Origin of the sequence: Emticicia sp. (assembly GCF_043780375.1) — a bacterium.
GTDB lineage: Bacteria > Bacteroidota > Bacteroidia > Cytophagales > Spirosomataceae > Emticicia.
Map to the genome: position 1 here is coordinate 1 of NZ_JAYWCU010000144.1, position 91,899 is coordinate 91,899.

General features: G+C 35.7%; 76 protein-coding genes and 1 pseudogene. 43 read left to right on the forward strand and 34 right to left on the reverse strand.

Annotated features, from left to right (window positions below; all coding sequences use genetic code 11):
* Window positions 1-34 precede the first annotated feature (34 nt).
* A complete protein-coding gene (gene blaOXA, locus ACH2CJ_RS11270; RefSeq protein ID WP_394992905.1) occupies window positions 35-829 on the forward strand; it encodes a class D beta-lactamase in 795 nt (264 codons plus the stop codon).
* A gap of 99 nt (window positions 830-928) precedes the next feature.
* Here blaOXA and ACH2CJ_RS11275 read toward each other — a convergent pair whose 3' ends face one another.
* Window positions 929-1,528 (reverse strand): transposase, encoded by a 600-nt coding sequence (locus ACH2CJ_RS11275; RefSeq protein ID WP_394992906.1) that lies wholly within the window; start codon window positions 1,526-1,528, stop codon window positions 929-931.
* Between the two features lie 116 nt (window positions 1,529-1,644).
* On the opposite strand from ACH2CJ_RS11275, the gene ispE reads away from it, so the two are divergent.
* The 3 genes from ispE to recO are packed head-to-tail and all read left to right on the forward strand — an operon-like array spanning window position 1,645 to window position 3,769.
* Window positions 1,645-2,475, forward strand: coding sequence for a 4-(cytidine 5'-diphospho)-2-C-methyl-D-erythritol kinase (gene ispE, locus ACH2CJ_RS11280; protein WP_394992907.1), 831 nt, complete (start codon window positions 1,645-1,647; stop codon window positions 2,473-2,475).
* A 30-nt stretch (window positions 2,476-2,505) separates the two neighbouring features.
* A complete protein-coding gene (locus ACH2CJ_RS11285) occupies window positions 2,506-3,111 on the forward strand; it encodes a heme-copper oxidase subunit III (RefSeq protein WP_394992908.1) in 606 nt (201 codons plus the stop codon).
* Complete coding sequence (recO, locus tag ACH2CJ_RS11290) at window positions 3,080-3,769, forward strand: DNA repair protein RecO (protein WP_394992909.1); 690 nt, start codon at window positions 3,080-3,082, stop codon at window positions 3,767-3,769. The genes ACH2CJ_RS11285 and recO overlap by 32 nt, the downstream gene beginning before the upstream one ends.
* Before the next feature lie 51 nt (window positions 3,770-3,820).
* Here recO and ACH2CJ_RS11295 read toward each other — a convergent pair whose 3' ends face one another.
* From ACH2CJ_RS11295 to ACH2CJ_RS11305, 3 genes are all read right to left on the reverse strand, one after another.
* Entirely contained in the window at window positions 3,821-5,290 is a 1,470-nt protein-coding gene (locus ACH2CJ_RS11295) for a leucyl aminopeptidase family protein (RefSeq protein WP_394992910.1), read from the reverse strand.
* A gap of 71 nt (window positions 5,291-5,361) precedes the next feature.
* Complete coding sequence (locus ACH2CJ_RS11300) at window positions 5,362-6,453, reverse strand: alpha/beta hydrolase (RefSeq protein WP_394992911.1); 1,092 nt, start codon at window positions 6,451-6,453, stop codon at window positions 5,362-5,364.
* A gap of 190 nt (window positions 6,454-6,643) precedes the next feature.
* Window positions 6,644-9,607: an FAD-binding and (Fe-S)-binding domain-containing protein gene (locus tag ACH2CJ_RS11305; RefSeq protein ID WP_394992912.1), complete on the reverse strand. Its 2,964-nt coding sequence runs from the start codon at window positions 9,605-9,607 to the stop codon at window positions 6,644-6,646.
* A gap of 458 nt (window positions 9,608-10,065) precedes the next feature.
* Here ACH2CJ_RS11305 and ACH2CJ_RS11310 point away from each other — a divergent pair, with 458 nt between their 5' ends.
* The 5 genes from ACH2CJ_RS11310 to ACH2CJ_RS11330 all read left to right on the forward strand — a co-directional run bounded on the left by ACH2CJ_RS11310 (window position 10,066) and on the right by ACH2CJ_RS11330 (window position 23,205).
* Window positions 10,066-13,089: a SusC/RagA family TonB-linked outer membrane protein gene (locus ACH2CJ_RS11310; protein ID WP_394992913.1), complete on the forward strand. Its 3,024-nt coding sequence runs from the start codon at window positions 10,066-10,068 to the stop codon at window positions 13,087-13,089.
* Between the two features lie 55 nt (window positions 13,090-13,144).
* On the forward strand, window positions 13,145-14,614 hold the full coding sequence (locus tag ACH2CJ_RS11315; protein ID WP_394992914.1) for a RagB/SusD family nutrient uptake outer membrane protein: 1,470 nt from the start codon (window positions 13,145-13,147) through the stop codon (window positions 14,612-14,614).
* Between the two features lie 105 nt (window positions 14,615-14,719).
* The gene (locus ACH2CJ_RS11320; protein ID WP_394992915.1) at window positions 14,720-18,049 is read left to right on the forward strand and encodes a VCBS repeat-containing protein; all 3,330 of its coding nucleotides are present in this window, start codon (window positions 14,720-14,722) and stop codon (window positions 18,047-18,049) included.
* Window positions 18,050-18,056: 7 nt separating this feature from the next.
* A complete protein-coding gene (locus ACH2CJ_RS11325; RefSeq protein ID WP_394992916.1) occupies window positions 18,057-21,425 on the forward strand; it encodes a VCBS repeat-containing protein in 3,369 nt (1,122 codons plus the stop codon).
* Window positions 21,426-21,645: 220 nt separating this feature from the next.
* The gene (locus ACH2CJ_RS11330) at window positions 21,646-23,205 is read left to right on the forward strand and encodes an FG-GAP repeat domain-containing protein (RefSeq protein WP_394992917.1); all 1,560 of its coding nucleotides are present in this window, start codon (window positions 21,646-21,648) and stop codon (window positions 23,203-23,205) included.
* A 70-nt stretch (window positions 23,206-23,275) separates the two neighbouring features.
* On the opposite strand, the gene ACH2CJ_RS11335 is transcribed toward ACH2CJ_RS11330, so the two are convergent.
* Window positions 23,276-24,598: a Gfo/Idh/MocA family protein gene (locus ACH2CJ_RS11335; protein WP_394992918.1), complete on the reverse strand. Its 1,323-nt coding sequence runs from the start codon at window positions 24,596-24,598 to the stop codon at window positions 23,276-23,278.
* 158 nt (window positions 24,599-24,756) lie between these two features.
* On the opposite strand from ACH2CJ_RS11335, the gene ACH2CJ_RS11340 reads away from it, so the two are divergent.
* Window positions 24,757-27,498 (forward strand): DUF1553 domain-containing protein, encoded by a 2,742-nt coding sequence (locus tag ACH2CJ_RS11340; RefSeq protein ID WP_394992919.1) that lies wholly within the window; start codon window positions 24,757-24,759, stop codon window positions 27,496-27,498.
* On the forward strand, window positions 27,495-28,973 hold the full coding sequence (locus ACH2CJ_RS11345; RefSeq protein WP_394992920.1) for a DUF1501 domain-containing protein: 1,479 nt from the start codon (window positions 27,495-27,497) through the stop codon (window positions 28,971-28,973). The genes ACH2CJ_RS11340 and ACH2CJ_RS11345 overlap by 4 nt, the downstream gene beginning before the upstream one ends.
* A 119-nt stretch (window positions 28,974-29,092) precedes the next feature.
* On the opposite strand, the gene ACH2CJ_RS11350 is transcribed toward ACH2CJ_RS11345, so the two are convergent.
* The 3 genes from ACH2CJ_RS11350 to rpsL form a co-directional block, all read right to left on the reverse strand.
* A complete protein-coding gene (locus tag ACH2CJ_RS11350; RefSeq protein ID WP_394992921.1) occupies window positions 29,093-30,130 on the reverse strand; it encodes a Fic family protein in 1,038 nt (345 codons plus the stop codon).
* A gap of 430 nt (window positions 30,131-30,560) precedes the next feature.
* On the reverse strand, window positions 30,561-31,028 hold the full coding sequence (gene rpsG, locus ACH2CJ_RS11355; protein ID WP_394992922.1) for a 30S ribosomal protein S7: 468 nt from the start codon (window positions 31,026-31,028) through the stop codon (window positions 30,561-30,563).
* A gap of 126 nt (window positions 31,029-31,154) precedes the next feature.
* Window positions 31,155-31,577, reverse strand: a complete 423-nt coding sequence (gene rpsL / locus ACH2CJ_RS11360; protein ID WP_394992923.1) for a 30S ribosomal protein S12 — start codon at window positions 31,575-31,577, stop codon at window positions 31,155-31,157.
* Between the two features lie 391 nt (window positions 31,578-31,968).
* Here rpsL and ACH2CJ_RS11365 point away from each other — a divergent pair, with 391 nt between their 5' ends.
* Both ACH2CJ_RS11365 and ACH2CJ_RS11370 read left to right on the forward strand, forming a co-directional pair.
* Window positions 31,969-32,847, forward strand: coding sequence for a glycosyltransferase family 2 protein (locus ACH2CJ_RS11365; protein WP_394992924.1), 879 nt, complete (start codon window positions 31,969-31,971; stop codon window positions 32,845-32,847).
* Entirely contained in the window at window positions 32,844-33,689 is an 846-nt protein-coding gene (locus ACH2CJ_RS11370) for an SDR family NAD(P)-dependent oxidoreductase (protein ID WP_394992925.1), read from the forward strand. The genes ACH2CJ_RS11365 and ACH2CJ_RS11370 overlap by 4 nt, the downstream gene beginning before the upstream one ends.
* On the opposite strand, the gene ACH2CJ_RS11375 is transcribed toward ACH2CJ_RS11370, so the two are convergent.
* The 3 genes from ACH2CJ_RS11375 to ACH2CJ_RS11385 all read right to left on the reverse strand — a co-directional run bounded on the left by ACH2CJ_RS11375 (window position 33,690) and on the right by ACH2CJ_RS11385 (window position 37,665).
* Window positions 33,690-34,079 (reverse strand): MerC domain-containing protein, encoded by a 390-nt coding sequence (locus ACH2CJ_RS11375; RefSeq protein WP_394992926.1) that lies wholly within the window; start codon window positions 34,077-34,079, stop codon window positions 33,690-33,692.
* A 188-nt stretch (window positions 34,080-34,267) separates the two neighbouring features.
* Window positions 34,268-36,037, reverse strand: coding sequence for a signal peptide peptidase SppA (gene sppA, locus ACH2CJ_RS11380; protein WP_394992927.1), 1,770 nt, complete (start codon window positions 36,035-36,037; stop codon window positions 34,268-34,270).
* A gap of 146 nt (window positions 36,038-36,183) precedes the next feature.
* Window positions 36,184-37,665 (reverse strand): GH3 auxin-responsive promoter family protein, encoded by a 1,482-nt coding sequence (locus ACH2CJ_RS11385; protein WP_394992928.1) that lies wholly within the window; start codon window positions 37,663-37,665, stop codon window positions 36,184-36,186.
* A 261-nt stretch (window positions 37,666-37,926) separates the two neighbouring features.
* Between ACH2CJ_RS11385 and ACH2CJ_RS11390 the strand changes: the two genes are divergently transcribed.
* From ACH2CJ_RS11390 to ACH2CJ_RS11415, 6 genes are all read left to right on the forward strand, one after another.
* Window positions 37,927-38,958, forward strand: coding sequence for a rod shape-determining protein (locus ACH2CJ_RS11390; protein WP_015028530.1), 1,032 nt, complete (start codon window positions 37,927-37,929; stop codon window positions 38,956-38,958).
* 138 nt (window positions 38,959-39,096) lie between these two features.
* On the forward strand, window positions 39,097-39,957 hold the full coding sequence (gene mreC / locus ACH2CJ_RS11395; RefSeq protein WP_394992929.1) for a rod shape-determining protein MreC: 861 nt from the start codon (window positions 39,097-39,099) through the stop codon (window positions 39,955-39,957).
* On the forward strand, window positions 39,954-40,460 hold the full coding sequence (locus ACH2CJ_RS11400) for a hypothetical protein (RefSeq protein ID WP_394992930.1): 507 nt from the start codon (window positions 39,954-39,956) through the stop codon (window positions 40,458-40,460). Before mreC ends, ACH2CJ_RS11400 begins: the two co-directional genes overlap by 4 nt.
* A 66-nt stretch (window positions 40,461-40,526) precedes the next feature.
* Entirely contained in the window at window positions 40,527-41,747 is a 1,221-nt protein-coding gene (locus tag ACH2CJ_RS11405; protein WP_394992931.1) for a serine hydrolase domain-containing protein, read from the forward strand.
* A 168-nt stretch (window positions 41,748-41,915) separates the two neighbouring features.
* Window positions 41,916-42,956 (forward strand): DUF4097 family beta strand repeat-containing protein, encoded by a 1,041-nt coding sequence (locus ACH2CJ_RS11410; RefSeq protein WP_394992932.1) that lies wholly within the window; start codon window positions 41,916-41,918, stop codon window positions 42,954-42,956.
* 11 nt (window positions 42,957-42,967) lie between these two features.
* On the forward strand, window positions 42,968-43,765 hold the full coding sequence (locus ACH2CJ_RS11415) for a pentapeptide repeat-containing protein (RefSeq protein WP_394992933.1): 798 nt from the start codon (window positions 42,968-42,970) through the stop codon (window positions 43,763-43,765).
* A 134-nt stretch (window positions 43,766-43,899) separates the two neighbouring features.
* On the opposite strand, the gene ACH2CJ_RS11420 is transcribed toward ACH2CJ_RS11415, so the two are convergent.
* The 5 genes from ACH2CJ_RS11420 to ACH2CJ_RS11440 all read right to left on the reverse strand — a co-directional run bounded on the left by ACH2CJ_RS11420 (window position 43,900) and on the right by ACH2CJ_RS11440 (window position 48,038).
* Window positions 43,900-44,361, reverse strand: coding sequence for a hypothetical protein (locus tag ACH2CJ_RS11420; RefSeq protein WP_394992934.1), 462 nt, complete (start codon window positions 44,359-44,361; stop codon window positions 43,900-43,902).
* 51 nt (window positions 44,362-44,412) lie between these two features.
* Entirely contained in the window at window positions 44,413-44,883 is a 471-nt protein-coding gene (locus ACH2CJ_RS11425; protein WP_394992935.1) for a MarR family transcriptional regulator, read from the reverse strand.
* Window positions 44,884-44,967: 84 nt separating this feature from the next.
* Window positions 44,968-45,531: a DUF6702 family protein gene (locus ACH2CJ_RS11430; RefSeq protein WP_394992936.1), complete on the reverse strand. Its 564-nt coding sequence runs from the start codon at window positions 45,529-45,531 to the stop codon at window positions 44,968-44,970.
* Window positions 45,532-45,533: 2 nt separating this feature from the next.
* Complete coding sequence (gene rseP / locus ACH2CJ_RS11435; protein WP_394992937.1) at window positions 45,534-46,868, reverse strand: RIP metalloprotease RseP; 1,335 nt, start codon at window positions 46,866-46,868, stop codon at window positions 45,534-45,536.
* Between the two features lie 129 nt (window positions 46,869-46,997).
* Complete coding sequence (locus ACH2CJ_RS11440; RefSeq protein WP_394992938.1) at window positions 46,998-48,038, reverse strand: hypothetical protein; 1,041 nt, start codon at window positions 48,036-48,038, stop codon at window positions 46,998-47,000.
* 163 nt (window positions 48,039-48,201) lie between these two features.
* On the opposite strand from ACH2CJ_RS11440, the gene ACH2CJ_RS11445 reads away from it, so the two are divergent.
* Entirely contained in the window at window positions 48,202-49,188 is a 987-nt protein-coding gene (locus tag ACH2CJ_RS11445) for a YpdA family putative bacillithiol disulfide reductase (protein ID WP_394992939.1), read from the forward strand.
* Between the two features lie 5 nt (window positions 49,189-49,193).
* Here ACH2CJ_RS11445 and ACH2CJ_RS11450 read toward each other — a convergent pair whose 3' ends face one another.
* The 4 genes from ACH2CJ_RS11450 to rsmH all read right to left on the reverse strand — a co-directional run bounded on the left by ACH2CJ_RS11450 (window position 49,194) and on the right by rsmH (window position 54,324).
* On the reverse strand, window positions 49,194-50,408 hold the full coding sequence (locus tag ACH2CJ_RS11450; protein ID WP_394992940.1) for a hypothetical protein: 1,215 nt from the start codon (window positions 50,406-50,408) through the stop codon (window positions 49,194-49,196).
* A gap of 312 nt (window positions 50,409-50,720) precedes the next feature.
* Window positions 50,721-52,820, reverse strand: a complete 2,100-nt coding sequence (locus ACH2CJ_RS11455; protein ID WP_394992941.1) for a penicillin-binding transpeptidase domain-containing protein — start codon at window positions 52,818-52,820, stop codon at window positions 50,721-50,723.
* A 105-nt stretch (window positions 52,821-52,925) separates the two neighbouring features.
* Window positions 52,926-53,303 carry an FtsL-like putative cell division protein gene (locus ACH2CJ_RS11460; RefSeq protein ID WP_394992942.1) on the reverse strand — a complete coding sequence of 126 codons (378 nt, stop codon included), beginning with the start codon at window positions 53,301-53,303 and terminating at the stop codon, window positions 52,926-52,928.
* A gap of 112 nt (window positions 53,304-53,415) precedes the next feature.
* Window positions 53,416-54,324, reverse strand: coding sequence for a 16S rRNA (cytosine(1402)-N(4))-methyltransferase RsmH (rsmH, locus tag ACH2CJ_RS11465; protein WP_394992943.1), 909 nt, complete (start codon window positions 54,322-54,324; stop codon window positions 53,416-53,418).
* A gap of 112 nt (window positions 54,325-54,436) precedes the next feature.
* On the opposite strand from rsmH, the gene ACH2CJ_RS11470 reads away from it, so the two are divergent.
* The 4 genes from ACH2CJ_RS11470 (at window position 54,437) to ACH2CJ_RS11485 (ending at window position 58,008) form a co-directional block, all read left to right on the forward strand.
* On the forward strand, window positions 54,437-55,669 hold the full coding sequence (locus ACH2CJ_RS11470) for a TlpA disulfide reductase family protein (protein WP_394992944.1): 1,233 nt from the start codon (window positions 54,437-54,439) through the stop codon (window positions 55,667-55,669).
* Between the two features lie 54 nt (window positions 55,670-55,723).
* On the forward strand, window positions 55,724-56,269 hold the full coding sequence (idi, locus tag ACH2CJ_RS11475) for an isopentenyl-diphosphate Delta-isomerase (RefSeq protein ID WP_394992945.1): 546 nt from the start codon (window positions 55,724-55,726) through the stop codon (window positions 56,267-56,269).
* A gap of 74 nt (window positions 56,270-56,343) precedes the next feature.
* Complete coding sequence (locus ACH2CJ_RS11480; RefSeq protein WP_394992946.1) at window positions 56,344-57,042, forward strand: peptidylprolyl isomerase; 699 nt, start codon at window positions 56,344-56,346, stop codon at window positions 57,040-57,042.
* A gap of 48 nt (window positions 57,043-57,090) precedes the next feature.
* Window positions 57,091-58,008 (forward strand): SDR family oxidoreductase, encoded by a 918-nt coding sequence (locus ACH2CJ_RS11485; RefSeq protein ID WP_394992947.1) that lies wholly within the window; start codon window positions 57,091-57,093, stop codon window positions 58,006-58,008.
* Between the two features lie 298 nt (window positions 58,009-58,306).
* On the opposite strand, the gene atpG is transcribed toward ACH2CJ_RS11485, so the two are convergent.
* Window positions 58,307-59,188 carry an ATP synthase F1 subunit gamma gene (gene atpG / locus ACH2CJ_RS11490; RefSeq protein ID WP_394992948.1) on the reverse strand — a complete coding sequence of 294 codons (882 nt, stop codon included), beginning with the start codon at window positions 59,186-59,188 and terminating at the stop codon, window positions 58,307-58,309.
* Between the two features lie 105 nt (window positions 59,189-59,293).
* Window positions 59,294-60,871, reverse strand: coding sequence for a F0F1 ATP synthase subunit alpha (gene atpA / locus ACH2CJ_RS11495; RefSeq protein WP_394992949.1), 1,578 nt, complete (start codon window positions 60,869-60,871; stop codon window positions 59,294-59,296).
* A gap of 287 nt (window positions 60,872-61,158) precedes the next feature.
* Here atpA and ACH2CJ_RS11500 point away from each other — a divergent pair, with 287 nt between their 5' ends.
* Together ACH2CJ_RS11500 and ACH2CJ_RS11505 are read left to right on the forward strand one after the other, a co-directional pair.
* Window positions 61,159-61,866 (forward strand): 2-phosphosulfolactate phosphatase, encoded by a 708-nt coding sequence (locus ACH2CJ_RS11500; protein ID WP_394992950.1) that lies wholly within the window; start codon window positions 61,159-61,161, stop codon window positions 61,864-61,866.
* Between the two features lie 94 nt (window positions 61,867-61,960).
* On the forward strand, window positions 61,961-62,986 hold the full coding sequence (locus ACH2CJ_RS11505; protein ID WP_394992951.1) for a dipeptide epimerase: 1,026 nt from the start codon (window positions 61,961-61,963) through the stop codon (window positions 62,984-62,986).
* Window positions 62,987-63,047: 61 nt separating this feature from the next.
* On the opposite strand, the gene ACH2CJ_RS11510 is transcribed toward ACH2CJ_RS11505, so the two are convergent.
* Entirely contained in the window at window positions 63,048-63,557 is a 510-nt protein-coding gene (locus ACH2CJ_RS11510) for a hypothetical protein (protein ID WP_394992952.1), read from the reverse strand.
* Between the two features lie 196 nt (window positions 63,558-63,753).
* On the opposite strand from ACH2CJ_RS11510, the gene ACH2CJ_RS11515 reads away from it, so the two are divergent.
* Window positions 63,754-64,833, forward strand: a complete 1,080-nt coding sequence (locus ACH2CJ_RS11515; RefSeq protein WP_394992953.1) for an acyl transferase — start codon at window positions 63,754-63,756, stop codon at window positions 64,831-64,833.
* On the opposite strand, the gene ACH2CJ_RS11520 is transcribed toward ACH2CJ_RS11515, so the two are convergent.
* Window positions 64,830-65,714 carry a fructosamine kinase family protein gene (locus ACH2CJ_RS11520; RefSeq protein ID WP_394992954.1) on the reverse strand — a complete coding sequence of 295 codons (885 nt, stop codon included), beginning with the start codon at window positions 65,712-65,714 and terminating at the stop codon, window positions 64,830-64,832. The two genes, ACH2CJ_RS11515 and ACH2CJ_RS11520, sit on opposite strands and share 4 nt — an antisense overlap.
* 249 nt (window positions 65,715-65,963) lie before the next feature.
* Here ACH2CJ_RS11520 and ACH2CJ_RS11525 point away from each other — a divergent pair, with 249 nt between their 5' ends.
* Both ACH2CJ_RS11525 and ACH2CJ_RS11530 read left to right on the forward strand, forming a co-directional pair.
* Window positions 65,964-67,115, forward strand: coding sequence for a 1-deoxy-D-xylulose-5-phosphate reductoisomerase (locus ACH2CJ_RS11525; RefSeq protein WP_394992955.1), 1,152 nt, complete (start codon window positions 65,964-65,966; stop codon window positions 67,113-67,115).
* Window positions 67,116-67,220: 105 nt separating this feature from the next.
* A complete protein-coding gene (locus ACH2CJ_RS11530; protein WP_394992956.1) occupies window positions 67,221-67,949 on the forward strand; it encodes an RluA family pseudouridine synthase in 729 nt (242 codons plus the stop codon).
* A gap of 101 nt (window positions 67,950-68,050) precedes the next feature.
* Here ACH2CJ_RS11530 and ACH2CJ_RS11535 read toward each other — a convergent pair whose 3' ends face one another.
* The gene (locus ACH2CJ_RS11535; protein WP_394992957.1) at window positions 68,051-69,508 is read right to left on the reverse strand and encodes a Gfo/Idh/MocA family protein; all 1,458 of its coding nucleotides are present in this window, start codon (window positions 69,506-69,508) and stop codon (window positions 68,051-68,053) included.
* 389 nt (window positions 69,509-69,897) lie between these two features.
* Between ACH2CJ_RS11535 and ACH2CJ_RS11540 the strand changes: the two genes are divergently transcribed.
* From ACH2CJ_RS11540 to ACH2CJ_RS11550, 3 genes are all read left to right on the forward strand, one after another.
* Window positions 69,898-70,830, forward strand: coding sequence for a hydroxypyruvate isomerase family protein (locus tag ACH2CJ_RS11540; RefSeq protein ID WP_394992958.1), 933 nt, complete (start codon window positions 69,898-69,900; stop codon window positions 70,828-70,830).
* Window positions 70,831-70,967: 137 nt separating this feature from the next.
* On the forward strand, window positions 70,968-71,870 hold the full coding sequence (locus tag ACH2CJ_RS11545) for a DNA-3-methyladenine glycosylase family protein (protein WP_394992959.1): 903 nt from the start codon (window positions 70,968-70,970) through the stop codon (window positions 71,868-71,870).
* Between the two features lie 72 nt (window positions 71,871-71,942).
* On the forward strand, window positions 71,943-72,305 hold the full coding sequence (locus tag ACH2CJ_RS11550; protein WP_394992960.1) for a CoA-binding protein: 363 nt from the start codon (window positions 71,943-71,945) through the stop codon (window positions 72,303-72,305).
* Here ACH2CJ_RS11550 and ACH2CJ_RS11555 read toward each other — a convergent pair.
* Window positions 72,302-72,970 carry a YdcF family protein gene (locus tag ACH2CJ_RS11555; protein WP_394992961.1) on the reverse strand — a complete coding sequence of 223 codons (669 nt, stop codon included), beginning with the start codon at window positions 72,968-72,970 and terminating at the stop codon, window positions 72,302-72,304. The genes ACH2CJ_RS11550 and ACH2CJ_RS11555 overlap by 4 nt on opposite strands.
* Before the next feature lie 119 nt (window positions 72,971-73,089).
* On the opposite strand from ACH2CJ_RS11555, the gene ACH2CJ_RS11560 reads away from it, so the two are divergent.
* Complete coding sequence (locus ACH2CJ_RS11560) at window positions 73,090-73,389, forward strand: YtxH domain-containing protein (protein ID WP_394992962.1); 300 nt, start codon at window positions 73,090-73,092, stop codon at window positions 73,387-73,389.
* 90 nt (window positions 73,390-73,479) lie between these two features.
* Here ACH2CJ_RS11560 and ACH2CJ_RS11565 read toward each other — a convergent pair whose 3' ends face one another.
* Window positions 73,480-73,896 (reverse strand): hypothetical protein, encoded by a 417-nt coding sequence (locus tag ACH2CJ_RS11565; protein WP_394992963.1) that lies wholly within the window; start codon window positions 73,894-73,896, stop codon window positions 73,480-73,482.
* Between the two features lie 192 nt (window positions 73,897-74,088).
* Here ACH2CJ_RS11565 and ACH2CJ_RS11570 point away from each other — a divergent pair, with 192 nt between their 5' ends.
* The 3 genes from ACH2CJ_RS11570 to purU all read left to right on the forward strand — a co-directional run bounded on the left by ACH2CJ_RS11570 (window position 74,089) and on the right by purU (window position 77,233).
* Complete coding sequence (locus ACH2CJ_RS11570) at window positions 74,089-74,868, forward strand: TIGR00266 family protein (RefSeq protein ID WP_394992964.1); 780 nt, start codon at window positions 74,089-74,091, stop codon at window positions 74,866-74,868.
* Between the two features lie 157 nt (window positions 74,869-75,025).
* Window positions 75,026-76,351, forward strand: a complete 1,326-nt coding sequence (locus ACH2CJ_RS11575) for a vanadium-dependent haloperoxidase (RefSeq protein WP_394992965.1) — start codon at window positions 75,026-75,028, stop codon at window positions 76,349-76,351.
* A 27-nt stretch (window positions 76,352-76,378) separates the two neighbouring features.
* Window positions 76,379-77,233: a formyltetrahydrofolate deformylase gene (purU, locus tag ACH2CJ_RS11580; protein ID WP_394992966.1), complete on the forward strand. Its 855-nt coding sequence runs from the start codon at window positions 76,379-76,381 to the stop codon at window positions 77,231-77,233.
* 67 nt (window positions 77,234-77,300) lie between these two features.
* On the opposite strand, the gene ACH2CJ_RS11585 is transcribed toward purU, so the two are convergent.
* Both ACH2CJ_RS11585 and ACH2CJ_RS11590 read right to left on the reverse strand, forming a co-directional pair.
* A complete protein-coding gene (locus tag ACH2CJ_RS11585) occupies window positions 77,301-77,825 on the reverse strand; it encodes a hypothetical protein (protein WP_394992967.1) in 525 nt (174 codons plus the stop codon).
* 53 nt (window positions 77,826-77,878) lie between these two features.
* Window positions 77,879-79,501, reverse strand: coding sequence for an OmpA family protein (locus tag ACH2CJ_RS11590; protein WP_394992968.1), 1,623 nt, complete (start codon window positions 79,499-79,501; stop codon window positions 77,879-77,881).
* A gap of 207 nt (window positions 79,502-79,708) precedes the next feature.
* Between ACH2CJ_RS11590 and ACH2CJ_RS11595 the strand changes: the two genes are divergently transcribed.
* The 4 genes from ACH2CJ_RS11595 (at window position 79,709) to ACH2CJ_RS11610 (ending at window position 83,418) form a co-directional block, all read left to right on the forward strand.
* Window positions 79,709-80,686, forward strand: a complete 978-nt coding sequence (locus ACH2CJ_RS11595; protein ID WP_394992969.1) for a bifunctional heptose 7-phosphate kinase/heptose 1-phosphate adenyltransferase — start codon at window positions 79,709-79,711, stop codon at window positions 80,684-80,686.
* A 546-nt stretch (window positions 80,687-81,232) separates the two neighbouring features.
* Complete coding sequence (rsgA, locus tag ACH2CJ_RS11600) at window positions 81,233-82,141, forward strand: ribosome small subunit-dependent GTPase A (RefSeq protein ID WP_394992979.1); 909 nt, start codon at window positions 81,233-81,235, stop codon at window positions 82,139-82,141.
* Between the two features lie 190 nt (window positions 82,142-82,331).
* Complete coding sequence (locus ACH2CJ_RS11605; RefSeq protein WP_394992970.1) at window positions 82,332-82,952, forward strand: sigma-70 family RNA polymerase sigma factor; 621 nt, start codon at window positions 82,332-82,334, stop codon at window positions 82,950-82,952.
* A gap of 166 nt (window positions 82,953-83,118) precedes the next feature.
* Window positions 83,119-83,418 (forward strand): hypothetical protein, encoded by a 300-nt coding sequence (locus ACH2CJ_RS11610; protein ID WP_394992971.1) that lies wholly within the window; start codon window positions 83,119-83,121, stop codon window positions 83,416-83,418.
* A 115-nt stretch (window positions 83,419-83,533) separates the two neighbouring features.
* Here the strand turns inward: ACH2CJ_RS11610 and cmk are convergent, their stop codons facing one another.
* On the reverse strand, window positions 83,534-84,445 hold the full coding sequence (gene cmk / locus ACH2CJ_RS11615) for a (d)CMP kinase (protein WP_394992972.1): 912 nt from the start codon (window positions 84,443-84,445) through the stop codon (window positions 83,534-83,536).
* Between the two features lie 190 nt (window positions 84,446-84,635).
* Between cmk and nadD the strand changes: the two genes are divergently transcribed.
* Window positions 84,636-85,208 carry a nicotinate (nicotinamide) nucleotide adenylyltransferase gene (nadD, locus tag ACH2CJ_RS11620; RefSeq protein WP_394992973.1) on the forward strand — a complete coding sequence of 191 codons (573 nt, stop codon included), beginning with the start codon at window positions 84,636-84,638 and terminating at the stop codon, window positions 85,206-85,208.
* A gap of 269 nt (window positions 85,209-85,477) precedes the next feature.
* Here the strand turns inward: nadD and panB are convergent, their stop codons facing one another.
* The 4 genes from panB to ACH2CJ_RS11640 form a co-directional block, all read right to left on the reverse strand.
* The gene (panB, locus tag ACH2CJ_RS11625; protein ID WP_394992974.1) at window positions 85,478-86,293 is read right to left on the reverse strand and encodes a 3-methyl-2-oxobutanoate hydroxymethyltransferase; all 816 of its coding nucleotides are present in this window, start codon (window positions 86,291-86,293) and stop codon (window positions 85,478-85,480) included.
* A gap of 99 nt (window positions 86,294-86,392) precedes the next feature.
* Entirely contained in the window at window positions 86,393-87,685 is a 1,293-nt protein-coding gene (locus ACH2CJ_RS11630; RefSeq protein WP_394992975.1) for a murein hydrolase activator EnvC family protein, read from the reverse strand.
* A 74-nt stretch (window positions 87,686-87,759) separates the two neighbouring features.
* Window positions 87,760-88,593 (reverse strand): DUF4292 domain-containing protein, encoded by an 834-nt coding sequence (locus ACH2CJ_RS11635; RefSeq protein WP_394992976.1) that lies wholly within the window; start codon window positions 88,591-88,593, stop codon window positions 87,760-87,762.
* A 70-nt stretch (window positions 88,594-88,663) separates the two neighbouring features.
* The gene (locus tag ACH2CJ_RS11640) at window positions 88,664-90,388 is read right to left on the reverse strand and encodes a tetratricopeptide repeat protein (RefSeq protein ID WP_394992977.1); all 1,725 of its coding nucleotides are present in this window, start codon (window positions 90,386-90,388) and stop codon (window positions 88,664-88,666) included.
* Window positions 90,389-90,944: 556 nt separating this feature from the next.
* Here ACH2CJ_RS11640 and ACH2CJ_RS11645 point away from each other — a divergent pair.
* Both ACH2CJ_RS11645 and ACH2CJ_RS11650 read left to right on the forward strand, forming a co-directional pair.
* Window positions 90,945-91,253 carry a hypothetical protein gene (locus ACH2CJ_RS11645; protein WP_394992978.1) on the forward strand — a complete coding sequence of 103 codons (309 nt, stop codon included), beginning with the start codon at window positions 90,945-90,947 and terminating at the stop codon, window positions 91,251-91,253.
* A gap of 185 nt (window positions 91,254-91,438) precedes the next feature.
* Window positions 91,439-91,899: pseudogene (locus ACH2CJ_RS11650) on the forward strand (hypothetical protein); the annotation flags it as partial.

Here is a 91,899-nt window from a genome sequence, read left to right on the forward strand (position 1 = left end):
CTTTATCCCAAAATTAACCTTCTTTCTTATAGCAATGAAAAAAATATTTTTTGTCGGCTTATTTCTCAGTACATTTTTCAGTATTTCTGCCCAAGAGTTAGTCGATTTTGGTCAGTATTTCAAAGAAGCCGACCTTGAAGGAGGATTTTATTTGTATGATTACAAGAAAAAATTATATAAAATTACTGATAAATCCGATTTCGTGCGAACAACTTCGCCCGCTTCTACTTTCAAGATTCCGAATTCGTTAATTGCCTTAGAAGTTGGTGCGATAAAAGATGAAAATGACATAATTAAATGGGATGGCGAAAAACGCTGGTTAGATTCATGGAATAAAGACCACACACTCGCAGAAGCTTATAAAAATTCAACACTTTGGTTTTACCAAGAACTTGCACGCCGAATAGGAGAAAAAAACTATAATAAATACCTGAAAGCCTGTGATTATGGCAATCATAATATCGGGAAAGATTTGACAAAATTTTGGTTGGGCGAAAGCTCTGCTTTGCAAATTTCTCCCAAAAATCAGTTAGAGTTTTTAATAAAACTACACGAAGAAAAACTGCCTTTCTCGAAACGTACTTTTGAAATTACAAAGCGAGTGATGATTCGTGAACAAACAGACAATTATACCTTGAGAGCCAAAACTGGTTGGGCTCAAGCTGGCGGAAAAGACATCGGTTGGTACGTGGGTTACGTCGAAAAGAAAGACAATGTTTATTTCTTCGCTTTGCGAGTTCATAAACCTTTAGAAAAAGAAATGCCCGAATTTATTGCAAGACGTATCGAGATTTCGAATAAAATCATGAAACAAATAGGCATTATTTAGATTTAGTAAAGTACAACTCGAAGCCAATGCTCCGAGTTGTAAAAATGAACGTCGTTTCATCGAAAAAATTAAAATGGGTGAGAGAATTTTGCTCTTTTCTTACTTCAAATCTTCTAATTTCTCCAAGTCAATATCATCAAGCGTTGCTTTTATTTTACTCATCTCAACGTTATTTCCCTTTACGGTTACCACAAAACGATTTGCCACAATTACTGCCATTTCGCCATCTTTGTTTTTATTATTGTATTTTTCAAAGGCTTTGTGGTCTTTATATTTAGTTGTTTTTTCATACCCATCCTCGGTTTCTTTGTCCATCTCCATCATCGACCAAGCAGCCATTCCCATCAAAGCCCCTGTGCCAGCTACATCAACAATATTAATTTCTATTGAGCTATCATCATTTTTATAGCGACCTTCGGCGGTTGAGATATTGAAGCCCATAGCACCTGTTTTTTCGCTCGAAGCCTCTTTTCTTGGTAGGCCGTCGGCATCAGCAGGCAGTAATTCTTTCAATAATTTGGCATCTACTACCTCTTTTGGAGCTTCTTTCGACATCTTTTCTGCCTCCTTTGCCATATTTTGTAAAGCCTCCAAACCAGTTTTAGGCTCTTCTACTTTTTCTTCCTCTTTTTTACTACCACAATTGCTTAAAAATATACTTATCGTCAAAAGCGAAATTAATAGTTTTACAGTTTTCATTTTTTGCTCGTTTTTGGGTTTAATTTTAAGAAAGTTATAGTATTTTCTAAAAACAAAAAATTGTTTTACTATTTTTTTACTAAGCGGTTGAGTAAATTTGAGTTTTCAAAAACAAAATGCTCACATTCCCCAACGCCAAGATAAATATCGGCCTAAATATCATCGAAAAACGTGCTGATGGTTTTCATAATATTGAATCTGTTTTCTATCCTGTAGAATGGTGTGATGTGCTGGAAATTATTCCTTCGCAAGAAAAAGAAGTCAAATTTCAAAGTTCGGGCTTGGCAATTCCAGGTAATGAAAACTCAAATTTATGCCTTAAAGCATGGCATTTATTAAAGTCTCATATTTTGCAACCCCCTATTATTCATCTTCATAAAGTTATTCCGATGGGTGCCGGCTTGGGAGGTGGCTCGGCAGACGGTGCGTTTACGCTCAAAATGCTCAATGAAGTTTATGATTTGAAACTAAATAATGATAAATTACAAGACTACGCTCGTCAGTTAGGCTCAGATTGTGCATTTTTTATCGAAAATCGTCCAGTATTTTGTTATGGCAAAGGCGATCAATTCGAAGATTTTTCATTAGATTTGAGGGGGAAATACATAGTTCTAATCAATCCTGATATTCATATTTCAACCGCAGAAGCGTATTCGGGCGTGGTGCCTTGCAAACCCAAAATTTCTTTGAAAGATGGTTTAAAACAAAATATCACAGAATGGAAGGAAACAATTAAAAACGATTTTGAAAGAAACTTGTTATTAAAGTATCCAGCCATCGCCAATGTGAAAGCTTACTTATATCAATCGGGAGCAATTTATGCTTCTATGACTGGCTCGGGTTCAACACTGTACGGAATTTTTGACAAAGAAGACGAGTGTCGCACCGTTAATCTAAAAGATAAGTTTCCAAACTTTGCTCTATGGCAAGGTTTTATACGAAATTAAAAAATCTCCTGGTAGTGGCTTGGAGTCTTTATGAATCGCTTTACCAAACGTCGAGAACCATTTTCTTTCATGCTATATTTAGCTATGGTGGGCAGTGCTTTACTATTTTTATTTTTAATCTTTGTTTTTATATCAAAAGAAGCTGTCAATCAAGATATTCCAATCAAAATCCCTGGAGTATTTTGGTGGAGTACTTGGATGATTTTGGCAAGCAGTGCCACACTTCATGGAGCAAATAAGGCCTTTCGAGAAGAGCGTTTTAGAAGTTATCGACTAAACATTGGTCTGACACTTTTAGCAGGAATACTTTTTATTATTCTACAAGGTTTCGGCTGGCGAGAAATGCTTCTTTCTGGCATCACAATGAGCAATAATACTGGCGGAATGTTTATTTATATTTTGTCTGGATTACATATTTTTCATACCCTTGGTGGACTTATTGCTTTGGCTTCTGTCAACAAAGATGCGTTCCAAAGAATGGAGTATGTAGACTCGTATGTGTATAGTGTCAATCCACCTAATCAATTGAAAATTAAACTAATAAGTATCTACTGGCACTTTATTGATGTACTTTGGATAGCCTTGTTTGTGTTCCTCCTTTATCATGCTTCACAAAACCCGAGCGATAGTCATTAATTATATTCGTTATCGAGAAACGTCTATCATCGCCAAGGTTTATACCGAAAAATTTGGCATCCAGTCTTTCATAGAAAACGGAGTAAGAAGTAGCAAAGGAAAAAACAAAATTGCTCTTTTTCAGCCTCTTTCGCTCTTAGACTTGGTGGTTTATCATGATGAAAAAAAAGAGATTCATCGAATTTCTGAAATTAAATCAAATTTTCCATTCCGAACTTTACCCTACGAGATTCATAAGTCGAGCATTGGTATATTTTTGGATGAAATTTTGAACAAAACGCTCAAAGAGCATTCCGAAAACACTGTTCTGTTCGATTTCTTGCATCATTCGCTCATCTTTTTGGACGAAACAGACGAACATTTTGAAAATTTTCATCTGATTTTTCTCTTGAAATATGCTTTTTTCTTAGGATTTTCGCCACAAGACGCCAACGAAATTGTGACACAATTTAGAGATTTCAACGTAACTATTCCTTTCGATAATGATTATCAAAAATTGATGAATCAATTGATAATTGCCGATTATCAAACTCCAATTTCAATATCTCGTGGCGTAAGAAATCATTTACTCGAAGTAATTATTTTATTTTATCGCTTACACGTAGAAGAATTTGGAGAGGTTAAATCTTTGCAGGTTTTGAGAGAGGTATTGAGTTGATATATGAGTGAGTGATTATTAAATCACTCATTCACCAATCACAATTTCATTCTATATTTCCCGCAACCAAGCAGTTAAAAGTCTTACACCGTAAGCTGTTCCTGACTTCATTTTGGCAAATTCTGAGTCGCCAAAAGCTAATCCTGCAATGTCAAGGTGAGCCCAATTGGTGTGTCCATCAATAAAAACTTCTAAGAATTTTGCTGCTGTAATTGCTCCAGCTAAAGGCATTGAAGAAAGATTTTTTATATCAGCAACATCCGAATTCATCATGTCTTTATAGTCATCCCAAAGTGGTAACCGCCAGAGTTTTTCACCAGTTAATTGACTGATATTTAATAACTTATCAGATAATTCATCATTATTTGAAAGTAAACCTGCGGCTACGTAACCTAAAGCCGCAATACAATTTCCTGTCAAAGTTGCTAAATCAACAATTATGTCTGGTTCATAATTTTTCTTGATATAAGCAAGTCCATCTGCCAACACCAAACGACCTTCGGCATCAGTATCAATAACTTCAATGGTTTTTCCCGAATACGACGAAATCACATCACTTGGTTTCAAGGCATTGCCATCAACACAGTTTTCGGTTGCAGGAATTACGCCAATCAAATGTATAGGAAGTTTTAGTTTTGCAGCCAATTCGATTGTTCCTAAAACTGCTCCTGCCCCACCCATGTCCGATTTCATATAACTCATACTTGCCGAACCTTTGATTGAAATCCCACCTGTATCAAAGGTTACGCCTTTGCCCACCAAACCAATTTTTTTACCTTTTTCGTCCGAACCCTTATATTCCATCACAATAAATCTTACTGGATTTTCGGTGCTTCCCTTCCCTACTGACAAAAGTGCGTGAAGTCCAAGTTCGTAACATTGTTTTTCGTCAAAAACTTTTACATCAAAACCATATTTTTCGCCTGCTTCAATGGCAAATTCAGCCAATTTTTGAGGATATTTAAAATTGGCTGGAGCATCAACCAAAGCCATGATTCGGGCTTGCGTTTCGGCAATTTCTTGGCCAATTTTTGCAGCAATTTCTACCTTTTCAAGTGTATTTTCGGCAACTTGAATTTCTAAAATACCACCTTCACTAAAAAAATCTACTTCTATTTTTTTTTCTGTTTTATAAATTCCAACCTCATAGTTTGCCAAACAAATGCCATTAACTATAAACTCAGCATATTCTTCCAAACCTGCCAGTTTTAGCTTCAAACCTATATTTTTGGGCAGTTTTTTCTTTGAATTATAGAAAAACGAACGAAAAACCTTTATAAAATCAGCTTGTTTCGGGTTTTTGCCCAAACCCAAAAGATACACTTTTTCGAGCCCTTCATGTTTGCCATAAAGCATCAAGTTTTCTTTCAAACCCGCCTTAAAATCTTGCTGTAAATTTTCCGCACTCAAACCTACGTGTTTGGCAATTTTTGATAAATTTTCAACCAAATTATCATTATCTATTAATGGGAAAATAATAACTTTGGCTGCTGTATTTTGGGAAATTATATTTATTTTCATATTCTTAATTGACTCAAGCAATCATATACTCATTTTCCTACTACTAAAATCGACAAAATATCTTGTGCTTATCAATAAAACAACCATTCTATTGCCTTCGGAAACTCTTGTCCCCAGCGTTTTTCGTTATGTTCGCCTTTGAAGTCGGTCGAAAGCTTGATTTTGATTTTTTCAGTATCCCATCCTTGATTTTCGATGGTTTCTTTCATTTTCTTTACATTTGGAATCATCACTGAACCTTCTTTTCCGCCGCCATAAAGATAAATACTGGTATCCATCGGACTAAAAAATTCAATGGCATCGAAGTAAATTTTAGGAGAAACCCAAAGGGCAGGAGAAAAAACCATCAAACGACCAATAGTTTCGGGGTACATCAAACCTGCATAAATACTTATCAAACCACCCATCGAACTACCGCCAATGCCTGTAAATTGTCGCTCGGTTTTGGTTCTGAAATTGGTATCAATATATGGTTTTAAATTTCTGACAATAAAATTGGCATATTTCATGCCCAAGCCTTTTCCTTTTTTTTCGGTGGTATAAGGTGAATATTCATTGAAACGCTCCTTTTCGCCATGGTCAATCGCCACAACGATTACATCACCTTTTTCACGCTCGGCTAACAAAGAAAGGCGTTTATCAATCTCCCAATTTCCATAGCTGGAACCTTCACCAAACAAATTTTGGGCATCTTGCAAATACAAAACAGGGTAATGTTTATCAGTATTTGTGTCGTAATCGTGTGGAAGCAGAATATGAATTTTCCGTGTTTTACCTAATTGTGGAATCGCAAAGGTTTCGGAAATAACCTGTATTTTTGGCATCAGTTTTTTGATAAATGCCGTTGAGCCATCATGTCTCCAGTAAGGAACAAAATCTTCATACTTGCCTGATAATGAATCAATCAATCGATTACTGGGAGCATTTCCATAAGTATCCAACTCCACATAATTCCATCCGCCACGTGTATATTTGTATTCTAATGTTTCAGGAAGTTTAATTTCAGGCGAAAAAGTAAATTTGTACTTTCCCCTGCTCACACGTTGCATTTCAAAATCTGCCACATCAGGATTCCATTCACTAAAATTTCCAGCTAAAAAAACAGGTCTTTCGTCATCAATAGGTGTGGTCAGCTCTAAACTCAATAAGTTTCGGTTACTCATTTTTACTTTTTTATAATGGTTGGTAAATGTAAATTTACAAAATATAACTCTTTTTAAAAATTAGGGTTCAAAAAATTAATATACAAAAATCATAAGTCTCTTGTAATCAGGCTCTTATAAAACAAAAAAACGAAATACTTGCTTTAAATAAAAGCAAGTATTTCGCCAAAATCTTATATTTGAAGTAGTATTAAGACAATGCCTCCCAAAGAATCTCAACAGGGTGTAGAGCTTTTCTCCCTGTTCCATCATGAATTTGATGTCGGCAACTCGTCCCCGGTGCAGCAATAATTACCTCTTCGGCTTGCTTTCTTATAGTTGGAAAAAGTACCAATTCACCAATTTGCATCGAAAGGTCATAATGTTCTTTTTCGTAACCAAAAGAACCAGCCATACCACAACAACCCGACGGAATCAAATGCACTTCGTAGTTTTTAGGCAACGAAAGTATCTTTTTTGTCGGTGTCAGTGAGGCAACTGCCTTTTGTTGACAATGTCCGTGCAGTTTTATTAAGCGTTTTTCTTGCGTAAATTGCTCGCTCGTAATACGTTTAGCATCAATTTCACGGGCAATAAACTCATCAATCATCAAAGCATTTTTAGCTAATTTTTTGGCAGATTCTACTAAGTGTGCTTCAACCAAATCGGGATATTCATCTCTGAATGTTAGGATTGCAGATGGTTCAATGCCAATAATTGGTGTATTTTCATCGATTAAATCTTTCAATAAAACTACGTTTTGATTGGCCAATTTTTGAGCATCATGTAATAACCCTTTTGATAAATACGCCCTTCCAGAATCAACATGATTTGGTATGATTACTTGATAACCAAGCCTTTGCAATAAGTCTATGGCTTTTTTACCAATTGCTACATCATTAAAATTAGTAAATTCATCACAGAACAGATAAACAAGTTTTTGTTTTAGGGGTTCTAAATTTTGAGCCCCTGCAATAGATTTCTTATACCATTTTTTTAAAGTCGTTTTTCCAAGCAAAGGCATTGTACGGTCTGGGTGAAAACCTATGATGCGATTAGCGATTCTTCGTAGCGGAGCATTTCCCAAAACCAAATTATAAGTCCACGGAATATATGAAGCGATATTACTCATTTTTGAATAATTGCCAATCAACCACGATCGCAGTGGTACGCCATTCTGTTCATGATAATGCTGCAAAAACTCCATTTTCAGCTTCGCCACATCAACATTCGATGGACATTCTGACTTACACCCTTTGCATAAAAGGCACAAATCCATTACTTCTTTTACTTCTTTGCTATCAAAACGATTGAGTTTTTCAGAATTTGTCAAAACTTCTCGCAAAATATTGGCTCTTGCACGAGTTGTGTCTTTTTCGTTACGAGTTGCCATATAACTCGGACACATTGTGCCGCCACTCAACTCGGTTTTTCGGCAATCGCCTGAGCCATTGCATTGCTCGGCGTGTTGAAGAATACTTTGATTATTAAACCTAAAAATAGTCTCAAACTCAGGCACTTGTTGGTCAGCCTCGTAGCGAAGGAATTTGTCCATCGGAGGCGTATCAACAATTTTATTTGGATTAAAAATATTTTGAGGGTCCCAAACTTGTTTCAATTCCTTAATCAAAGCATAGTTTTTCTCGCCAATTTGCTGACGAATAAATTCTCCTCGTAAACGCCCATCGCCGTGTTCGCCCGAAAGAGAGCCTTTGTATTTTTTTACCAAAGTCGATATTTCTTCGGCAATCAGTCTAAATTGGCGATGTCCTTCGTGTGTTTTTAGATTAATAATTGGTCGCAAATGAATTTCACCTGAACCTGCATGGGCATAATGAACGGCAGACATGCGGTTTTTGGTCAAAATTTCATTAAAATCTCTAATAAAATCGGGCAAATCATTGACATCAACGGCAGTATCTTCGATTACGGCAACCGCTTTTTCATCTCCTGGAAGATTTGAAAGTAAACCTAAACCTGCTTTTCGTAAAGTCCATATTTTCTTCGTATCTTCCCCAAAAAGCAAAGGAAAATGATAACCTAAACCTGCGGCACGCATTTCTGTTTCCATTTTGGCGGCCAATTTCTCTACTTCATCTTTTGACTCACGAGCAATTTCAACTACCAAAACTGCACCTGGGTCGCCCTGCACAAAAAAACGATTTTGTAATTGCTCTTTGTTTTCTTTCGTACATTCTAAAATATAATGGTCAATCAACTCGACCGCCGAAGGGTTATATTTTAAGGCAATTAAATTTGCTCTAAGAGCTTCATCAATCGAATTAAAATGTACACAAACCAACCCTAAATTTTTAGGTGGCAGTGGATTGACATGAAGCTTTATTTCTGTCAAAAACATTAATGTTCCTTCTGAGCCAGCGATGAGTTTGCAGAAGTTAAAAAAAGCCCCTTCTGCCCCTGATGGGGGAGCTATAAATTCGTCTAACAATTCATCTATTGCATAACCAGTGTTTCTTCTTTTAATACTTGGCTTAGGAAATTCCCTTTTAATTTCTGCTTGATTGTCAAGATTAGAAAGTAAATTATATATATGTTGATAAAGTTTAGCTTCTAAAGTATCTCCCTTCATCTTATCAGAAAATGTATTTTTACCCTCATCGGCAGTTAGGGCGACCGTCGCTACGGGGCTAAATTCAACGAAGCTCCCATCACTCAAAAAACCTTTTACTTCTAAAAGGTGATCACGAGTGCTACCATACACCACTGAGTTTGAACCACAAGAATTATTTCCGACCATTCCTCCAATCATCGCACGATTGGCGGTTGAAGTTTCTGGACCGAAAAACAAACCATATTCGTTCAAGAAGTAATTCAACTCATCACGCACAACACCTGGTTGCACTCTTACCCAACTTTCTTCTATATTTAATTCTAAGATTTTTGTAAAAGTTCGAGAAACATCAACGATTATTCCATTACCAACGACTTGACCAGCCAATGAAGTACCTGCTGTGCGAGGAATCAAAGATGTATTATTTTCATGTGCAAAAGCTATCAATTTTTTAATGTCAGACTCATCTTTTGGAATAGCTACTGCCAAAGGCATTTCACGGTATGCCGATGCGTCAGTGGCGTAGAGTGTCCGCATAACATTGTCAAAATGAAGTTCTCCCGTTAAATCTTTGGCAAGTTGCTGTAATTTTTGATTTGTCATTATTCGTAAATTATTGAATTTTTCAAAGACATTTGTTTCTCCTCGTTGAACTAAAAAATTATTGATTGGCAAAAAACTTCTTTAAAAAGTACAAAATTGATAAAAACTTGTTTTGAAAGGCACAAAAGCCTTTTTTAAGCAAAAATACTTACTTTCTAAAGAAAAAGCAAACACCAAAGTCGATGAAATAATAAATATTATATTGTCTTTGTACAATTTTTCAAAATTGAATATTTTAAAGAATTTTTATTTTTTAAAACTATTTTTTGGACTTTATATATTTCTTTTTGTAATTTTGAAAGTTAATTAGAAAAATAGTTTAACCATTTCTTAACAAATTTCTATTTTGTTTGTTTTAACAATTAGGTTGACAAACACAAAAATAGAAATTTAGGCAATTGTTCAACAAAATTTCCTAATTTTTAAATCTTTTTATTAACTTACTTTAATTACAACCTATGATGAAGTCCTACCAAGTGGGTCGCCCCTCTGAGCGACCATTGGCTGGTGTGAAAAGAATTCTTTTCACTCTTGCCGCAATGCTGTTAACATCACTTACGCTTACCGTGATGGCACAAGATGTAACTGTTTCAGGTAAAGTAAAAGGTGCCGATGGAACTGGCTTACCTGGGGTATCCGTACAAGCGAAAGGTACTGCAAAAGGTACTCAAACCGACATTGAAGGTGCTTACAAATTAGCTGGTGTACCAAAAGGTGCTACATTAGTATTTAGTTTTGTAGGTATGGAAACAAAAGAAGTTGCAGTAGGTAACAAAACTACTGTTGATGTAACTTTAGTTGACGACACGAAAGCCCTTGAAGAGGTAGTAGTGGTTGGTTATGGTACTCAAAAAAGAAAAGAAATTTCTGGAACTGTAACAAGTTTGGGTAGTCGTGACTTCAATGCTGGTATTGTAACGAACCCATTGGCTGCTGCTCAAGGTAAAGTTGCAGGTTTGGTTATAACTTCAAGTAGTGGTGACCCGAACTCAAGACCAACTGTACGGTTGAGAGGAACAGGCTCGTTAAGTGCTGGTTCTGAACCACTTTATGTAATTGATGGTGTGATTGGTGCTCCAATTGAAAACGTTGCTCCTGAAGATATCCTTACAATGGATGTTTTGAGAGATGCTTCTTCTGCTGCAATCTATGGTTCAAGAGGTGCTAATGGTGTAATTTTGATTACTACCAAAAGAGGTAAATCTGGTGCTCCAACGGTTGATTATAGTGCTTATGTTGGACAAGAAACTATTTCTCAAAGACCTGATTTATTGAATGGTGCTGAGTATAGAGAAGCTGCTACAAAGTATAAGCAAACTTATACTGACAATGGTGCTAATACAGATTGGTTGGATGTAATTACACGTAAAGCAACAAGCCAAAACCATAATCTTGGTGTTTCTGGTGGTTCTGAGAATTTCTCATACCGTGCTTCGGTTGGTTATTTAGACCAAACTGGAACTTTGCTTGGCTCAGGAAAAGACCGTGTAAATGCACGTTTGAATCTTGATTCTAAAGCCATGAATGGAAAATTAGCAATGAAGTTTAATATGTCTGCTTCTCAAGCTAATGCTGATATTGCTCAAAACAGAGCAATCGGTTTTGCGATGAACATGCGTCCTACTGACCCAGTTTATAATTCTGACGGAACGTATTTCCAGATTCCTGGTACATTTGCTAACTTTAATCCGTTGGCTGTACTTGAGAATGTATCTCAAAAAGAAAAATTACAAGACTTATTGTTTAATACTCAATTAGGTTACACAATTATTGAAGGTTTGGTATTTAATGTTAGTGGAACATTACGTACACAAAACAGAAACAATAGTAGTTTTGTAAAATCTACTCCTGGAAACCTTCTTTCAGTGGTTGGAGGAAACTCTGGTTCAAGATCATTGAATGCAGTAAATGACCAACAACTTGAAACAACTTTGAGTTATTCAAAGGCTGTTGGTGCAAATAGCACATTAAATTTATTAGGTGGATATACCTATCAAGATGTAATAAGCGATGGTTTTGGTGCAAGTAACAACAACTTTTTGTCTAATGATTTGGGAGCAAACAACCTTGGTTCAGGACTTGGTATCAGAACTAATCCAAATTTACTTGGCTCTTACAAAAATGAGTATAAATTAGTTTCGTTCCTTGCTCGTGCACAATACAGTTTGGCAAACAAATATTTTGCAACTGTAAACGTACGTCGTGATGGTTCAACTAAATTTGGAGATAACAACAAGTGGGGATTCTTTCCATCGGTATCGGTTGGTTGGGCATTGAATGAAGAGGCTTTCTTGAAAGGAAACTCTACTATTGATAATTTAAAACTACGTGTTAGTTGGGGTAGAACTGGTAACTCAGAAGGTATCTCTCCATTACGTTCTCGTTCATTCTATGGCCCAAGTGGCTCGTATTATGATGGATTAACCGATGATTTCTTGCCTGCTTATGCAATCCAAGGAAACCCAAATCCAAACTTGAAATGGGAAGTTAACGTAAACTATGGTGCTGGTATAGATTTCTCAATGTTTAAAGGAAAACTAAGTGGTTCATTAGATTATTATACACGTCAAACAAAAGACCTTTTGTATGTCGTTAACGCTCCGCAAGAAAAAGGATTTGTATTCCCTACAATCTTAGCAAATGTTGGAAGTATGCAAAACAGAGGTGTTGAAATCTCAACTTCATATCAGTGGGTTGATAACAGCAAATTCTCATTTAGTTCAACATTTGTTGGTTCATTCAACAAAAATAAAGTGTTGAGTTTGAAAAATGACGATTTTGCAGCACAAGACCAAATATTTTTACAAACCAGCTTAGGTAGCTTCATCAGAGGTACATCAGCAGTAGCTTTCTCAGTATTGCAAGCTGGTCAACCAGTTGGTGTGTTCTACGGAGCTAAAGTTGCTAAGATTGAAAACGGTAGATATGTATTTCAAGATTTGAATGGCGATGGAAAAGTGAATCAAGCAAATCCTGACAGAGAAGACCAAACTTATTTGGGTAGCCCAACTCCTTTATTTGTTGGTGGTTTAACTAATAATATGAAATTTGGTAATATTGATTTTCAGTTCCAATTGATAAGTAACTTGGGAGCTAAAATTGTAAATACTAATAATTTATTATTGGGCAGACAAGATGGACGTTTAGCTGAAAGTAATGCTCTTAAATCTGCATTGACAACTGTTGTTAATGATGAGCGTACATTACCGATGGACTATTATGTTGAATCTGGCAACTATGTTCGTTTAAACAATGCTTCTTTAGGCTATACTATTCCAGTAGGAAAAAGTATTGTTAAGAGAGCAAGAATTTATGTGGCTGGAAATAACTTATTATTGTTTACTAAATACTCAGGTGTAGATCCTGAAATTAGTCAAGCACTAAAAGTTGATGGTGATAACCAAAGAGCACCAGGTATTGATGTTCGTGAGACATTCTACAAGACTCGTGGTATCACTGCTGGTGTAAGTTTAAGTTTCTAAAAACATTTTATTAACAAGGTGTTATTAAAAGATATAAAAAATTAAAAACAATAATATGAAAAAATTCATTTTTACAGCATTGACTGTTGGTGCTTTGACTTCATTGTCATTACAGTCTTGCACAAATTTAGATGAGCCCGTATATGATGCAATACCAGCAGACCAATTTTTGAAAACTGACGCTCAAGTAGCTGCGGCTTTAGGACCTGCATATGGTGGTTTAAGAGGAATTACTTGGGATTGGTTCAATCCGAGTGAAGCATCTTCTGATGAGTTAATTGTTCCAACTCGTGGTGGTGACTGGTTTGATAATGGTGACTGGTTAGCTTATTCTCGCCATACTTGGACTCCACAACACGGACCAATCAATGGTATGTGGGGTTTTATATTTGGTAATATTTCACGAGTAAACCAATTGATCCCAGTAGTAAGTACAAACAAAGCTGCTGTGGACGAGCTTCGTGCTATTCGTGCATTTTACTATTTTATGGCTATTGATGCTTTTGGTAATGTGCCTATCGTAACTGATTCGAAATCAAATGGTGCTACTAAAACACGTGCTGAAGTTTATGCTTTTCTTGAGAAAGAATTGACAGAATCTATTCCAAGCTTAACAGCAGGAAAAGCTTACAGCCGTATGACACAAGATGCAGGTAATATGTTATTGGCTAAATTGTATTTGAATGCTGGTGTTTATAAAGGCTCACCTGAGTGGCAAAAAGCTTTAGATGCTGTCAATAAAGTAATTGCATCTAAAAATGCTTATTCTCTTTCTTCATCTACCCTTGCCAACTTTATTGTGCAAAACCAAGGTTCAGGAGAAAACATTTGGACAATTCCTTTCGATAGCTTCAAAGCTGGTGGTATGAACTTCCAAATGAGAACTTTGCACTATGCAAATGCTACTACTTATGGTTTGAGTAACTCACCTTGGAATGGATTCTGTACATTAGCAGATTTCTATAACTCATTCGAGAAAACAGATTTACGTAAAGCAATGTGGATTGAAGGACAGCAGTTTGCCGCTTCTGGAGCAAAATTATTAGATGCTAAAAACCAACCATTGGCTTTTATCGCTGATTTCCCAAAAGACCAAATGACAGATGCTGACCCTGAGTTTCAGGTTGCTGGTATCCGTTCGCAGAAATATGAAATCCAAAGAAATAACCCTAACGGAGACCAAAGTAATGACTACGTTGTATTCCGTTTGGCTGACGCACTTTTGATGAAAGCAGAAGCTTCTCTCAAGCTTGGTAAAGCTGCTGATGCATTAGCAGAAGTTAATAAAGTTAGAGTACGCTCGGGAGTTGCTGCGATGACTACTTTAACTGAAAAAGATATTTTGGCAGAAAGAGGTCGTGAAATGGCTTGGGAAGGTTGGAGACGTAACGATATGATTCGTTTCGGCACATTCAGCCTCGAAAGAAAATTCATGAAGAAATTGGACAAAACAAGAGAATTGTTCCCAATTCCTCAAGCTCGTATCGATGCTAACCCATTATTGAAACAAAATCCTGGGTATTAATTTTTAAATATTTTTAAAAAGGCAGTTCCCAACGGTTCTGCCTTTTTATTTTTTTATACCATTGTACAACATATCTTTGTTGTACGATTACTTTAACCTATAACGATGAAAAAGATACTGTGGGCTACATGTTGTATATTTTTATCTCTTTCCTGCAAAAAAACAGAAAATACATTATTTGAATCTTTACCATCTTCTCAGACAGGTATTGATTTTGTGAATAGAAGTCTTGAAAAAAAAGAATTCAATATCTTCAATTACCGTAATTTTTATAATGGCGGAGGAGTTGCTATTGGCGATGTTAATAACGACGGACTTTCGGATATTTTCGTAACTTCTAACTTTGAAGATAATAAACTTTACCTCAACAAGGGCAAAATGACCTTTGAGGACGTAACCGTAAAGTCGGGGATTGTTGGCAAAAAATTCTGGTCCACGGGCGTAACATTTGCTGATGTGAATGGCGATGGGTTAATGGATATTTACGTCTGTAATTCGGGAAGTCGAGACCAACGTGGCAATCAATTATATATTAATCAAGGAATAAAAAACGGAATACCCTCTTTTGTAGAAAAAGCAAAAGAAGCGGGCTTGGAAGATGGCGGATTTTCGACACACGCTGCTTTTTTTGACTATGACCGAGATGGCGATTTAGATATGTATTTGCTCAATAATAGCTTTACGCCTATTGATAAATTGGGTTATCAGAATTTAAGAAATCAAAGAGATAAATTGGGGGGAGCTAAATTGTTTAAAAATAACCTACTTACCGATGGAGAAACACCAAAAAACGGAGAGACTCCGCAATTTACTGACGTTTCGGAGGAAGCTGGAATTTATGGAAGTTTGATTGGTTTTGGACTTGGTATTACGATTGGCGATGTAAACAATGACAATTGGCCAGATGTTTATATCTCAAATGATTTCTATGAACGAGACTATTTGTATATCAATCAAAAAAATGGGACATTTAAGGAAGACCTTGAAAACCAAATGCCTCATACAAGCCTCAGTTCAATGGGGGCAGATATTGCCGACATAAACAATGATGGAAATCTTGATATTTTCGTAACAGATATGTTGCCTGGAGACGACAGAAGATTGAAAACAACCAGTGTTTTTGAAGGCTATAACTTGGCTGATTTAAAGTTGAAGCAAGGTTTTTGGCATCAATACATGAGAAATAACCTTCAGCTAAATAATGGAGATGGTACATTTAGCGAAATCGGACAGTTTTCGGGCGTTCATGCAACCGATTGGAGTTGGGGTGCTTTGATTTTTGATATCGACAACGATGGTTTGAAAGATATTTTCGTAGCAAATGGCATTGCCAAAGACCTAACCGACCAAGATTTTGTAGAGTTTTTGGGAGATAGAAATACCATGCAACAAATGCTCGAAGGCAAAAAATTTGATGCAAAAGAGTTTATTGATAAGATTTCTTCCGTGCCAATTCCAAATTATGCCTACAAAAACACTGGCGACTTGCAATTTACCAATAATGTGAAAAATTGGGGGCTGGAAGGTCCGGGCTTCTCCAATGGTGCGGCCTATGGTGATTTGGATAATGATGGCGATCTGGATTTGGTAGTCAATAATGTCAATGCTCCGCTTTCCGTTTTCAAAAATAAAACAAATGAAGTAAGTAAAAACCACTTTTTGACTGTAAAACTCAAAGGAACTGCCAAGAATTTGAATGGTATTGGTGCGAAAATTACTTTATATCAACAAGGTACAATCAAACTTTTGCAACAAATGCCAAATCGTGGCTTTCAATCGTCGAGCGACCATCAAATGGTCTTTGGCTTGGGTGAGAAAAGCACGATTGATTCCTTAAAAATAATTTGGACTGATGATAAAATGGAGGTCATCAAAAACCCAAAAGTTGACCAAACACTTACTTTAGATTATAAAAATGCCAATCAGGTTTTCAAAGAAACGATTTCTACTAAAAGTCTCTTATTCAGCGATATTACTTCAAATACGCTCACTTATACGCATCAAGAAAGTAAGTTTCAAGATTATGATCGTGATGTGCTTTTGAAACAAAAATATTCTACACAAGGGCCGGCAATGGCAGTTGGAGATGTAAACAGCGATGGTTTAGATGATGTTTATATGGGTGGAGCAACTGGTCAGGTAAAACAACTTTATATTCAGCAGAAAAACGGGAAGTTTGTTGAGTCGAAACAAATAGATTTTGGCATGGATGTAACAACCGAAAATACCGATGCTCTATTTTTTGATGCTGACAAAGACAATGACCTTGATTTGTTTATCGTTACGGGTAGCAACGAATTTGAAGTCAATGCTCCTGAATTGCATGATTTGCTGTACCTCAATGATGGTAAAGGTAATTTCAAGCGAGATATTCGTTTCCCTTCAATTTTTGAAAATGGTTCATGCGTAACCGCTGGCGATTTTGACAAAGACGGCGACCAAGACTTATTTGTTGGGTCAAGAATGATTTCGGGCAAATATGGCATGAATCCCACCAGCAATTTCTACATAAATGATGGTACAGGAAATTTCAAAAATCAATCGAAGCGATATATGCCTCAAATCAATGAATTGGGCATGGTAACAGACGCCGAATGGGTAGATATTGATAAAGATGGTTTTTTGGATTTGGTAATTACACAAGATTGGGGCGGAATTGTTGTTTTCAAGAATGAAAGAGGCAGAACGCTGACGTTGAAAGAAACCATCAAAGATTCAGAAGGCTTATGGAATTGCCTTAAACCAGCAGATATTGATGGCGATGGCGATATAGATTTCATCGTTGGCAATATGGGTGATAACACAAAATTGAAAACTTCTGTGCAAAACCCTGCCATATTAAATGTCAATGATTTTGATAAAAATGGCACTACTGAGCAAATTATTTCGTGCATTACTGAAGATGGAAAAACATACCCAATGGTTTTGAAAGGTGAACTACAAAGAGCCTTACCAATGATAAAGAAAAAATTCATTAAATATACCGACTACGCCAACAAAACCATTTCCGAACTCTTCTCAGAAGAGCAAATGAAAGATGGCATTGAGAAAAAAATCGTTACAACAAAATCGTCATTTTTAATCAATGATGGCAAAGGTAATTTTGCATTAAAAGCATTGCCTTATGAAGCTCAGTTTTCGCCAATTGCAGCCATTGAAACAGAGGATTTTGACAAAGATGGTATTTTGGATATTGTTTTAGCAGGAAACTTTTTCGATGTGCTGCCCGAATGGGGGCGTTTTGATGCCAATTATGGACTTTTCTTGAAAGGAAACGGTAAGGGTGAATTTCAAACTATAAAATCAAAAGATTCTGGTTTTAAAACGATGGGACAAGTACGAAAAATGTACAAACTGAAAACCAACGGAAATAGAGAAGTGCTTGTTTTGGCTAAAAACAATGACAATGCACAAGTATTTAGTTTTAAAAAGTAAAAATTGTATGAAAACGATAGTCAAATATTTAAGCATAATACTCATTCCAATAATTGCGTTCAACTGCAAATCAGATAAAAATAACAACGAGGTAAAGCTATTTCAAAAACTTTCGCCGACCGACACAAAAGTTGATTTTACCAATACCGTTAAAGAAACAAAAGATTTCAATATTTTAGATTATCTCTATTTTTTTAATGGTGGTGGAGTTTCGGCAGGAGATATTAATAATGATGGACTAACAGATTTGTTTTTTGTGTCGAATCAAGGCAAAAGTAAGCTTTATTTGAATAAAGGAGTAAAAAATGGCATACCTCAATTTGAAGATATTTCTGAAAAAGCAGGTATTGGTGGCTTTTCTGATTGGAAAACGGGAGTAACAATGGCAGACGTAAACGGCGATGGATTGCTCGATATTTACGTTTGTGCCGTTGGAAATTATAAAGGTTTAGAAGGCTCAAATGAATTATATATCAATAATGGGGACCTTACTTTCTCGGAAAAATCAAGCGAATATGGCTTAGATTTTACTGGTTTTTCGACCCAAGCTGCCTTTTTTGACTTCGATAAAGATGGTGATTTGGATATGTATTTGCTCAATCACGCAGTACATAATTCTCGTTCGTATGACCGAGTAAACACCCGAATGTTGAAAGACAATGAGGCGGGCGATTATTTATACAGAAATGACAACGGAAAATTTAAAGACATTAGTAAAGAAGCTGGCATTTATCAAGCGGCAATGGGCTATGGTTTGGGTATTTCGGTTGCTGATTTGAATAATGATGGCTGGCTGGATATTTATGTAAGTAACGATTTTCATGAAGATGATTATTATTATATCAATCAAAAAAATGGCACATATAGCGAGGAAGTCAAAGAGCATTTCAATCATTTAAGTCGTTTTTCGATGGGGTCTGATATTGCCGACATTAATAATGATGGTTTTCAAGATTTAATGACTTTGGACATGTATCCGGAAGATGAAAAAGTTGAAAAATCATCAGTTGGCGAAGACCCGCTCGATATTTATCTCTACAAACTTCAATTTGGCTATTTCAATCAATATTCTCGCAATTGCTTGCAGTTGAACATGGGCGGAAAACGATTCAGCGATATTGCTCCAATGGCGGGCGTAATGGCAACGGATTGGAGTTGGAGTACACTTTTGGCAGATTATGATGGCGATGGTATAAAAGATATTTTTATTTCTAACGGAATCTTAAGAAGACCAAATGACCTAGATTATTTGAAATTTATCGCTGCCGATTCTCTCCACTTTAATTTGCCAACTTCAGCCAAACTCGATCAAGAAGCAATGGACAAAATGCCAAGTGGAAAGTGGCACAATTACCTATACAAAGGCACAAAAGAGTTACGTTTTCAAGATAAATCAACGGTTTGGGGTTTTGAAGAAAATGGCATTTCGAACGGTTCGGTCTATGCCGATTTAGATAACGATGGCGATTTGGACTTGGTTACCAACAACTTAAATGAGCCTTCAGCAATTTATCTCAACAATAGCCGCCAACTTTTAAAGAATAATTATGTAAAAGTAAAATTTAAAGGAAATGACAAAAACACCTTCGGAATTGGGGCAAAAGTTATTCTTAAAACCACCGATGGAGAGCAGTTGCAGCAAATGATGCCCACACGTGGGTTTATGAGTTCGGTCGAACCTTCCTTGATTTTTGGCATCGGAAAACTTGCCAAGGTTGATACAATGATTGTGATTTGGGAAAACCAAATGGTCGAAATTATCAAGAATCCAACAATCAATACGACTTTGACTTTGGATGAAAATAATGCGAAAATAAAGGTAGGTGATTTCCAGTTTTTTGTGCCAGCGAAAGCCTCTTTTGTCGAAAATACCACTGAAATAAATATACCTTACGTTCATAAAGAAAATACCTATTTCGATTTTAATCGTGAGTCATTGATACCTTTTAAGGTTTCGATTGAAGGACCAAAAATGGCGGTAGGAGATGTGAATGGCGATGGTTTAGAGGACTTTTATGTGGGTGGAGCAAAGTATCAAGCAGGTGAACTTTATCTTCAAAAAGGCAATGGATTTGTATTAAGTAAGCAAGCTGTTTTTCAAGAAGATTCTCTCATGGAAGATGTCGATGCTTTGTTTTTTGATGCCGACGGCGACAAAGACCAAGATTTGTACGTGGTGTCTGGCGGAAATGAATTTTATGACCAAATGCCTCAGCAATTCGACAGACTTTATATAAATGACGGCAAGGGAAACTTCTCAAAGTCGCTTAATTCGCTTCCCGAAATGTTCGACAATAAATCTTGCGTAAAACCTTGCGATTTTGATAATGATGGCGACATTGATTTATTTGTAGGAGGACGAGTTGTTGGATATTCTTACGGCCAATCGCCCCGCTCTTATCTTTTAGTAAATGATGGAAAAGGAAACGGTTCGTCGCCACGATTTAAAGATTTAACAACAACAATTGCTCCAGAACTTCGACTGGCAGGTATGACTACCGATGCAATTTGGGCGGACTTAGACAAAGATGGCGACCAAGACCTAACAGTTGTAGGCGATTGGATGTCGATTAAAATGTTTGAAAATGACAATGGGAAATTCAAGCAATTTGATAATAATTTAGGTGATTTTACTGGTTTTTGGCGAGGAATCACGGCGGCAGATTATGACAAAGATGGTGATATTGATTTAATAGTAGGAAACTTAGGCACAAATACCAAATTCAGAAAAGAAGAAGGTGGAAAACTAAAAATGCTCATCAAAGACATTGATGACAATAAAGCCAAAGACCATATTTTGGCATATAGCAAAAGTAATCCGAGTGGCAACGCACGTTGGTTTCCTGTCAATGGAAAGGACGAAATGGGGAAGCAAATTCCAGGCATTATCAACAGAAAATTCACTACTTATAAAGATTTTGCAGGAAAAACCATTGACGAAATTTTTACCAAAAAACAATTGGAAGATGCCGATGAAAAACTTGTCAATACTTTTGAGTCCGTTTATCTCGAAAATTTGAGTAATAAGACCTTCAAATTATCGCCTTTGCCAAATTTGGCTCAAGTTTCTAAAATTATGACCATGTTTAGCGAAGACGTTGATAATGACGGCAATATGGATGTTATTTTAGGCGGAAATTTTAGAGGAGCAAGCATGTATCAAGCTCAATATGACGCCTCCTATGGTTTAATTCTGAAAGGCAATGGTAAAGGAAACGGTTCGTCGCCTCGATTCAAAGCTATCGTTCCTACCGATAGCGGTTTCTTGCAAGAAGGTGATGTACGAGATATTAAAATCGTTAATACTCCAAAAGGAAAATTGTATTTTGTAGTTAGAAATAACGCCAAAATGCAGGTTTTTAAGAGAATCCTATAGAACCAACCCCATTTACTTCACCCTAAATCCCCTCTCTACAATGGAAGGACTTTAAGAGGTTGTTTCTGTTTTTTTTTGCTGGTAAAAAATGATACTTTTTTAACTTAATCAAGGTTGAAAAAGTGAAATTTTGCGAGCAAAATGAGCCTTTTTTGAACGAAGAGTAATTTAAAAAGGTACATTTTAAGCCAAAACCAAAAAACTTAAACAACCTCTAAAGATGAAAATCATATATTTAAACCTTTTTCTTAAGAGTTTATTCTTCATTAGTGGTATTGGGCTAATATTGTTAAGTTGTAAACCCAATGATGAGGAAGAAGGCGAAAAACTAGCAAAAGTTTATTGTGCAAGTTGCCATCAGTTTCCTGAACCAAGTCTTTTGCCTAAAAATGTTTGGCAGTTTGGTACTTTGCCTAATATGGCGATTTATTTGGGTGTAAAAAGAGAAATTGTAAACCTCAAAAAACCAATTTCTGATAATATTGTTTTGCAACCAACCAACCAAATGATTGATGATAGAGATTGGGAAAAAATAAAAAAGTATTATCTGAAAAATGCTCCTGAAAAACTAAATTTGCCCAAAGCCACCGAATTGGAAGAATTGACGGGACTTTTTGAGATAAATACAATCAATGCTAAACTGCCAAAAGGGACGCTTCCAAATTTTACAGCAATTGGAATTGATACCCAAAATCAACGAATTATTGCGGGCGACCAAGCGAATAAAACACTCTGGGTAACTGACAAAAATGGAACACCTATTCAGTCGATTCAAAAACAAAATGCCATTTCAAATATTAATTTTTCGGAAGCAAAAAAGCAACAATATTTGCTTACTTACATTGGTTCAACAACTCAACCAAACCCCGAAATAAATGGTTATGCCGAGCGGTCTTCAATTACTAACAATACGTATAAAGTTGTTCAAAAGTTATTGCCAAACCTCAATCGTCCGACGCAAGTTTTAGAGGCAAACCTTGATAAAGATATTGATAATGAACTAATTAGCTGCGAATATGGCTTCATCAAAGGAAAACTAAGTGTTTGGAACAAAGACAAAAAAGGAATTTTTCAGGAACAAATTTTGAGCGAAACCGTTGGGGCAATCAAAACAATCATTGTTGATTTAGATAGTGATAAAAAATTAGATATTATCGCACAATTTGCACAAGGAGATGAGCGAATTGTATTCTATAAAAACAAAGGCAGTGTAAACGGTTCGACGCTACAATTTGAAGAAAAACAATTACTCCGATTTCCACCAAGCTATGGTTCGAGTTCGTTTGAGTTGGCAGACATGAACAATGATGGAAACTTAGATATTGTTTATACCGCTGGCGATAATGCCGACTTTTCAACAGTTTTAAAGCCTTATCATGGCATTTATATTTTTACGAATAATGGAAGTTTGAACGGTTCGTCGCTACGATTTAAACAAAGTCATTTTTTCTATCAAAATGGCTCATACCGAGCTATTCCAAGAGATTTTGATGCTGATGGAGACCTCGACTTAGCAGTCATTTCGATGTTTCCTGATGTAACAAAACGTCCCTTAGAAGGTTTTATATATCTTGAAAATGAAGGCAATAAATTTGCTCAGAAGACACTCAAAATCAATCATTTAGGGCGATGGAATGTTATGGATGCCGCCGATTTGGACAATGATGGAGATATTGATATTGTGCTGGGAAGCCACCCTGTTGCACCATTCCCCGCAGGTTTCGACCAAGCTTGGAAAGAAGGAAGTGGACTTTTGATATTGAAAAATAAGACGAAGTAGAAACTATAAACACATTTTCTCAAATCATTCTTCGAGAAAATGTGTTTTTGATTAAGTAGTTATTAATTCTCTAAATTTTTATTGCCCATTCATTTAACATTGGTCTTCCTAACATAGCATTGGCTTCTTTGTCATTCAAAAACTTTTCTTTTTTAGGATTCCATTTTAAAGAGCGATTTAAACGATAGGCAATGTTTCCAATATTACAAACAGAGGCTGTTCGGTGTCCAATTTCTACATCACAAATAGGTTTACTACGTTTACGCATCGCATCCAGAAAGTCTTTGTAATGATTTTCGCTTTTATAAACGTGTTTTTCTGTTTCTCCTATAACTTTCGTGGCAAGAGAAACAGGCGTTGTTTCAATTTTCTTGCGTTGAATTTTGATTTCACCCTCCGTTCCGATAAAATGAATGGCATTATTCCAGTCCCATTTTTCGTGCGTCATTGTAATACCATTTTCATATTTATAAGTCAAAAACGGATGTTCTTTGCCATCAGGAGCAATTACTTCAACTGGGCCACTGCTATCCATGTCTAATGCCCATTGCACAATATCAAACATGTGAGCTCCCCAATCAGTTACCATACCTCCACCAAATTCTCGGTAATTTCTCCAATTTGGAAAAACATCTTTTGATATTGGCGGAGCAAGTTCCGAGTTAAAAGGTTTAAATTCATTTGGCCCAAGCCATTTATTCCAATCCAAACCTTCTGGAATCGACTCGGCAGATAAATCATAAGGTTTTGGTGGTGGCCCAACATTTACTTTGATACTTTTCACTTCGCCAATGTAACCATTACGAATCAGTTCGGCAGCTTGTCGAAACTCAGGCCAAGAGCGTTGCATACTTCCTGTCTGAAACACTCGATTATTCTTACGGGCAGCATTCACCATCGCTCGACCTTCTTTCACGGTCAAGGCAAGTGGTTTTTCGCAATAAATGTCTTTCCCTGCTTCGGCAGCACGCACCGCCATTGCAGCATGCCAGTGGTCAGGAGCTGCAATTACAACTGCATCTACATCTTTTCGAGCTAATAATTCTCTAAAATCGGAATAAACTGGAATTGCCGAATAAGCACCTAATTGGATGTTTTTCTCATAATGGGTTTTTATTCTGTCCAAAGCTAATTGCGTTTTTGCTTGATAAACTTCACTTATGGCTACAATTCGAGCCTCATTGGTACTCAAAAATGAAGAAGTTAGTCCACGCCCTTGTTTGCCGGTTCCTATAAAACCTAATGAAATAATATCACTTGGTGCAAGGTATTTCGAGCCGTCAGGTCTTTTTCCACCAAGCACAAATCTTGGTACAATTAGAAAACTACCAACAACGGTAGCTGCTTTACCGACAAAATCTCGGCGAGTAATTTTATCATTATTTTGATTCATTGTTTTTAAGAAAATAGGGTTGAAAAAACTATAAATTAAGTTTTTATTTGCTTCATGATATTCATCAAATTTATTAAAAAAATTTAATAAATCCATAAATATTAGTTATATTAGTGCAAAAAATTATTGAAATTATACATTTTCAAAATCGGCTATTTATGACTTCTTCCAGTATCAAATGGATTATCATTTTCACAATACCGATAGTAGCTATTTTTTTATTTTTAAACTTTAAGAAAGAAAAAATAAGCTATAATGAAGATATTCGTCCTATTTTCAATAAAAAATGTATCGTTTGCCATGGTGGAGTAAAGAAAAATGGAAATTTCAGTTTACTATTTCCTGAAGAGGCATATTCAAAAGCAAAGTCAGGAAAATATGCTATTATTCCTTATGATGCCAAAAATTCAGAATTGGTCAAGCGGCTAAAAGCCCATGATGTGGAAGAACGAATGCCCAAAGAGAAAGAACCTTTGAGCGACGAAGAAATAAGCAAAATTGAACAATGGATAAATGAAGGTGCAAAATGGGAAGACCATTGGTCGTACATTAAGCCGAACAAGAATATTTCTCCCCCAAATATTGGTGAAAAATGGGCGGTCAATGGCATTGATAATTTCGTTTTTGAAAGATTAAAAAAAGAAGGTTTTAAACCTTCAGACCAAGCAGATAAAACTACTTTACTTCGCCGCTTGAGTTTAGATTTGGTTGGCTTACCTCCTTCTTCGCAAGAAACTGCCAATTTTATTAAAGATTCTTCCCCCAATGCTTACGAAAAACAGATTGATAGACTTTTAAAATCTCCTGCCTTTGGCGAACGCTGGGCGGCAATGTGGCTTGATTTGGCTCGTTATGCCGACTCGAAAGGCTACGAAAAAGACCTCGACCGAAGCATTTGGAAATACCGTGATTGGGTGATTCAGGCTTTCAACAAAGATATGCCTTTCGACCAGTTTACAGTCGAGCAATTAGCTGGTGATTTGTTGCCCCATTCTTCAAAAGAATCTACCGAAATCCTTGAAAATAGATTGATTGCGACTGCTTTTCATCGAAATACAATGGCAAACGATGAAGGTGGAACCAATGACGAAGAGTTTAGAAACATGGCATTGATTGACCGAGTTTCGACTACTATGGAGGTTTGGCAAGGCACAACAATGGCGTGTGTGCAGTGCCATAGCCACCCGTATGACCCATTTCGGCATGAAGAGTTTTATCAATTAGCTGCTTTTTTCAATAATACTCAAGACCGAGATTTGTATAACGAAAAGCCTCTTTTTAGAACATTTACCAAAGCCAAAGAGAAAGAAGTGAATCAATTGCTGACTTGGTTGCAGCAAAAACTTCCTGTGAAAGTTGATGAATCAAAAAGTATTTTACTAGATGATAAAAGGCAAAATTTTCTAAGAAAAACAGGTTTTTACCGCATAGAAGCGGAAGCATTTGATAGCACGAGTCGGCATATTGAACTTTGGAATAACCAAAAGGAAATTATGCAAACAACTGAAGGTGCTTTTACAGTTTATGAGGATATAGATTTGACCAATATCAACGAAGTAAATTACCGCTACCAAAGTGGAGCAGAAAATTCGTTTATTGAAATGCGAATTGATAAAGTTGATGGCGAATTAATAAGCAACGTTGAAACAAAATGCAGTGAAACAGAAGTTAATTCGGGTTGGTCGAGGTGGAGTGGATATGCCAATTCAACAGGAAAAGTAAAGCCAACCAAGGGGATTCATGATGTTTTCTTGGTTTATAGAAAAGGCAAAAACTTTTGGACAGATTTGATTCATTTGGATTGGATGGAATTAAAATCGACTCATTCTATTAGAAACTCTTCACCAAAAGCATTTCAAGATTCTTTAATGAAACTCGCCGAAATGGAGGCGATTCCTACACCAATTATGGCAGAAAGACCTGCGTCAAGGGCAAGAAAAATGCACGTTTTCACAAGAGGAAATTGGCTATTAAAAGGCAATGAAGTACAACCAAATGTACCAAAATCATTGCCAAAAATACAAAATGCCAACAAAACTCGCCTTGATTTAGCCAAATGGTTGGTCAGTCAAGAAAACCCTTTAACGGCACGTGTTATTGTTAATCGTTTTTGGGAACAGCTTTTTGGTATCGGTTTGGTAGAATCTTTAGAGGATTTTGGCAGTATGGGAGCAAAACCAACGCATTCGGAATTATTAGATTGGCTGGCAGTCAGCTTTATGAATGAGCAAAAATGGAGCGTAAAAATGCTGTTGAAAACAATGGTGATGTCGGCAACTTACAGGCAATCGGCTATTATTTCTAAAGAATTACAAGAACACGACCCGAGAAATTTGCTTTTGGCTCGTGGGCCGAGGGTCAGACTTTCGTCCGAACAAATGCGTGACCAAGTGCTGAGTGTAAGCAATTTACTAAACTTAAAAATGTATGGTCCAAGTGTTCGTCCACCCAATCCAACCGATGGAGCTTGGCGAAGAGAATCGAAAGAAAATCAATATCGCAGAGCTATTTATACCTATTGGCGACGCACAAACCCTTATCCTTCAATGATTACTTTTGACAGTCCGCAACGAAATGTTTGTAGTTCTCGACGCATCCGAACCAACACTCCTTTACAAGCTCTGACTGCTTTGAACGATACTGTTAATTATGCCGCTGCTCAAAACATTGCCTTATTAATGGCAAAAACAAAGTCCACTAAAGTTGAAGACAAAATAAATGCTGGCTATCATTCAATTTTCCAAAAGTATCCAAATAAGCAAAAAACAATGCTTTTGACGCAGCTTTTTCAAGAAGCTTTGTTAGATTTGAAGCGTAAAAAGAAAGAAAATCCAGAATATTTTGCCTTTACGCTCACCGCCAATGCCATGATGAATTTAGACGAATTTTTAACAAAATGAAAAGAACATCCGTTTTTGAAGAGGCTTTTTTTAATGAAGCAAAATTTAATACTCGCCGTCATTTTCTCAAAAAATGTACTTCTGGTTTGGGTGGTTTAGCTATTTCATCTATTTTGGGTGGTTGTTTAGGAAACAGTGGTCATTCTATAATTGACGAAAATCCTTTTGCCGTAAAACCACCACATTTTCCTGCAAAAGCTAAGAATATTATTTTTCTTCACATGGAAGGAGCTCCATCGCAATTAGAACTTTTTGATTATAAACCTGAATTAGCAAAATTGGATGGACAACTTTGTCCCCAATCACTTTTGGAAGGAAAACGTTTTGCGTTTATTAAAGGTGTGCCTAAAATGCTCGGCCCACAGGCAAGTTTTCAGCAATATGGGCAATCGGGAGCTTGGTTTTCTGACTATTTTCAGCATTTGCCACAATTAGCCGATGAGCTGACTTTCTTGAAAGCCATGCACACCGACGAGTTTAATCATGCCCCTGCACAGTTATTTATGCACACGGGTAGTGCGAGGGTTGGGCGACCAAGTTTGGGTTCGTGGATAACTTATGGTTTAGGTTCTGAAAATCAGAATATGCCTGCATACATGGTTTTAGTTTCTGGTTCGGAGCCAAGTGCAGGAAAATATTTGTGGGGAAATGGCTTTTTGCCTTCGGTTTATCAAGGTGTGCAGTGCCGTTCGAAGGGCGACCCAGTTTTGTATATCAATAATCCTGGTGAAATTGATTCGTTGATGCGACAAAAATCTATCGAAACGATTAATAAAATCAATGAATTGACTTACGATGAAATTGGCGACCCAGAAACTCTGACACGCATTTCGCAGTACGAAATGGCATTCAGAATGCAAACCGAAGTGCCTGAAACAATGGATATTTCGGACGAACCAGACTATATTCATGAAATGTATTGTACAGAAAAAGGAAAGGCGACTTTTGCCAATAATTGCCTTTTAGCGAGAAAATTGATTGAAAAAGGCGTGCGTGTAGTGCAGCTTTTCGACCGCCGCTGGGACAATCACGGCACAGATGCAGGCAGTGGCGTAGATATTGGTTTACGCAGAAATGTACAATATGTCGATAAAGCAATCACGGCATTAATCAAAGATTTGAAACAAAGAGGTTTGCTCGACGAAACGCTCATTGTTTGGGGCGGAGAGTTTGGCAGAACGCCCATGATGGAAAACCGTGCGGGCGATAATAATACGCCTTTCAAGGGTCGAGACCACCATGTTGATGCTTTTACGATGTTTATGGCAGGTGCAGGAATTAAAAAAGGCTATTCGCACGGCGAAACTGACGAAATTGGCTATTATGGCATCAAAGGAAAAACGCATATCCATGATTTACAGGCAACCATTATGCACATCATGGGCTTTGACCACGAAAAATTCACCTTTCCTTTTCAAGGTAGAAATTTTAGATTGACTGATGTAAGTGGGAAGGTTATTAGGGAGATTTTGTAGGGAAAATCTTTTCATCTTAATTTTAGTAAATAATAATGAGAGTTTTGGCTGATTGTTTTAATCAGTCGGTGTGTCAGCCGTTTTTAAAACGGCATCAGAGAATAGGCTTTGCGTAATGCTTAAAAATAATTTTCAACAGCAAAGCGATATTGGTTGATGAATATTTCTTTGAAGGCGGAGATGTTATTAAGCTCATAAAAAAGTAGCACCGCTTTTTTATATTCAGCAGGATTTACGCTTCGGTATGACAAAGGGCATGCATTCGAATTCATCAAAATGGCATTTCCTGTTAAGCGGGCTGTACGTTTGTTTCCATCTTCAAAAGGTTGAATATAACTCACCAAAAGAATAGACAAAAATGCTTTTTCAAAAACATTCTCTTTGTTATTTATCAATTCACAAAGTTTCGCTAAGGCTTCTTCTATAATAAACTCATTGTCGGGCGGCAAGTATTTTGTACCTGTAATACGCACCATTCTTTTTCGTGGATTTTTTAAAATCCCCATTTTCTGAGTAACCAAAGTGTGTATGTCTATTATTTTGGCAATGCTTAACTGTTCATATAAATCACGGTTTTGATAAGTATATTCAATGACTATTTTATGATTGAGCAGCATCTGAGCTTCTTCTTTGGTATGCAAAGCTGACTCAATATTAAATTTAAGAAGTTGTTCGGTATCTAATAAATCATAAGTGTTTCCTTCTATTTGCGACGATTTCCAAGACAATTCTATCATCAATCGCTCAAATTCTTTTCTAAATTGTCCTTCCGTGAGGTTTTTGACTTTATCTTGAAATTGTTTACTAATCGAATTTAACAATTTCATTTCTTGCTCACTAAATATTTGAACATCTCGGATTTGGTCAAATACATTGATATTAAATCTTTCGATAATTTTTCTTTCATCAACGTCCAAATTAAAAAACGATTCAATATTAATTGGGAAAGTTAATAAATTTTCAAAGCTAATGACATATTTCAGACTTGGACCATTGCCAATTGTTTGAATTATTTGGGTTTCCTTTAATTTTGCAAGCTCCCTGTTGAGGGTTGGTACAGAAATATTTTCATCTAAAATACCAAGTATTTCTGAGATACCAATTGGGCTGTTTTGTAAAATAATTCCTACAATTTTGTGTTGTCTTAATGCTTTCATTTTTTTTAATAATTCTATCACAAATATAGTAATATCCTATCAAGTTGATAGAAATATTTAATAAATTGATAGGATTAGTCTCTTTGCAGAGTACAAACCTTAGACTATTTGATGTTTCGGAAAAAGTTATTTGGGTGTAATTAAGTCAAATTACTCTTCCAACCAAGGCAATTGTTTCCAATAAGCAGAGCCTTCATTTGTTTGATTAACACCTTTGGTGATTTGTTTATGCCAATTTTCAGTAAAAATCATCATTCAAAAGCTGAATTTTATACATTTTAGCAATATTAAAACAAAACACCCCGAAATCTCGACATTTAGTCAGTTCTCGGGGTGCTTTACTACAAAATACTATTACAGTTACTTGATATTCAAGACGACTCTAATTTTCAGTATTTGCATTTTTGTATAAATAGAATCTTCAGAAAAATTAGAATCTAAAGTGCGAGAATGCTTTGTTAGCTTCTGCCATTCTGTGCGTATCATCTTTTTTCTTCACGGCTGCACCTTCACCTTTGGCAGCGGCGATAATCTCACCTGCCAAACGCTCAGTCATGGTTTTTTCACCACGCTTACGTGAATAACTGATTAACCATTTCATACCTACCGACTGTTTACGGTCAGCACGTACTTCTTGTGGTACTTGGAAAGTAGCTCCACCTACACGGCGGCTCTTTACCTCAACAGTTGGCATAACATTAGCCAATGCTTTTTTCCACAATTCAAGTCCATTTTCTTTCGTACGAGCTTCAACTAATTCTAAAGCACCGTAGAATATGCTGTATGAGGTACTTTTCTTCCCGTCATACATTAAATTATTTACAAATTTTGTTACGGTTACATCTCTGAACTTTGGATCAGGAAGGACATACCGCTTTTTTGGTTTTGATTTTCTCATTTTTTAAAATAAATAAGGTTTCGTTTTTAGAAAACTAATTCACCTTGTTTCGAATACTTTCAGAATCAAGATTACTACCCTGTTGCTAAGTTATTTAGGAATTAACCGAAAACTTTCAACTGGAAATTACTTTTTCTTACCGCCGCCTTTGCCTTTTACTGGTGCTGCAACTTGACCTGGTTTAGGACGTTTTGTACCATACTTTGAACGGCTCTGCTTGCGACTTGCCACACCTGCGGTATCTAATGCACCACGAACAATGTGATAACGTACACCGGGAAGGTCTTTCACACGACCACCACGAATCAATACGATTGAGTGTTCTTGTAAGTTGTGTCCTTCACCTGGGATGTAGGCGTTGACTTCTTTTTGATTTGTTAAGCGAACACGAGCAACTTTACGAAGTGCTGAGTTAGGCTTTTTGGGGGTCGTAGTATAAACACGAGTACAAACGCCACGACGCTGCGGACATGAATCCAAAGCGGGTGACTTAGACTTCCAAGTCATTTGTTCTCTGCCGTTTCTTACTAACTGCTGTATAGTAGGCATTTTGTTAAAAAATTGTTTTCGTTAAGACACTAATTTCCAATTAGGGCTGCAAAGGTACGATTTTTATTATGAAAAGAAAAAGAGTTTTGGAAGATATTATTGATTTATTGAAATCTTGCGATATAGCTAACTAATATTATTGAAAAACAGGGTTTGAGCCTTGTTTATTACGATTTTCGCAGGCTCATTTTTTCTTCGTCAGTCAAAATAATATGTTTACTTTTACGTCGCATTAAACAAAGTTAAAACAAAACCCAACTAATTTTGTCCAAATACTTAACTTATCATACTTTTTAAATCACAACCAAAAAAAATCTCTTTCACCACATCGACGTTCTAATTTAGAACTTTGTAATTTTTTAAACCAAAACTTTGTGCCTTTAATATCGAAATGAATACTGAATTTACAATAATAATTTTAGCTTTCAACGAAGAGCAACATCTTCCACGTTTGCTTGAGTCAATCAAAGAACTCAATACCCAGATCTGTATTTTAGATTCGGGAAGTACCGACCGAACGCTCGAAATTGCGTCAAGCTATGGGGCTACAGTCAAATATAATAAGTTTGAAAATCACCCAAAACAATGGGATTTTGCTCTGAAAAACTTCATCGTGAAAACACCTTGGACAATCGGACTTGATTCTGACCATATTGTTTTGCCCGAATTATTAGAAATATTGAAGCATTTCAAAGATTCAAACACCCCTGCCGATGTAAATGGTATTTTCTTCAATCGTAAAAATTATTTCAAAGGTCGCTGGCTTAAACATGGTGGATATTTCCCGAAATACCTGATGAAAATGTTCCGCACAAGTGTAGGTTTTTCAGATTTGAACGAAAACATGGATCACCGTTTTGTGGCAAAAGGCAAAAATATTGTTTGGGACAAAGGCTATCTGAAAGAAGAAAACCTCAAAGAAAATCGAATTAGTTTTTGGATTGAAAAACATAACAGGTATAGCGACCAAATGGCAAAAGAGGAAGTTGAACGAAAAAAGCAATTACGTAATCAAACTATCCAACCTAAATTCTTTGGAAATCCTGACCAACGCAGTGCTTTTTTAAAGAAAATTTGGTGGGGAATGCCGCTCTTTGTTCGTCCTTTTATTTACTTTTTTCATAGATATTTTATTCAACTCGGTTTTTTAGATGGAAAAGAAGGTTTAATTTTTCATTTCTTGCAAGCACTTTGGTTTAGATTTGTGGTTGATGTGAAGATTTTTGAGATTGAAAATGAAGAGAAACAAAAAAATGCTTTGAATATATGAGCAAATCATCAATTAGTATTCTTGGCTGTGGATGGCTTGGTTTACCTCTCGGAAAATTTTTTTCTGAAAAAGGTTTTATTGTAAAAGGTAGCACCACAAAACTTGATAAATTAGAGATTTTGAAAGCTAATAGCATTCAACCTTTTTTGTTGCAACTTAATCCACAAGTTGTGGGTGAAAATGTGGATAACTTGCTTAATACGAATACTTTAGTAATAAACATTCCACCAAGAATCAGTTTACAAAAAATTGATGTTCACGTAGAGCAAATTTCTAATTTGTTACTAAATATAAAAAAGTCGTCAATAAAAAACATCATTTATATAAGTTCAACTTCAGTCTATCCAGAATTAAATCGAGAAATTTTTGAGGACGAAGTTACAACACCTGAGCAGTCAGCAAGCCCGACGATGCTAAAAGCAGAGAATTTGTTGAAGGAATTTTGCGAATTCTCATCAATCAATTTAACCATCTTACGCTGCGGTGGACTGATGGGTTATGACCGAATTCCTGCAAAATATTTTTCGGGTTGGAAAGGTTTAACAACAGGCGATATTCAAGTAAATTATATACACCGAGATGATGTCATAAAAACTATCGAAACAATTATTGACAATGATATTTGGAATGAAACCTTCAATATCGTTTCGCCAATTCACCCAATAAGAAAAGAAATTTATGCAAAAAATTGCGAAGAATTAGGTTTTGAAATGCCCGAATTTGTAACACCTTTAGAAGTACAGCCTTTTAAAATCATCAGCCCTAAAAAATGGATGGAAAGTTCAAAATATACCTTTATTTACGAAAATCCGCTTGATTATTATTACAAAAGAGACAATTAGTTATTGATGACTATGAAAAACACGGCGGTGTTCTTTCCAATTTATCCAATATGCCGAGGCCATAATTAAAGCTCCAGTTACATTAAAGATGATTTCATAAGTGCCTTTTGCCAAAAACAAGCCCGTAAAGCTGAAACACAAAGCAATAGCAAGAAGCGTAAGTGGCAAAATATTATGATGATTTCGGTAATCTTTCACCAACAAAAAAACAGCTAAAACAGCACTAATCCCTATTAAATAGACCTCCGAACGCTCACTAATAAAGCTACCACCCAAAAACGGAAGAGCAGTTATCACAAAAGGCATTGCGATACAATGAATCGTACACAGAATTGACAGCCACAAGCCTACTTTATTAAGTGTATGATAATGTGTGATTATTTTTCGCATAGAAAAACTGAAATTGTGCTTGTATTTACAACAATGATGCAAAGATAGAACAAATATGCAACATCATTGCAAATGTTTTGGTTCAAGAAAGAAAATATTTAGTCAAAAAAAATGACAACTTTTTAGGGTTGTCATTTTTATCAAAATCTATTTATTTTGCTTTTTTACTGCTAAGTCGCTGTGAACATCTATTTTATAAGTACATCAAAGGGCATTCTTGCTTGAATTTTATCTAAGTTTTGAAGGTTTTTCAATTGTTTGGCATAAGGAGCAAAATCGCCGAGATAGGCTTTGAGTTTTACTTCTTCTTGGTCATTTCCGAATTTCTCCACAATTGTTTCAAAACTTGACTTTTTGATTGGAAAATATTTCACTCGATAGTCACCTTCTTTCAATTTTGCTTTTTTTGCGGCAACAGCAATAGCAACATCAATTCCACCCAAAATATCAACCAAACCATTTGCTTTGCCCTGACTTCCTGTCCAGACTCTACCACCTGCAAGCGATTTTAGTTTTTCGATACTCATGTGTCTTCCTTTGGCAGCTTTCGAAGTAAAGTTTTCGTAACCTTTATTTACGCCATTTTGAATCATATTTTTCTCGGCATCATTCATGGTTCGAGTTGCCGATGGCGAATTGGCATATTTGTGAGAGACAACTCCATCAAAAGTTACACCTAATTTTTCATTCATTAATTTCTCAACGTTAAAAATTACACCAAAAATACCTATTGAACCCGTAAGTGTAGTTGGCTGTGCCACGATAGTATCGCAAGCCATTGCCATAAAATATCCACCTGATGCTGCATAATCGCCCATTGAAGCAATAACTGGTTTTACTTTTTTCGTCAATTCTACTTCTCTCCACATCACGTCAGATGCCAAAGCACTTCCTCCACCCGAGTTGATACGCAATACAATTGCTTTAATTTTTGAATCTTTACGTGCTTTTTGAAGTTCTTTTACGATTTTTTCTGAGCCAATATTATCTCCATTTCCATCGCCCGAAACAATATCACCCTCGCCAACAATAACCGCAATTCGATTAGAGTTATCACCTTCTTTTACTAATTTATCAGCTTTTAGGTATTTATTTAGGCCAATATATTCTATTTTCTTATCATCTTTAAGACCTAATGTTTTGTGCAAAGCACTCTCAAATTCGTCCCAATAGCCAATATTTGTAATCAGTTTATATTTTACAGCGTCTGCAGGCTCTTGAATCAAAGCATTTTCCAGAATATTATTCAAGTCAGCCATCGAAATTTGACGAGCTTGTGCAATTTCTCCATAAAAGTTATTTGCCATATCAGTGATAAACGACTGTGTTTGCTCACGACTATAATCACTCATTTTATCAAGAATGAGTGGCTCGACAGCACTTTTATAGTCACCTACTTTGAAAATCTCAGGTTTCACACCAATTTTCTGAAATAAGCCTTTCATAAAAGGATATTCGGCACTCAAACCATTAAAATCTAATCCACCGTTGGGCGTAATATAGCTTTTGTCGGCAACTGAACAAAGGTAAATTGCTCCTTCGGTCATTGTTTCGCCATAAGAATAGATAAATTTCTTCGATTTTTTGAAATCCAATAAATATTCTCTTACTTCTTTCAAAGTTGCCAAGCCCCCCATCGGGTATTCAGCTTTTAGATATATTCCCTTGATATTCGGGTCAATTTTGGCATTAGCAAGAGCTTCTTTTATTTGTGGTAAGCTAATTTGTCCAGGAGAATTACCGCCTGATAAAATTTCTGTAAAAGGGTCTTCATCGGCAGCATTTTCTCGAATAACCTGATTCAAATCAAGCTTCAAAACTGAGTTTGATGACACCCTTGTTTTGGTGTCTGAACTCGACATTGCTGTACCAATTCCTATCAAAATAAAGAAGCTAAGAATACTGAAAAGAAAGATTCCTACAATGGTTGCAGATACGTATTTCAAAAATTGTAACATATACGGTTATAGTTTAGTTTTTTTTGACTACAAAAATATATGTAGATACAGTAATTTTTTTAAATTGTTTGATAAAAGGGGAAAATAAGTTATAAGTTCTGAATTATGAGTGCCGAGTTTTTTTTTAGTTCTAAATTCGGAACTCTTTAAAGTTTTTCTGCAATTTTTCGGTCATTCGATAAACGAGGAACTTTGTTTTGCCCACCCAATTTTCCTTGTGAACGCATATAATTAATAAAAGCATTTTTTTGAAGTGGTGTAATGACTAATTTTTTCAAAATATTACCTACAATCAAATCATCATAATAGACATTGAGTTCAGTCATATTTTTGTCCAAATTATTACTAAATTGCTCCATATCATTAGGCGGAATGGCAAACTCAACAAGCCATTCGTGGTATGGCAAACCTTCTTTTGGTGCAACCATCGGTGCAACTGTAAATTCTATAATTTCTACTTCTGGGTGTCGTTGACAAGCATATTTCATTGCCTTTTCTACTTCTTCTCCAATAACGTGTTCGCCGAAAGCCGAGATAAAATGCTTGATTCTTCCCGATACAACAATCCGATAAGGATTAAGTGAAACAAACTTCACGGTGTCGCCAATCGAATAACCCCAAAGTCCAGCATTATTATTAATAATAAGTGCATAATTTTTACCAAGTTCTACTTGTTCGATGCTCAAACGAGTAGGATTTACATTAAAAAACTCATCGGCTGGAATAAATTCATAGAAAATACCTGTATTCAACAAAAGTAACATTCCTTCCTCTCGTTGCGAATCTTGGTAAGCAAAAAAGCCTTCTGAGGCAGGAAAAAGCTCAATCGAATCTATTTTTTTGCCAATAGATTCAAATAATTTCGCTCGGTAAGGTTCAAAATTTACCCCGCCATAAACAAACAAATCGAAGTCTGGAAAAACATCTTTTATTTTCTTCCCTGTCCGTGCTTGAATTCTGTCGAAATACATTTGTACCCACGGCGGAATCCCCGAAATCAAGCCCATCGGTTGGTCAATCGTCTCATCTATGATTTTTTCGAGTTTGGTTTCCCAATCTTCAATACAATTTGTTTCGTAGGAAGGTAAACGATTGGCTTGCAAATAGGCGGGTACATGATGCGTAGAAATTCCCGAAAGTCGCCCTGTCTTAATTCCTTCGGTTTCGTGCAGTTCGGGACTGCCCGAGAGAAAAATAAGTTTGTTATCTAAAAATTTTGCCTTACCAGTTTCGTTGATATAGTTAAGTAAAGCATTTCGAGCAGAATCAATGTGGTTATGAATAGAATCTTTGGAGATAGGAATATATTTTGTTCCAGAAGTTGTTCCAGACGTTTTGGCAAAATATAAAGGTTTCCCTTCCCAAAGAATATTTTCTTTTCCTTCAAGGATTTGATTAATGTACGGAGTCAAATCTTCGTAATCACGAATGGGAATTGCTTGTTTAAAATCTTCGTAAGTACGAATATCTTTGAAACAATGATTTTTGCCAAAAACTGTGTTAACGGCTTGACTAACAAGCTGTTGTCGCCATTCCGTTTGTACTTCTGCCGAGCGAATTACCCACTTTTTTTGTTGAGCAACAATGTATGCAGCAATTGGTTTACTAAGTATCGAACGAATTCCCATTTTCAGTAAAAAATTATAAACGTCTATTTATAAAGTGATAGGTTATATACAGCAAAGAAGCGATGATTTAGGGCAAAGGTAATAGTTTTTTTACTACTCTCTCAATTCATAAGTCGAACCTATATATAAACGTATATATAGAGCCTAAAAAGTTAAATACTTTTTTCTTTTTTAATACTTTTTCAAATTTTTAGGGATGTTTTGCAAATAATAGTTGTAAATTTGCGGGCAAATCAATTTTTTTAACCCATAAAGCTCAAAATGGCTGGATTGTTTAACTTCCTCACGAGTGACATCGCGATTGACTTGGGTACGGCAAATACCCTTATTATCTACAAAGATCAAATCGTTGTAGACGAACCCTCTATTATTGCTTTGGATAAAATTACCGGAAAAGTGTTAGCGATAGGACACAAAGCAATGCAAATGCATGAAAAAACTAACGAGAATATAAAGACTATTCGTCCACTCAAAGATGGTGTAATTGCTGACTTTACTGCCGCCGAATTGATGATTCGTGGCATGATTAAGATGATTGAGACTGGTCGTAGTTGGTTTTTTTCTCCTTCACACCGAATGGTTATTTGTATTCCATCGGGTATCACCGAAGTTGAGAAACGTGCGGTAAAAGATTCAGCTGAACACGCTGGTGCGAAAGAAGTTTATATGGTGCATGAGCCAATTGCTGCGGCTATTGGTATTGGTATTGATATTGAGCAGCCTAATGGCTCAATGATTGCAGATATTGGTGGTGGTACTACTGAGATTGCTGTTATTGCCCTTTCGGGTATTGTTTGTGAAGCATCGGTGCGTATCGCTGGAGATTTATTTACGAGAGATATTGTTGATTATATGCGTCGTGAGCACAACTTGCTTATTGGCGAGCGTTCGGCAGAATTTATCAAGATTCAAGTAGGTGCTGCTTTGCCAGACTTAGACAATCCTCCTGCTGATATTGAAATTCGTGGTCGTGATTTAATGACGGGTATCCCGAAAGAAATAAAAGTTACTTACAGTGAAATTGCATACGCTCTTGACAAATCAATTTCGAAAATTGAAGAAGCCATCATGCGTGCCTTAGAAATGTCGCCACCAGAACTTTCTGCCGATATTTATGAAAACGGTATTTATTTGACAGGCGGTGGAGCATTGCTTCATGGCTTAGACAAACGTTTGGCTATTAAAACAAAATTACCAATTCATGTTGCCGACGACCCGCTTCGTGCCGTTGTTCGTGGAACAGGGGAGATACTGAAAAATATTGAAAAATATAGAGCTGTTATTGTTCAATAGTTTTTTCGAGATGTGAATTATGAATTATAAGTTAAAAGCGAGTCTGTCGCTAAGGTTATGAGATATATTTATGTTAAATCTCATAATTCACAATTTATAATTCATAATTCATAACTCTACATTCATAACTCAAAAATAATGTCGCAACTCTTCCGACTTATATTTCGAATACGAAATTTTCTTTTATTTGTCATATTAGAAATTATCAGTTTTTGGTTGATTGTAAAAAACAACCTTTACTGGGACGTGTCTTTTTTTAATACATCCAACTACTATGCCGCCAAAACACTTGAGAGTTCAAATTATGTAAAAAACTACATGAACTTAGGAAGTGTGAATGACCAACTGATAGCTGAGAATGCTCAATTGAAAAAAATTGTGGTGTCAATGCAGCAGGGTAAAAGTCGTGAAGGTGATTACTACAAAGTTGATTCGATTTTTGCCAAGCGATTTGTATTCAAGGTAGCAAAAGTTGTCAATAATACAGTAAACTTAACAAACAACTATCTTACTCTCGATAAAGGAACGTTAGATGGTATTGAACCAGGAATGGGTGTGATTTGTCCACAAGGCGTTGTTGGTCAAGTTATGTCATGTTCAGACCATTTTTCTCGTGTCTATTCTATCCTTCATGCAAATTTCAACGTTTCGACAGAGGTAAAGAATCAAATTCTCCGCACCAAAAACGATAAAGCATTAGGAATTGCAAAGTGGGGCGGATTAAATCCAAGAGTAATTGATTTGACTACGATTGACCGCTTTAAGCCCATCAAACAAGGGGATTCGGTGATTACTTCCGAGCAAAATGTTATTTTTCCTTCGGGAACTATGCTTGGTAAGATTCGTAAGTTGAGTGCCAAACAAGACCAAGCTTTTTTTGATATTGAGGTTGAATTGGCAACCGATTTTCAGAACTTGTCTTATGTTTATATTGTAAATAATAAGCTCAAAAAAGAACAAGAATTAATAGAGCAAGCAACTACCGAAATTAAAAAATGAATTCTCAAACTGTCATAAGATTAGTGCTGACCTTCGTCATTTATTTGATTTTGCAAATTGTAGTTATTCGCAATTTTGTATTTTTCGATGTGGCGTTTTGTTTTGTTTATATTGCCTGTATATTATTATTACCCGATGAAATTGCTCCTATTTGGGTTATTCTGATAAGTTTTTTAATTGGACTTTTGGTAGACATATTTTATAATACCGCAGGAATTCATGCTTCAGCAAGTGTGCTGATTGGTTTTTTTAGAAGCTATATAATCAAATTCTTATTTCCGACCAAAGGTGTCGAAAATGAAATTGTTATCACTCTCAAAGATATGGGTGCAGAACGATTCGTGCGTTATGTTGCCGTGCTTACATTAATACATCACTCGACCTTGTTTTTTGTAGAAGCGGGGGGCTTTCAATTTTTCCTAATTACTATTTTGAAAATTATTTGTAGCGTAGTTTTTACTACATTTATGATTATAATTTTGCAATACGTACGGGGAAATTAACTTAATTATCAATTAACAATTACCGATGAATTTGTCTAAATTCTCGTTAATTTGTCGGGCTTTGTCATGAAATTTAAAATATCTTTCCTTCCATATATTTGTGGTTTTTGCTTGTTTTTTACCTATTCACTTTTCTTAGTTTCTTGTAAAAAAAGCACTTCTACTGGCTCTACTGCCATTGCAGAGATTGATAGCGTTGCTGTAAAAAAAGAGGAAGTACGCATCAAAAAAGAAATAAATGCCGACCAAAAAGCAATTCTAATCGAGCAAGTTATTCAGAAAAAAATAGCCGAAGGTTTCAACGGAAATGTTTTAATTGCCCAAAAAGGGGTTGTCGTTTACCAAAAGTCTTATGGTTTTGCTGATTTTAAAGATACAATCAGAAATAATATTCAATCAAAGTTTCAATTAGCTTCTCTTTCAAAAACATTTACAGCAGTTGCTATAATGAAACTCGCCGAGCAAGGAAAAATCGGATTAGATTATACAGTAAAAGACTATTTTCCAAATTTTCCTTATGATGGTATCACAATTCGGAGTTTACTTTGTCATCGTTCGGGCCTACCATTTTATCAATATACTTTCGACAAGACAGTTCGGGAAACAAAAGTTTATCCAACCAATCAACAAATGATGGAGTGGTTTGCTACTACACAGCCAACACCTAAAATGTTTAATCAACCCGACCACTATTTCGGTTATAATAACACCAATTTTGCGATTTTAGCAGCTCTTGTAGAAAAGGTTTCGGGTAAAGATTTTGACGAATATATGCGAGAAAACCTTTTCAAACCTGCTGGAATGAAAAACTCATTTATCGTAACAACCAAAAATGATTCTATCAATATAAATCGCACTTATGGTTATCAGTTTGGGCAGCGTTTACCAAAAGATTATTACGATAATATTACGGGCGATAAGGGCGTTTACTCGACTACAGGAGATTTGTTTAATTGGTACAAAGCCTTAAAGAATAATACAATTATTAATAAAGAATCTTTTCGGGAAATGATTACACCACGTAGTTTTGAGTTTCCTGGACTAAGAAATTATGGTTATGGTTTTCGCCTTTGGGTCGATTCTAAGCAGCAAACCGAATATGTATATCATACAGGTTGGTGGAAAGGCTATAATACCATCATGTTTTTTGACCTACGAGAAGACTTTGTCATCATTCTAATAAATAATCGCTACAACCGCTCGGTTTATAACGTAAAAAGCCTCATTGACATCATGCACGGAGGCAATCGCAGCTCTACTATGGAAGAGAGCATTTTAGATGAGTAGATTTTCTTGAATTTTTAAAAAAAGAGGCCTTAAATTTACTTTAAGACCTCTTTTTGATTATCAAGAAACCTCCTCAAAAATAATTATCTCTATTTGCAACGCTCAACATGAATTTTGCATCTTATGTTAAGATACATCACAATTATGAAATCTTAACAAACTCATTTTATGAAAAAGCTATTCTCATTTTTTATTTTAAGTCTATTTATTATCAATTCTTCTTTTGCACAAGAAAAAGAAATACCTTATTTCGTAAAAACTTACAAATCTTCGGAAATGAAAAACCTTTATGTTCGCACTTCGGGAGGTGGAATTTCGGTTGTAGGTATGGCAGGTGATGAAGCTCGTGTTGAAATTTATGTAAAAGCCAACAACTGGAAAGGTAAGCAACTCAGTAAAGAAGAAATTGAAGACCGCCTAAAAGACTATCAATTAAGTATAAAAAAAGAAGGTGAAACCATTAATTGTATTGCCAAGCGAAAAGATGAAGCCGATTGGACTGATTGGAAAAATGGTTTAAATATTTCGTTTAAAATATATTCTCCTGAAAAAATATCTACTGATTTGGTAACAAGTGGAGGCAGCATTTCACTCAAAAATATTACTGGAAACTTAGGTTTTACTACAAGTGGTGGTGGTTTGAAACTACAAAACTTAGGTGGAAATGTTAAAGGTCGTACTTCTGGTGGGGGAATAAATATTATCGGCTGCCATGATATAATTGATGTCGCTACAAGTGGTGGTGGAATTGATGCCGACAATTGCAAAGGCGATATTAAACTAAGCACATCGGGCGGAAGCTTAGACCTAAAAAACTTAGATGGCATGATAAAGGCTACCACAAGTGGTGGTGGTGTAAGAGCCGAAAACATCAAAGGTGAGTTTGTTACTTCAACTTCGGGCGGCTCGATTTACTTAGAAGACATGATGGCAAGTGTAAAAGCTTCAACTTCGGGCGGTGGCATTGATGCAGATATAAAATCACTTGGAAAATACCTTTCGCTTTCAACAAGTGCAGGAAGTATTCGTGTAAGAATGCCATTAGATAAAGGATTAAATTTAGATTTAGACGGAAATCGTGTAAAAATGCCTGAAACAAAGAATTTTAGTGGAAGAATCGACAAAGACCGTGTAAAAGGAACAATCAATGGCGGTGGAATTCCTGTAACAATGGATGCAAGCTCTGGAGGTGTTTATATCAATGAATAAGCTATAAAAACATGAAAAAACTATTAATTTTAATACTCTGTGCTTTAGTTGGAACGAAAGTTTCAGCTCAAAAAGAAGTTTCGGCAAAAGCAATTTTTGAGGCGATTGACAAAGGTCAATCTGCCGAACGCCGCCCGATTAATTATCAAGATGTTACGATTGTTGGGGATTTAGATTTAACCGAACTTTCTAACAAAAAACGCATTAAAAGAATAAAGTCAGATTACGAAGAATATAAAAGTACTGTAGAAGTACCTGTTACATTCAAAAACTGTGTTTTTCAAGGCGATTTTATTGCCTACAAAAATATTGAAGATAAAAAAAACAAGAAGGCAGGAAACGCAAATATCAATTGGAGTTTTGGGGATGGCACAACTTTTACAACTGATTTTGAGAAAAGCGTAGTTTTTGAAAATTGTACTTTTAAAGGTAAAAGCGAATTTAAATATTCAGATTTTGCTGAAAAAGCCTCTTTCGCAGGAACAAAATTTGCCCAAAGTGCTAACTTTAAATATGCCGATTTCAATCAAGAAATCATTTTTGCTAAATGCGATTTCAACGAATATGCCAATTTTAAATATTCAAAATTCAAGCAAGATGCTGATTTTTACGATGCTCGTTTCAATAATTATGCAGACTTTAAATACAGCAATTTCAATGACCGTGTAACTTTTAAAGGTTCAACTTTTAAAAACCAAGCCGATTTTAAATATGCTGATTTCAAAGAAGATACCAATTTTGACAATACAAAATTTAGTAGCGGTGTTGATTTCAAATATTCAAATGGCAAGAAATATATGAACAAGTGATTGATGGTGGTAGTTTTTTGAGTCTCTTCGACAAAAAACAAGGTAGATATAACTTTCAAAAGTTTTATCTACCTTGTTTTTTGATTCTGGGCGATAAATTTGCACAAAATCTAAATATATTTTTAATTGTACATTTACTGATTTTTCTTGCCTAAAACATAAGCCAAACCCAAGTTTGCTCGAAAAAGTCCTAAATCAAAATTCTTATTTGCATAAGGTGAAAGCTCAAAAACGATTTGAAATCTTGGAATTTTCTCTATCGGAGCTGCTCGCATACCAACATTTAAGCTGTAACCCTCTAATGCTGATTGTTTGCTTGGGTCAGTATTTAAGTAGTTTAAAAAATTAGCTTTAATGCCCGCACCCACATAAAATTTTACTCTTTCGGCTTTATTGACATTAAACATCGGTGAGATTTCGGTGCTTAACGACGAAAAATAGGTGTTTGTTTGAAAACGAAAATCAACCCAAATAGCTTTATTTGGATTAGTGGCAATCGAAAAAACAGAATTGAAAGGATAATAGGTAAAAGCTTGAGCATAAGCTGTTTTCGTAAAAACAAAGAACGAAAATATCAAAAGTAGTTTTTTTAGCATAACAATTAGGTGAGGTTTCTGGCCACAAAATTACAGGAAATCTTTTGTTTATTATGCCATTGCGTTTACCAAAGCCAGATTTTCACGAGCCTTGCTATTTTGTTCATCAACCAAGCGATTAATTTCTTTGATTACTTCAAAAAAAACAGCTAATTTTTCAGCAGGAATTTGTTCTTGAACCATTTTATTGAAGATAATTACCCCTTCACGTGAGAAATTTCTCTTTTTTCTACCTTCTTCAGTTAGAAAAACTCTTACAAAACGCTTATCATCGGCATCAATTTCTCGGTAAATCCAGCCTTTTTCTTCCAATGTTTTCAACATTCTTGTCAAGCTTCGAGGTTCCATACCAATTGAAGGGCCGATTTTCGTAGCGGGTGTCCCTTTTTCCGAGTCAATATTGAGCAAAACATAGCCAATTGCCATTGTCATTTCATTTGGATTGGCATACGCATTATACATACGTGATATAGAATGCCACGCCCATTTGATATAAAAGTCAATCGTTTTTTCTTTTTTCATTGTATTTTTTGCTACGAACTTACGCAAAAGTAACAAAAAAACAGTATGCAGGCATACTGTTAGTGTATTTTTTTGCTGAAAAAATCAAAGGTCAATTTCTGCCGATTTTGTTTTGGCGTTGAATAGGTAGGTTTTTTTATTTCCTAAATAAGTGAAATTAACTAAGTTGGTTTGGTCGTCAAACATTTCTTGCATAAGGTTATTGTAGAGAAAATAACCCTTAAAGTCTTGACTATTAGGTATTTCGACATAAATCCAAGTGGCATCACCTTCTAATTCTTTACCAATAAAATTGAGTGGTTTCTTTTGTTTTTGTGGCGAAATAATAGCAAAGTGTTGTTGAATATATTTACTCAAAACGGCATCGCTATTATCATTTTTTCCACCAATCATCACTTTCTGACCATTATTAAATTTTGTCAAAGCTGTTTCTAAATCATCAGTAAACATTCTGATACTTATTTCCAATGATTTTTCTTTTGCATTATATTGAATTTCGGTCAAAGAAGTATGGAAGGCGTGAACCGCTCCCCAACTCTCATCGATAACTGGGGAGTAAGATACGACTTCTCCCCTCCCAGTCGGTGAGGTGCCGAGGGAGAAGTTAAATACCATAAATACTAAAAAAGCAGCTAAAAACTGTATCATTTTTACTTGAATATCGCCTTAAATGTATCGTTAAAAAGAACAAGCACCATTAATGCCAGTAAAATGAATGTACCAACTTGTTGGGTGCGTTCCATGAATTTTTCTGATGGTTTGCGACGAGTTATCATTTCATATAATAAAACAATTACATGACCACCGTCTAAAGCCGGAATAGGGAGGGCATTCATAAATGCTAAACCCATTGACAATAAACCTGTTAAGCTCCAAAACCTTTCCCAATCCCATAATTTTCCGTACATTTGGGCCAATCCAACTGGACCACTTACAGCATTTCCTGCCGAAATATGTCCTTTGAAAATTCGTCCAAAACCTTGGATTTGGTTAGGAATTACCCCCAAAGCATCTTTTGCACCAGTAATGAATGATTCGCCAAACGACAAAGTACGTTTGCTTGAAACTAAGGTGGGCTCTAATTTGAAACCTATTGTGCCTTCTTTAGTAACAGTCGGATTTACTTTTAAAGTTTGATTTCCTCGCTCAACCAACAATTCAATTTTCTTGCCTGACGACTTTTTAAGTGCTTCTTGAAATGCTTGGAAATAAAGAATCGGTGTACTATCAGCTTTAATTATTTTGTCACCTTCTTTTAAACCAGCTGCTTCTGCTGGCATTCCTTTGGTAACTTCACCTACTTTAAAAGGCATAATAGGCTCCATAAATGCTTCTTTGCTTGCTACTCGGTCAATTAAGCCATTTGGTACAGGAATTTCTTTCGTTTCCCCATTACGGTCAATAGTAAAATATGTATTTTCCTGCATCAACGAAGCTCGCACATCTCCAAAGCCTTCATAGTCTTCATTGTTTACCTTAATTATTTTATCACCTGTTTTCAAGCCGATTTCTTGGGCGAGGGGGTGGGCATAAATGCCTAATTTATTAATTTCTGCTTTTGAATAATATTCTTCACCCCAATAGTATTTTACCCCCCAAAAAATCAAAATTCCGAGAATAACATTGACGATAATTCCGCCAAGCATTACAAAAAGGCGTTGCCAAGCGGGTTTTGAGCGAAATTCGTAAGGCTCAGGTACAGAAGAAAGTTGCGAAGCATCTTTGGTTTCGTCAATCATTCCTGCAATGTCCACATAGCCACCCAACGGAAACCAACCTAAACCATATTCAGTATCGCCTTTTTTTATTTTCCACAAAGCAAAATTTAATACGTTGGGTAAAGGAAAAAGGAAATCGAAGAAAATATAAAATTTATTGACCCTAATACCGAAGATACGAGCAAAAATAAAATGTCCAAATTCGTGTAATCCGACTAAAATAGTCAATGCCAGCAAAAGCTGACCAATCATTGTTAAAATTGCCATTAGTAAACTGATTTGTTTTTAAAATCAAAAGTTTTAATTGTAAAAAAATAGTGTTATTTTTTATTTATTCCCCCCTCTTTTTTCAAAAAGGTGGAATTTACTTTTTAGTAACAAACTATCGTCTGTGAACTATTCCAAAATCACTGTTCCTTCCAAATAATCGGCAGCTATATTTGGGTCATTTACCGACCACATTCCTACATACGAACCATAGGGAAACAAAAAACGATTGTCATTCATCGAAAATAAAATCTTTTTTCGGTAGTCTGCCAAAGTTTCCATCCCATTCTGCAAACGTAATTCATTGATTCTTTGTTCATCTACCTTCTCAATTTGTCTAAAAACCCATTTATTGAGTTTCGAAGCAAACGATTTTCCTTGCATCGCTAACGATTCGTCGGTTAATATTTTGAAAACGTGTCGGGCAAAAAATTCGTCATTCCCATTGATAGTTGCCATAATATGCGTAGCCGTGTGTGGCGAAACTTTTCCATCTCTGACTGCATTCATCAAATGGTTTGAAAAATTAATTGTTTGTTTATCAATAGTTTGTCGACGAATAATGGTATAAAAAGGATATTGAATCACGGGTATTCCGCTTTCGCCACTACCAATCACATCTTCATTAGGAAAACCATAACGTGCAATCAAATAATCTAATTCGGTGGCATTTTGTTTATCAATCTTCACAATTGTATCCGCAAAGGCTACTGCATCTCGTACTCTAAACCATTGGTCACGGTCTACTATTTTTGCCAACTTTTCTTTTAAACTTTTATCAATTTTTTGTTCAAACTCTCGTTTTTTTACCAAATATTCTTTTTCAAAATTTCGCCAGTTCGGGTCTTGTTGAATGCCCATAAAAGCAGTTTCATTTTTAATAAAATCAAGGCTGATGCCTTTCGCTGCTACTTCTATTAGATATTTGTAAGTATTAGTTGCATCGCCGATATATGTTGCACACACAGCCGCATTGAAATAATCTTTCATATATCCTTTTGCAAGTGAAAAGGCTTTTTGGTATTGGTCGAGAGCATCTTTATATTTGCCATCAATAACCAAAATTTCTGCCTTATTGATTAGCGGATGGTAAGTTTTAACATAATTTATATCTTGTGCAAAAGTCTGTTGAGCAATAAAACTTAATATCAAAAGAACCAAACACTTCATAGAATTCATTATTGTTATTTTATCATTAACGAAAATACCTTCAAAATTAGCATAACTTTCAACGAAAAGAACGAATTCTAAGCAAAACTTTGTTAGTTTAATTAAAGATAAGAGATTTTAGATATAAGATTCGGGACAGGATTTTAAACCCAACTAAGTTTTTATGAATTCGATAAAGTACGATATAATCATTATTGGTGGCGGCCCAATTGGCTTGGCTTGTGGCATTGAAGCTCAAAAAGCTGGACTAAATTATTTAATTTTAGAAAAAGGTTGCTTGGTAAATTCGCTTTATAACTACCCTGTAAATATGACTTTTTTCAGTACATCAGAGCGTTTAGAAATTGGAGATGTGCCTTTTGTATCGAATAATGCCAAGCCAACTCGCAACGAAGCTCTGGAATATTATCGCCGTGTTACGATTCATAAACGCTTGAATATCAGGCTCTTTGAAGAGGTTTTGGAAGTGAAAAGTGAAGGTTTTGAATTGTATAAAATCAAAACAAATAAGAGTGAATACTTCACCGCAAATATTGTAATCGCTTCGGGATTTTATGATATTCCGCAAAAATTAGGCGTAAAAGGTGAGGATTTGCCTAAAGTAACTCATTATTATAAAGACCCACATTTTTATGCTTTTCAGAAAGTTTTGGTTGTTGGAGCAAATAACTCGGCAGTAGATGCGGCTCTCGAAACGTGGCGAAAAGGGGCTGATGTGACAATGATCATTAGAGGTGATGAAATTGGTAGCAGAGTGAAATATTGGGCAAAACCCGACATCGAAAATCGAATAAAAGATGGTTCGATAAAAGCATATTTTAATTCAGAAATTGCAGAAATAACTGATAATCAAGTAATTATAAAAACACCCAAAGGTATAGAAACTGTAGAAAATGATTGGGTGATTTCGATGACTGGCTATCAGCCAAACTTGAACTTTCTGAAAAAAGTTGGTATTTATCTTTCTCAAGATGAAATCATGAAGCCCCAATATGATGAAAATAGCATGGAAACCAATTTGAAAAATGTCTATTTGGCAGGAGTGATTTGTGGAGGACTCAACACGCACAGTTTATTTATTGAAAACTCAAGAGTTCATGCTGAGCGTATTATTCAGAAGATTAAATCTAAGGAAAGATTGATTGAATAGATGGATTATGAGTGTTTCGGTATAACTTTTAGAGTCTTCAATTCATAAATCATTACACCAAGAACTAAGAAATACTCTACAAATACCAACCAAAGATTTTCTTGATAAAGGCTGGTTTGATAAGTGGCATAGCTCAAAAAAATGAGGTATGACCAAATAATCGAGTATCGGAATCTTGTAAAAATAGCGACCGCTACCAAAGTACTTGCGTACCACGGATGAACGGTTGTAGCCATCGCAAAATACAAAGTCAGCACTCCCAAAGCTCCAAGAAATAGATTTTTGTTTTTCCAAGAAATCAAGCAAATTCCTGAAAAAGTTAAAAAAGCCAATACTTTTCCAGCCGTTGCTATAATGTTATATCCAAATATTTTAAAACCAATTCCCCGAACCAAATAATAAATACTTGCATTAAACTCAAATTTTTGGAAATATAAATTGACGCTTGAAAAAAGCTTTTCGACAAGTAGTTTATCTATAAATGGCGTAAAAAACACAAATGTAATAAAACCTATAATCGAACAATAAATCAAACCTTTCTTTAAGCCTAAATGCTTAATAACCAAAGGGATAAAAATAAGTGGAAGCATTTTTGTACTTACGGCACAGGCGAAGAAAAAAGCACTAAGTAATAAATTTTTCTTGCCAATTCTATACGCTAAGAAAAGAAAAAATATCACAACAGCTTCAAAATGCAAATTGCCAGTTAGTTCTAAAATTATTAGAGGGTTGAAGGCGTATAATGACCCAACAGCCGCCGCCCATGGGGTAGCTTTTCTAAGTTCACCTTTGGTGAACTTAGTTGTATCAGAAAAAGAGTTTTTAGCTCCCCCATCGGGGGCTGTGAGTACTAACGTCCCTACCTCCGCCAATAAAATAAAAGCCCTCAACCAAACCACATTTCCAAACAAATTTCCTTGTGAAAGCCATGAAGAAATGGCAAAGATAAATTGATTTAGGGGTGGATATACGGTATAATAATTAGGTGAATTAAGGTATTGAAAAATGCCTTTATCACCGATAACCCGTTGAAAGTCAATAGATTGAACAAATTCGGAAGGAAGAATTGTATATGGGTTTAGACCATTGATTAAAAGCCGCCCGTCCCAAACAAAGCGATAAAAATCATCGGATAAGGCAGGAATCGAAAACAATAAAAGTAGTCTAAAGAAAATCCCCACAAAGATTATTTCATTAGGATTTTTGACGGCTTTTATCAAGAAAAAATAAATAACAAAAAGAGCTGAATATAAACCAAATAACTGCCCAAATGATTGACGTGAAGTAAAATATCCAAGCCAAATTAATAGGCAGGAAAAAAGGACAATTAATATTATTTGGGGAAAACTATCCCGTAGAGATTTAATATTGGTAGAAAAAAAACGCTCAAATATCTTCTCATGCCGTAGGTATGAAACTTTTTTGCTTACTGTTTCATACCTACGGCATGAAAACCCCTCTTCTTTTAACATTCTTCTACCGATATTTTATTCCTACGGAATACTAGACAATTTGTAAAATTGTCGTACAAATTATTTCAAAACCAAAGCTACAACTTTTGGCTGAACAATCGAAAAATCAGTTACTTTTCCTAAACCTGAATACTTAACACGAAAGCCCTTGTTTTCGAGAATGTAAATGGCATCTCGAAGGGTCATTCCAGCTAAGTTTGGCAAATCTTTATCAGTATCTTCTATTTTTCTCCATGCAACCGAACTTCCTTTTTTTGTAGCCTTCACCCACCCTGCCGTGTTTGGAGCATTTTGTAATCCCAATTCTTCGCTTACTGTTCGAAAATCTTCAGCATAGCCTGTTTGCTCTTGGCTTTCTATTTTTTGAATATTTGAAGGTCTATTTTTGGCAGGATGAAGAGCTACATCATAAGCAAAAATCTTGTCAGCAATTGTTCTAAATACGGGTGCTGCTACGTCACGTGCGAAAAGATTTATGCCTTGTGGCTCATCAATAATAACTGCACAGCTATATTTTGGATTATTGGCGGGGAAATAACCAATAAACGCTGTATAGTATTGGTTTTTCACATAGCCATTTTCACGTTTTCTCGAAGTGCCCGTTTTTCCTGCAACTTTGCAAAAACCAGTATTGATATTTTGGGCGGTACCGTGTTCTACCACGCCTCGCATCATTTCTTGGGCAAGTTTTGCTGTGCGTTCTGAGCAAATCGGATTAGGGTCTTTGTTAGCTTCAAATCTTTCAGTCACTTTGTCGGCTTCTCTTATTTCTTTCACGATAAAAGGCTGCACCCAATAGCCGTTATTGGCAATAGCATTATAAAAAGTGAGCATTTGTAAGGGTGTCAAACGAGTTTCATAACCAATCGACATCCATGGAATAGTTGTATTACTGAATGTTGAACTTTTACGATTTTTAATAATTGGTTCGGTCTCTCCTTTGAGCTGAAATCCTACGGGTTGATCAAGTTTGAAGCGATTCAGATAAGCAACAAAACTATCGGCATTTGAGAAACCAAAGTTATTTTTAACCAAATTATAGATACCAATATTACAAGAATGTTCGAAAACTTGACGAACCGTTTGGTTTCCATGGCTTTCCGAGCAAGTCATTTCTGTTTTATTGTGCATGATACTCCCACCGCAAAAACCTGCATTATCATCAAGATTCAATTTTGATTTTTCCAGCAAAGCCACCATAGTAGCCAGTTTGAAAGTTGAGCCTGGGTCGGTTCCACCTCGCACAGCGTAATTAAAATCTTCCAAATAAAATGTACGAGTCGAATCACTACGTCGAGAAAGATTGGTGATTGCTTTGATTTCTCCAGTGGCAATTTCCATCACTATTGCCGAACCATATTTGGCATTTGAACTAACGACTTGGTTACGTAAAGCACTTTCAACAATATCTTGAAAATTGACATCAACCGTCGTAATTACATCTAAACCCGCTTCTGGCCGCACTTCTGGACTATCGGCCAAAGGTTTCCAAACACCGCCTGCCAAACGCTGAAAAAACCCTATTCCATCTCTTCCTGCCAAATAATTATTGAAACTAAATTCAATGCCAAAATCTCCTTTGGTTTGAGTATCACGGTCAAGTTTTCCAATAGAACGCAACGCCATGTCATCGAAAGGCATTACTCGACGATTTAATTGCTCAAATTTTCCACCACCTTTCATTGGTCCATCTCTAAAGAAGGGAAACTTTTTTATTTGTTCTTTTTCCTGAAAATCTATCAAATGATTTCCTAAGGCAACAAACTGCAATTTTCCACCATTTCGGGCATTCATTATTAATTCTTTATATTCTTCTGCGGAACGATCTTGAAAGAAATTGGCTAATAAATGGGTCAAAGAGTCTAATTTTTCATTCAAATATTTCGGTTTGGCTCTCGTAACGTCTATGCCCACACGGTATCGTGGAACAGAGGTAGCTAACAAACTTCGTCCATCAGTGGCGTAGATATTGCCTCGTGTTGCCTTAATTTTCATAGGCTTACGCTGCATTTTTTCTACTTTATTCATCCATTTTTTCTTTTGGACTGTCTGTACAACAAATATTTGGGCAGCAACGAGTGAGCCTATTAAAAAGACTAAACCAAAAGTAACTTTGGCTCGAAACTGTATTTCTTCACGAATGGAGGGTCTTGAGAACATGAGGTTTTGATTTATGAATTACGATTTACGAATAATTTCAATTTAAAGCTCACCGTTGATTGACGGTTTTCCCAAATCATAATTCATAAATTGTAAAGCTGTTTGTTATTTGACCACAATCTTTGTCGGCGGAGTAATGTTTTCTTCCAAACCGTTATCAATTAGTCGTTTGGCTATTTCAGATTGCTTACTGGCAAACATATAACGTGATTTTTGCGAGATATAGGCGGCACGTTTTTCTTCCATATCGTTGCGAGCTTTATCAATTTTTTTGATAAAACTTTCATAATTATGCTGCACATAGATATAAAAAATTCCTAAAACACCGACCCAAATGATTCTTTTGAGCGTTTCAGTTGGAAGTTTATCTCCAAGTTCTAAACGATTAGTTAGCCAAGTGTTAAGGCGGTCGAAGATACCAGCTTTGCGAGGAGCTTTAGGCACAGCAGGCTCAGGACGGTCCCGAAAAGTGTTCGTTGCCATTCCAATTATGAATTTTTAGGTTTATTATTAAAGCACGTATATTAGACGGTTAGTCAAATAACAAGACAAATTTATCAATTACATTGAGATAAATTTGAAATTTCTATAAAATTTATTTTACGGGTTCGGCGATTCTTAATTTTGCACTTCTGGCTCGTGGATTTTGCTCAACTTCTTCAGGAGATGCTTCAATTGCTTTTCTTATAACAGATTCCAAAGGCTTTATATCGTTGCCAAAAAGGTCTTTTTCTACATCGCCACCAAATTTGCCACTACGAATAAAATTTTTCACCAAACGGTCTTCCAACGAATGATATGCCATAACAACCAAACGACCCTCAGGAGCAAGCACTTCTGGCGTTTGTTGCAGAAACTCCTCTAAAGCACTCATTTCTTCATTAACAACAATACGTAATGCTTGAAAAACCTGAGCAAAATATTTGTTTTCTTTGCCACGAGGGGCTAATTTTTGCAAAATTCCCTTCAAATCATTGATGGTTTCTATGTTTTTGTTGAGCCTTGCAGTATAGATAGTTTGAGCAGTTGTTTTGGCATTTTTTATCTCGCCATACATTCCCAAAATCTTGTGTAATTCATCAACCGAAGATTCGTTGAGTATATTTTTGGCCGAAATTACTGCATTTTGATTCATCCGCATGTCTAATACTGCATCGAAACGAGTAGAAAAACCTCTTTCGGGCGTATCAATTTGGTGCGAAGAAATGCCTAAATCTGCCAAAATTCCATCAACTTTTTTAACACCAAACAAGCGTAAATATTGCTTCAAACTTCTGAAATTGGCATCAATAAAAGTAAAATTTTTATCCTCAATCAATTTCGATTCAGCTTTTGCATCAGCATCTTGGTCGAAAGCGTAGAGTTTTCCTGTGGTAAGCTGCTCTAAAATTGCCCGTGAATGTCCACCGCCACCAAACGTAACATCTACATAAATGCCATCGGGTTTGATATTCAGACCTTCCAAACATTCATTCAACATAACGGGCGTGTGATAAACTGACATAAATTTTTTCTATATTTACAATGTTCATTTCAATAAATTGCAAAAGTAGTAAAAAATAAACAGACAACGGTCAATAGACCTGAGTCAACAGTTTAATAACCAAAGAAACTTTATGAAATCATTGTCAAAAATTTTACTTATTATTTTCTCAGTATTTACCTTCAATGCTTGTAAAAAAACAATCGAACTTAAAACTGGCATTTGGAGAGCAGTAATTCAAACGGCAGGCGGAGAATTGCCTTTTAATTTTGATATTCAAAAGGAAGGCAATAATTATTCGGTATTTGTTTTGAATGGTGATGAAAAATTAAAAATGGACAAATCTTTCGTTAAAGATGATTCGTTGCATATTCCGATGGAAATTTTTGATGCCGAAATTGTGGCTAAAATAGGCGATGAAAAACTGATTGGTTACTGGAAAAAGATGCGTTCGGATTTTAGTTTTTTACAAGGAAATTTAACCGCAGAATTTGGCAAAACTTATCGTTTTACGGAGAAAAAAACAAACGTAAGCTCTTCATTGGCAAGCAAATACAAAGTTTTGTTTTTTTCGGAAAACAAAAAAGACTCTACCGTTTCGGTTGGTTTATTCAATGCCAAAGGAAACGAAGTAACTGGTACGTTCTTGACAACTACGGGCGATTATCGCTATTTATCAGGCAATATTATAGAAGATTCTTTAAAACTTTCGTGTTTCGACGGCACGCATTTATTTTTATTTAAAGCTAAAATCGAAGGTGATAAACTTGTAGGAGGAGAATTTTGGTCAGGTTTAACAAGCCTTGAGACATGGGAAGGAATAAAAGATGAAAATGCCAAACTTCCTGACGAAAAAACATTAACCTACTTAAAGGATGGCTATAAAACGATTGAATTTTCTTTCCCGAATGAGGAAGGAAAAAAGATTTCGTTAACCGACAAACGTTACAAAGGAAAAGTTGTAGTTGCACAAATAATGGGTTCGTGGTGTCCAAATTGTATGGATGAAAGCAAGTTTTTAGCTCCGTGGTACGCAAAAAACAAGCAAAGAGGCGTGGAAATAATCGGTTTAGCTTATGAAAAAAGTATTGAACCAAACTTTGCTTTCCCTAAAATAAAACGCTTGAAAGAACGTTTTGGAATAGACTACGAAGTACTTTTGGCAGGAACAAATGATAAGGCGGCAGCCTCAAAAACTTTGCCGATGCTCAATCAAGTGCTGGGTTTTCCAACTACGATTTTTATTGATAAAAAAGGGCAAGTCCGAGAAATTCATACTGGTTTTTCTGGGCCAAGTACAGGCAAATATTATGATGATTTTGTCAGTGATTTTAATCGTTTGGTAGAAAAATTATTGGCTGAGTAAAACAAATTTGATGTATTTTGGGTTTTAGCTTTATTCTAAGCAAATATAAAAATAATGACTTTAAGTGCGACTCACATAATTTTAGTTAATGAAAACGACGAGCAAATCGGAACGGGTGAAAAGCTCATGGTACATCAACAAGGGTTGCTTCACCGTGCTTTTTCGATTCTTATTTTTAATGGCAATAATGAATTATTGATTCACCAACGAACCTCTCACAAATATCATTCAGGCAATTTGTGGACAAATACTTGTTGCGGACACCCAAATGCCAACGAAGAAATAAATCAAGCCGCTCACCGTCGTTTGGGCGAAGAAATGGGTTTTGATTGTACTTTTGATTTTCTTTATAAATTTCAATACCATGCTGAATTTGACAATGAATTGGTCGAAAATGAAATCGATCATGTTTTCATGGGAAATTATGATGGTGATTTTGAGGTAAATCCTGAGGAAGTAGCTGATTATCAATGGATTACCATTGAAAGTTTATTAGAAAGTGTTTCTAATAATCCTCAAAATTATACTTTTTGGTTCAAAGAAATCTTGAAAAGTGAAGAATTTAGAGTATATGTTTCTTCAAATTTGGTTTTTGCTTAAAAATACTCCACCGACAAAATTTAGCCCTTCAAATATTTATCGTATTTTTGTACTTTATCATAGCCTAAAATTGCATGAAAAAGTACAATATTCTTATTATTACTCTGATAATCAGTAACTTAGCTTTTTCACAAAAGAAATCTAAGAAAGATTATTTGGTTACACTCAAGACAAATTTCGGAACAATGCACGTTGTTTTGTTTGATGATACGCCACTTCACAAAGCCAATTTTATCAAATTAGTCAATCAAAAATTCTACGATAGTTTATTGTTTCATCGCATCATTGATGGTTTTATGATTCAAGGTGGTGACCCAAATTCTAAAAATGCCAAAACTGGCGATAAACTCGGTAATGGTGGTGGAGATTTGGAACGTATTCCTTATGAATTTAAGCAAAATCATATTCACCGAAAAGGTGCATTGGCTGCCGCTCGTGACAGTAATCCTGAAAAGAAATCAAGTGCTTGTCAGTTTTACATTGTTCAAGGAAAAAAACTGACTGATGATGAAGTAACTGTTGCTTCTCAACGAAATTCGATGAATTATACAACTCCACAACGTGCCGAATACATGATTTTGGGTGGAACACCACGCTTGGATAACGCTTATACGGTTTTTGGTGAAGCGATTGATAATTTGGATTTGATTGATACAATTGCCAAACAACCAAAAGATTCAGCTGATCGTCCTAAATCTGATATTAAAATGAGCATGACTGTAAAAAAAATGCGAAAAAAAAAGATTACTAAGAAATTTGGATATAAGTATTAGCCCAAATCCCACCACCCTCCCCAATAAGGAGGCTTTATGAAAAATCTAATGAATAAAATTCTAATTACAGGTTCAAACGGACTGCTTGGTCAAAAGCTTGTTGAGTTATTGCTTAAAAATGCTAAAAATCAAGTCATTGCTACTGCTCGTGGCGAAAATCGCCTGCCTTTTACCGATGGATATGAGTATAAATCAATGGATATTACCAATCGTGAGCAGGTTCAAGACGTTATCGACAAGGTAAAACCTAATGTGATTATTCATACAGCTGCCATGACAAATGTTGACCAATGTGAAAGCGAAAAAGATACTTGTTGGCAACAAAATGTCAGTTCAGTAGAATATTTGGTTGAGGCTTGCAAGAAAAATGATTGTTTTTTACTACACATTTCGACCGATTTTATTTTTGATGGAAAGGCGGGGCCCTACAAAGAAGATGCTGAAGCAAATCCTATAAGTTTTTATGGTTGGAGTAAATATGCTGCCGAAAAAGCCGTTACGAATAGCGATATCCGTTGGGGCATTGCCCGCACAGTGTTGGTTTATGGAATTGCTCACGACATGAGTCGAACTAATATTATTTTGTGGGTAAAAAAGTCTTTAGAAGATGGTAAAAACATCAAAGTTGTAACTGACCAATGGCGTACACCAACACTCGCCGAAGATTTGGCAAAAGGTTGTGTTTTGATTGCAGAAAAAGAAGCCGAAGGTATTTTTAATATCTCAGGAAAAGATTTTCTGACTCCTTATGAAATGGCAATGATGACCGCCGATTATTTTAAATTAGATAAATCTTTGATTTCAAAAGCTGATTCTACTACATTTTCTCAACCAGCCAAACGCCCGCCAAGAACAGGTTTCGACCTTTCGAAATCACAACAAATGCTTGATTATCAACCAGTTAGCTTTATGAAAGGTATTGAGGTTTTGGCGGGGCAGATAAACTCTAAAATATTAGAAGCCTAATTTTATTCTAAAATGGTTTATGAAAGCTGCCAAAACCGAATAAAAAACAAATACGTAAATTTTTTGATAGTCCTATTTTTAGAAAGTTTAAATTGACTTTAAGAGATTATTTATGTTTTTTGATTTGGGCTTAAAATGACCTCTTTAACTTACTATTCGTTGAAAAAATATCATTTTTTACCAGCAAAAAACTTAAATAACCGCTGAGACCAAAACTTGAATAGACAGATGTGATAAACTTAAAAAAGGCTATAAATCTTTCGATTTATAGCCTTTTTTAAAATATTTATCAGCCGAATTACTTTCCTTTCAAAGCCTCTGCACCGCCTACAATCTCCAAAATTTCTTTTGTAATTGCAGCTTGGCGACTACGGTTATACTCAATTTTCAATGAGCGTAACATTTCGTTGGCGTTTTCGGTTGCTTTATCCATTGCGGTCATTCTGGCTCCGTGTTCAGAAGCATTCGACTCCAAAACAGATTTGAATAACTGCATTTTGATTGCTTTTGGCATCAATTCCAAAACAATTTCTTCTTCCGATGGTTCAAAAAGATAATCGGTTTTGGTAGTATTAGTATCATTTTTCTTATCTACCATTGGCAACATTTGCTCTGTGCGGATAACTTGTGTAGCTACATTCTTGAATTCATTGAAAACAAGCTCTACTACATCATACTTTCCTTCGGCAAATGCTTCCATTACTTCCTCAGCACCCTGGCGGGCAGTAGCAAAATTCAAGCGTTGGAAAATATCCATATAGCCTGAATTTATCTTATAACCTCGTTTTTTCAGTGTTTCACCACCTTTTTTACCGAGAGGCATAATTTCGACATTACCTTTGGCAGCTTGAGAAGCATATTTTTCGTTGATAAGAGCAATGGCAGCTTTCACAATATTGGCATTAAAAGCTCCGCAAAGTCCACGGTCTGATGTAACAACAATGACCAAAACTTTTTCTACAAGACGTACCTTAGTATATGGACTTGATGCTCCTACTTCGGTATTTGCCGAAACAGTCGAAATCAACTCGTTCAACTTTGTTGCGTACGGACGCATTTGAATAATGGCATCTTGAGCACGACGAAGTTTCGCCGCAGATACCATTTTCATTGCTTTGGTAATTTGAGTTGTCGAATTTACCGAAACAATTCTATTTCTAACTTCTTTTAATGAAGGCATCTTTTTAATTAATTAAGAATTAAAAATTGAGTATTGAAAATGAATGTAAAATATTACAAAACCGATTCTCAATACTCAATTCTCAATTCTACATTCTTAATTATTTTAAGCGTATTTCTCTGCTAATTCTTTACCAACTTTCTTGATGATGTCAGTTATCGTATCGTCCAATTTACCTGCTGCAAGTTTATCAATCACTTCTGAATATTGAGCTTTCAACAACAAGATAAATTCTTTTTCAAATTCTTTTACTTTTTCTACTGGCACTTTGTCCATCACACCGTTGATAGAAGCATAAATAATTGCTACTTGGTCACCAACTGGCACTGGAGAGAACTGAGCTTGTTTCAAAATTTCTTGGTTTTTACGACCACGATCAATTGTTAGCTTTGTAGTAGCATCGAGGTCAGAACCAAACTTAGAAAACGCTTCCAATTCACGAAACTGTGCTTGGTCAAGTTTTAAAGTACCCGCTACTTTTTTCATCGACTTAATTTGAGCATTTCCACCTACACGTGATACCGAGATACCAACGTTAATAGCTGGACGAATACCTGCGTTAAACAAGTTTGACTCCAAGAAGATTTGACCATCAGTAATCGAAATTACGTTAGTCGGAATATATGCTGAAACGTCACCTGCTTGAGTTTCGATAATCGGAAGAGCAGTTAGTGAACCACCACCTTTTACTTTACCTATTAAAGAAGGAGGCAAATCGTTCATTTCTCTTGCAATCGAATCATCAGACGTGATTTTTGCGGCACGCTCTAACAAACGGCTGTGAAGATAGAAAACGTCTCCTGGATATGCTTCACGACCTGGAGGACGACGAAGCAACAATGACACCTCACGGTAAGCAACTGCTTGTTTCGACAAGTCATCATAGATAACCAATGCAGGACGACCAGTATCACGGAAATATTCACCGATAGCAGCACCTGTAAATGGAGCAAAGAACTGCATTGGAGAGGGGTCAGCCGCACCAGCATTTACAATAACTGTATATGCCATTGCACCATATCTACGAAGTGTTTGCTCAACAGCTTTCACAGTAGATGCTTTTTGACCACACGCTACATAAATACAATATACTGGCTCGCCTTTGTCGTAAAATTCTTTTTGATTGATGATGGTATCAATACAAACTGCAGTTTTTCCAGTCTGACGGTCACCGATAACCAACTCACGTTGTCCACGACCAATTGGAATCATGGCATCAATTGATTTGATACCTGTTTGTAGAGGCTCAGTTACAGGCTGACGATAGATAACCCCTGGTGCTTTACGTTCCAAAGGCATTTCAAAAGTTTCGCCTTGAATCGGACCATTTCCGTCGATAGGTTCTGCCAAAGTATTTACAACACGACCTATAATGCCTTCACCTACTTTTACAGAGGCAATTTCACCTGTACGTTTTACGGTTGCTCCTTCTTTGATACCTGCCGAATCACCCAATAGTACCGCTCCTACGTTGTCTTCTTCGAGGTTAAGTGCAAGGGCTTTTAAGCCGTTTTCAAATGCCAGCAATTCGCCGGCTTGAACTTTTGATAAACCATATATACGTGCTACACCGTCGCCGATTTGTAGCACAGTACCAACTTCTTCGAGTTCGGCTTCGGTTCTTGAACCTGCTAATTGCTCACGCAAGATTGCCGAAACTTCATCTGGTCTAACTGATGCCATATAATTTTTTGATGAGTTTTGAATATAAAATTGAGAAAACAAAGGCAATACCATTGCTTTTTCGGGTGCAAAATTACGACAGTATTTTCACAATTCCGATATATTGATTAAAAAAAGGTTAAAAATGTAGGATTATTTTTAGAATTTCAGAAAATGGTATATGTTGATTATAAAATTTAAGACTACACTGACCAAATTCAAGACATTTTTGGGTAAATCTGAGCCTTCATTTTAGCTTTTGATAGACTTTTTTGGCATCTTTGCCGAAAATTAATTTTGGCTTTAGAATGAAAAATATTGACGTTTGCTTAACTCCAGATTTATTACATCTCCACAAGATTGACAATACAATTGTAATTGTTACTGATATTTTTAGAGCTACTTCGTGTATGGTTACAGGCTTTGCATATGGAGTAAAAGCCATTATTCCTGTCGAAACAGTAGAAGAATGTAAGCAATTACAGGAAAAAGGTTACATTGCTGCTGCCGAACGAAATGCTCAAAAAGTAGAGGGATTCGACCTTGATAACTCGCCCTTTAGCTATATGGACGAAAAATTGATTGGTGAAAAAATTGCTATGACTACCACTAATGGTACTTATTCGATTACAATGGCGAAAAAATCGGCAGTAAAAGTTTTGGTTGGAGCTTTTTTGAATCTCAATGCAATTGTTAATTATTTAAAAACTCAACCTTACGATGTATTGGTACTTTGTGCTGGTTGGAAAGGAAAAATAAATTTGGAAGACTCTTTATTTGCAGGGGCTTTAGTTGATGCCGTACAAAACGAATATTTCGTAGCAGAAGACAGTGCAATTTTATCAATGCGTATGTATCAACAAGCTAAAGATGATATGTTGGGCTATTTGGCAAACTCTTCACACATTCGCCGTTTACAACGCTTAGGTATTAATAAAGATATTAGCTATTGTTTACAAAGAGATTTATACGATGTTGTGCCTGTGCTTCGTGGAAATGAGTTGGTGAATATGTAATAAATAATATGTTCGAGCGAGAATAAATTTTCACTCCTTATTTTCAAGGAGGGGAAATGAAAAATCGACATAAATAAACACTTTTTCTTCAAAAATGAAACTAAAATTCCATATTCTTACGCTGCAAATGCGGCATACTTTTACCATTGCTCATGGCTCTCGTGATAACATTGATGCCTTTATTGTTGAACTACAAGATGGCGAGCACAGTGGCTACGGCGAAGCTACGCCCATTCCTTATTATGGCGTAACTGCCGAAGGAATGAGAGATAAACTCGCTGAATACCAGGAGTTTATTGAAAATTATGACTGGGCGGCACCCCGCTTGCAAAGTCCCGAAGAATTTTGGGCAGTAATGTATCCTTTTCTAAAAGATGATTCTTTCGCTCATTGTGCTTTAGACATGGCTGCGTGGGACTTGTGGGGTAAAAAGCAAGGAAAGCCGTTATACGAAATTTGGGGACTGGATATTACTAAAGTTCCTTATTCGAATTATACCATTGGCATTGATACTATTGAAAAAATGGTATCAAAAATGCAAGAATTTGATTTCCCGATTTATAAAATAAAACTCGGCACCGACCACGATGTAGAAATTGTTCGTGAACTCCGCAAACATACTGATGCACTTTTTAGAGTTGATGCCAATTGTGCGTGGAGCGTGGAAGAAACGATTGAAAACTCAAAAGCATTTGCCGAGTTGGGCGTTGAGTTCATTGAACAACCCATGAAAAAAGATGACTACGAGTCAATGACTGAAATAATGAAAGGCTCGGTGTTACCTTTGATTGCCGATGAAAGTTGTATAGTGGAAGAAGATGTAAAAAAATGTGTCGGAAAATTTGATGGTGTAAACATAAAACTGGCAAAATGTGGTGGAATTACACCAGCCTTACGCATGATTGCCGAAGCTCGTAGTTTAGGTTTACAAGTAATGTGTGGCTGCATGACCGAAACAAGTATTGGTATTTCTGCCATCGGGCAACTTGCTCCGCTTCTCGATTATGTAGATATGGATGGTTCAATATTAATTTCAAACGACCCAGCCGAAGGTGTGTATTTAGAAAAAGGAAAACCTATTTTCCCGAAAAGAAATGGTACAGGGGCGATACTTTTGTAGTCGAGAGTTTACAAACAAGCAATTTAACTAACAATTTGTAGAACTGTGGACTGCAGACTAATCAAAACTCATGCAAAACAATCAATTTTGACTCGACGGTATTACTGATATTTCCTGCTCGGTCTTTGATTGTTACTTGAAACTTTAATGAATCTTTAACTGGTGTAAAAGGGTGTGGAAAATCTACCGAATAGTCAATTGTTCCTTCAATTGGGCCAACTTTTCCATCACTTTTTAGGCGTGGGAAAAAGCCAGAATAGGGCACAGCTGGTATAAATTCTTGAAAAACACCTTTCTTTTTACGAAATAGCCGAATAATATAATTATAATCGCTTTTTACTTCTGCGGCAGCTTTTTCTTTTTCATTGACACCTAAATCGCCATCGCCATCTTGAAATTTGATAGTCAAAATCAGTGAATCTTTTTTTGAACCTGTAAAAGCGTCAATTCTGATTTCTTTGCGTAGGTCTTTAAACTCAATACCTGGCTTTACATCGAAAGTTGTTTCTTTGTAACATCCTGATAATGATAGTATTACACCAAAAATAATAAATACTGAAACCTTTTTCATCGTTAATATGTCATTTTAATTAGTTCACAGTAGATAGTCAATAGATTTTTAAAAAAAACAGTTTTTTTGTGAAAACACGCAAACTTTAAAAGTATTTAAATTGTTGATTATCAATTGTTTACAATCTTATAAACTGTAGTCTATTGACTATCGACTATTTTTTTCTGCTAATTTAGTAAAAACTTTAAACTTTGCAATGGGTATTCGTGATGAACTAAAATCTGCGGTTTTACAACTAAACGATAATTTTGTAAGACCAAATTATTTTGAAGAACTGGCTTTAGAAGTTTTTCGCTTTCAAGCTGTACAAAACCCTGTGTATAATAAATATTTGAGTTTATTACGAGTTAATCCCTTAGAAATCAATCGTTTAGACAAAATTCCTTTCTTGCCAATTCAGTTTTTTAAGTACCATAAAGTTGTTTCTAATAATGCTCCTACACAAATAATTTTTGAAAGTAGTGGCACTACAGGCAACACTACGAGCAAACATTTGGTTAGCGATTTACCTTTTTATGAATACGTTAGTCAAAAGATTTTTGAGCAATTTTATGGCCCACTAACCGACTACCATATTTTAGCTTTGCTACCTTCCTATCTTGAACGAAATAACTCCTCGTTGGTGTATATGGTTCAAAGTTTTATTTATCGAACCTATTCTCATGAGTCGGGTTTTTATTTGAACAATATAACCGAACTTCTTGAAAAACTTCGACAACTATCTGACGAGCGACATCTCTCTAACCAACTATCTAAGCGAAAAGTTTTAATAATTGGTGTGACCTTCGCTTTGCTTGATTTAGCTGAGTCGAACGAAGATTTGACTTTTATGCACAAATTCAAAGAAAAACTTGTGGTAATGGAAACAGGCGGTATGAAAGGCCGTAGAAAAGAACTTTTGCGAGAGGAAGTACACGAAATCTTAACGGGTGCTTTTGGCGTGGAAAAAATACATTCAGAGTACGGAATGACCGAGCTACTTTCACAAGGATATTCAAAAGGTGATGGTATTTTTGAATTGCCCAAAACCATGAAAGTATTATTGCGTGAAATCAACGACCCATTCAAAATTATTCCTACTTTTAATATGCCCACCTTCACCGAGCGAAATATAGTTAGGGGCGGAATAAATGTGATTGATTTGGCTAATATTGATTCTTGTAGCTTCATCGAAACACAAGACTTAGGTGCATATAATACTGATAATCAATCATTTAGTGTCATTGGCCGGTTTGACAATTCTGACATTCGTGGTTGCAATTTGATGGTTGTTTAAGCCAAATATTTATTTAATGTTCGAATAACAGGTGGCAAATAACTTGTGCCGAAAAGATTAACATGCACCAATAAAGGATAAATATTATAGATTGGCACACGCATATCGAAGCGAGGTTGTAGCGGAAATGCTTCGTGGTAAGTATCATAAAAACGCTTGTCGAATCCACCAAAAAGTGAGGTAAAAGCTATTTCCATTTCCCGATTTCCATAATAAACGGCGGGGTCAATCAAGCATGGATTTCCGTCATTATCAGTAATTACATTTCCTGTCCATAAATCGCCGTGGAGTAAAGAGGGTTTTTCAACCGGCAACAATTCGGGTAAAAGCTTATAAAACTGTTGAAATTTTTCATACAACTCCTTGCTAATCAAGTCATTATAATATGCCAAGCCAGCTTGGAGGTTTAATCTTTTTTCTATAAAAAAAGTGAGCCAATCGTCTTTTTGCTCATTACTTTGTCGAAGCGAACCAATATAGTTATCGAAACTTAGTCCAAAATGTGCGTCAGTATTTCGATGTAGTGCTGCGATTTTCTCTCCTAAACTTTCCCAATAATCAAAATTAGGTTTGGTATATTCTATGTTTTCTAAAATCAAATAATCTTGTCCATCTCGCCGTCCCCAATTCATCACTTCTGGAATACGAATCACATTTGTTTCTCGCAATAATTCCAAACCTTTGGCTTCCGTTTCAAACATTCCTTCGTGGCTACGAGTATTATATTTGATAAAATATTTGCCCTCATTTGTTACAACCTGTACAGTTATATTGATACTTCCACCTTGAAGAAGTCGATATTCGCTTACTTGCACATCATGTCCAAACATTTCAAAAAAAACACTCTCAAAAAATTGGAATTGGTCTTCAGCCGTTTGCATACCTCCACCGAGTCGTCGGGCCGTCCCCCTAAAGGGGAGTTTAAAAATGATTTGAACTAAACATATTATTTACGAATAATACTTATAAACTATTGATAATAAGTTATTTATACTCAACCAAGCCATAAATCGTAAATCATAAATCGTAAATACACTGCAATACGATTGGCAAAATAAAAACTTTATCATTAAATTTTCCGAACTTTGTGTAAAAATTTAAGTAAAATTATTTAAAGTCGATTTTTTTTCATGGAAAAACGTCATCTCGCCATACTTGGTTCAACAGGTTCGATAGGTACACAGGCTCTGGAAGTAGTTGATGCAAATCCTGATAGTTTTGAAATTGAAGTGCTGACAGCTCAAAATAATGCCGATTTATTGATAGAACAAGCGGCAAAATTTCGTCCAAATGTAGTAGTTATTTCTAACGAAAAACTTTATGATAAAGTATTTGCAGCTCTAGACCCACTTGACATAAAAGTTTATACCGGTGAAAAATCATTAGTTTCTGTCGTTCAAATGGAGTCGGTCAATATGGTTTTGACAGCCTTAGTTGGCTACGCAGGTTTGATTCCGACCGTGGCGGCAATAAAAGCAGGAAAACATATTGCATTAGCAAACAAAGAAACTTTGGTCGTTGCAGGAGAATTAGTAACCGAATTAGCCCAAAAACATAAAGTTGATATTTTGCCTGTCGATTCCGAACATTCGGCAATATTTCAATGCTTAGTTGGCGAATTTCATAACCCAATTGAAAAAATAATTTTGACTGCTTCAGGCGGCCCATTTCGTGGAAAAGATAGAGAATTTCTGAAAACAGTAACAAAAGCACAAGCCCTAAAGCACCCAAATTGGAGCATGGGAGCAAAAATAACGATTGATTCGGCATCTTTGATGAACAAAGGTTTGGAGGTAATTGAGGCAAAATGGCTCTTTGGACTTACACCCGAACAAATTGAAGTGGTGGTGCATCCACAAAGTATTATTCACTCAATGGTGCAGTTTGAAGATGGAAGTATGAAAGCTCAAATGGGTTTGCCCGATATGCGAGTGCCGATTCAGTTTGCGATTGGCTATCCTAATCGTTTAAAATCTAATTTCCCGAGAATGGATTTTACTCAATACCCGTCTTTGACTTTTGAAAAGCCTGATTATCAGACATTTAGAAATCTAAGTTTTGCTTTCGAAGCCCTCAAAGTTGGTGGAAATATGGCGTGTATTGTCAACGCAGCCAACGAAATTGCGGTTGCAGCTTTCTTGCGAGATGAAATTGGCTTCTTAGAAATGTCCGATTTGATTGAAGATTCTATGCAAGAAGTAAGTTTTGTACGCACCCCAACGCTTGAAGATTATATAGAAACAGACAAAGAAACGAGAAAGATCGCATTGGAATTTGTTTAGTTTTTACTTTCGGCTGTCAGCAATCGGCTGTCAGTGAAGTATATTTTTTTAAAGCCGATGGCTGACAGCCGATTGCCGACAGCCAACACAAGAATTAATAACATTATGGCAAAGAAACCATTTCAAGTAATTTACGAAGACAATCACATCATCATTGTCAACAAAGCTCAAGGTATTTTGGTGCAAGGCGATAGCACTGGCGATAAAACATTATCGGACTATGTAAAAGATTACATCAAACATAAATATAATAAACCTGGGGATGTATTTTTGGGAACTGTTCACCGCCTCGACCGCCCTGTAAGTGGTTTAGTGATTTTTGCACGAACATCAAAAGCCCTCGAACGCATGAATGAGCTTTTCCGCAAAAGAGAAATTCAAAAAACTTATTGGGCAGTAGTAGGCAATAAACCTGAGAAAAAAACAGGAAAATTGACAAACTGGTTGATAAAAAATGAAAATAGAAATACCGTAATGGCTTATGATGAGGAAGTTGAAGGCTCGCTAAAAGCAGAGTTAAGTTATCGTTATTTGGGAGAAATTAACCATTATCATTTGCTCGAAGTGAATCCGATTACGGGTCGTCCTCACCAAATTCGTGTGCAATTAGCCAAAATGGGTTGTCCGATTAGAGGCGATGTTAAATATGGTTATCCAAGACCAAACCTCGAAGGAAATATCAATTTGCACGCTCGTCGCTTGTATTTTGTGCATCCTGTAAAAAAAGAACCGATTATTTGCAAAGCAGCTTTACCCGAAAATCCATTTTGGGAAGAATTCTTAGAACTCGAACCAGAAGATGTAAAAACAGAAAATTTGGACTTTTTATATTAGACTTCCTGCGAAAGTATTTTAAGTCGAAAAACACTTTCGCAGGAAGTCTATATAAGAAAACATAAAGCGTTTGGACTAACCCAAACGCTTTTTTTTAATATTTATACCTTCCAACCATCTCGGTAGCTGCTTCTACCTACAAATTGGTTAGCTTCTTCTACATTAGTTATTCTCATATTTTCGCCATCCCAAAGTAATTTTTTACGGGCAAAGAACTCCATCTGACCTTTACTGTTTTCTCTACGTAACATGTAACTTCTAATTGCCAAATTGCCCATCAATACAGTTTCGGTCATTGGACCAGCGTAATCAAAAGATGAAGTTAAGGCTAAATGCTCTTTGCTTTTAAAGCCCGCTTTACAAGCATCTACCCACTTACGTTGATGCCCGTATTCAGGCTCAATATCTTTAGGCAAATCTGGACCTAATTCTTTAGTTCCGTCATTCAGATATAGCTTTGGCATCATTGGCGAGCTATCATTTATGTTGGTAGAAATAATACCTTTTTCACCAATGATTAATACGCCATTGCTGCTATTTGTACCGCCAATATCTTCATTTGCAGGAATTATGTCAGGGTGAGAAGGTCTAATGCCGCCATCGCTCCACGACATTTCTACCGGTGATTTACTTTTGGCAGTTGCTCCAAAATGAAGTGTAATAAACGAAGATGCGGGGCAACCTTCTGGGTTATAATCAGCCGTCCACAATTTTGTATACACCGATGCTACGCTGCACTCTGCATCAGTAGGGTATTTTAAACCCAAAGTTCGGAATGGAATGTCTATTAAATGACAACCCACATCGCCCAACGCTCCTGTGCCATAATCCCACCAGCCACGCCAATTGAAGGGGTGCATGTTTGGTATATAAGGCTTAGATTCGTTTGGCCCGAGCCATAAATTCCAGTCTAAATCTTTTGGTTTTAAGCTATCATCAGGCTTTGGCATTGCGTTGCCTTGTGGCCAAACAGGGCGGTTTGTCCAAATTTGTACTTTGCCAATTTTTCCTAATTTTCCAGAATCTATCCAGCTTTGAACCGTAATTAAAAGTGGATTTGAGCCTCCTTGATTACCCATTTGACTCACAATTTTATGTTTTCTTGCCATCTCAGTTAGCAAACGAGCTTCACGAATGTTGTGAGTCATTGGCTTCTGAACGTACACGTGTTTGCCTCGTTCCATTGCATAAGCAGCGGCTGGACCATGCACGTGGTCGGGTGTAGAAATCGTAACAGCGTCAATATCTTTTTCTTTGTCCAACATTTCTCGGTAGTCGGCATAACGTTTGGCATTGGGAAATAACCCAACCGTCTCTTTTGCAGAACCCGAAAAATCAACATCACAAAGTGCTACTATTCGCTCTCTACCATTTACTGAGGCATTTCTAATATCGCTTCTACCTTTTCCTCCTGCACCGATGGCTGCAATGTTAAGCTGGTCACTCGGGGCAATAAACCCCAATCCACCAAGCACATTTCTCGGAACAATGAAAAAAGAGGAGGCAATTGCTCCTTTTTTGATAAATTCTCTCCGAGATTCGTTTGATTTCTCTTTCATGTTTTAAATTCTATTTTTAGGATTGAATAATTGAGCTTTAATTTAGAAATGATGCTTCTATTTTTTAACTCAGCTTTTTACTTCGCTAAACTAATAAAAAGTTGTGGTCAAACACTTATAATTAAGAAATAAATTTAGTATAAAGCTATGAATATATAAACAATTTTTATAAAATGATGTGCTATTTTAAATATTCTTAGATTTAGAACTTCGTATAAGATGTTTAAACTTTTGTTGTTTCAAAACTACATTCTCGATTGTCAAATGTGGAAAATCCATTTTTCAATAGTACATTTGGTAACTTTAAATTATGTTTAAATAGCTTCGTTATATTTGAAGCATAATTTATTCTGTTTTTTATAAAATCAACCTTCAATCTATAAAAACTAATGAATCGCAGAAATTTTCTTTCAAAAAGTGTCTTGGCGGCAAGTGCTACCACTTTAGGCTCAACGGCAGCGTTTGCTACTGAAACGTCATCAATCAAAAACTCAGTTGCACCAAAATACAAAATGCTTTACGCTCCGCATTTTGGAATGTTTGAAAACTCAGCAGGAAAAGACTTATTCGACCAACTCAAATTTATGGCGGAAAATGGCTTCATGGGTTTGGAAGACAACGGAATGTTGAAACGTACGCCCGAAATTCAGTCTAAAATTGGTGAAACAATGGCAAAATTAGGCATGAAAATGGGCGTTTTTGTAGTAGATGGAGGCGATAACTGGAAAACTTCGTTGGCAACGGGTAAAAAAGAATTTCTCGAAAATTTCTTGAAAACCTGCCGTGATTCGGTCGAAACTGCCAAGCGTTGCAATGCTAAATTTATGACAGTTGTACCTGGTTATTTTGAAAGAAATTTGCCTTTGGGGATTCAAACTGGTAATGTAATTGATGCTTTACGTCGTGCATCCGATATTTTTGAGCCACATAATCTTACAATGGTTTTAGAACCTTTGAGCGACAATCCCGACTTGTTTTTACGTTTTTCCGACCAAACTTACATGATTTGCAAGGCTGTTAATAGTCCTTCGTGCAAAATTTTGTTTGATATGTGGCACATGCAACGCAACGAAGGCCGCATGACACAACACATGGACTGGTGCTGGGAAGAAATTGCTTATTTCCAAATCGGTGATGAGCCAGGACGTAAAGAACCAACAACGGGCGAAATAAATTACAAGGCTCTTTTCAAGCATATTTACGAGAAATCAAAAGTTAAAAACCAAGAGTTCATTATGGGAATGGAGCATGGAAATTTTGCCAAAGGAAAAGAAGGTGAAACCAAACTCATTGAGGCTTATCAATGGAGTGATAATTTTTAAGAAAGATTGAATTTTACCATTTATAATACTGGAGGCTTTATTCACGTAGAGCCTCTTTTTTTATTCAATTTCGCAAGATTCAGATTTTAAAATTGAATACTTTTCTTAAACTTGCATTTTTATATCGACAAATTTAAATGATACATTTACCCACACCAACAGCCTTTAGTTTTACAGAAACACTTCGGTTTTTAACTCGAAACGAAAAAGAATGTTTGCATACTGTTAAAGGTGAAACCATTTTCAAACTATTAGAAATTGACGGTGAATTGGTATTGTTTTCTATCAATTTTCTTGATTCTTCTTTACAAATAACGATTCATACGCCCATAACCTCTCCTAAATCCTCTCCACAGGAGAGGACTTTATTTGAATTTGTGAAAAAATACGTGCAGAATTGGTTCGATTTAGAAGCAAATTTGACTGATTTTTACAAAACTGCTCAAAACGACGAGATTTTAGCCAATTTATGTCAAAGATTTCACGGACTACGCATGGTCGGAATGCCTGATTTGTTCGAATCACTCGTTTGGTCAATTATCGGACAGCAAATCAATCTAAATTTTGCTTATTCGCTCAAAGAACGTTTGGTGAAGAATTTTGGCAAAAGTCTGGTTTATAATGATGAAACATTTTTTGCTTTGCCTACGCCCGAAAAATTGGCAAATTTGAGTCTTGAAGATTTTCAGCCGCACCAGTTTAGTAGAAGTAAAGCACAATATATTTTGAATATTTCGAGGGCTTTTGCCGATGGTAATTTATCTCAAAGAGATTTAGAAAAATTGCCTTTTGAGGAAATTCGAGAGAAATTAGTACAAATTAAAGGAGTTGGTAACTGGACGGCCAATTATTCGATGATGAAAAGTTTGAAAAATTATGATGCTTTTCCTGTAGAAGATGTGGGTTTACACAATGCCGTGAAAACCCAATATAGTTTGGAAGGAAAACCAAGTATTGTGACACTAAATTTAATGTCCGAAAAATGGTCTGGCTGGAAAGGTTATGCAACTTTTTATTTTTGGCATTCGTTGTTGGGGTAGAAAAGACGATAGTCCGCAAATAATATTCGACAGCTTATAACTCATTGATAGTCAAATAATTAAATCCAAAAAATGACAAAGAAAACATTAGTAATAGGAGCATCCACAGACTCAAGTCGATATGCGTTTTTAGCAGCAAATAGCTTATTAAGACATCAGCATAAAATTGAGCTTTTAGGTAAAAAAGAAGGCAAAATTGGTGAAAATGAAATAAAAACAGGCAAACCAGCCTTGGAAAATATTGACACCGTAACATTGTATTTAAATCCAAAACATCAAACCGAATATTACGATTATATCGTTGCACTAAAACCTCGTCGAGTCATATTTAATCCAGGTGCTGAAAATGCCGAGTTTGAAGAAATTTTGACCCAAAACAACATCGAACCCATACAAGCCTGCACACTTGTGATGCTTTCTACGGGGCAGTATTAGTTAGCCATTCTGCCTTCAAAACCCATTTCTACAAGCATTTCGTAGGCATTCCATACTTCAGCAGGAATTTCCATTGCTATTAAGAAACCTTTTTCGGGATATATTTTTAGGCGTTGTAAATCTCCTGTCATGTTGCTAATCACTCGTGCTTTACTGATATTATTTTCAGCACAACGAGCAATATACGATTCGTAAGTATCGGGCAAAGCACTTGCCGTAAAATCAAAATCGGTAAATTGCACTTTTGCCGTAGCCCACGTGCGACGCACCATGTAAGGTTTCTGCACCAGAATAAAACTTTTAAAACCAAGGCTTTTTTCCTGTAAAAGTTTTCGAGTAAAAATAAAGTTTTCACCCGTGTTTGTTGCTTCATTTTCTAATATAATTGCCTCGGCAGGAACACCCTTTTCTATAGCAATATCAAAAAACGCTTCTGCTTCAGACTTTGGCGTAGTATTTCTTAATTCACCAATAGGTCGAACAACTCCTCCCGAAAAAACAATGTATGAAGCAAAGTCTTCGTGATACAATTGTGCTGCATAATCTGCCACACTTGGGTCGTGGCTTCCTAAAACAAAAATACAATCAGCTTTTTGAAGGTCTTGTTTCAGAAAGTGATAATCAAAAAGTAGCTGTGCGTAATAGTCAATCTTATTTTCGTCCATTTATCAATGTTTTTTACCTGTTGGCAAAATTATATAATAATGACCAAAAATTAATGATACTTTTATTAATGAATTTCGTCAGAAGTTCGTTCTTAAATAAAAAATAAATTTACAATACAATGATAAATGCAAAACATTTGGCAACATTCGTACTCGGAGCAGCAGCGGGTGTAGCACTTCATAAATACTTACAAACCGAAGAAGGCGAAAAGGCTTTGAATGATTTGAAAATTAAAGGTAATCAATTGAAAGACGATGCCGAACAAGCAATTGACAAAGCCCCAGAATATTTCGAGAAATTGAAAACCGAAGGAGCAGCAGCATTGAAAGACAGTTTTCCAGGAATTGAGGCATTTCTACAAGAATTATTTGGTAAAAACACGCCACAAGCAACGGTTGCCGAAGAACCAAAAGCATAATTTCGATTGTGGTGCGAACCGAGCATCGGTCGCTTCCAGTTTGCCGTAAAAGTAAAAGCTGTGTAAATTAGGTATAGTTTACACAGCTTTTTACAGCTTTTTTACCGTCAAAGTAACCTTATAATCTTTCAATTTTATCTCGCCACTATTCTCTGGATAAGGTAATACATCCGAAATCTCAACAGAATATTTTTGATTTCCTAACTCAACTGTGGTAGTAGAAGGTTTAGCATTATCAGCCAAAAACTCCAAAATAGCATCTTTTGATACATTCGACTCCGAAATTTTCAAATAAACTTTCACACTTCCCATCCAAACACAAGTAACATTTTTTGGACAACGACTGTCTTCTATTTTTGTAATTTTCACCTTCACACCTTCCTGATAAGCTACTTCATTATCATAAGTTGCTTCAATTTTATTGCCTAACGTCACGCTTGGTACAGCCGAGTTTTCTTTTGTGCATGAAATAATTGCAAACATCAAAACTATTATTAATTTGTCCATATTTATATATTTTTTCAAAACTGATAATACATTAATGATGCTTTTTGTTGGAAAATGGTTGTAAGCACAATCAAAAATATCCACCAAATTGCCATTCCACAAACCCAAAACTCCATTTATGTAGATTTCTTTGAGAGATTAATATGGAAAATCTTATCTTCGTCATGAAAATTTTAAACCCCCATTAATGCCATGCGTTCTCACGAAATTGACTACAAAATTTTTGGCGAAGATATTCAAATCGTCGAAATAGAACTTGACCCTAACGAAACCGTTATTGCCGAAGCTGGTACTATGCTTTTTATGGAAGACGGCATTCAGTTTGAAACCAAAATGGGTGATGGCTCACAGCCTCAGCAAAGTTTAATGGGCAAACTCATGCAAGCAGGTAGCCGAGTGCTAATGGGTGAGTCTATTTTTATGACTCATTTTACCAATCGCTCGAATATTAAACGAAAAGTAGCTTTTGCAGCCCCATACCCAGGTACAATAAAGGCAGTGGATTTGGCAAAAATTATGGGAAATACGCTCATTGTACAGAAAGATGCCTTTTTGTGTGCAGCCATGGGTACAAGTATTTCGATTCATTTCAATCAAAAGCTTGGAGCTGGTTTCTTTGGCGGCGAAGGCTTTATTTTAGAAAAAATTCAGGGTGACGGCATGGCTTTTATTCATTCAGGTGGAGTTGTGATTGAGCGTCAGTTGAACAACGAAACACTTCGCATTGACACCGGTTGTGTAGTTGGTTTCGAGCCACAATTACAATTCGACATCGAACGCTCAGGAAGTCTAAAATCAATGGTTTTTGGCGGCGAAGGTATCTTTTTAGCAACTTTGCGTGGCACAGGCAAAGTTTGGATTCAATCGTTGCCAATTTCAAAACTTATCCAACGCCTCACGCCTTATGGTGGAAATGCAGGTAAAGAAAGTGGTTCGGTTTTAGGTGGTTTGGGCAGTTTGTTTGAACGTTAATTGAATAAAAAAGTTTTTATCTTTAAGTACGGCTTCGCTGGGCGATACTCACTCAAAGCGAAGCCGTACTTTTTTATAATCATATTAATTTGTTAGTCGAGATAAAATTCTCTAAAAAATATTTAATTTTGTAGCAAAATCGATCACTAATAAAAAAATGAAACCACTAAAAGGAATCTTCTTATTTGCCATAGTACTTTTATTATCAAATAGTTGCAAGCAAAAAACCAGTGCCGAATATAGTCAGGAAGTCAATAATGCAGATTTTTATCATGGCTGCGTCAATCAGCTAACCGACGTAATTATTCATGATATTTTTTCACCACCTGTAGCAAGTCGAATCTACTCTTATGCTACTTTGGCAGGTTATGAGGCAATGGTTTCAGGCAATAAAGACTATCCTTCGATGGTTGGGAAAATAAAAGATTTCAATAAAATTTCGCAGCCAGAAACAGGCAAAGAATATTGTTACCCATTATCGGGCATCAAAGCATTTATGACTGTTGCTCGTGGACTTACTTTTTCGGTTGAAAAATATGATGACTTTGAAAAAGGTTTGGATAAAAAATTCAAAGATGCGGGCGTACCAAGCGATGTCATTGAGCGTTCGGTAGCTTACGGAGATTCAGTCGGAAAAGCGGTTTTGGCTTATGCAAAAAAAGACAAATACCCACAAACTCGTGGTTTACGCTATACTTTACAAAATAAACTTGGCTCTTGGCAGCCAACTCCTCCTTCGTATGCCGATGCCATCGAGCCAAATTGGGGTTCAATTCGCACTATGGCGATAGATTCTTCTACGCAATTCATGCCACCTGCTCCATTTGCTTATGATTTGGCAAAAACAAGTCTATTTATGAAAGAGGTAACAGAAATATCTGAAATGGGCAAAAATTTGACCGAAGAAGAAAAACGAATCGCATGGTTTTGGGATGATAATGCTTTTGTTATGAATGTACAAGGACACGTGATGTTTGCTGATAAAAAAATGACTCCAGGTGGACACTGGCTTGCTATCGTAAAAACTGTTTGTAAAGATAAAAAAGCTGATTTAATGAAATCGGCACAAGCATATTTATTAGTTTCGATTGCCTTGCGAGATGCTTTTATTAATTGTTGGGAGGTAAAATATCGTTACCATAAAATCCGTCCCGAAACAATTATCAATGCAAGCGTAGATACCAAATGGATTCCATTTTTGCAAACGCCTCCTTTTCCTGAATATACCAGCGGACATAGCACCATTTCGGGTGCATCTGCCGAAGTTTTAACCCAACTTTTTGGTGAAAACGTAGCCTTTACCGACTCTACCGAAGCTAAATTTGGTCATGGTGTAGGGCAATTCAAATCATTCTATGAAGCTGCCAACCAAGCATCTATCAGTCGTTGCTACGGTGGAATTCACTTCCGTTCGGCATGTGATGAAGGCTTGATAACAGGTAAGAAAATCGGAGAATGGGTAATGTTAAAGGCGAAAAAGTAATATACTCGCTTTAGAAAACTTTGAATAATGACAAAACACATTCTTCTCATGGACGGGCCCGATGCAAAAGGTCTGATTTTTCATGTAACAAGCGTACTTTATAAAAATGAATGCAATATTATTTCGCAAGACGAATACGTTAGTCCTGATGGTGGCGAACCTAACGGACAGTTTTTCATGCGAACTGAATTTGAGTCGCCTGATAAACTCGACCCGCAAAAAGTTTTGAAAGACTTGCGAGTAGCAATTGCCACACCAGAAATAAACTTACGCATCAATCCCAAAAAGAAAAAAGATGTGGTGATTTTGGCAACAAAAGAACATCATTGCTTGTCAGATTTGCTTATTCGCTATAATTTCGATGAACTGGATGCCAATATTTTGGCAGTCGTGAGCAATTATAATACACTTCAACCTTTTGTTAGTAAGTTCGGAATTCCATTTCATTATATCACGCACGAACACAAAACCCGGGAAGAACACGAAGAAGCCATTCTCCGAACTTTGAAGATTTACCAACCCGAATATTTAGTTTTGGCAAAATATATGCGTATTCTTTCACCCGAATTTGTTTCACATTATCCTAACAAAACTGTCAATATTCATCATTCATTTTTACCTGCTTTCATCGGAGCTCATCCTTACCGACAAGCCTACGAACGTGGTGTAAAAATTATTGGAGCTACGGCACATTTTGTCAATAATAATTTGGACGAAGGGCCAATAATTGCTCAAAATGTAAAAGATATTGACCACCGCTATACTGCCAGCGACATGGCTCGTGAAGGAAAAGAAGTAGAGAAATCGGTACTAACGCATGCCCTAAAGTTAGTCTTTAACGACCGTGTTTTTATTTATGGAAACCGAACGGTGGTGCTTTAGTTTTACGACAAAATAGATTTGAGGAATCATTTTTCTATCCGACTTCAATTTTATTTACATCTATTACTTATTTTATATTTGCTTCTACAAATAGTCCACTTTTTTCAATATGTGCTATTGTTGATGGTTTTATATGAATACATTTTATGTACATGTAATAGTCAAATCCAAATCTAATCTCAATATTTTCATTTACCAAGAGCATCCAAACTGTTTCTCTTAATATTAATCTTATAATTTTGTCAAGCTGAATCAAGTCCAATTTTAAACCATTTTTGAGTATTTTTACTTCTTTATCAAAGTCAACAATAATATTTTTAAGTCGTCCATTCTTCTCATGTTTTTTAAAATCTTTTTTTGTGTCATACAATTCAATGGAATCGACTTTTAAGAAATGAACATTCATTTCATTCAGAATAATCTTTACAGTATTAACATAGGCAGTTTCTATTTTTTCATATTCTTCGTAAGTTGGATTATTGTATTTTGGTTTTCCGATATCACTTATCGCAGTCCACTCAGAACTATCCATGTAGCACCCATCTTCATTTCTCTTTTGTGGATTAAATTTTGTAATTCTGTAACTCGTCATAAATTAAGTATAAGAAGGATTATCAGTTAATTGATTATGTTAAACAACTCCTCCTAATTTTTCACAATCACAAACTCCACACGGCGGTTTTGTGCTTTTCCTTCTTCGGTGTCATTAGAAGCCACCGGGCGAGTTTCACCAAAACCAACACTTGTAACTCGATTGGCAGAAAGTTTCTTTGAAAGTAGATAAGTACGCACCGATTCGGCACGGTCTTGCGAAAGTTTTAGGTTGCTTTCGTTTGAGCCAACATTATCTGTATGTCCTTGTATTTCGATGGTCAAGTTTATATTTTCTTTCATTGTTTCAGCAATTCTATCTAACTCAGGGAAAGATTCTGAGCGAAGCGTAGCTTTGGCATATTCAAAGAAAATATTATTCAGAAGAACCTTTTCACCCGCTTTTATTGGCACAAGTTTCAAATCATCCCCATCAATTTCTTTGTATTCTTTTATTTCTGTCAAGTCAATATTCTTACCAATCGCAATAAAATCTTTCGCCACTGCTCGGTACGAATATTTAGAACCGTATGGTAAAGTAATTTTATATTCACCAGTCGTTGGGTTGGTATCTGCCACGCCAGCCTCTTCGCCATCTGGGAGTGTTTGATAAATAATTTTTGCTTCAATTGGTCGCCCTGTTTTTTCATCTAAAACTCTACCACTAATCATCACGACAGGCGTGGGTGCAGTTTTATTAATATCTATCGGACTCTTTCCTTCGCTCAAACTTTTTTGTTCTTCAATTCTGCTATTAGAAGTTTGTGTACCGCCAATTGTTGGTTCAATTTTTTTATCTTCTTTTAGCTTAAAACGCACTAAGTCGCCTTTTCCTACAGAGTTTTTCTTGGTAGTCATGTAAGCATACTCGCCCGAAGCGGCAATTGTATAAAAATATTCGTTGGCATCGCTATTTACTTTTTCACCCATATTGATTGGTTTCGACCATTTCCTCCAACTTCTATCCATACGTTTAGAAACCCAAATATCTGTACCTCCCAAACCACTTTTTCGGTTAGTAGAAAAATACATTGTATAATTATCAGATGCTAAAAAAGGTGTTGTTTCAGTATCGCCAGTGTTAATATCAGTGCCTAAACTTTCGGGTTTTGTCCATTTTCCATCTTTCCCTAAAAAACATACATAGAGGTCATCTTCTTTACCATTTTTCTTTTCGCTAAAAGCCAAAATCAAAGTTTTTCCATCATTCGACAAGCATGCAGTCAAGAATTGTCCCTTACAAAGATCATCAAATTTGGGAATCAACACTTTTTGAGGCTCCGACCAACCAGTTTTTGTCTTTTTGCACATCGAAATTCCTGCCTCGTTTTCTCTACGTCCTGCACTATAAACGCCCGAAATCAAAATCGTATTTCCGTCGGGTGTAATACTAAAAAGGTCATTGTATTGGTCTTTATTAATTGTATTGGGCATTCGTCTGGCAATTGTCCAAGTATTTTCTCTCAACTCCGAATACCACACATCTTGACTTCGTTTTGCTCCATAACTATTAGAAGGATGGCTTACACGACAAAAATATAAAGTTTTACCATCGGGTGAGATAACAGGGCTTGCCTCGTGAAATTCAGTATTAATTGCCGAACCCAATTGTTCGAGTGTTTGTGCGAATGAAAAAGTAGAAATAAAATAAGCTAATAATAGGATAGTCTTACGCATGATGTGTTTTTAGTTTTTAACTCCCTCTCCTCGAAGGAAAGGCTCGGGTGAGGTGAAAGTCCAGTTGGTCAGTCAAATCGTCATACAAATAACGCAATCTCCAAGCCAAAATGTATGAAATTCTTAAAAAATCGTTATAAAATCCTTAGTTTTGCAAAGCAAAAGCTAAACTCAAAATTTAAAATCAAAATTCCGAAATAGATTATAATGCCAGTGAATAAAATTTTTGATGCCTTTGATAATTTACGTGTCCTTATAGTGGGTGACGTGATGATTGATTCTTATGTATTTGGGAGAGTTGAGCGTATTTCACCCGAAGCCCCCATTCCAGTTGTAAACGTGAAGCGGAAAGAAATTCGCTTAGGAGGAGCTGGAAACGTGGCTATGAACATAAAATCGCTTGGAGCAACCCCCATTTTATGCACAGTCGTGGGAGCAGATTCTGACGCAAAAGACTTACTTAACTTGTTGATAGATAATGATTTACCAATTGATGGAATCATACAAAGTAAGGCTCGAATAACAACTGTAAAGCAACGAATTTTGGCTGGTTCACAACATATTGTCCGAATAGACTCTGAAATGGATTCGCTGATTAATGCTGACGAACAAGCTCTTTTGATAGAAAAAGCCGAAGCCTTGGCGGAGTCGTGCGATGTTATTATTTTTGAAGATTACGACAAAGGAGTTTTGACTGCCGAAAGTATTAAGCAAATTGTTGCTTTTGCAAAATCAAAAGGCATTCCGACAATCGTTGACCCTAAAAAACGAAATTTTTTGAATTATCAAGGAACAGATATTTTTAAGCCAAATTTGAAAGAGTTGAAAGAAGGGTTAAAAATTGATTTCGATGCCAAGAATTTAGAAGAAGTAAAATCTGCAGTAGCATCCGCAAAAAACATTTTGGGGGTAAATGGTGTTTTTTTAACACTATCAGAAAATGGTGTTTTTATTGACTTTCAAGATGAAACACATCATATTGCTGCACATTTGCGTAGCATTACCGATGTTTCGGGGGCGGGCGATACCGTTGTGAGTATTGCGGCAATGTGCTTAGCTCTGAAATTATCTCCTAAAGTTATTGCAGAAATGTCTAATTTAGGAGGAGGGTTAGTATGCGAGTACGTAGGTGTGATGCCTATTGAAAAAGATAAACTTAGAAACGAATATAACAAATATTTTTAACAATGAAAAAAAGCACCCAATCGTCTATTTTTAGAAAATTGCGGTGCTAAAAACTCAGAATTTCGGCAAATTGATAGTGGTTACAATTCATCTATGTGAATTATTTCATTGAAGGTCTGTAAGGCAATGATTGTTTTTCTTTTTTGCTTAAAGAATAAACTACAACTCCTACAGCCACGGCGGCTAATCCGACTAATACTCCCTTTTTCATTGTCGTATGATGTTTAAAATGTTTCTTTGGTATTTTTGAACAACTAAATAACGAAAAATAATAATCGATTGTTTCAACAAACACTTAAAAATTGCTTAAAAATTTATTTTACGGTAATTATATTATTTTTGGTCAATCAACTTTATAGATATTAAATAAAAATAGAAATATTTACCTCAAAGCATTACTTTTGCCTAAACAAACATAATTATTAAAGAAATTTTTTTATGTAGTATATTTATAAGTATTATCTTGACATTTAAGTCTATTTTAAGTTTTAAGGAAGTTTCTTATATAAACATTATCAAATTTTGAGCCAAACTATTGGATTAGTCATGCGTTCGACAGGTTCTTGGTACGATGTTCGTTCCAAAGAGGGAGATATTTTGCAATGTCGGCTAAAAGGAAAATTTAAAATAAAAGGTTTTAAAGTAACTAATCCTATTGCGGTTGGCGATAAAGTGGTCTATGCAATAGAAGACGAAAATCGCAATACGGGTATGATTAGCGAAATCTTACCACGTGAAAACTACATCATTCGTAAGTCAGTTCATAAGACTGCTCACGGACATTTATTGGCAACAAATATCGACCAAGCAGTGCTTATTGCTACTTTAACTTTTCCAAGAACCTCACTTGGTTTTATTGACCGATTTTTAGTCGCAGCAGAGTCTTTTAGAATTCCTACTGTATTGATTTTCAACAAATTAGACCTATTAAATCAAGAGCAAATCGATTACCAACAAGAGCTTACACAATTGTACGAAAGCCTTAATTATCCTTGTGTATTCACCTCTGCAATTGATGGAAATGGGGTGGCTGAATTTTATGACATTTTGAGAGGAAAAGTATCATTAATTGCAGGACATTCGGGCGTTGGCAAATCTACTTTAGTTAATGCCATTGCTCCTGATTTAGATTTAAGAACTTCAAAAGTTTCAACATTTGCTAATAAGGGGGTTCATACTACTACCTTTGCCGAAATGTTTGAGATTGATGCTGAAACTTTTATCATTGATTCTCCAGGTATCAAAGAATTAGGATTAGCAGATATGGAAAAAGAAGAAATTAGTCATTATTTTCCAGAAATGTTAAAATTAATTAATCAATGCCGTTTTAATAATTGCCTGCATCTCGACGAACCAAATTGTGCTATTAAAGAGGCGGTCATGGAAGAAAAAATTGCCCAAAGTCGTTATTTTAGTTATTTGAGTATGATGGACGGTGGTGATAATAGGAAATAGTGTAGTAAACGGTCAATAGTCGACTACCTACGGTGAAGCAGTACTATCGACCATGTACTTTGAACCGTTATCTAAATCCCTCCTTTTATCATCAAAATCACTTGTTTTAAACAAATATCATTTTTGAGAAATATTTATTCTTGTTCTTTTGTTAAAAATCGTAATTTTGCTCGACTATAATTAAAAGTCTATGGAAGAAGAAGAAATTGTAGAGGTAGTAGCACGGTACTCCGAAAAAGAAAAATACGCAGTTTTTGATAAAGAGTTTATGCCGCACATAGACTCGATGTATAACTTTGCCTTTCGCTTAACTAATGATGAAGACGATGCCAATGATTTGGTACAAGACACTTATCTAAAAGCGTTCCGATTTATCAATTCGTTTGAAAGAGGAACTAATGCAAAAGCATGGTTGTTTAGAATTCTGAAAAACAGTTTCATTAACGACTATCGTAAAAAGAGTAAAGAACCATCAAAGGTAGATTACCAAGACGTTGAAACGACCTATAATTCGACAGAAGATGCCGAAATGGACGCTACAACTGACCTGCGAACCGAAACTGTGCAAGACATGATTGGCGATGAAGTTGCCAATGCATTAAATAGCTTGCCCGTTGATTTCAGAACGGTCATAATCTTGTGCGACATCGAAGGGTTTACGTATGAAGAAATGGCCAAGATTTTAGATATTCCGATTGGCACTGTACGTTCGAGATTACACCGAGCCAGAAATTTGTTGAAAGAAAAACTAAAATCTTATGCTTCTTCAATGGGTTATAAAACCAAAGAATTAGAAACCGAAGATGAATAATTAAGCATCATAAGGAACAATTAATAAAACATTATTGTTCTATTTGACGAATACAAATACTTGCATATCAGGTATTTGTAAAAAACAATTTAAACTTTTTTTCGGAAAGTTGAAAAGAAATATTTTAACAATAAAACTAAAAGTTGTTTCCCAAACCATTATATCAATGAAGCATAAGTGCGAAAATCAGCAGAAATGTATGAAAATGATACAAGCCGTACTTGACGGCTCGGCATCTGCTGAAGAAGTAGAACACTTCAAACAGAATATGGACGAATGTATGCCTTGTATTGAAACTTACAAGTTGGAGAAAAGTGTGAAAGAAGCTATGCAGGGGAAAGTAGAGAAAAAATGCTGTCCACAGTCAATAATCGTTGATATTCGAGCAAAAATTGGTTTGGCATTCTTACTTTTAGGTTTTATAACTATTGAAATAAAACTCTATCACATTTTATTTAGTTGTTAATTTTGAATCATTGATAGACACGATTTGCAGTCTATAATTTTATAAATAGCACAAAAAAAAGCCATCAAACTTTAGGGTCTGATGGCTTTTTTTGATTAGAACAAATACAAATATTCTACAAGACCTCAGGATAGCTGTAAAACTTGAATTTATTGGCCTGTTCCCAATCATGAAGCCATGATGCTTTGATGGAATCATCAAAATATTTATTTGCTGAAATATTATTGGGCAAAAGCTCCTCATTTTTAGCAATAAGCCTTACAGGAACTAACGAAACACCATTTTGAATGGCTATGCTTGCTCGTTTATGTCCGTCAAGAATTGCCCATTTACCTCGTCTTTCAAAAACACTAATTGGGTAGTCAGACGAGGGCGAAGTAAGATTAATTTGGTCTTTTAAATCAATAAAATCATCATTAAAAGTTTCGTTAATGTTTTGAGTAGGAAACAAAATCTTAGGATTGCACCAAATTACACCTTTCTGAAAATCTTTTTGATTAATTATTTTGATGATAAATCGTGCAATCGTAATCGTTTTTAGTTCGGTTGTGTTAAGTGTCAAATCAAAATTTTTATAATCAGAACAATCAGCTTTATATTCCTTCAAAAACCTATTATTTTCGCTACTTTTTCGTAAAATAATAGAGTCCATCGTTTCTTGAAGTGTCGTATAAGTGGTTTCATTAATTCTGGTCGAATCATTCATAATTCGTTTAGCCGCTACTTCAATATCAATCAGAAAATATAATTTTATTGATGATGGAATAAAGAACCAGCCAAGGCGGGAATCAACAACAAAGTTTTTGTCTAAGGTATTTAATGCCCTGAGATTATCATCAATTTCTTTGTCAATATCTTTATTAGTATCAGCTAAATTATTGAGTTCGAGTGTCGTCATTCCATACCGACGAGCCATATCTCGCTGAATCGCACCTGTCGAAAGATATTTAAGGTTGAGTTCTTCCGATAAAATTTTTGCGATTGTGCTTTTTCCACTTCCTAAGTCGCCCGTGATGGTAATTTTCATAAGAATTTTTGTACTTTTTTTAAATTTTGACAAAATTATTCTTTTATTCTTAATTTGGCTACATCAAATCGTACATATTCAGTATTTTTGGAATATTTTTAATAAAGGAAGTAGATAAAATAATTGATAATTTACTAAAAACTTATAATCAATGGTTAAAGTTACTGACTATTGACTGTGGACTATTTATATGAAAATCGGCTTATTTTTTGGTTCATTCAATCCTATTCACGTCGGGCATTTGATAATTGCTAACCGAATGGCATACTGCACGGATTTGGAGCAAGTTTGGTTTGTGGTTTCACCCCAAAACCCTTTCAAAAAGAACAAAAGTTTACTACACGAATTCGACCGCTTCACGATGGTAGAAAAAGCAATCTCAGACAACTATCGTTTGAAAGTATCTAACATTGAGTTTTCGATGCCCAAGCCAAGTTATACAATTGATACGCTCACAAAATTGGTAGAACGTCACCCAACCCACGAGTTTAAGCTAATAATGGGTGAAGACAATTTGGTGCAGTTTGAAAATTGGAAAAACTACGATAAGATTTTAGAATACTACGAGTTATATGTTTATCCACGTCCCAATACTGCTGAACATAACTTCAAAATTCATCCAAAAGTAAAATTTATTGAAGCTCCCTTGCTTGACATTTCAGCTACTTTTATCCGAAATTCTATCAAAGAAGGAAAATCTATTCGCTACATGGTGTCTGATGTGGTAGAAGAATATATTCGTTGGCAGAAGTTTTATTTGTAGAAGTTTCTTCATACTAAATGTTCTATAGAAAAAAATATTAGTCAATATTTGATTTTAGAGGTTGTTTACGTTTTTGCTGGTAAAAAATGACACTTTTTTGAACAAAGAGTAAGTTAAAAAGGTGCATTTTAAGTTATGAATCAACAAAAGTATAGAATTTGGACAAGTTTAATATTTATATCGACTCTTCCTTTCTTTTAATAAAAAATGAAGCAAGAATACCTTAGAGTAGCACTATTTTTTTTAATATTTTTAATCATTAACTATGCTCAATAAGACTCTTTTTCGCTCGGAAAATTAGAAGATTTTACATCTTTGGTAAAATTAATTACGGCTTCGGTCATGATTGAATGTAAATCGGCATAGCGACGAAGAAAACGTGGCGAAAAGTCTTTATTGATTCCTAACATATCATGCACAACCAAAATTTGTCCATCACAGCCATTTCCAGCACCAATACCAATAGTAGGAATATTAATTGCTTCAGTTACTTTTTTTGCTAATCCCGCAGGAATTTTTTCTAAAACCATTCCAAAACAACCAACTTCGTCAAGCATTTTGGCATTTTCTATTAATTGTTCGGCTTCTTCGTCTTCTTTTGCTCGTACGGCATAAGTTCCAAATTTGTATATTGATTGTGGCGTAAGTCCCAAATGGCCCATGACGGGAATTCCTGCACTTAAAATTCGGACAATTGATTCTTTTACTTCAATTCCACCTTCCAATTTCACAGCGTGTCCTCCCGATTCTTTCATAATTCTGATTGCAGAACGAAGAGCTTCTTCCGAATTTCCTTGATAAGACCCAAAAGGCAAATCGACTACTACTAAAGCTCTTGTTACACCTTTCACAACTGCTTGGGCATGATAAATCATATTGTCGAGCGTAATTGGGAGCGTAGTTTCGTAGCCCGCCATAACATTGGAGGCAGAATCACCCACCAAAATTAACTCAACGCCTGCTGCATCAACGATTTTTGCCATTGAGTAATCATAGGAAGTTAAACAGGCAATTTTTTCACCTTTACGCTTCATTTCCTGAAGCGTATGCGTGGTGATACGCTTTGTTTCACTGTGAATAGACATTATTAATAGCGATTAATATTAGCAGATAGCTTTTTGCTGGCCTGAAAATATTTTTTTGTGAATGAAAAGGAATGATAATTTTAAGCTAATGCTAATTGCCTACTTAGGTATGAGCCACCCTTCGGGGTTTAAATGCTCGCTATTGTGCCAGATTTGGAAGTTTATTTCGGTTGCTCCGCCTGATTCTCCAGCGGTACCGATGGTTTCTTTTCCTGCGATTTTCTGTCCAACCACGGGAAAAATCTGTTGGAGATTAGCATAAACAGTAAAATATTCGCCGTGCTGAATCAAAACAACATTGCCAAGTCCAGGAATTTCAGTTACGTCTTTTACAACACCTTCATAAACTGACCGAACGGTTGCTTTTGCAGAGGTTTGAATGTCAATTCCATTATTATTTATTAAAACGCCATTCAAAACAGGATGCTCTTTTATGCCAAATCTATCCGAAATAAAACCTTTTTGTACGGGCCAAGGCAAACGAGATTTTGACGCACCAAACGATTTTCCAAGAGCTGTTTCCTCATCGTCAAGTGCTGATGCAATTGTTCTCGAATTTACTTTGGAAGATGGTTTTTTGAGTTTGTTTTTTACTAATTTTGAGTCTCGGTCTTGTCGCAATTCACGTTCTTTATTTTTTCGGGAAATTTCACGAGCAACAACATTTTCAATTAAGGTTTCTAAGCGATTGACCGACCTATTTGTGGCTTCAATTTCTCTTCGTAAATCTTTTTCTTTTTTTGACAACTCGCCAATCATTTCTGTTTGACGGGTTTTAAGTTGTTCCAAATTTTGTGCTTCTGTTACTTTAGCTGAAATAATTCGCTTTTTATCTGATTTTTTACCTTCCAAATTTCCTTGTCGCTCACGTAATAATGCAACAACTTTAATCATTTGTGCCACCTGCGATTTACGATTATCGGTATATTGTTGTAGATATTTATACCGCATAATTAAATCATTGAACGACGAGGAAGAAAATAAAAAACTCAATTTATTGATTTTTCCACTGGTTTTAGAAGCCCCATAAAGCATAGCGGCATATTCTTTTTGGAGCGTATCTAATTTTTGTTCAAGACTGGCTTTGGCATAAATAATGTCTTGCATCTCCATATCAATTAAGTCCATGTCTTGTTCCATCAAGCCAATTTGTTCTTCTTGTGAAGAAATTTGCTGCTTTATTGCTTTTATTTTTCCAACAGTTACTTCCTTTTTTTCTTGTGTATTTTCTAAAGCCCGCTTCGTCTCAACAATTTTTTCTAAGTTTCTTCTTTTTTCGCTTTCGAGTTGCTTACGCGATTTTTTCTTGCGTTGAGCGGAGCTATCAAGGCCTACAAAAATGCCAAGAAATAAGATACCTATGAGTAAATATGTAAGTTTTTTTAGGGACATTATAACAAGTTTAAGCTCTTTGCATTTGATGGTCAGCAATCGTTGCGGAACAACCATTTACCGATAAAAGCCAACTACTTAGGTAAATAAGACTTCGGAATACTAAATACAAAACCTGGGCTTTGGTCTAAAATCTCAATTTTATTGTGCTGCAAATTTATTAAAGTTTGTAATATTTTTCCATTTTGCTGGGCATCAATCTGAGCTTTTATTTCATGTGGAATCAATAAATCGTTGATATTTAAGAAATTAGTATAGTCTATTTGCATTTTACTATTACCAGTTGAATCGCTTGCATTAAGTTTTTGGAGTTTAAATGATGGCTCGGCAATGAAGTTTTCAACTTGCAAGTTCTTTTCTTGTTGTTTAATCATAAACCCACCTTCTTGTTTTGATACTTCATCCATTTCACGTTTTTTTATAAGCATATTTCCAATCAAAATAGACTGAACAAGGTCATAATTAAGAGGATAATTAAACTGTTTGCTCAAGCTTGCAAAATCGAATTTATAGTATGTACGATGCAATCTGTCTAAGAAAATGATAGAATCTTGTGTAATAATGCCCCTTGCTCCTTCTAGTCCTACTACGATGGAAAGCCAAATGATACTGTCTTTTTTGATATGAATATTAACTGGAAACGACTGACTTTCTCCTGCCGTCGTAAAATTGACTTTCGATTTAATATTCAGATATTTGAAGTCTATTTCAGCGGGTTGAACATCAATTTTTGGCGTAATCCGTATTTCAACTTGCGGTAAATTTTGTATTATTTCAACCTTTGTAGCCTCAATTTTTGTTGAATCTACTTGATTAACTTCCTTTTTGTGTATTCGCTGACGCTTGCAAGAAGTTGCTGATAGTAGAATAAAAGTAATAATTATTAGAAAAGAATATCGAGTTATCATTTTTTATGGAAAATTAAAAGCACTCCCAATTGGAGAGGCGGTTTGAAGATTTTATTGAGTACGGTCAAATTTACTCAATCAACTGTCCAGACTGGATTTTTTTATCAATACTTTTGCTGTTTTCACCCATTTGACGGGCTTTTTTCCATTGTTCAAGGGCTTTGTCTTTTTCGCCAAGTTGAAACAATACATCTCCATAATGCTCAATTATTGTACCGCTAACCCCGCTGTTTTGTTTGATGGCTTTCTCCAAAAACTCACGAGATTTTTGATATTCCTTCATCGTGTAAAGTACCCAAGCATGCGTATCTAAATAAGTGGCATTTTCGCTAAATTTTTCAGCCAATCGGCTTGATAATTGCACGGCTCTACTTAGTTTATCTTTGCGAAGCGAAAGATAATAACTATAATTGTTTAGCACGTGCTCGTAGTCAGGGTCAGTTTTTAGTACGGCTTCGTAGGCATCGTCTGACTTGGCATATTGTTTCAATTCATTGTAAGTATCGCCCAGAAGTGCATTAACGTGCTTACCTAATTCAGGATTATCAACTGCCAAATTTCGTGCTTCTTCCAACGAAGAAATAGCTTTTTCGTAGTTTTTCTTGGCAAAATTGGCAAAACCATTGTGATACCAGAAAAAAGATTGATTTGGAAAATACTCAATTGCTTCTTCTGAATGTTTGGCTAAACTATCAATATGATTTAGTTTTGAGTCTAACTCGACAATAGCGAGCCAAACTTCAAAAACAGATTTGTCATAAAGCGTTGATTTTACATAACTATCACGGGCGATAGCCATTTCACCTTTTTTCATCAATAAATCGCCCAAAACTACATAGCCTTTTGCTTCTTTTGGCGACTGTTTGACTAATTCCTGCGTGAGATTCAAAAGATTTTCTAAGGTTTTGTTGCTGTTATCTTCTTTCATCATGAGCATATAGCTGCCCAAAATCTTGAATTTTATTTCAACAGGAAGGTTTTTATTAGCAAAAGCCACTTGCAACTCTTCGTTACATTTTTCTAACTCATTTTGTTTGCGATAAATTTCTGCCAATAAAACATGACCTTCAGCAAAATCGGGGTTCTTTTTGACAGCATTTTGTAGCATTTTAATGGCTTGAGCATAACGTTCGTTTGAAATCAGAATTTGAGCTTGTTGCACTACATATTCTGGTTCGGTTGGCTCTGAGGCAATGAGTTTATCGCCTTCTTCGATGGCTTTTTCTAATTTATTTTGTTTCAAATAAATCAATTGTTTTTGACGAGTAATTTCTTCGCTGACACCTATTGTTCGCTCAATTTTATTGTAAATTTCAACAGCATCCGAAAACTTTTCTTGCAAAATATAAACATTCGATAAGTCAAGATAATTATCGACATCGTTCGGAAATTTATCAGCAAGTTTTTCATACATCGTTGTTGCTTCCTTATAACGCTTTTGTTTGGTATAGATTTCACCTAAAAATTTTCGATAAAACTTATTGTCATCATCAATTTTTAAGGCTTTTTCGCTGTAAATGCTTGCATTGGCAAGGTCGTTGGTGGCTAAAAAGGATTTTGCCAACATAAAGTTTACGCCCGAACTGGTAGGATTTTCTTCGGCGGCTTTCTTGAAAAGTGGAATGGCTTTGTCGAAAGTTTCGGCAATGTAATATTTCATTCCCTCTACAAAATAGGCTTCTGCTTTTAATTCTTTTTCCGATATGCCTTCATCGTCAGTTTTCTTGTTTTTCTGAGCAAATGAACATATCGGTAAAGCGATTAATGCAATAAATATGATTTTTGAAAACTTCATTTATATGAGTTAAATAGTAGGACTTTAACGCTAAAGTTGCTTGAATATTGCAGCAAAAAGACCGCAACATTCTTGCCAAAGAATAATCAAAGTTCTTAATTTTTCTTGACAAATTAGCTATATTTTACTCATTTTATGCTGAAATACATTTGAAAAGAGAAGGTATTCTATGATATTAAGTATCTCTTGTTCATTTCGATTCTAAAAAAGGCATTTAGATGAGCTTATTCTAAATATATTTTTTGGGATGGATGCTTAAAACGGCTTCCAGTGAAACTGATTATCGCAAGCAACATTAATGACCAAAAGAAAAAACTAAGATAAAGTATTGAATATACCTCTCCAATTATCAACCTAATGAGTATTTATGTCATAATGCCACAAATTAATGATGTGCCACAACTGACCAATAAACTCGTACTGATAGCTTTATATATAAAATGGATATTCGGACATTCAAGATTTAATACATAATATCATAATAATAGTTGGTGGGTATGATATGATAATATTTAGTGTATCTTTGGGATAAATAGCTAAAGGCATTCAAATTATAATGAATATAAAGTCAAAAACACGAAACACAAGGGTAATAAAGCTTAACGAACGCCATAACATTGTTTACATCAAACATTTGGGACAAGAACCTTATAATGAAATAAAATTTGAATGTGGCAAAACCATAATCGTGAGTTATAGTCTTAACTATTGGCACAGTGTTTTTCAAGATTTTCAACGTATCAACAAAGGCGTTTTGATAAATCCTGATAAAATCATTAGTCAAGTTGGCATTCAAGAAGTAGAATTGATGGATAATTCTAAATTTTTATATTCTCGCAGAAAGTTAAAAAATAGTCTTTCTTAGTAGGTATTTCTACACAAAATCTAATATTTCTAACAAATTATTTACGAAATTAATAATTACACGAGCGACCTTTACCGCTCAATAAAAATTCGTTGTTCTTTTTAAAATTCTTTTTAAATCGAATGTTTTTAAAGCTTAAATAGTATAATATTGTAAATATTTCACCTTATCCGTATTGATTAAATATGAAAAATACATTTATCTTCTATCTATTTTTAGCCGCCATTCCTTTCTTTGCTCTATCTCAAGAAGAAAAAGAAAATCCAGGTGCCAGAGCGGAATTTGAATATCAAATGACTAAAGACCCAAAAACAGGTCTTGTGCCAAGAAATGAACTCGAAAAATCGAGGAGTATTATGACCCAAATGATAAAACTAATGGCACCAATTCCAAATATTGCGTGGACAGAAAGAGGTCCTAACAATATTGGCGGACGTACCCGTGCCTTGATGTTTGACCCAAATGATAATAAGAAAGTTTGGGCAGGTGGTGTGGCAGGTGGTTTGTGGTACAATACTGACATCACAAATGCCAATACCACTTGGACAAAAGTGGATGATTTTTGGGACAATATCGCTATTGGTGATATTGCTTATGACCGAAGCCCAGGTAATTCACAAACAATGTATGTAGGCACAGGCGAAAG

Excerpts from the sequence above, each read along its gene's own strand:
- ACH2CJ_RS11370 (WP_394992925.1), top strand. The coding sequence starts at position 32,844 with ATGAGCAAATCATCAATTAGTATTCTTGGCTGTGGATGGCTTGGTTTA.
- ACH2CJ_RS11525 (WP_394992955.1), top strand. The coding sequence starts at position 65,964 with ATGGAAAAACGTCATCTCGCCATACTTGGTTCAACAGGTTCGATAGGT.
- ACH2CJ_RS11560 (WP_394992962.1), top strand. The coding sequence starts at position 73,090 with ATGATAAATGCAAAACATTTGGCAACATTCGTACTCGGAGCAGCAGCG.
- ACH2CJ_RS11315 (WP_394992914.1), top strand. The coding sequence starts at position 13,145 with ATGAAAAAATTCATTTTTACAGCATTGACTGTTGGTGCTTTGACTTCA.
- ACH2CJ_RS11540 (WP_394992958.1), top strand. The coding sequence starts at position 69,898 with ATGAATCGCAGAAATTTTCTTTCAAAAAGTGTCTTGGCGGCAAGTGCT.
- ACH2CJ_RS11415 (WP_394992933.1), top strand. The coding sequence starts at position 42,968 with ATGAAAAAACTATTAATTTTAATACTCTGTGCTTTAGTTGGAACGAAA.
- blaOXA (WP_394992905.1), top strand. The coding sequence starts at position 35 with ATGAAAAAAATATTTTTTGTCGGCTTATTTCTCAGTACATTTTTCAGT.
- ACH2CJ_RS11310 (WP_394992913.1), top strand. The coding sequence starts at position 10,066 with ATGATGAAGTCCTACCAAGTGGGTCGCCCCTCTGAGCGACCATTGGCT.
- ACH2CJ_RS11480 (WP_394992946.1), top strand. The coding sequence starts at position 56,344 with ATGAAAAAGTACAATATTCTTATTATTACTCTGATAATCAGTAACTTA.
- ACH2CJ_RS11545 (WP_394992959.1), top strand. The coding sequence starts at position 70,968 with ATGATACATTTACCCACACCAACAGCCTTTAGTTTTACAGAAACACTT.
- ACH2CJ_RS11420 (WP_394992934.1), bottom strand. The coding sequence starts at position 44,361 with ATGCTAAAAAAACTACTTTTGATATTTTCGTTCTTTGTTTTTACGAAA.
- sppA (WP_394992927.1), bottom strand. The coding sequence starts at position 36,037 with ATGTTACAATTTTTGAAATACGTATCTGCAACCATTGTAGGAATCTTT.
- ACH2CJ_RS11305 (WP_394992912.1), bottom strand. The coding sequence starts at position 9,607 with ATGACAAATCAAAAATTACAGCAACTTGCCAAAGATTTAACGGGAGAA.
- ispE (WP_394992907.1), top strand. The coding sequence starts at position 1,645 with ATGCTCACATTCCCCAACGCCAAGATAAATATCGGCCTAAATATCATC.
- ACH2CJ_RS11300 (WP_394992911.1), bottom strand. The coding sequence starts at position 6,453 with ATGAGTAACCGAAACTTATTGAGTTTAGAGCTGACCACACCTATTGAT.
- ACH2CJ_RS11570 (WP_394992964.1), top strand. The coding sequence starts at position 74,089 with ATGCGTTCTCACGAAATTGACTACAAAATTTTTGGCGAAGATATTCAA.
- rpsG (WP_394992922.1), bottom strand. The coding sequence starts at position 31,028 with ATGAGAAAATCAAAACCAAAAAAGCGGTATGTCCTTCCTGATCCAAAG.
- rsgA (WP_394992979.1), top strand. The coding sequence starts at position 81,233 with ATGCGTTCGACAGGTTCTTGGTACGATGTTCGTTCCAAAGAGGGAGAT.
- ACH2CJ_RS11510 (WP_394992952.1), bottom strand. The coding sequence starts at position 63,557 with ATGAAAAAGGTTTCAGTATTTATTATTTTTGGTGTAATACTATCATTA.
- ACH2CJ_RS11400 (WP_394992930.1), top strand. The coding sequence starts at position 39,954 with ATGAATTCTCAAACTGTCATAAGATTAGTGCTGACCTTCGTCATTTAT.
- ACH2CJ_RS11350 (WP_394992921.1), bottom strand. The coding sequence starts at position 30,130 with ATGAAAGCATTAAGACAACACAAAATTGTAGGAATTATTTTACAAAAC.
- ACH2CJ_RS11550 (WP_394992960.1), top strand. The coding sequence starts at position 71,943 with ATGACAAAGAAAACATTAGTAATAGGAGCATCCACAGACTCAAGTCGA.
- ACH2CJ_RS11340 (WP_394992919.1), top strand. The coding sequence starts at position 24,757 with ATGACTTCTTCCAGTATCAAATGGATTATCATTTTCACAATACCGATA.
- ACH2CJ_RS11555 (WP_394992961.1), bottom strand. The coding sequence starts at position 72,970 with ATGGACGAAAATAAGATTGACTATTACGCACAGCTACTTTTTGATTAT.
- idi (WP_394992945.1), top strand. The coding sequence starts at position 55,724 with ATGACTTTAAGTGCGACTCACATAATTTTAGTTAATGAAAACGACGAG.
- ACH2CJ_RS11335 (WP_394992918.1), bottom strand. The coding sequence starts at position 24,598 with ATGAATCAAAATAATGATAAAATTACTCGCCGAGATTTTGTCGGTAAA.
- ACH2CJ_RS11320 (WP_394992915.1), top strand. The coding sequence starts at position 14,720 with ATGAAAAAGATACTGTGGGCTACATGTTGTATATTTTTATCTCTTTCC.
- ACH2CJ_RS11630 (WP_394992975.1), bottom strand. The coding sequence starts at position 87,685 with ATGTCCCTAAAAAAACTTACATATTTACTCATAGGTATCTTATTTCTT.
- ACH2CJ_RS11385 (WP_394992928.1), bottom strand. The coding sequence starts at position 37,665 with ATGGGAATTCGTTCGATACTTAGTAAACCAATTGCTGCATACATTGTT.
- ACH2CJ_RS11410 (WP_394992932.1), top strand. The coding sequence starts at position 41,916 with ATGAAAAAGCTATTCTCATTTTTTATTTTAAGTCTATTTATTATCAAT.
- ACH2CJ_RS11375 (WP_394992926.1), bottom strand. The coding sequence starts at position 34,079 with ATGCGAAAAATAATCACACATTATCATACACTTAATAAAGTAGGCTTG.
- ACH2CJ_RS11285 (WP_394992908.1), top strand. The coding sequence starts at position 2,506 with ATGAATCGCTTTACCAAACGTCGAGAACCATTTTCTTTCATGCTATAT.
- ACH2CJ_RS11645 (WP_394992978.1), top strand. The coding sequence starts at position 90,945 with ATGAATATAAAGTCAAAAACACGAAACACAAGGGTAATAAAGCTTAAC.
- ACH2CJ_RS11585 (WP_394992967.1), bottom strand. The coding sequence starts at position 77,825 with ATGACGAGTTACAGAATTACAAAATTTAATCCACAAAAGAGAAATGAA.
- ACH2CJ_RS11635 (WP_394992976.1), bottom strand. The coding sequence starts at position 88,593 with ATGATAACTCGATATTCTTTTCTAATAATTATTACTTTTATTCTACTA.
- ACH2CJ_RS11575 (WP_394992965.1), top strand. The coding sequence starts at position 75,026 with ATGAAACCACTAAAAGGAATCTTCTTATTTGCCATAGTACTTTTATTA.
- rpsL (WP_394992923.1), bottom strand. The coding sequence starts at position 31,577 with ATGCCTACTATACAGCAGTTAGTAAGAAACGGCAGAGAACAAATGACT.
- ACH2CJ_RS11365 (WP_394992924.1), top strand. The coding sequence starts at position 31,969 with ATGAATACTGAATTTACAATAATAATTTTAGCTTTCAACGAAGAGCAA.
- rseP (WP_394992937.1), bottom strand. The coding sequence starts at position 46,868 with ATGGCAATTTTAACAATGATTGGTCAGCTTTTGCTGGCATTGACTATT.
- purU (WP_394992966.1), top strand. The coding sequence starts at position 76,379 with ATGACAAAACACATTCTTCTCATGGACGGGCCCGATGCAAAAGGTCTG.
- ACH2CJ_RS11440 (WP_394992938.1), bottom strand. The coding sequence starts at position 48,038 with ATGAAGTGTTTGGTTCTTTTGATATTAAGTTTTATTGCTCAACAGACT.
- ACH2CJ_RS11515 (WP_394992953.1), top strand. The coding sequence starts at position 63,754 with ATGGGTATTCGTGATGAACTAAAATCTGCGGTTTTACAACTAAACGAT.
- ACH2CJ_RS11330 (WP_394992917.1), top strand. The coding sequence starts at position 21,646 with ATGAAAATCATATATTTAAACCTTTTTCTTAAGAGTTTATTCTTCATT.
- ACH2CJ_RS11605 (WP_394992970.1), top strand. The coding sequence starts at position 82,332 with ATGGAAGAAGAAGAAATTGTAGAGGTAGTAGCACGGTACTCCGAAAAA.
- ACH2CJ_RS11565 (WP_394992963.1), bottom strand. The coding sequence starts at position 73,896 with ATGGACAAATTAATAATAGTTTTGATGTTTGCAATTATTTCATGCACA.
- panB (WP_394992974.1), bottom strand. The coding sequence starts at position 86,293 with ATGTCTATTCACAGTGAAACAAAGCGTATCACCACGCATACGCTTCAG.
- ACH2CJ_RS11500 (WP_394992950.1), top strand. The coding sequence starts at position 61,159 with ATGAAAAATATTGACGTTTGCTTAACTCCAGATTTATTACATCTCCAC.
- ACH2CJ_RS11610 (WP_394992971.1), top strand. The coding sequence starts at position 83,119 with ATGAAGCATAAGTGCGAAAATCAGCAGAAATGTATGAAAATGATACAA.
- recO (WP_394992909.1), top strand. The coding sequence starts at position 3,080 with ATGCTTCACAAAACCCGAGCGATAGTCATTAATTATATTCGTTATCGA.
- ACH2CJ_RS11455 (WP_394992941.1), bottom strand. The coding sequence starts at position 52,820 with ATGTTCTCAAGACCCTCCATTCGTGAAGAAATACAGTTTCGAGCCAAA.
- ACH2CJ_RS11325 (WP_394992916.1), top strand. The coding sequence starts at position 18,057 with ATGAAAACGATAGTCAAATATTTAAGCATAATACTCATTCCAATAATT.
- ACH2CJ_RS11470 (WP_394992944.1), top strand. The coding sequence starts at position 54,437 with ATGAAATCATTGTCAAAAATTTTACTTATTATTTTCTCAGTATTTACC.
- ACH2CJ_RS11530 (WP_394992956.1), top strand. The coding sequence starts at position 67,221 with ATGGCAAAGAAACCATTTCAAGTAATTTACGAAGACAATCACATCATC.
- ACH2CJ_RS11640 (WP_394992977.1), bottom strand. The coding sequence starts at position 90,388 with ATGAAGTTTTCAAAAATCATATTTATTGCATTAATCGCTTTACCGATA.
- ACH2CJ_RS11275 (WP_394992906.1), bottom strand. The coding sequence starts at position 1,528 with ATGAAAACTGTAAAACTATTAATTTCGCTTTTGACGATAAGTATATTT.
- ACH2CJ_RS11460 (WP_394992942.1), bottom strand. The coding sequence starts at position 53,303 with ATGGCAACGAACACTTTTCGGGACCGTCCTGAGCCTGCTGTGCCTAAA.
- ACH2CJ_RS11505 (WP_394992951.1), top strand. The coding sequence starts at position 61,961 with ATGAAACTAAAATTCCATATTCTTACGCTGCAAATGCGGCATACTTTT.
- nadD (WP_394992973.1), top strand. The coding sequence starts at position 84,636 with ATGAAAATCGGCTTATTTTTTGGTTCATTCAATCCTATTCACGTCGGG.
- ACH2CJ_RS11390 (WP_015028530.1), top strand. The coding sequence starts at position 37,927 with ATGGCTGGATTGTTTAACTTCCTCACGAGTGACATCGCGATTGACTTG.
- ACH2CJ_RS11590 (WP_394992968.1), bottom strand. The coding sequence starts at position 79,501 with ATGCGTAAGACTATCCTATTATTAGCTTATTTTATTTCTACTTTTTCA.
- ACH2CJ_RS11535 (WP_394992957.1), bottom strand. The coding sequence starts at position 69,508 with ATGAAAGAGAAATCAAACGAATCTCGGAGAGAATTTATCAAAAAAGGA.
- ACH2CJ_RS11345 (WP_394992920.1), top strand. The coding sequence starts at position 27,495 with ATGAAAAGAACATCCGTTTTTGAAGAGGCTTTTTTTAATGAAGCAAAA.
- ACH2CJ_RS11595 (WP_394992969.1), top strand. The coding sequence starts at position 79,709 with ATGCCAGTGAATAAAATTTTTGATGCCTTTGATAATTTACGTGTCCTT.
- ACH2CJ_RS11520 (WP_394992954.1), bottom strand. The coding sequence starts at position 65,714 with ATGCAAACGGCTGAAGACCAATTCCAATTTTTTGAGAGTGTTTTTTTT.
- ACH2CJ_RS11445 (WP_394992939.1), top strand. The coding sequence starts at position 48,202 with ATGAATTCGATAAAGTACGATATAATCATTATTGGTGGCGGCCCAATT.
- cmk (WP_394992972.1), bottom strand. The coding sequence starts at position 84,445 with ATGAAAATTACCATCACGGGCGACTTAGGAAGTGGAAAAAGCACAATC.
- atpA (WP_394992949.1), bottom strand. The coding sequence starts at position 60,871 with ATGGCATCAGTTAGACCAGATGAAGTTTCGGCAATCTTGCGTGAGCAA.
- atpG (WP_394992948.1), bottom strand. The coding sequence starts at position 59,188 with ATGCCTTCATTAAAAGAAGTTAGAAATAGAATTGTTTCGGTAAATTCG.
- rsmH (WP_394992943.1), bottom strand. The coding sequence starts at position 54,324 with ATGTCAGTTTATCACACGCCCGTTATGTTGAATGAATGTTTGGAAGGT.
- ACH2CJ_RS11295 (WP_394992910.1), bottom strand. The coding sequence starts at position 5,290 with ATGAAAATAAATATAATTTCCCAAAATACAGCAGCCAAAGTTATTATT.
- ACH2CJ_RS11430 (WP_394992936.1), bottom strand. The coding sequence starts at position 45,531 with ATGATACAGTTTTTAGCTGCTTTTTTAGTATTTATGGTATTTAACTTC.
- ACH2CJ_RS11425 (WP_394992935.1), bottom strand. The coding sequence starts at position 44,883 with ATGAAAAAAGAAAAAACGATTGACTTTTATATCAAATGGGCGTGGCAT.
- ACH2CJ_RS11405 (WP_394992931.1), top strand. The coding sequence starts at position 40,527 with ATGAAATTTAAAATATCTTTCCTTCCATATATTTGTGGTTTTTGCTTG.
- mreC (WP_394992929.1), top strand. The coding sequence starts at position 39,097 with ATGTCGCAACTCTTCCGACTTATATTTCGAATACGAAATTTTCTTTTA.
- ACH2CJ_RS11485 (WP_394992947.1), top strand. The coding sequence starts at position 57,091 with ATGAATAAAATTCTAATTACAGGTTCAAACGGACTGCTTGGTCAAAAG.